The organism is Rhizobium sp. WSM1328, from assembly GCF_057653715.1.
The window spans coordinates 4420001-4534726 of the sequence record NZ_CM172788.1 but is presented as its reverse complement, the minus strand read 5'-3'; the positions used below and the strand labels follow the sequence as shown (position 1 = coordinate 4534726).

98 protein-coding genes, 2 tRNA genes, 2 rRNA genes, 1 other RNA gene and 3 pseudogenes (1 of these 106 running past the window's edge) are annotated in these 114726 nt (G+C 60.6%); 51 read left to right on the top strand and 55 right to left on the bottom strand.

Annotation, left to right across the window (positions count from 1 at the left end):
• Nucleotides 1–332: 332 nt before the first annotated feature.
• The 3 genes from dnaK to AC2444_RS22370 all read left to right on the top strand — a co-directional run bounded on the left by dnaK (nt 333) and on the right by AC2444_RS22370 (nt 3976).
• Nucleotides 333–2249, top strand: a complete 1917-nt coding sequence (gene dnaK / locus AC2444_RS22380) for a molecular chaperone DnaK (protein ID WP_012759674.1) — start codon at nt 333–335, stop codon at nt 2247–2249.
• A gap of 86 nt (nt 2250–2335) precedes the next feature.
• Nucleotides 2336–3463: a molecular chaperone DnaJ gene (gene dnaJ, locus AC2444_RS22375; protein ID WP_012759673.1), complete on the top strand. Its 1128-nt coding sequence runs from the start codon at nt 2336–2338 to the stop codon at nt 3461–3463.
• A 312-nt stretch (nt 3464–3775) separates the two neighbouring features.
• Nucleotides 3776–3976, top strand: coding sequence for a hypothetical protein (locus AC2444_RS22370; RefSeq protein ID WP_012759672.1), 201 nt, complete (start codon nt 3776–3778; stop codon nt 3974–3976).
• A gap of 160 nt (nt 3977–4136) precedes the next feature.
• Here the strand turns inward: AC2444_RS22370 and AC2444_RS22365 are convergent, their stop codons facing one another.
• Entirely contained in the window at nt 4137–4502 is a 366-nt protein-coding gene (locus AC2444_RS22365; RefSeq protein ID WP_003544369.1) for a helix-turn-helix domain-containing protein, read from the bottom strand.
• A 469-nt stretch (nt 4503–4971) separates the two neighbouring features.
• Here AC2444_RS22365 and recF point away from each other — a divergent pair, with 469 nt between their 5' ends.
• Genes recF through AC2444_RS22350 form a run of 3 tightly spaced genes read left to right on the top strand, consistent with a single transcriptional unit; the run spans nt 4972 to nt 7402 of the window.
• Entirely contained in the window at nt 4972–6096 is a 1125-nt protein-coding gene (gene recF / locus AC2444_RS22360) for a DNA replication/repair protein RecF (protein ID WP_012759671.1), read from the top strand.
• Nucleotides 6093–6917 (top strand): molybdopterin-synthase adenylyltransferase MoeB, encoded by an 825-nt coding sequence (locus AC2444_RS22355; protein WP_012759670.1) that lies wholly within the window; start codon nt 6093–6095, stop codon nt 6915–6917. Before recF ends, AC2444_RS22355 begins: the two co-directional genes overlap by 4 nt.
• Nucleotides 6914–7402, top strand: coding sequence for a GNAT family N-acetyltransferase (locus AC2444_RS22350; protein WP_012759669.1), 489 nt, complete (start codon nt 6914–6916; stop codon nt 7400–7402). Before AC2444_RS22355 ends, AC2444_RS22350 begins: the two co-directional genes overlap by 4 nt.
• A 13-nt stretch (nt 7403–7415) precedes the next feature.
• On the opposite strand, the gene AC2444_RS22345 is transcribed toward AC2444_RS22350, so the two are convergent.
• Nucleotides 7416–8417 carry a 2-hydroxyacid dehydrogenase gene (locus AC2444_RS22345; RefSeq protein WP_012759668.1) on the bottom strand — a complete coding sequence of 334 codons (1002 nt, stop codon included), beginning with the start codon at nt 8415–8417 and terminating at the stop codon, nt 7416–7418.
• A 184-nt stretch (nt 8418–8601) separates the two neighbouring features.
• On the opposite strand from AC2444_RS22345, the gene AC2444_RS22340 reads away from it, so the two are divergent.
• On the top strand, nt 8602–9141 hold the full coding sequence (locus AC2444_RS22340) for an SH3 domain-containing protein (RefSeq protein WP_012759667.1): 540 nt from the start codon (nt 8602–8604) through the stop codon (nt 9139–9141).
• Here AC2444_RS22340 and AC2444_RS22335 read toward each other — a convergent pair.
• Nucleotides 9134–10126, bottom strand: coding sequence for an adenosine kinase (locus tag AC2444_RS22335; protein ID WP_012759666.1), 993 nt, complete (start codon nt 10124–10126; stop codon nt 9134–9136). The genes AC2444_RS22340 and AC2444_RS22335 overlap by 8 nt on opposite strands.
• 514 nt (nt 10127–10640) lie before the next feature.
• Here AC2444_RS22335 and AC2444_RS22330 point away from each other — a divergent pair.
• Nucleotides 10641–11588 carry an AEC family transporter gene (locus AC2444_RS22330; RefSeq protein WP_012759665.1) on the top strand — a complete coding sequence of 316 codons (948 nt, stop codon included), beginning with the start codon at nt 10641–10643 and terminating at the stop codon, nt 11586–11588.
• 120 nt (nt 11589–11708) lie between these two features.
• On the opposite strand, the gene AC2444_RS22325 is transcribed toward AC2444_RS22330, so the two are convergent.
• Nucleotides 11709–12272, bottom strand: coding sequence for a c-type cytochrome (locus AC2444_RS22325; RefSeq protein WP_012759664.1), 564 nt, complete (start codon nt 12270–12272; stop codon nt 11709–11711).
• A gap of 154 nt (nt 12273–12426) precedes the next feature.
• Between AC2444_RS22325 and AC2444_RS22320 the strand changes: the two genes are divergently transcribed.
• Nucleotides 12427–13182 carry a 3-deoxy-manno-octulosonate cytidylyltransferase gene (locus AC2444_RS22320; protein ID WP_012759663.1) on the top strand — a complete coding sequence of 252 codons (756 nt, stop codon included), beginning with the start codon at nt 12427–12429 and terminating at the stop codon, nt 13180–13182.
• Between the two features lie 10 nt (nt 13183–13192).
• Nucleotides 13193–14047 (top strand): prephenate dehydratase, encoded by an 855-nt coding sequence (locus AC2444_RS22315; protein WP_003544355.1) that lies wholly within the window; start codon nt 13193–13195, stop codon nt 14045–14047.
• A gap of 130 nt (nt 14048–14177) precedes the next feature.
• On the opposite strand, the gene AC2444_RS22310 is transcribed toward AC2444_RS22315, so the two are convergent.
• The 5 genes from AC2444_RS22310 to AC2444_RS22290 all read right to left on the bottom strand — a co-directional run bounded on the left by AC2444_RS22310 (nt 14178) and on the right by AC2444_RS22290 (nt 17183).
• Nucleotides 14178–14546 carry a VOC family protein gene (locus AC2444_RS22310; RefSeq protein ID WP_003555800.1) on the bottom strand — a complete coding sequence of 123 codons (369 nt, stop codon included), beginning with the start codon at nt 14544–14546 and terminating at the stop codon, nt 14178–14180.
• Between the two features lie 237 nt (nt 14547–14783).
• Nucleotides 14784–15044: a hypothetical protein gene (locus AC2444_RS22305; protein ID WP_012759662.1), complete on the bottom strand. Its 261-nt coding sequence runs from the start codon at nt 15042–15044 to the stop codon at nt 14784–14786.
• 72 nt (nt 15045–15116) lie between these two features.
• Nucleotides 15117–15812, bottom strand: coding sequence for a helix-turn-helix transcriptional regulator (locus AC2444_RS22300; protein WP_012759661.1), 696 nt, complete (start codon nt 15810–15812; stop codon nt 15117–15119).
• Nucleotides 15813–15816: 4 nt separating this feature from the next.
• On the bottom strand, nt 15817–16776 hold the full coding sequence (gene nudC / locus AC2444_RS22295) for an NAD(+) diphosphatase (protein WP_012759660.1): 960 nt from the start codon (nt 16774–16776) through the stop codon (nt 15817–15819).
• Nucleotides 16773–17183, bottom strand: a complete 411-nt coding sequence (locus AC2444_RS22290) for an HIT domain-containing protein (protein ID WP_012759659.1) — start codon at nt 17181–17183, stop codon at nt 16773–16775. Before AC2444_RS22290 ends, nudC begins: the two co-directional genes overlap by 4 nt.
• 89 nt (nt 17184–17272) lie before the next feature.
• Here AC2444_RS22290 and ffs point away from each other — a divergent pair.
• The 3 genes from ffs (at nt 17273) to AC2444_RS22275 (ending at nt 19635) form a co-directional block, all read left to right on the top strand.
• Nucleotides 17273–17369, top strand: an RNA gene (gene ffs / locus AC2444_RS22285) — signal recognition particle sRNA small type.
• A 44-nt stretch (nt 17370–17413) separates the two neighbouring features.
• On the top strand, nt 17414–19291 hold the full coding sequence (locus tag AC2444_RS22280; RefSeq protein ID WP_012759658.1) for a DNA polymerase III subunit gamma/tau: 1878 nt from the start codon (nt 17414–17416) through the stop codon (nt 19289–19291).
• 20 nt (nt 19292–19311) lie between these two features.
• Nucleotides 19312–19635 carry a YbaB/EbfC family nucleoid-associated protein gene (locus tag AC2444_RS22275; RefSeq protein WP_003555794.1) on the top strand — a complete coding sequence of 108 codons (324 nt, stop codon included), beginning with the start codon at nt 19312–19314 and terminating at the stop codon, nt 19633–19635.
• 27 nt (nt 19636–19662) lie between these two features.
• Here AC2444_RS22275 and AC2444_RS22270 read toward each other — a convergent pair whose 3' ends face one another.
• Nucleotides 19663–20292 (bottom strand): MOSC domain-containing protein, encoded by a 630-nt coding sequence (locus tag AC2444_RS22270; protein ID WP_012759657.1) that lies wholly within the window; start codon nt 20290–20292, stop codon nt 19663–19665.
• Nucleotides 20293–20349: 57 nt separating this feature from the next.
• Here AC2444_RS22270 and recR point away from each other — a divergent pair, with 57 nt between their 5' ends.
• On the top strand, nt 20350–20955 hold the full coding sequence (gene recR / locus AC2444_RS22265) for a recombination mediator RecR (protein WP_012759656.1): 606 nt from the start codon (nt 20350–20352) through the stop codon (nt 20953–20955).
• Nucleotides 20956–21129: 174 nt separating this feature from the next.
• Complete coding sequence (locus AC2444_RS22260; RefSeq protein WP_041935705.1) at nt 21130–22401, top strand: lytic murein transglycosylase; 1272 nt, start codon at nt 21130–21132, stop codon at nt 22399–22401.
• Nucleotides 22402–22407: 6 nt separating this feature from the next.
• On the opposite strand, the gene AC2444_RS22255 is transcribed toward AC2444_RS22260, so the two are convergent.
• Nucleotides 22408–22863, bottom strand: coding sequence for a GNAT family N-acetyltransferase (locus AC2444_RS22255; RefSeq protein ID WP_012759654.1), 456 nt, complete (start codon nt 22861–22863; stop codon nt 22408–22410).
• A 22-nt stretch (nt 22864–22885) separates the two neighbouring features.
• A pseudogene (locus AC2444_RS22250) lies at nt 22886–24564 on the bottom strand (MFS transporter).
• 198 nt (nt 24565–24762) lie between these two features.
• Between AC2444_RS22250 and rimP the strand changes: the two are divergent.
• From rimP to AC2444_RS22200, 10 genes are all read left to right on the top strand, one after another.
• On the top strand, nt 24763–25368 hold the full coding sequence (gene rimP, locus AC2444_RS22245; RefSeq protein ID WP_012759653.1) for a ribosome maturation factor RimP: 606 nt from the start codon (nt 24763–24765) through the stop codon (nt 25366–25368).
• A gap of 59 nt (nt 25369–25427) precedes the next feature.
• Nucleotides 25428–27029, top strand: coding sequence for a transcription termination factor NusA (nusA, locus tag AC2444_RS22240; RefSeq protein ID WP_003544328.1), 1602 nt, complete (start codon nt 25428–25430; stop codon nt 27027–27029).
• Entirely contained in the window at nt 27026–27718 is a 693-nt protein-coding gene (locus tag AC2444_RS22235) for an RNA-binding protein (RefSeq protein ID WP_003544325.1), read from the top strand. Before nusA ends, AC2444_RS22235 begins: the two co-directional genes overlap by 4 nt.
• Before the next feature lie 101 nt (nt 27719–27819).
• A complete protein-coding gene (gene infB, locus AC2444_RS22230) occupies nt 27820–30573 on the top strand; it encodes a translation initiation factor IF-2 (protein WP_012759652.1) in 2754 nt (917 codons plus the stop codon).
• A 150-nt stretch (nt 30574–30723) separates the two neighbouring features.
• Nucleotides 30724–31128 (top strand): 30S ribosome-binding factor RbfA, encoded by a 405-nt coding sequence (rbfA, locus tag AC2444_RS22225; protein WP_012759651.1) that lies wholly within the window; start codon nt 30724–30726, stop codon nt 31126–31128.
• A gap of 13 nt (nt 31129–31141) precedes the next feature.
• A complete protein-coding gene (gene truB / locus AC2444_RS22220) occupies nt 31142–32074 on the top strand; it encodes a tRNA pseudouridine(55) synthase TruB (RefSeq protein ID WP_012759650.1) in 933 nt (310 codons plus the stop codon).
• A gap of 116 nt (nt 32075–32190) precedes the next feature.
• Nucleotides 32191–33042: an alpha/beta fold hydrolase gene (locus AC2444_RS22215; RefSeq protein ID WP_012759649.1), complete on the top strand. Its 852-nt coding sequence runs from the start codon at nt 32191–32193 to the stop codon at nt 33040–33042.
• Nucleotides 33043–33193: 151 nt separating this feature from the next.
• On the top strand, nt 33194–33463 hold the full coding sequence (gene rpsO / locus AC2444_RS22210) for a 30S ribosomal protein S15 (protein WP_003544317.1): 270 nt from the start codon (nt 33194–33196) through the stop codon (nt 33461–33463).
• 348 nt (nt 33464–33811) lie between these two features.
• Nucleotides 33812–35950, top strand: coding sequence for a polyribonucleotide nucleotidyltransferase (gene pnp, locus AC2444_RS22205; RefSeq protein WP_012759648.1), 2139 nt, complete (start codon nt 33812–33814; stop codon nt 35948–35950).
• 281 nt (nt 35951–36231) lie between these two features.
• Nucleotides 36232–37248, top strand: a complete 1017-nt coding sequence (locus AC2444_RS22200; RefSeq protein ID WP_012759647.1) for a class I SAM-dependent methyltransferase — start codon at nt 36232–36234, stop codon at nt 37246–37248.
• Between the two features lie 97 nt (nt 37249–37345).
• Here AC2444_RS22200 and fabI read toward each other — a convergent pair whose 3' ends face one another.
• Genes fabI through fabA form a run of 3 tightly spaced genes read right to left on the bottom strand, consistent with a single transcriptional unit; the run spans nt 37346 to nt 39950 of the window.
• Nucleotides 37346–38152, bottom strand: coding sequence for an enoyl-ACP reductase FabI (gene fabI / locus AC2444_RS22195; protein ID WP_003555777.1), 807 nt, complete (start codon nt 38150–38152; stop codon nt 37346–37348).
• A 4-nt stretch (nt 38153–38156) separates the two neighbouring features.
• The gene (fabB, locus tag AC2444_RS22190; protein WP_012759646.1) at nt 38157–39389 is read right to left on the bottom strand and encodes a beta-ketoacyl-ACP synthase I; all 1233 of its coding nucleotides are present in this window, start codon (nt 39387–39389) and stop codon (nt 38157–38159) included.
• A gap of 45 nt (nt 39390–39434) precedes the next feature.
• Nucleotides 39435–39950, bottom strand: a complete 516-nt coding sequence (gene fabA / locus AC2444_RS22185; RefSeq protein ID WP_012759645.1) for a 3-hydroxyacyl-[acyl-carrier-protein] dehydratase FabA — start codon at nt 39948–39950, stop codon at nt 39435–39437.
• Between the two features lie 299 nt (nt 39951–40249).
• On the opposite strand from fabA, the gene irrA reads away from it, so the two are divergent.
• Complete coding sequence (gene irrA / locus AC2444_RS22180) at nt 40250–40669, top strand: iron response transcriptional regulator IrrA (RefSeq protein WP_012759643.1); 420 nt, start codon at nt 40250–40252, stop codon at nt 40667–40669.
• 114 nt (nt 40670–40783) lie between these two features.
• On the opposite strand, the gene AC2444_RS22175 is transcribed toward irrA, so the two are convergent.
• Complete coding sequence (locus AC2444_RS22175) at nt 40784–41419, bottom strand: trimeric intracellular cation channel family protein (protein WP_012759642.1); 636 nt, start codon at nt 41417–41419, stop codon at nt 40784–40786.
• Between the two features lie 172 nt (nt 41420–41591).
• Here AC2444_RS22175 and AC2444_RS22170 point away from each other — a divergent pair, with 172 nt between their 5' ends.
• Nucleotides 41592–42065 carry a hypothetical protein gene (locus tag AC2444_RS22170; protein ID WP_003544300.1) on the top strand — a complete coding sequence of 158 codons (474 nt, stop codon included), beginning with the start codon at nt 41592–41594 and terminating at the stop codon, nt 42063–42065.
• Between the two features lie 93 nt (nt 42066–42158).
• Here the strand turns inward: AC2444_RS22170 and AC2444_RS22165 are convergent, their stop codons facing one another.
• Both AC2444_RS22165 and AC2444_RS22160 read right to left on the bottom strand, forming a co-directional pair.
• Entirely contained in the window at nt 42159–42947 is a 789-nt protein-coding gene (locus AC2444_RS22165) for a YdcF family protein (RefSeq protein WP_012759641.1), read from the bottom strand.
• A gap of 68 nt (nt 42948–43015) precedes the next feature.
• The gene (locus tag AC2444_RS22160; protein WP_012759640.1) at nt 43016–43738 is read right to left on the bottom strand and encodes a YoaK family protein; all 723 of its coding nucleotides are present in this window, start codon (nt 43736–43738) and stop codon (nt 43016–43018) included.
• 237 nt (nt 43739–43975) lie between these two features.
• On the opposite strand from AC2444_RS22160, the gene AC2444_RS22155 reads away from it, so the two are divergent.
• Nucleotides 43976–44212 carry a DUF2798 domain-containing protein gene (locus AC2444_RS22155; RefSeq protein ID WP_012759639.1) on the top strand — a complete coding sequence of 79 codons (237 nt, stop codon included), beginning with the start codon at nt 43976–43978 and terminating at the stop codon, nt 44210–44212.
• A gap of 111 nt (nt 44213–44323) precedes the next feature.
• Here AC2444_RS22155 and cysE read toward each other — a convergent pair whose 3' ends face one another.
• On the bottom strand, nt 44324–45172 hold the full coding sequence (cysE, locus tag AC2444_RS22150) for a serine O-acetyltransferase (RefSeq protein ID WP_012759638.1): 849 nt from the start codon (nt 45170–45172) through the stop codon (nt 44324–44326).
• A gap of 372 nt (nt 45173–45544) precedes the next feature.
• Between cysE and AC2444_RS22145 the strand changes: the two genes are divergently transcribed.
• On the top strand, nt 45545–46921 hold the full coding sequence (locus tag AC2444_RS22145; RefSeq protein ID WP_012759637.1) for an FAD/NAD(P)-binding protein: 1377 nt from the start codon (nt 45545–45547) through the stop codon (nt 46919–46921).
• Between the two features lie 103 nt (nt 46922–47024).
• On the opposite strand, the gene AC2444_RS22140 is transcribed toward AC2444_RS22145, so the two are convergent.
• The 4 genes from AC2444_RS22140 to AC2444_RS22125 all read right to left on the bottom strand — a co-directional run bounded on the left by AC2444_RS22140 (nt 47025) and on the right by AC2444_RS22125 (nt 50800).
• Nucleotides 47025–47264, bottom strand: a complete 240-nt coding sequence (locus AC2444_RS22140) for a hypothetical protein (protein WP_041935606.1) — start codon at nt 47262–47264, stop codon at nt 47025–47027.
• A gap of 217 nt (nt 47265–47481) precedes the next feature.
• The gene (locus AC2444_RS22135) at nt 47482–48435 is read right to left on the bottom strand and encodes a sulfonate ABC transporter substrate-binding protein (RefSeq protein ID WP_012759636.1); all 954 of its coding nucleotides are present in this window, start codon (nt 48433–48435) and stop codon (nt 47482–47484) included.
• A 155-nt stretch (nt 48436–48590) separates the two neighbouring features.
• Entirely contained in the window at nt 48591–49625 is a 1035-nt protein-coding gene (locus AC2444_RS22130; protein ID WP_012759635.1) for an NADP-dependent oxidoreductase, read from the bottom strand.
• Nucleotides 49626–49870: 245 nt separating this feature from the next.
• A complete protein-coding gene (locus AC2444_RS22125; RefSeq protein WP_012759634.1) occupies nt 49871–50800 on the bottom strand; it encodes a TauD/TfdA dioxygenase family protein in 930 nt (309 codons plus the stop codon).
• On the opposite strand from AC2444_RS22125, the gene AC2444_RS22120 reads away from it, so the two are divergent.
• Entirely contained in the window at nt 50799–51149 is a 351-nt protein-coding gene (locus AC2444_RS22120; RefSeq protein WP_164902765.1) for a hypothetical protein, read from the top strand. The genes AC2444_RS22125 and AC2444_RS22120 overlap by 2 nt on opposite strands.
• 146 nt (nt 51150–51295) lie before the next feature.
• Here AC2444_RS22120 and AC2444_RS22115 read toward each other — a convergent pair.
• The 4 genes and pseudogenes from AC2444_RS22115 to AC2444_RS22100 form a co-directional block, all read right to left on the bottom strand.
• Nucleotides 51296–51414 (bottom strand): annotated as a pseudogene (locus AC2444_RS22115) (YoaK family protein); the annotation flags it as partial.
• Between the two features lie 72 nt (nt 51415–51486).
• On the bottom strand, nt 51487–51696 hold the full coding sequence (locus AC2444_RS22110; protein WP_012759633.1) for a GIY-YIG nuclease family protein: 210 nt from the start codon (nt 51694–51696) through the stop codon (nt 51487–51489).
• Between the two features lie 119 nt (nt 51697–51815).
• A tRNA-Ala gene (locus AC2444_RS22105) sits at nt 51816–51891 on the bottom strand.
• A gap of 149 nt (nt 51892–52040) precedes the next feature.
• Nucleotides 52041–52424: a TIGR02300 family protein gene (locus AC2444_RS22100; RefSeq protein WP_012759632.1), complete on the bottom strand. Its 384-nt coding sequence runs from the start codon at nt 52422–52424 to the stop codon at nt 52041–52043.
• A 276-nt stretch (nt 52425–52700) separates the two neighbouring features.
• Between AC2444_RS22100 and aroA the strand changes: the two genes are divergently transcribed.
• From aroA to rpsA, 3 genes are all read left to right on the top strand, one after another.
• A complete protein-coding gene (gene aroA / locus AC2444_RS22095) occupies nt 52701–54059 on the top strand; it encodes a 3-phosphoshikimate 1-carboxyvinyltransferase (RefSeq protein WP_012759631.1) in 1359 nt (452 codons plus the stop codon).
• Nucleotides 54060–54128: 69 nt separating this feature from the next.
• Nucleotides 54129–54776, top strand: a complete 648-nt coding sequence (gene cmk, locus AC2444_RS22090) for a (d)CMP kinase (RefSeq protein ID WP_012759630.1) — start codon at nt 54129–54131, stop codon at nt 54774–54776.
• A 176-nt stretch (nt 54777–54952) separates the two neighbouring features.
• On the top strand, nt 54953–56656 hold the full coding sequence (gene rpsA, locus AC2444_RS22085; protein WP_003544285.1) for a 30S ribosomal protein S1: 1704 nt from the start codon (nt 54953–54955) through the stop codon (nt 56654–56656).
• A 76-nt stretch (nt 56657–56732) separates the two neighbouring features.
• On the opposite strand, the gene AC2444_RS22080 is transcribed toward rpsA, so the two are convergent.
• From AC2444_RS22080 to AC2444_RS22070, 3 genes are all read right to left on the bottom strand, one after another.
• On the bottom strand, nt 56733–58292 hold the full coding sequence (locus AC2444_RS22080) for a hypothetical protein (RefSeq protein WP_012759629.1): 1560 nt from the start codon (nt 58290–58292) through the stop codon (nt 56733–56735).
• 230 nt (nt 58293–58522) lie between these two features.
• Nucleotides 58523–59149, bottom strand: a complete 627-nt coding sequence (locus tag AC2444_RS22075; RefSeq protein WP_012759628.1) for a ribonuclease D — start codon at nt 59147–59149, stop codon at nt 58523–58525.
• Nucleotides 59150–59357: 208 nt separating this feature from the next.
• Nucleotides 59358–60167: a MerR family transcriptional regulator gene (locus tag AC2444_RS22070; RefSeq protein WP_012759627.1), complete on the bottom strand. Its 810-nt coding sequence runs from the start codon at nt 60165–60167 to the stop codon at nt 59358–59360.
• A 168-nt stretch (nt 60168–60335) separates the two neighbouring features.
• On the opposite strand from AC2444_RS22070, the gene AC2444_RS22065 reads away from it, so the two are divergent.
• Together AC2444_RS22065 and AC2444_RS22060 are read left to right on the top strand one after the other, a co-directional pair.
• Nucleotides 60336–61616 (top strand): 4-aminobutyrate--2-oxoglutarate transaminase, encoded by a 1281-nt coding sequence (locus AC2444_RS22065; protein WP_012759626.1) that lies wholly within the window; start codon nt 60336–60338, stop codon nt 61614–61616.
• Between the two features lie 167 nt (nt 61617–61783).
• The gene (locus tag AC2444_RS22060) at nt 61784–63265 is read left to right on the top strand and encodes an NAD-dependent succinate-semialdehyde dehydrogenase (RefSeq protein ID WP_012759625.1); all 1482 of its coding nucleotides are present in this window, start codon (nt 61784–61786) and stop codon (nt 63263–63265) included.
• Between the two features lie 46 nt (nt 63266–63311).
• Here the strand turns inward: AC2444_RS22060 and AC2444_RS22055 are convergent, their stop codons facing one another.
• Nucleotides 63312–63521 carry a SlyX family protein gene (locus AC2444_RS22055; RefSeq protein WP_012759624.1) on the bottom strand — a complete coding sequence of 70 codons (210 nt, stop codon included), beginning with the start codon at nt 63519–63521 and terminating at the stop codon, nt 63312–63314.
• 179 nt (nt 63522–63700) lie between these two features.
• Between AC2444_RS22055 and uxaC the strand changes: the two genes are divergently transcribed.
• Both uxaC and AC2444_RS22045 read left to right on the top strand, forming a co-directional pair.
• Nucleotides 63701–65116, top strand: coding sequence for a glucuronate isomerase (gene uxaC, locus AC2444_RS22050; RefSeq protein ID WP_012759623.1), 1416 nt, complete (start codon nt 63701–63703; stop codon nt 65114–65116).
• Nucleotides 65113–66567, top strand: coding sequence for a mannitol dehydrogenase family protein (locus AC2444_RS22045; protein WP_012759622.1), 1455 nt, complete (start codon nt 65113–65115; stop codon nt 66565–66567). Before uxaC ends, AC2444_RS22045 begins: the two co-directional genes overlap by 4 nt.
• 179 nt (nt 66568–66746) lie before the next feature.
• On the opposite strand, the gene AC2444_RS22040 is transcribed toward AC2444_RS22045, so the two are convergent.
• The 8 genes from AC2444_RS22040 to AC2444_RS22005 form a co-directional block, all read right to left on the bottom strand.
• Entirely contained in the window at nt 66747–67955 is a 1209-nt protein-coding gene (locus AC2444_RS22040) for a helix-turn-helix domain-containing protein (protein WP_012757661.1), read from the bottom strand.
• A 316-nt stretch (nt 67956–68271) separates the two neighbouring features.
• Entirely contained in the window at nt 68272–70722 is a 2451-nt protein-coding gene (locus tag AC2444_RS22035) for a GcvT family protein (RefSeq protein ID WP_012759621.1), read from the bottom strand.
• Nucleotides 70723–71598 (bottom strand): phosphotransferase, encoded by an 876-nt coding sequence (locus AC2444_RS22030; RefSeq protein WP_012759620.1) that lies wholly within the window; start codon nt 71596–71598, stop codon nt 70723–70725.
• A gap of 68 nt (nt 71599–71666) precedes the next feature.
• Nucleotides 71667–72743 carry an ABC transporter ATP-binding protein gene (locus tag AC2444_RS22025; protein WP_012759619.1) on the bottom strand — a complete coding sequence of 359 codons (1077 nt, stop codon included), beginning with the start codon at nt 72741–72743 and terminating at the stop codon, nt 71667–71669.
• A gap of 32 nt (nt 72744–72775) precedes the next feature.
• Nucleotides 72776–73873 carry a Gfo/Idh/MocA family protein gene (locus tag AC2444_RS22020; protein WP_171815706.1) on the bottom strand — a complete coding sequence of 366 codons (1098 nt, stop codon included), beginning with the start codon at nt 73871–73873 and terminating at the stop codon, nt 72776–72778.
• A complete protein-coding gene (locus AC2444_RS22015; protein WP_026157525.1) occupies nt 73873–74760 on the bottom strand; it encodes a carbohydrate ABC transporter permease in 888 nt (295 codons plus the stop codon). Before AC2444_RS22015 ends, AC2444_RS22020 begins: the two co-directional genes overlap by 1 nt.
• On the bottom strand, nt 74753–75712 hold the full coding sequence (locus AC2444_RS22010; RefSeq protein WP_003555743.1) for a carbohydrate ABC transporter permease: 960 nt from the start codon (nt 75710–75712) through the stop codon (nt 74753–74755). Before AC2444_RS22010 ends, AC2444_RS22015 begins: the two co-directional genes overlap by 8 nt.
• Nucleotides 75713–75718: 6 nt before the next feature.
• A complete protein-coding gene (locus tag AC2444_RS22005; protein WP_012759617.1) occupies nt 75719–77005 on the bottom strand; it encodes an ABC transporter substrate-binding protein in 1287 nt (428 codons plus the stop codon).
• A gap of 199 nt (nt 77006–77204) precedes the next feature.
• On the opposite strand from AC2444_RS22005, the gene AC2444_RS22000 reads away from it, so the two are divergent.
• The 5 genes from AC2444_RS22000 to AC2444_RS21980 all read left to right on the top strand — a co-directional run bounded on the left by AC2444_RS22000 (nt 77205) and on the right by AC2444_RS21980 (nt 82829).
• Nucleotides 77205–77882, top strand: a complete 678-nt coding sequence (locus AC2444_RS22000) for a TetR/AcrR family transcriptional regulator (protein ID WP_012759616.1) — start codon at nt 77205–77207, stop codon at nt 77880–77882.
• A gap of 344 nt (nt 77883–78226) precedes the next feature.
• Nucleotides 78227–79375, top strand: coding sequence for a Gfo/Idh/MocA family protein (locus AC2444_RS21995; RefSeq protein ID WP_012759615.1), 1149 nt, complete (start codon nt 78227–78229; stop codon nt 79373–79375).
• A gap of 3 nt (nt 79376–79378) precedes the next feature.
• Nucleotides 79379–80542 (top strand): dihydrodipicolinate synthase family protein, encoded by a 1164-nt coding sequence (locus AC2444_RS21990; protein ID WP_012759614.1) that lies wholly within the window; start codon nt 79379–79381, stop codon nt 80540–80542.
• 137 nt (nt 80543–80679) lie between these two features.
• A complete protein-coding gene (locus tag AC2444_RS21985) occupies nt 80680–81510 on the top strand; it encodes a sugar phosphate isomerase/epimerase family protein (protein WP_012759613.1) in 831 nt (276 codons plus the stop codon).
• Between the two features lie 41 nt (nt 81511–81551).
• A complete protein-coding gene (locus tag AC2444_RS21980) occupies nt 81552–82829 on the top strand; it encodes a Gfo/Idh/MocA family protein (protein ID WP_012759612.1) in 1278 nt (425 codons plus the stop codon).
• 21 nt (nt 82830–82850) lie between these two features.
• Here AC2444_RS21980 and AC2444_RS21975 read toward each other — a convergent pair whose 3' ends face one another.
• The 3 genes from AC2444_RS21975 to AC2444_RS21965 form a co-directional block, all read right to left on the bottom strand.
• Nucleotides 82851–83861 (bottom strand): hydroxyacid dehydrogenase, encoded by a 1011-nt coding sequence (locus tag AC2444_RS21975; protein WP_012759611.1) that lies wholly within the window; start codon nt 83859–83861, stop codon nt 82851–82853.
• Nucleotides 83858–85714 carry a DUF2264 domain-containing protein gene (locus AC2444_RS21970; RefSeq protein ID WP_012759610.1) on the bottom strand — a complete coding sequence of 619 codons (1857 nt, stop codon included), beginning with the start codon at nt 85712–85714 and terminating at the stop codon, nt 83858–83860. Before AC2444_RS21970 ends, AC2444_RS21975 begins: the two co-directional genes overlap by 4 nt.
• 128 nt (nt 85715–85842) lie before the next feature.
• A complete protein-coding gene (locus AC2444_RS21965; protein ID WP_012759609.1) occupies nt 85843–86862 on the bottom strand; it encodes a LacI family DNA-binding transcriptional regulator in 1020 nt (339 codons plus the stop codon).
• A gap of 145 nt (nt 86863–87007) precedes the next feature.
• Here AC2444_RS21965 and AC2444_RS21960 point away from each other — a divergent pair, with 145 nt between their 5' ends.
• A complete protein-coding gene (locus tag AC2444_RS21960) occupies nt 87008–88294 on the top strand; it encodes an ABC transporter substrate-binding protein (protein ID WP_012759608.1) in 1287 nt (428 codons plus the stop codon).
• 78 nt (nt 88295–88372) lie between these two features.
• On the opposite strand, the gene AC2444_RS21955 is transcribed toward AC2444_RS21960, so the two are convergent.
• Genes AC2444_RS21955 through AC2444_RS21935 form a run of 5 tightly spaced genes read right to left on the bottom strand, consistent with a single transcriptional unit; the run spans nt 88373 to nt 93777 of the window.
• Nucleotides 88373–89341, bottom strand: coding sequence for a glycoside hydrolase family 26 protein (locus AC2444_RS21955; RefSeq protein WP_012759607.1), 969 nt, complete (start codon nt 89339–89341; stop codon nt 88373–88375).
• A 3-nt stretch (nt 89342–89344) separates the two neighbouring features.
• Nucleotides 89345–89866: a DUF995 domain-containing protein gene (locus AC2444_RS21950; RefSeq protein ID WP_012759606.1), complete on the bottom strand. Its 522-nt coding sequence runs from the start codon at nt 89864–89866 to the stop codon at nt 89345–89347.
• A gap of 38 nt (nt 89867–89904) precedes the next feature.
• The gene (locus AC2444_RS21945) at nt 89905–91773 is read right to left on the bottom strand and encodes a glycosyltransferase family 2 protein (protein ID WP_012759605.1); all 1869 of its coding nucleotides are present in this window, start codon (nt 91771–91773) and stop codon (nt 89905–89907) included.
• Complete coding sequence (gene galE, locus AC2444_RS21940) at nt 91770–92753, bottom strand: UDP-glucose 4-epimerase GalE (RefSeq protein ID WP_012759604.1); 984 nt, start codon at nt 92751–92753, stop codon at nt 91770–91772. Before galE ends, AC2444_RS21945 begins: the two co-directional genes overlap by 4 nt.
• A 1-nt stretch (nt 92754) precedes the next feature.
• Nucleotides 92755–93777, bottom strand: coding sequence for a UDP-glucuronic acid decarboxylase family protein (locus AC2444_RS21935; protein ID WP_017995624.1), 1023 nt, complete (start codon nt 93775–93777; stop codon nt 92755–92757).
• 392 nt (nt 93778–94169) lie between these two features.
• On the opposite strand from AC2444_RS21935, the gene AC2444_RS21930 reads away from it, so the two are divergent.
• A complete protein-coding gene (locus AC2444_RS21930; RefSeq protein ID WP_012759602.1) occupies nt 94170–94490 on the top strand; it encodes a hypothetical protein in 321 nt (106 codons plus the stop codon).
• A gap of 19 nt (nt 94491–94509) precedes the next feature.
• On the opposite strand, the gene AC2444_RS21925 is transcribed toward AC2444_RS21930, so the two are convergent.
• Nucleotides 94510–95292 carry a helix-turn-helix transcriptional regulator gene (locus tag AC2444_RS21925; protein WP_012759601.1) on the bottom strand — a complete coding sequence of 261 codons (783 nt, stop codon included), beginning with the start codon at nt 95290–95292 and terminating at the stop codon, nt 94510–94512.
• A gap of 842 nt (nt 95293–96134) precedes the next feature.
• On the opposite strand from AC2444_RS21925, the gene AC2444_RS21920 reads away from it, so the two are divergent.
• From AC2444_RS21920 to AC2444_RS21890, 7 genes are all read left to right on the top strand, one after another.
• Nucleotides 96135–97091, top strand: a complete 957-nt coding sequence (locus AC2444_RS21920; protein ID WP_012759600.1) for a hypothetical protein — start codon at nt 96135–96137, stop codon at nt 97089–97091.
• A 142-nt stretch (nt 97092–97233) separates the two neighbouring features.
• Complete coding sequence (locus AC2444_RS21915) at nt 97234–99261, top strand: hypothetical protein (protein WP_012759599.1); 2028 nt, start codon at nt 97234–97236, stop codon at nt 99259–99261.
• A 25-nt stretch (nt 99262–99286) separates the two neighbouring features.
• Nucleotides 99287–101581, top strand: a complete 2295-nt coding sequence (locus AC2444_RS21910) for a type I secretion system permease/ATPase (RefSeq protein ID WP_012759598.1) — start codon at nt 99287–99289, stop codon at nt 101579–101581.
• Nucleotides 101582–101586: 5 nt separating this feature from the next.
• The gene (locus tag AC2444_RS21905) at nt 101587–102936 is read left to right on the top strand and encodes an HlyD family type I secretion periplasmic adaptor subunit (protein WP_113547941.1); all 1350 of its coding nucleotides are present in this window, start codon (nt 101587–101589) and stop codon (nt 102934–102936) included.
• A gap of 119 nt (nt 102937–103055) precedes the next feature.
• The gene (locus AC2444_RS21900; RefSeq protein ID WP_012759596.1) at nt 103056–103547 is read left to right on the top strand and encodes a hypothetical protein; all 492 of its coding nucleotides are present in this window, start codon (nt 103056–103058) and stop codon (nt 103545–103547) included.
• Between the two features lie 270 nt (nt 103548–103817).
• The gene (locus AC2444_RS21895; protein WP_012759595.1) at nt 103818–105470 is read left to right on the top strand and encodes a GNAT family N-acetyltransferase; all 1653 of its coding nucleotides are present in this window, start codon (nt 103818–103820) and stop codon (nt 105468–105470) included.
• Between the two features lie 133 nt (nt 105471–105603).
• Nucleotides 105604–108984 (top strand): DEAD/DEAH box helicase, encoded by a 3381-nt coding sequence (locus AC2444_RS21890; protein WP_012759594.1) that lies wholly within the window; start codon nt 105604–105606, stop codon nt 108982–108984.
• A 462-nt stretch (nt 108985–109446) separates the two neighbouring features.
• Here AC2444_RS21890 and AC2444_RS21885 read toward each other — a convergent pair.
• The 7 genes and pseudogenes from AC2444_RS21885 to AC2444_RS21855 all read right to left on the bottom strand — a co-directional run.
• Nucleotides 109447–109744: pseudogene (locus tag AC2444_RS21885) on the bottom strand (hypothetical protein).
• The gene (gene tnpC / locus AC2444_RS21880; protein ID WP_128450348.1) at nt 109744–111366 is read right to left on the bottom strand and encodes an IS66 family transposase; all 1623 of its coding nucleotides are present in this window, start codon (nt 111364–111366) and stop codon (nt 109744–109746) included. The pseudogene AC2444_RS21885 and the gene tnpC overlap by 1 nt, the downstream one beginning before the upstream one ends.
• A gap of 63 nt (nt 111367–111429) precedes the next feature.
• Nucleotides 111430–111723, bottom strand: a complete 294-nt coding sequence (gene tnpB / locus AC2444_RS21875) for an IS66 family insertion sequence element accessory protein TnpB (RefSeq protein ID WP_130665924.1) — start codon at nt 111721–111723, stop codon at nt 111430–111432.
• 50 nt (nt 111724–111773) lie between these two features.
• The gene (tnpA, locus tag AC2444_RS21870; protein WP_012756395.1) at nt 111774–112142 is read right to left on the bottom strand and encodes an IS66-like element accessory protein TnpA; all 369 of its coding nucleotides are present in this window, start codon (nt 112140–112142) and stop codon (nt 111774–111776) included.
• Nucleotides 112143–112393: 251 nt separating this feature from the next.
• Nucleotides 112394–112470 (bottom strand) — tRNA-Met (locus tag AC2444_RS21865).
• A 130-nt stretch (nt 112471–112600) separates the two neighbouring features.
• A 5S ribosomal RNA gene (gene rrf / locus AC2444_RS21860) occupies nt 112601–112715 on the bottom strand.
• A gap of 184 nt (nt 112716–112899) precedes the next feature.
• Nucleotides 112900–114726: ribosomal RNA gene (locus tag AC2444_RS21855) — 23S ribosomal RNA — on the bottom strand (it continues 1077 nt past the right edge of the window).

Below are 114726 nucleotides of genomic sequence, written 5' to 3'. Positions count from 1 at the left end.
CTTTCAGATTCGCGCCTCGCGCTTAAGGTCTTTGTTTTACGCATGTCGTTGTCGCAAAACCGCCACACAGTTTTGCGCGACATGCCGTAAAAAACGACCGCTTTCCGGACATGGGGCGACCTCTTTCCCGGCTACTGTAAAAATTGAACGCAACACATTCGTTTTGCTGGATTCCGGGGCATTTCTCGCCTTGCAGTCCAGAAAACCGCTCCTTATATACGCCGCATCACCGCAATCACGATTGCGTAATCTCAAGTAGACCCATCCCGTAAGGGGCTGTCAGGGAAATGCCTTCTCGGGGTTCCGACAGCTTGCTTCAAGGAGAGAATGACATGGCAAAAGTAATTGGTATCGACCTTGGAACGACGAATTCCTGCGTCGCAGTCATGGACGGCAAGGACGCGAAGGTTATCGAGAATGCGGAAGGTGCACGCACGACCCCTTCCATGGTGGCATTTTCCGAAGATGGCGAACGCCTCGTCGGCCAGCCGGCCAAGCGCCAGGCAGTCACCAACCCGACGAACACGCTCTTTGCAGTCAAGCGCCTGATCGGCCGCCGATACGAAGATCCGACCGTCGAGAAGGACAAGCACCTCGTTCCCTTCACCATCGTCAAGGGCGACAATGGCGACGCCTGGGTCGAAGCCAATGGCAAGGGCTACTCGCCCGCACAGATTTCCGCGATGATCCTTCAGAAGATGAAGGAAACCGCCGAATCCTATCTCGGCGAAAAGGTCGAGAAGGCCGTCATCACCGTTCCCGCCTACTTCAACGACGCGCAGCGCCAGGCCACCAAGGATGCCGGCCGCATCGCTGGTCTTGAAGTCCTGCGCATCATCAACGAGCCGACCGCCGCAGCGCTAGCCTACGGCCTCGACAAGAAAGAAGGCAAGACGATTGCCGTCTACGACCTTGGCGGCGGCACCTTCGATATTTCGATCCTCGAGATCGGTGACGGCGTCTTCGAAGTGAAGTCCACCAACGGCGATACTTTCCTCGGCGGTGAAGACTTCGACATGCGTCTCGTCGAATATCTCGTCGGTGAGTTCAAGAGGGACAACGGCATCGACCTGAAGAACGACAAGCTTGCCCTGCAGCGCCTCAAGGAAGCTGCGGAAAAGGCAAAGATCGAGCTTTCGTCCTCGCAGCAGACCGAAATCAACCTGCCGTTCATCACCGCCGACGCCTCCGGCCCGAAGCATCTGACGCTGAAGCTGACCCGCGCCAAGCTCGAGAGCCTGGTCGACGATCTCGTCCAGCGCACGATCGCGCCGTGCAAGGCAGCGCTCAAGGATGCCGGTGTCACCGCTGCCGAAATCGACGAAGTGGTTCTCGTCGGCGGCATGAGCCGCATGCCGAAGGTGCAAGAAGTCGTCAAGCAGCTGTTCGGCAAAGAGCCGCACAAGGGCGTCAACCCGGATGAAGTCGTGGCGCTTGGCGCCGCCATCCAGGCCGGCGTTCTGCAGGGCGACGTCAAGGACGTCCTGCTCCTCGACGTGACGCCGCTGTCGCTCGGCATCGAGACGCTCGGCGGTGTCTTCACCCGCCTGATCGAACGCAACACGACGATCCCGACGAAGAAGAGCCAGACGTTTTCGACCGCCGAAGACAACCAGCAGGCTGTGACCATCCGCGTTTCGCAGGGCGAGCGTGAAATGGCTGCCGACAACAAGCTGCTCGGCCAGTTCGACCTCGTCGGCCTGCCGCCGTCGCCGCGCGGCATGCCGCAGATCGAAGTCACCTTCGACATCGACGCCAATGGCATCGTGCAGGTTTCAGCCAAGGACAAGGGCACCGGCAAGGAACAGCAGATCCGCATCCAGGCTTCCGGCGGTCTTTCCGACTCCGACATCGAGAAGATGGTGAAGGATGCCGAAGCCCATGCCAGCGAAGACAAGAAGCGCCGCGAGGCGGTCGAAGCCCGGAACCAGGCTGAAAGCCTGATCCATTCCTCGGAAAAGTCGCTGAAGGATTATGGCGACAAGGTTTCCGAGGCCGACCGCACCGCGATCTCGGATGCGATCGCCGCGCTGAAGACGGCGTCGGAAGCATCGGAGCCCGATGCCGACGACATCAAGGCCAAGACCCAGACGCTGATGGAAGTGTCGATGAAGCTCGGCCAGGCGATCTATGAAGCACAACAGGCCGAAGGCGGCGCTGCTGGCGATGCCTCCGCGGAAGGCGGCGACAATGTCGTCGATGCCGACTACGAGGAAATCAAGGACGACGACCGCAAGAAGTCCGCGTAATCCGCGACGGCGTGGTTATGCTTCAACACCTGATCCGGCTGCTCACCATGGCAGCCGGAAAATCCATTTCCGGGGTTTAATCCTTAATGGCAAAAGCGGACTTTTACGAAACTCTGGGTGTAGCCAAGACGGCGGACGAGAAAGAGCTGAAAAGCGCCTTTCGCAAATTGGCGATGAAATTCCATCCGGACAAGAACCCGGATGACAAGGACGCCGAGCGGAAGTTCAAGGAAATCAACGAAGCCTACGAGATGCTCAAGGACCCGCAGAAGCGGGCGGCCTATGATCGCTATGGCCATGCGGCCTTCGAGCATGGCGGAATGGGCGGCGGTGGCGGCGGATTTGCCGGCGGCGGTTTCTCCGACATTTTCGAGGATATCTTCGGCGAGATGATGGGTGGTGGGCGCGCGCGCCAGCGCTCGTCGGGCGGCCGCGAGCGTGGCGCCGATCTTCGCTACAACATGGAAATAACGCTGGAAGAATCTTTCTCCGGCAAGACGGCGCAGATCCGCGTTCCGACATCGATCACCTGCGACGTCTGTTCCGGTTCAGGCGCCAAGCCCGGCACGCAGCCGAAGAACTGCGGCACCTGCCAGGGAACGGGACGCGTGCGCGCGGCACAGGGCTTCTTCTCGATCGAGCGGACCTGCCCGACCTGCCACGGCCGCGGCCAGATCATTCCCGATCCCTGCCCAAAGTGCCACGGCCAGGGCCGGGTGACGGAAGAGCGTTCGCTCTCGGTCAATATTCCCGCCGGCATCGAGGACGGCACCCGCATCCGCCTGCAGGGCGAAGGCGAGGCCGGCGCCCGGGGCGGACCGGCGGGCGATCTCTATATCTTCCTGTCCGTCAAACCGCATGAATTCTATCAGCGCGACGGAGCCGATCTCTATTGCGCCGTTCCGATCTCGATGACGACGGCGGCGCTCGGCGGCACCTTCGACGTGGCGACGCTCGACGGCACCAAGTCGCGCGTGACGGTGCCCGAGGGCACGCAGGTCGGCAAACAGTTTCGACTCAAGAGCAAGGGCATGCCGGTGCTGCGTTCGGTGCAGACGGGCGACCTCTACATACAGATCCAGATCGAGACGCCGCAAAAGCTCACCAAGCGCCAACGCGAACTGCTTCAGGAATTCGAGCAGCTTTCCTCCAAGGAGAATAATCCCGAATCGACGGGCTTCTTTGCCCGCATGAAAGAATTCTTCGAAGGCTGAGCCGCGACCGACATGCCCATTAAGAAAAGCCGGGACGGAAACGTTTCCGGCTTTTTTGTTTTAAGAATCCTGATTTGCGACATTCGCCGTCCATGCCGGCGAATCTGTCCCGGATCGATACGGCGGCGGGCGGGACGACGACTTGCGTTAACGCAGCCAGATGATGCCGCTTGCAAGTTTTCCAAATGAATTCAGTCTCTGCCGTCAGTGCATGACCCCGAGAATCGGAATCGATTTCGGGGTCATGCACCAAATCAAAGTGATAGAGCGTCCTTAGCGCTAGCGGGAACAAACAAACCAAGGGTATCGACCATGGCGCCAGCCTATTCATCTCAGTCCGAAGACGTCGACGTTCTCGCCGGCGCCATCTACACATGGTGCGCCGAGCGCAACATCAAGCTTCGCAGCCAGCAAGGCCTTTCCATCGCCAGCATCGCGATCGACCTCTATCATGCCGGCCACCAGACGCAGGACGATCTGCTGATGGCGCTGCACGAATGCGAGATTCACTGAAGCGCGCGGCATCGAACCTCAATCAGGCGGTCTGCTACCGGTCTTTGTCCTGATGCACGTCATCCCTCCAAGACCACATGCACACCTGCACGTGTCCGGAAATCATCCAGATCTTGAATAGGTCGTGCTTTTCCGTGGGAATCCTGATTGCCCAGTGGAATCAGGCGGCGGTTTCGGCCGCTTCGCCCGTCATGAGGGTGACGATCGTCTTGACCGCTTCCTTGCCTGCCGGTGAGTTCAGCTTGTCGTAGCTCAGCGCGAGCGCATAGGCGTCGGGGCTGAGTTCGACGCGGCTGCCGAATGGCGACATGCCGGCACCCTCGAAGAGAGCAGAGATCTCGACGTCGAGAAAAACCGCGATCTGATGCAGCTTGCTGGCGGAAACGCGGTTCGCCCCCTTTTCGTATTTCTGGATCTGCTGGAAAGTCAGTCCGAGTGCTTCGCCAAGCTCGAGCTGGGAAACACGGCGAAGGGCGCGAAACTGTCTGACGTTGCGACCGACGATAATATCAACCGGATCTGGCACTTCATCACTCTCTTATACATAAACGGTTCGTTTACCATATCGTCTGCGCCAGATAACTCAACCCTGCAGTTGCAAAATTCAACCGACTTTTTTTGGGCATTACGTAACGTCAATAGCCTTAAGGGATGGCGGCAAACCTTGAATATCCGGCGCTGGAAGACATTGCCAATGACTGTCGACGGGATCGGTTTGGCGATGTCAAACCATCTCCGGTGGTTGTATTTTTAACCGAATTTCGAAAGTGCCATGGCTGTCGTTCCATCGGGGGGATGTCGGACACAAGGGCTTTGGTCACGGGATCATCTGGAATATATGTCCTGTGTGGCGCCAGCCGCTGCGTCCCTACATACCATCAAAGACTTAATTTCCCGCAGCGCCGATGGTGCGCGATCCACGGCCAAAGAGCTGCCAGCCTTGCCATCAGCGCCGCTTCGGCTTAGCTGTCACGCTTTACGATTCCGGACATTCGATGCCGCACAAGGTTTCTCTTTCCCGTCTGAAGCTGACAGACTTCCGCAACTATGCGGCGGCGGCCCTTACCCTTGATGGTCGGCATGCCGTACTGACGGGAGACAACGGCGCCGGCAAGACCAATCTCATGGAGGCAGTTTCTCTGCTTTCGCCTGGCCGCGGTCTGCGCCGCGCGGCCTATGGCGACATTACCCGTGTCGGCGCCGCCGGCGGTTTTTCGATCTTCGCCGCACTCGACGGCATGGAAGGCGACGTCGAGATCGGCACCGGCATCGAAACGAGCGAGGAGACCACCGCCCGCAGGCTGCGCATCAATGGCACGACGGCAAAGACTGCCGACGAACTCACCGACCATCTGCGCCTTCTCTGGCTGACACCGGCAATGGACGGCCTCTTTACCGGCGCCTCTTCCGACCGACGCCGCTTTCTCGACCGGCTGGTGCTGTCGCTCGATCCCGCCCATGGCCGCCGCGCCAGCGATTTCGAGCGCGCCATGCGCAGCCGCAACAAATTGCTGGACGAAGGGCGCTTTGATCCCTCCTGGCTTGCTGGCATCGAGGAGCAGATGGCAAGCCTCGGCATCGCCATGGCGCTCGCCCGGCAGGAGATGCTCGGCCTGCTGACCCGGCTGATCGAGGAAACACGGGAAAGCTCGCCCTTCCCTTCGGCAGCGCTGCAGCTCTCGGGCTTCATGGACGGTCAGTTCTCGCGCCCCTCGGTCGACCTCGAAGATGACTACGCGGCGATGCTGGCGGAGAGCCGCTACCGCGATGCCGGCGCAGGGCGCACGCTCGAGGGGCCGCATCGGGCCGATCTCATCGTGCATCACCGCGAAAAGGCGATGGAGGCGGAGCGTTGCTCCACCGGCGAGCAGAAAGCGCTGCTAGTCGGCCTGGTGCTTGCGCATGCGCGGCTCGTCGGCAACCTCACCGGCCATGCGCCGATTCTGCTGCTCGACGAGATCGCGGCGCATCTCGATGAGGGCCGCCGCGCCGCGCTATTCGACCTTATCGACGGGCTCGGCGGCCAGTCCTTCATGACCGGAACGGATCGCGCGATGTTTGCGGCACTCGGCGACAGGGCGCAGTTTTTCACGGTTTCCGACGGAAGAGTGTTCGAATGACGGAGGCAGCTTTTCCCGGCGTCGGGCGTCATGATAACATCGGCGCCATGGAACCGCTCAGCCCGGAAGAAATCGCGCGCTATCACCGCCATATCCTGCTGCCCGAGATCGGCGGCGCCGGCCAGCAGAAACTGAAAGCCGCCCGGGTGCTGGTGATCGGCGCCGGCGGTCTCGGTGCGCCGGTCCTGCAATATCTGGCCGCAGCCGGCGTCGGCACGCTCGGTATCGTCGACGACGACCGGGTGTCGCTGTCGAACCTGCAGCGCCAGGTGATCCATGATTCCGGCACGATCGGCGAATTGAAGACGGAGAGTGCCGCCTTCGCCATCGCCAGGCTCAATCCGCATGTCCGGTTGATCCGCTTCGAGGAACGCTTCTCCCCGGAGGCGGGCCGCCGTCAGCTCTCCGGTTTCGATCTGCTGATCGACGGCTCCGACAATTTCGACACCCGTTATGCCGCCGCGGATGCCGCGGATGAAGGGCGCATCCCGCTCGTCACCGGCGCCGTCGGGCGCTTCGACGGTTCGCTGACTGTTCTCAAGCCCTATGAGACGGCTGAGGACGGAACGCCCAACCCCAGATATCGTGACCTGTTTCCGGAAGCGCCGCCGGCCGGGTTGATTCCCGCCTGCGCCGAGGCCGGGATCATCGGCGCGCTGACCGGCGTCATCGGCACGATGATGGCAATGGAGGCAATCAAGCTCGTCACGGGCACCGGTGAACCGCTGGTCGGACGGTTGCTGCTCTACGACGCGCTCTCGGCCCGGTTCGACACCATCCGCTACAAACGACGCCGTACGACACAGAGACAGGCCGGATGACGATTATTTCTCTTAATCAGACCTTCACGCGCTGGGACGAATTGCTGACACTCATCCTCGCCTCCTTCGCCTCGATGAACGGCAGGATCGACCCGCCATCTTCGGCGCTCAAGCTGACGACGGAATCACTGGCCGAAAAGGCCAGGACCGAGATCGGCCATGTCGCCATCGACGGCGAAAAACTGATCGGCTGCCTCTTCCTGCGGCCGGAGGCCGATTGTCTCTATGTCGGCAAGCTCGCCGTCCTGCCTGAGGTACAGGGCAAGGGCCTCGGCAAGCGGCTGCTGACGATTGCCGAGGAGACGGCTGCGGCGCTCGGCCTTCCCGCCTTGCGGCTGGAAACGCGCATCGAACTCACCGACAATCACGCCGTCTTTGCCGCCTGGGGATTTTCCAGAACCGCCGAAAAGGCGCATCCCGGTTTTGCCAGGACGACGTTCGTCGAAATGCGCAAGGTTCTTGCGCCTCCAATCTGCGTCGCCTGACTTACAGCATTCTTCAACGACCCGGCAGTACCCGATTCGGCGGCCTGTGACCGTCGATGAAGGTGCGGATATTGATGATGACCTTGTCGCCCATGTCGATGCGGCCTTCGATCGTCGCCGAACTCATATGCGGCAGCAGCACGACCTTGCCCTCATTGGCGAGCTTGATGAGCCTCGGGTTGACGGCGGGCTCGTTTTCGAAGACGTCGAGGCCGGCGCCGGCGATCCGGCCCTCCCTCAGGCACTTGATCAGTGCAGCTTCATCGACCACGTCGCCGCGCGCAGTGTTGACGAGATAGGCTGTCGGCTGCAGCAGCGCCAGACGGCGGGCCGAGATCAGGTGGAAGGTCGCCGGCGTCGACGGACAATTGATCGAAACGATGTCGACGCGGGCGAGCATCTGGTCGAGGCTTTCCCAATAGGTCGCCTCCAGTTCGTCCTCGACGGCCGGATTGACGCGCTTGCGGTTGTGATAGTGGATCGACAGGCCGAAAGCCTTGGCACGGCGGGCCACTGCCGTGCCGATGCGGCCCATACCGACGATGCCGATGCGCTTGCCGTGAATGCGCCGGCCGAGCATCCAGGTGGGAGACCAGCCTGCCCACTCGCCCGGCTTGTCGGTCAGCACGCGCGCACCTTCGCCGAGCCTTCTCGGAACAGCGAGAATCAGCGCCATGGTCATATCGGCGGTGTCCTCTGTCAGGACGTTCGGCGTGTTGGTGACGGTGATGCCCTTGCGCGCCGCCGCCTCGACGTCGATGTGATCGGTGCCGTTGGAGAAGCTCGCAATCAGCTTCATCTGCGGTCCCGCCTCTTCGATCAGCGCCGCGTCGATGCGATCGGTGACGGTCGGCACCAGCACGTCGGCGGTCTTGACCGCGGCGATCAGCTCGGCAACGGAGCGCGGCGCGTCGTCGATGTTCAGCTCGGCGTCGAAGAGTTCGCGCATCCGGGTTTCGACGGCATCCGGCAGCTTGCGGGTGATGTAGACCTTGGGTTTTTTCTTCGCTGTCATGGCTGCCTGTGGTGCCTTGTTCAGAGGTCTTTAACCAAGAGGGGTGATAATTTTCCCATCCGGGCATTTTCTACCAGACCCGCACGCGAAGACAAACAAAACTCGTGGTGCAGCCGGGGAATGTCAGAGCCCGGACCGCGAACAGGCCGGGCCTGCCCGCGAATTCGAGCAAACGGAAACTTCCATGCGCAGCAAAGTCCTGACGTCCTGCCTCGCCCTTGCCATCGTTCTGGCTGCATCCATGGGAAGCGTCGAGTTCGCCCATGCGCAGGCGGCCAAGGGGCCAAGCGGGCTGCCATTGCCGCGTTTCGTCACGCTGAAATCCAAGCGCGTCAACCTGCGCATCGGTCCGGGAACGGATTACGCCGTGTCGTGGATGTACCTGAAATCTGGCCTGCCGGTGGAGATTATCCAGGAATACGACAATTGGCGCCGTATCCGCGATGCCGACGGCACCGAAGGCTGGGTCAACCAGTCGCTGCTGTCAGGCCAGCGCGCGGCGATCGCCGCCCCGTGGATGAAGACCAAGGGCAAGGGCATCTATGTCAATCTGCGCCGCGAGGCGCAGCCCTCCGCCTCGATCGTCGCGAAGCTCGAACCCGGCGTGATGCTGACGATCGGCGAATGCAACGGCGACTGGTGCCGCGCCGAATCCGACGGCGCCTCTGGCTGGGTGGCGCAGTCGGAGATCTGGGGCGCCTATCCCGGCGAAGCCTTCAAATAAGCCCTGCCTGTTTGGCGGCCTCGGAAAGCGAGCTCATCGGACGCGGGCCGATCTGCTGGATGACGATGCCGGCAGCCAGGCAACCGAGCTTGCCGCAATCCTCAAGCGAACGGCCCTGCGTATAGCCATAGAGGAAGCCGGAGGCGAACAGATCGCCGGCGCCTGTCGTATCGACCACTTCCCTGATCCTGATGGCGTCGACGTAATAACGCTCTTTGCCCTGGAGGATGACGGCACCGTCCTCGCTCATCGTGACGGCGGCGATCTTGCAATCGGCCGCGATCCTGTTCAGCGCCTCTTCGAAATCGTCGGTCTCGTAGAGTGACAGCGCCTCCTGGCGATTGGCGAAGACGATATCGACCTTGCCTGAGCGCATCAGATCGAGGAATTCGTCGCGATAGCGGCCGACGCAAAAGCTGTCCGACAGCGTCATCGACACTTCGCGGCCGTTTTCATGGGCGATGCGGGCACAATCGAGGATCGCTTCCTTGGCGCGTGGCGGATCCCAGAGATATCCTTCGAAATAGGTAACCTTGGCGTCGGCCACGACGTCGGTCTCGACATCCTCCGGGCCGAGCTCGACGCAAGCGCCGAGATAGGTGTTCATCGAACGCTCGCCGTCCTCGGTGACGAAGATCATCGAACGCGCCGTCGGCGGGAAGGTGCCCTTCGGCCGGGTCTGGTAGTGGACGCCCTGGGCGCGGATGTCGTGCGCGAAGATGTCGCCGAGCTGGTCTTGGGCGACATTGCCGAAATAGGCAGCCTTGCCGCCGAGGCTGGCAACGCCCGCCGCCGTGTTGCCGGCGCTGCCGCCGGAAGCTTCGAGCGCCGGTCCCATGCGCGAATACAAGAGTTCGGCGCGTTCGGCATCGATGAGGTTCATCGCCGCCTTGGTGATCTGGTTGTCAATGAGGAACTGGTCGTCGCAACGGGCAATGATATCCACGATTGCGTTGCCGACTGTCAGAACATCGAATCTTGTCATGAAATGGGGGGTCCCGGAGTTTGTGATAGCCGGGGTTTGGTCTTAGCGAAATTTCCGCGGTTTGGAAGGATAAATGGTGGATGGCCTCTCTATTTCTTCGCAAAAGTGCCGCCTATTCGTCATGTCCCTGTCACTTTCGAAATCTAGAAATGCTCGCAAGAAGACCGGCATGAGCAGCTTTCAGTTGCAGCCGGGCGCACGAGGGATGATCCCTTCGATCTTACCGGCGCGTTGCTGACCACGGATGAACTGGCAGCTTCGTGATCCGGGTATCCGGCAAGGCCGGAGCGGAAAAGCGGGCTATGCCCGCTTTTTTTGTTTTGCCGATGCGCCTGATTGGACGGCGGTTGCCTTTTCAATCCAAGCAGTTTGCTGCTACTGCATAATTCCTTAAATCGGAATCGATTTAAGGAATTATGCAGCAATTCAAAGTGCTACAGCGTCCTTTGCGCGCCTGAAAAGACGCGCGGCGCTGTAGACGTCGAATATTCCCCCGCGCAGAGCAGCCTCCCCTATGTCAGCCATCATTCTCGACGTCCTTCCCATCTTCATCCTGATTCTCATCGGCTGGGTGATCGTCCGCAGCGGGTTGATGGCGTCGAATGTCGGCGAAGCGCTCAGCGAATTCGTCTTCAAGATCGCCGTGCCGCTTCTACTTTTCCGCACCATCGCCGAGGCGGATTTTCATGGCGCCTCGCCTTTTCGTCTCTGGGTCGTCTACTTTTCCGGCGTCGCCATCACCTGGACAGCCGGCCATATCGCCGCGACACGGCTCTTCGGCCGCGACGAACGTATCGGCGTGCTGGCCGGCGTCTCCTCGGCCTTCGCCAACAATATCTTCATCGGCCTGCCGCTCGTCGAGCGGACCGTCGGCGACGAAGGGCTGGTGGCGCTGTCGATCCTGCTTGCCGTGCATCTGCCCGTGATGATGGTCGCCGGCACGGTGTTGATGGAGCATGCGGAGCGCAAGATCGCCGGCAAAAGCGATCGCAGCATGATGCTCGTGCTCCGCCAGATCGCGGTCAATCTCGTGCGCAACCCGCTGGTGATCGGCCTTGCGGCCGGCATGGCCATGCACCTTTCCGGTCTCACCATGCCGACGACGCTGGCAACGGTCGTCGGGCAGATCGCCGGCATTGCCGGCCCGGCGGCGCTGATATCGCTCGGCATGGCGCTGGAGAGATACGGTGTCTCCGGCAATCTCGGCATCGCCAGCGTCACCTCAAGCCTGAAGCTGCTGCTGCTGCCTGGCTGCGTGTGGGCGGCGAGCCGTCTCCTCGGTCTCAGCCCCGAATGGACGGCAGCGATCGTGCTGACCTCCTCCGTCCCGACAGGCGTCAACGCCTGGCTGATCGCCAATCGCTTCGGCGTCGGTCACAGCCTCGCCGCCTCGACGATCACCGTGACGACGGCGCTCGGCGCCATCACGGTCTCGCTCTGGGCCTATTTCCTCGGCGCCTGAAGCGCGTCGTAGTCTAAAAACGGCTGCACAGTTTTGCGCGACATGTTTTAATTGGTTCTCTGCACAGCAAAAAGCCCGGCTTGCGGGCCGGGCTTCGATGTCATCCGATTGTCTGCCGCGTCACTGGGTCGCGGCGTTCGGATCCGGCAGCGGCACCGGCGAATCGGCGAGCGTGTGCAGGTAGAGAATGACGTTGGCGCGGTCCTGATCCTTCGCCAAACCGGCAAAGCCCATGGCGGTGCCCGGGACGTCCTTCTTCGGTGCCAGCAGGAACTTGTTGAGATATTCGAAGGTCCACTTCTCGCTGCTGCCCTTGGAGAAATCCTTCATGGGAGCGGAATAGGCGAAGCCTGCATGCGAGGCGATCGGGCGATCTACGACACCAAAGAGGTTGGGACCGACCTTGTTCGGTCCCCCTTTGGTGCCGTCATGACAGGCCTGACACTTCTTGAAGACCGTTTCACCGGCCTTGGCATCTGCAGAAGCGAGCAATTGCGCGATCGGAACGGCAACGGCAGGCGCAGCCTCGCCGCCAGCGGCGGGCGCCTCTTCGGCAACGATCGCGAAACCTTCCTTTTCCGGTGCTTCGGAATGGAAGATCCCTTCGGACGCGATGGAGACCGACATCAGAACGAAAATCGTTCCGAGCAGCGCCCCGACGGCCGTATTGACGTATGAATTCATCTGCAATGCTCCCCTTGCAGCCGGCAGACCATAAACCGGACCATCTTGAAATCGCGCGGAACCTATGTCTTTTGGTTGATCGTTGCAACTGTCTAAATGGTCTTGTGCGTGAGACTTTTTGACACTTTTCAGCCCGGAATAGAAGGCCCGAACAATGAGTGATTCAAATTTAGACGGTGTGCTCGTATTGATCCCGGCGCGCATGGCCTCCACCCGGCTTCCGGGCAAGCCGTTGGCCGATATTTGCGGTCTGCCGATGATCGTTCAGGTGGCGCTGCGCGCCAGGGAGGCAGCCATCGGCCGTGTCGTCGTCGCCGTCGACGACGCCCGAGTGTTCGATGCGGTGGCCGCCGCCGGCTTCGAAGTCGTCATGACCAGCACGGATCACCAGTCGGGTTCCGATCGGATCTTTGAGGCGCTGACGAAAGTCGATCCGGAGGGCAAGGCGAAAATCATCGTCAACGTCCAGGGCGATCTGCCGACGATCGATCCGGAAACAGTGCGCGCGGCTTTGCGCCCGCTCGAGAACGAGGCGGTCGATATCGGAACGCTGACAACCGAAATCGACAACGACGAGGACAAGACCGCGCCGCACATCGTCAAGATTGTCGGCTCGCCGATTTCCGGCAACCGGCTGCACGCGCTCTACTTCACGCGCGCAACCGCGCCTTACGGCCAGGGGCCGCTCTACCATCATATCGGCCTTTATGCCTATCGGCGTACGGCACTGGAACGGTTCGTCTCGCTCGGTCCCTCGACACTCGAAAAGCGCGAATCGCTGGAGCAGCTGCGGGCGCTGGAAGCCGGCATGCGCATCGACGCCGAGATCGTTGACACGGTTCCGCTCGGTGTCGATACTCCCGCCGACCTCGAAAAAGCGCGGCGCATCCTCTCCGCAAAGTCGAACTGACGGAACCATCATGAACATCAAGACCAACAGGATCGCCTTCCAGGGCGAATTCGGCGCCAATTCCGACATGGCCAGCCGCGACATGTTTCCGACCATGGAGCCGCTGCCCTGCCAGACCTTCGAGGATGCGTTCACGGCGGTCGACAACGGCGATGCCGATATCGGGATGATCCCGATCGAGAACACGATCGCCGGGCGCGTCGCCGATATCCACCATCTGCTGCCGGAGTCGCGGCTGCACATCATCGGCGAATATTTCATGCCGATTCGCTTCCAGCTGATGGTACTGCCCGGTGTTACCAAGGACGAGATCCGCACGGTCCACAGCCATATCCACGCGCTCGGCCAGTGCCGCAAGATTGTTCGCGCCAATGGCTGGAAACCGGTGATCGCCGGCGATACCGCAGGGGCGGCAAAGCTCGTGCAGGAAACCGGCGACCGCTCGATGGCCGCCTTGGCGCCCCGCCTTGCCGCCGATCTCTACGGGCTCGAGATCATCGCCGAAAATGTCGAGGATACGGAAAACAATGTGACCCGTTTCGTCGTTCTGTCCCGCGACGAGGAATGGGCGCAACGGAATTCGGCGGAAGAAAAGGTCGTCACCACCTTCGTCTTCAACGTCCGCAACATTCCGGCCGCGCTCTACAAGGCGCTCGGAGGTTTTGCCACCAACAACATCAACATGACGAAGCTCGAAAGCTACCAGCTCGGCGGAAAATTCGTGGCGACGCAGTTTTACGCCGATATCGAAGGCCATCCGAACGATCCGAACGTGCGCCGGGCATTGGAGGAACTGCGGTTCTTTTCCGAGAAAGTGCGCATCCTCGGCGTCTACAAGGGGCATGCGATGCGAGGCCTGCTTTAGACAGGATGATTTCAGGCCGGGTCGGCCTAAAATCATCCTGTCTAAATTAATAGTTGGAGCATGATGTTGTCCGAAAACCGCTCACACTTTTCGGCATCATGCTCTCGACAGGCCTCGCGTGTCCCTTAAATTATTTATCCGGCTCACAGACACGCAGCCGATGCCCATCCGGATCGAGCACGACGAAGGTCGGGCCGAAATCCAGTTCGGTCAGTTCCTGGGCGATCGGCAGGCCGCGCTGGCGCCAGTCTTCGTAGTGCCTGGCGACAGCATTTTCTCCCTCGACCATGAAGGCCACTTCGCCGCGATTGCCGATGGCGGAGGGCTGCGGTTCGACCTTGCTGCGCCGCCAGAGACCGAGCGTGAAGCCGCCCTCAAGCGGAAAAGCGACGAAATTCGGCGCCTCCACGGCCGGTTCGCGATTAAGCAGGTTCCGGTAGAAGCTGGCGCTTTCACCTGGGTCCTTGACGTAAAGAATAATGAGATTGGGGCTGGTCATTTCGGTTCTCCCGTTGTTGTAGAATGGCGCCGCGAGGGATCACCTGCTGACAATGGATGGCAGCAGAGTGCAGAGGGCGCAGCGGTCGCAACGCCCCCGTTCTCGTCGGGTGGAATGTTGATAAGGCTAGGGTGGCCTAAAGCGTCGCGATCTTCAGATTCGCTCCTGGCGCTTTAGGTCTTTGTTTTTACGCATGTCGTTGTCGCAAAACCGCGGCGCACTTTTGCGCGACATGATTTAGAGCGGGTAACGGTCCTCGCAATGCGGGTCGCGTCCATCCATGAAGCCAAGGTCGCGCTTCAGGTAGTCCGGAGTCGCGTCAAGGTCGAGGCTGGTGCGCTCTCCCCTGCGAAATCGGAAAACGTTCATCAACAAGTCCAGCAGGCCGGAGCGCGCTGACTGGCGGACATCGGCAAAAGTCTCGGCCGAAATGACATCGGCAAAGGACTCGGCAGTAAAACGGTCGTTCGCGAAATGAATGGCTGGAGGCGTTACCATGATCAGTACTCCTTTCCTGTTGGATTGGTACTGATAATAACCCCTCCTGCTGACAGTTTATGGCAGCAGCGTTCAGCTCTCGATCGGTACGTCCTGCGTCTCGCGCCATTCCTTGAGGAGCACCGTGCGGCGGCGCGGATAGCGCCCCTCATGCAACGCCATGTCGATGATGCGGTCGGTGCGGAAATGGCGAAAATCCTGGCGCAGTTCGCACCAGGCCATGAGGACGCGCACATGCTCATAATAGCCGAGCCCGAAAGGCCAGACGCGGCGGCGTGAGATACGGCCTTGCTCGTCGCCATAATGCAGTTCGAGGATACGCTCCAGGCGGATCGCCCTGCGGATGGCCGAAACGTCAGCCTTGTCCTCGTCCCTGCGTTTGGGACCGACAAAAAGCGCTGCCGAATCGATCATCTCGCGCATATCGGCCGGCAGCACGGCGGCAATCTTGGCCAGTGCATCGGCGCCGGCACCGGCAAGGCGCGGCTCGGCGGCGCGGGCCACCCAGCGCGAGCCGAGCACCAATGCCTCCAGCTCTTCTTCGGAAAACATCATCGGCGGCAGCATGAAGCCGGGCTTCAGCACATAGCCGATGCCGGCTTCGCCTTCGATCATCGCGCCCTGGGCCTGCAGGCTGGCAATATCGCGATAGAGCGTGCGCAGGCTCACCCCGGTCTCTTGTGCCAGCACCGTTCCGGTCACCGGTCGCCGGTAACGCCGGAGCGTCTGGAGCAGCGTCAGCAGCCGTTCCGAGCGGGCGACCGGCATGGCGCTAGCGCTTCCACTCCACCCAGTCGCGCATCAGGCGGTGGGCGATCGCCCCTTTCGGCGGCGAGGCCTTGCCTGTCGCGCTCGGGCGTTCCAGCATCTCGATCGTTTCCTCGCGGGTGAACCAGCGGCAATCTTCCAGCTCGGTCTCGTCGCGGCTGATTTCGGTCGATTTCGCCTCGGCATAACAGCCGATCATCAGGGAATGCGGCATCGGCCAGGGCTGCGAGGCATGATAGCGGATGCGGCCGGTGCGGATGCCGGATTCCTCCAGCGTTTCCCGACGCACGGCGTTCTCGATGGTCTCGCCGGGTTCGAGGAAGCCGGCAAGACAGGAATACATACCGGGCGCAAAATGCGGGCTGCGGCCGAGCAGGCAGAGGTCGCGCTGCTCGTCAACCGTCAGCATGATGACGACGGGGTCGGTGCGGGGGAAGATCATGTGCTCGCAGGCGGCACAGACGCGCTTATAGCCGCCGATGTGGATCTCCGTCGCCGAGCCGCAGCGGCCGCAGAAGCGGTTGTCACCGTTCCAGCGGATGAGGCTCGCGGCCTGGGCGAATTCGCCGAGCAACACCTCGTCGATCAGCATTTCGCGAAACAGCGTGCGGCCGTCGGCAGGCTTGTACTGGCTGGTGAGGTCGTCGACATCGATGCCGACGGGAACGGCAAGGCGCGGCTCGCCGGTCTTGCGGTAGCCGAGAAGCACCGTTGCATCCCAATCCGGCTGCAATCCCTGCAGCTCATAGCGGGCAAAGAGCGGGTCGAGCACCTGGCCGTCATGCTTCAGCACCAGCTTATCCCCCGCGAAGGCAAAGATATGGGTGCCTTCCTTGGCCAGCGCCTTTTCGACGGATTGTTCGTCGCGATGCTCGGAATCGCGGTTGAGGTCGTTGGCGGCAAAGGCCGTGAGATTGCTGGGTTCCGGATGCGGCACATCCGAATCGAAAAGCGAATGACTCATGATGAAAGGGCTTCCCGCAGCTTCGCTATAAATTCGTCTCTCTTTCCGTCTTCGTAGGGTTCCGCGCGCCCGAAGCCCCAGACGGGACCCGGCCAATTGGCATCGCCTTCGAAGCGGGCAATGACATGAACATGAAGCTGGCGGACGATATTGCCAAGAGCCCCGACATTGATTTTTGTCGCGCCGGTGATCTCCTTCAGCGCCTTGGCGACCAGCTCCGTCTCGAAGGCAAGCAGCACCTGGTCGAGCGGCGTCAGCTCGAAGATTTCGGTGATGTCAGCCCGGCGCGGCACGAGAATGAGCCAGGGCCAGCGGGCGTCCCTCGACAATCTCAGGTCACAGAGACCGGTGACCATGATGCTGACGCTGTCGTTTTCCAGCCGGGGATCGAGCGCGAAACCTTTCAAAGGGCATTCTCCTCATGTTTTCCAACGACTAGCAGTTTTTTCGCATGTTGGCTTGCTTTTGATGACGATATTGCCGATATGTGCATCCGGGAGGTTGGTGGTGGACGAGCCACTCGCCAACCGGGTCAGGTCCGGAAGGAAGCAGCCCTAACGAGCCCGGCACGGGTCATCGTGCCAGCCTCCCACCTTCTCTCCACGAAGTGCCCGATAGCCGGGCGACAAGCAGGGCGATGAGCGACACCGAGCGACAATCAAAAGATGCCGCCTCGACGGGCACCGGATACCGAGTGCTGGCTCGCAAATACCGCCCCAAGGATTTCACGGACCTGATGGTCGGCCAGGAGCCGATGGTCCGCACCCTCACCAACGCCTTCGAGACCGGTCGCATCGCCCAAGCCTACATGCTGACCGGCGTGCGCGGCGTCGGCAAGACGACGACGGCGCGCATCCTGGCGCGGGCGCTGAACTACAAGACATCAGAAATCGACAAGCCGACGATCGACCTTCGCACGCCGGGCGAGCACTGCCAGGCAATCATGGAAGGCCGGCATGTCGACGTGATCGAGATGGATGCCGCTTCCCATACCGGTATCGACGATATCCGCGAGATCATCGAGCAGGTGCGCTACCGGCCGGTTTCGGCGCGCTACAAGGTCTATATCATCGACGAAGTGCATATGCTGTCGACGCAGGCCTTCAACGGCCTGTTAAAGACGCTGGAAGAGCCGCCGGAGCATGTGAAGTTCATCTTCGCCACCACCGAGATCCGCAAGGTACCGATCACCGTGCTGTCGCGCTGCCAGCGTTTCGACCTGCGCCGCATAAGCGCCTCGGATCTCGTTGGGCTGTTCACGACGATCGCGGCCAAGGAAGGCATCGAGGCGGAAGCCGACGCGCTGGCGATGATCGCGCGTGCTGCCGAAGGCTCGGCGCGCGACGGCCTGTCGCTGCTCGACCAGGCGATCGCCCATGGCGCGGGCGTCGTGCAGGCGGAAGCCGTGCGCAGCATGCTCGGCCTTGCCGATCGCGCCCGGATCGTCGATCTCTTCCAGCATATCGTCAAGGGCGATGTGGCCGCCGCACTCGGCGAGTTCCAGAACCAATACGAAGCTGGCGCCAATCCGGTGGTAGTGCTGACCGATCTTGCCGATTTCACCCATCTGGTGACGCGGCTGAAATATGTGCCGGATGCGGCCAACGACCCTTCGCTCAGCGAGGTCGAGCGCACCAAAGCGGCTGAATTTGCCAAGGGCGTTGCGGTGACGACGCTGTCGCGGATCTGGCAGATGCTGCTCAAGGGCATTCCGGAAACGGAAGGCTCGTCACGGACGGCAGGGGCCGCCGAGATGGTGCTGATCCGGCTTGCACATGCCGCCCATCTGCCGGCGCCTGAGGATGCGGCGCGGCGACTTGCCGAATTTTCCGGCGACAATGCCGGCCCGCGGCCCGCGGCTCCGCCGTCCGGCAATGGCGGCGGCAACGGGACACGGGTTTCCTATCAGAACAGTGTCGCGGCGCGCGCCGCGGAAACCGCACCGAGCCCGCCGCAGCCTTCCGCGCCGGTGGCGATGCTGCGTGCCGTGCCGAGCAGCCAGCCCGAGACCATGTCTGTCGGGCGGATCGAGCCAAAGCCCGCGGAAGCCCTGAAGCCGCTCGTCCCGGTCAATTCGGTCAATGATATCGTCAACCTCGCCACCGAGAAACGCGATCCGAAGCTGAAGGCGATGGTGCGCACCTTCCTGCGCCCGGTCCGGATCGAAGCCGGCCGGCTCGACGTCAGCCTGGCTCCCGGTGCGCCGACGACGCTGCTCAACGAGCTTGCCGTCAAGCTGAAGGAATGGACCGGCATCCACTGGATCGTCAGCCTCAGCCGCGACGAGGGCCAGCCGACGCTTGTCGAAGCGGAGGCCAGGACGCGGGAACAGCATGTGATCGACGCGCGCCAGGACCCTGACGTGGCGGCGATCCTTGCGCATTTTCCGGGTGCCAAGATCATCGACGTGCGCGTGCGGGCGCCCGAACCGGAGGAGGAAGGCGAGGCGACGCCGCCGGCCGCCGCCGAATCCGAGGAAGGTGACATCCTGCCGGGCGACGATATAGAATTCTAGGTTTAAGAAGGAGCGAGACGATGCGCGACATCATGGGCATGATGGGCAAAGTCAAGGAAATGCAGGCCAAGATGGAGCAGATGCAGGCGGAGATCGCCGAGCTCACGGCCGAAGGCAAGGCGGGCGGCGGTCTCGTTGCCGTCGTCATATCGGGCAAGGGCGAGCTGAAGAGCCTGAAGATCGATCCGTCGCTGTTCAAGGAAGACGATGTCGAGATCCTCGAGGACCTGATCGTCGCCGCCCACAAGGACGCCAAGGACAAGGCCGAGGCACTCGCCGCCGAAAAGACCAAGGCACTGACCGCAGGCCTGCCGATCCCGCCCGGCTTCAAGCTGCCGTTCTGAGGCGGTCCACATATCAAGGTGTGTGAGCTAGTGTGCTTCGTCGGCTTGGGATTCCAGCATGGCCCGAAGCTTGTAGTGAATTGGGGCCGCGAGATATCGCGCCCGATCTGCGCCCTGAAGCCTTCGGCCGAAGGTCTCCATTAGCTCGGGCATCGTAATCTTGTCTCCCGAAAAAGACGTGTATTCCATCGGCATCCCGGGCTCGACCACGCCGCCTCGGATGACGCGGCAATAGATGCCGGGACGGGCGGCGGCGGTATAACGCTTGACGAATTTCGGATCGACCATCCTGGCGGCGAAGGTGGCGCAGGGCATACGGCATGCAGTGACCTCGAGGATGAGATCGCCAGCGGCGAAGCGGTCACCGACGGCGACGTCGCGATTGTCGAGATCTGATATCACCATGTTCTCGCCGAAAGTACCCGCCTCGTAGGGTCGGCCCAGTTCCTGCGCCCACCAGTCGAGCGTTAGCGATCCCTCGACATAGACCGCCTGGTCGACGCCGCCATGGTGTTTGCGGTTACAGATCGCATCGCCGACAAGACCTTCGGCGTCGATCATCACCGCGCCGTTGACGGCATGTTTGAAGATGCCGGTCTTGTAGCTCTTGCCCGGCAGTCTTTCCGGATTGCCGGTGCACAAGGCCAGGATTTTCATGGGACGGGCAATCCTTCCGCGATTCCGTTTTCGTCCCATATCAGTTAAGAACGGCGCATGGCAAAACGAGTCACCGGCCCCGAAATCGAAAAACTCATCCAGCTTCTGGCGAAGGTGCCGGGCCTCGGGCCGCGCTCGGCGCGCCGGGCGGCACTGCATCTGATCAAGAAGAAGGACCAACTGCTCGGCCCGCTGTCGAATGCAATGGGCGAGGCCTATGACAAGGTGAAGATCTGCTCGCGCTGCGGCAATGTCGATACGGTCGATCCCTGCATTGTCTGCACCGACGTCCAACGCGATCAATCCGTCATCATCGTCGTCGAGGACGTCTCGGATCTCTGGGCGCTGGAACGGGCAGGCGCGATGAACGCCGCCTATCACGTGCTCGGCGGCACGCTGTCACCACTCGACGGGGTCGGTCCTGACGATCTCAATATTCGCGGGCTGATCGACAGGGTCGGCGAAGGCGGCATGCGGGAACTGATCATCGCGGTCAATGCCACCGTCGAGGGACAGACGACAGCGCACTACATCACCGACCAGTTGCAGGGGCTCGATGTGAAGATCACCCGGCTGGCGCATGGCGTGCCTGTCGGCGGCGAACTCGACTATCTCGACGAGGGCACCCTTGCGGCGGCACTTCGGGCGCGGACGGTGATATAGGGAGGCTTGCGTATGTTGCACCACACCCCCCTCTGCCCTGCCGGGCATCTCCCCCACAAGGGGGGAGATCACAAGTGGCTTTGGTTTCCCGCTTCATTGTCAGCTTGCCGCGCAGAAACGTCGATTGTCGGCGGAAACCTCCGCGCCCAGCCGATCTCCCCACCTGTGGGGGAGATACCCGGCAGGGCAGAGGGGGGTGTTCCACGGCGGCTGCGGATATTCGCACTCACATTGGCGGCAGCTCTCCTGCCCCTCTCCTGTTACGCGGCCCCTTCGAAAGCCGATGTCGAGGCGCAGTTCGAGAAATGGGTGCAGAGTGACCTCTGGCCGGAGGCGAAGGCGAACGGCATTTCGGAGAAGGTCTTTCAAGCCGCTTTCTCCGGCATCACGTTGAACTGGAACCTGCCCGATCTCGCCCCGCCCGGTTTCCCGCCGCCGAAGGAGCAGAAGCAGACGCAGGCCGAATTTTCCTCGCCCGCTCCCTATTTCAACGAAGACCAGCTGAAGAAACTTGCCGCAACAGGTCGCGGCTTTGCCGCCCAATACGGCTCGACGCTGAAGCGGATCGAAAAGACCTATGGCGTGCCGGGCTCGATCGTGCTGGCCATCTGGGGCCGTGAGACCGGCTTCGGTGCGGCGAAGATCCCGAATTCGGCGATCGAGGTGCTGGCGACCAAGGCCTTCATGTCGACGCGCAAGGAGATGTTCCGCACCGAGCTGGTGGCCGCACTCCATATTCTCGACGGCGGTGACGTCACACCTGCTAATTTCAAGGGTTCGTGGGCGGGCGCACTCGGCCAGCCGCAATTCATGCCGACCAGCTATCTGAAATATGCCGTGGATTTCGATGGCGACGGCCACCGCAATATCTGGACCTCGGTGCCCGATACGCTCGCCTCGATCGCCAATTACCTGGTCAAGAAAGGTTGGCAGCGCGGCCGCGACTGGGGCTTCGAGGTGTCGATACCGGAGGCGGTTTCCTGCGCGCAGGAAGGACCCGATCTGGCAAAGCCGCTGTCGCACTGGGCCTCGCTCGGCATCGACCGCATCTCCGGCAAGGGCTTTCCCTCCGGCGAGATGAAGGCTGAGGGCATGATGCTGGTTCCGGCCGGCCGCGACGGACCGGAATTCATCGTCACGCCGAATTTCTACATCATCAAGGAATACAATAATTCCGATCTCTACGCGCTCTATATCGGCAACCTCGCCGACCGGATCGCCCATAATGACGGCGCCTTCCAGGGCAGATGGGGTGATGTCGGCAAGATGCTGCGCTCGGATGTCACCGCCATGCAGAAGGCGCTGGAACGGCAGGGCTATGATGTCGGCGGTTCCGACGGTCTGCCGGGCTACAAGACCCGGCGTTCAATCGGCCAGTGGCAGGCAAAGAACGATATGAAGCCGACATGCTTTCCGGAGGCGACGATGAAGGGCAAGCTGAAGTAACCGGCTTCAGAGATTGCGTTTCAAACCTTCATGGCTGGCGACGAAACCGAGCCTCTCGTAGAAGTGGATGGCATCCCCTCGCGTCTTGTCCGATGTCAGCTGCACCAATCCGCAGCCGCGCTCGGCGCATTGGGCGATCGCCCATTCGATGAATTGCGCGCCGAGGCCAGAACCGCGAAGATCGCTTGCCACACGCACGCTTTCAACCTGGCCGCGCCACCTACCCGTCCTCGAAAGACCGGGAACAAAACTCAGCTGCAGGCAGCCGACGACCCGATCGGTCGCATCGCTTGCGACGGCCAGAAGCTGATTGGCGTCCGCCTCGATTGCGGCAAAGGCCGAGAGATAACGCGCGTCGACAGGATCCGAAACGATCTCCCTGCTGCCGCCAAGATCGTCATCGGCCAGAAGCCGGATGATGGCGGCCAGATCGGATTGGCGGGCGAGCCTGAATCTATACATTTTTGATCTCTGCTAGCTAGTCTCAATGATGCAGATCGATCGGCGCCTTGTGGAAGACGTCGTCGCCGGGCGGAATGGCCTGGCGTTCGATCATGCGGTGGACATGCAGCGGACCTTCGCCGCGGTGAAGCGCACGCAGCCTGTCGGTATTTTCGGCATCGGCCTGCGTGCGCCGCTGGTTGTGTCTAATATATTCGACCCAGGTCGGCGTGTGGTAGGTTTCCGTCCAAAGGCTGGGATTTTCGAGATCACGCATCAGCGCCCAGTTGCGGGCGCCGTCGCGGATGCGGATGCGTCGGCGTTCCCCCATCAATTCCATGAACTCGGCAAGGTCCTCATCGGCGATCTCGTAATCGACCTGGATGACGATCGGGCCGCTGCGCGGTGTAATGTCGAGACTGAGGGCCGGCTCGGTGAAGCGATTCAGTGGATCGAGATTGAGCGAGGCGAAGGCCGGCATCGAAAAACGCAGGCCGATGGCGATGCCGAGCAGCATGACGACGGATGACATCAGCAGCGCATCGGCAACGCCGTAACGATCGGCGGCGACGCCCCACAGCCAGCTGCCGCCGGCAATGCCGCCGAAGGTGACGGTCTGGTAGAGCGACAGCGCCCGGCCGACCACCCAGCGCGGCGTCGAAAGCTGGACGATGGTGTTGAAGAGCGAAAGTGCGGAGACCCAGCAGGCGCCGGAAACGAGCAGCCCGGCAGAGGTCAGGACGGCGCTCGGACTCACGGCTGCGATGACCGCGCTCAATGCGAAGCCGGCAAAGGAGAGGCGGATAATCATCTCGCTGGAAAGCACCTGGCGAAGCCTGGCATTCAGCACCGCACCGCCAATCGCGCCGATGCCGAAGGCGCCGAGCATGAAACCATAGGTCAGCGGCCCGCCGGCAACGAGATCGAGGGCGACGACCGGCAGCAGCGCCAGGATCGAGCTGGCGCCGATGCCGAAGAGCAGTCCCCTGACAAGGACCTTTCGAGATTGGGCGACATCGAGACATAACGCAGGCCGGCAAAGATGGCGCTGCCGAGCGCCTCGCGCGGCAGGGTCGAGACGGGCGCGGCTGGACGCCAGCGCAGCAGGGCATAGATCAAGGCGAGGTAACTCAGCGTATTCACCGCGAAGGCCGCGGCCGCGCCGGCGGCCGCGACGATGACGCCGCCGATCGCCGGGCCGACGCTGCGGGTGATGTTGAAACCCATGCTGTTCAGCGTGACCGCGGCCGGCAGATCGGCACGCGGCACCATATCGCCGACCGAGGCCTGCCAGGAGGGATTATTGAGCGCGGTGCCGCAGCCGATCAGAAAGGTGAAAAAGAGCAGCAGCCAGGGCGTGATCCAGCCGAGAAGGGCTGAGGCCGTCAGCAACGCCGAGACGGTGAGCATCATGCACTGCGCCGTCAGCATAACCCGGCGGCGGTCATAATTGTCGGCGAGCGCACCCGATATCAGCGAAAACAGCATGATCGGCAGCGCCGTCGAGGTCTGCACCAGCGCCACCATGTCCTCCGAGGCGGTGATCGTCGTCATCATCCAGGCGGCGCCGACCGCCTGGATCAGGCCGCCGAAATTCGAGGAAAGGCTCGCGAACCAGATGGTGCGGTAGGTATCGTGCCGCAAAGGCGCCAATGTCGAGGAAGTGTAGGCCACGATTTCTCCCGCTTTTGTTATTGCGCGCCAACGGCAATATATGCGCAAGACCGGCGCTGGCCATAGGCCTCATCACGTCGCCGGAAGCGAATTGGCCGAATCGGTCGCAGACCTTGCAATTTCGGAAAAACCCGACTATATGCCTCTCAAATTCTTGATCGCTTGATGAAGAGTGGGCCGCAAGGACCCGCTCTTTTTTATTAGCGTGATCGCCAAAAAAGCATGAAATTGCGAGGAGCGCACCGCTTGTCGGATCTGACAAACGCAGACAACGAACGTGAGCCGCGGCTGATTACCGAAACCGGGCTCGACCAGCGTCTTGCCGATATCATCGAACCCGTTCTCGTCGACCTGGGATTCCGGCTTATCCGCGTCCGCATGATGAACCAGAACGGCGCGACGATGCAGGTCATGGCCGAACGCGACGACGGCACGATGACGGTCCAGGATTGCGAAGAAGTCTCGATGGCGATTTCTCCCGTCCTCGATGTGGAAGATCCGGTCGATAAAGAGTATCATCTGGAAGTGTCTTCGCCCGGCATCGACCGTCCGATGGTGCGGAAATCTGATTTCGTCCGCTGGCAGGGCCACCTTGTGAAATGCGAGACGTCGATCTTGATCGACAATCGCAAGCGCTTCCGCGGCAAGATCGTCGAAGCAGGCACAGATGGTTTCACGCTCGAGCGTGACCAGATCGCCTATGGGGAAGAGCAGAAGGTCACCATTCCCTTCACGGCGCTTAGCGATGCGAAGCTCATTCTGACCGACGACCTGATCCGCGACGCGTTGCGCGCCGACAAGCTGGCGAAAGCCCAGGCCGCCAACCAGAACGAAGCGGACGACGAAGAATAACCGATCAACAGACCGCTCCAGGGACGGGAACCCTGGAGTAAAGACGGAGAAACAAGACAATGGCAGTCAGTGCGAACCGGCTCGAACTTCTGCAGATCGCAGATGCAGTGGCGCGCGAAAAAGTCATCGACCGCGAGATCGTGCTGGCCGCAATGGCCGATGCCATCCAGAAGGCGGCACGCTCCCGTTACGGCACCGAGTCCAACATCCGAGCCGACATCAATCCGAAGACCGGCGAAATCCGCCTGCAGCGCTTGCTCGAAGTCGTCGAGAAGGCCGAGGATTATTCGACGCAGATCCCGCTGGAGCTGGCCCGCGACCGCAACCCGGACGCCGCACTCGGCGATTTCATCGCCGATCCGCTGCCGCCGATGGATTTCGGCCGCATCGCCGCACAGTCGGCCAAGCAGGTGATCGTGCAGAAGGTGCGTGAAGCCGAGCGCGACCGCCAGTTCGACGAATTCAAGGATCGCGTCGGCGAAATCGTCAACGGTACCGTCAAGCGCGTCGAATACGGCAACGTTATCGTCGATCTCGGCCGTGGCGAAGGCATTATCCGCCGCGACGAAATGATCCCGCGCGAAAACGTCCGTTATGGCGATCGCGTCCGTGCCTATGTCTATGATGTCCGTCGCGAGCAGCGCGGCCCGCAGATCTTCCTGTCGCGCACGCATCCGCAATTCATGGTGAAGCTCTTCACCATGGAAGTGCCGGAGATCTACGACGGCATCATCCAGGTGAAATCGGTCGCCCGCGACCCGGGTTCGCGCGCCAAGATCGCGGTGATCTCGAACGACAGTTCGATCGATCCGGTCGGTGCCTGCGTCGGTATGCGCGGCTCACGCGTTCAGGCCGTGGTCGGCGAGCTTCAGGGCGAAAAGATCGACATCATCCCGTGGAGCCAGGACCCGGCGACCTTCGTCGTCAACGCCCTGCAGCCGGCCGAAGTCGCCAAGGTCGTTCTCGACGAGGATGCCGAGCGTATCGAAGTGGTCGTTCCCGACGAGCAGCTGTCGCTTGCGATCGGCCGCCGCGGCCAGAACGTCCGCCTCGCTTCGCAGCTGACCGGCTGGGATATCGACATCATGACGGAGGCCGAGGAATCGGAACGCCGCCAGAAGGAATTCAACGAGCGCACCAACCTGTTCATGGATTCGCTCGATGTCGACGAGATGGTCGGCCAGGTTCTGGCTTCGGAAGGTTTTGCCGCAGTTGAAGAACTGGCTTATGTCGATCTCGACGAAATCTCCTCGATCGACGGTTTCGACGAGGAGACGGCGCAGGAAATCCAGCAGCGCGCCCGCGAATTCCTCGAGCGTCTCGAAGCCGAGATGGACGAGAAGCGCAAGGCGCTCGGTGTCCAGGACGAACTGCGTGAAATCAACGGCATGACCGCCCAGATGATGGTGGCGCTCGGCGAAGACGGCATCAAGTCGATCGAGGACTTTGCCGGCTGCGCTGCCGACGATCTCGTGGGCTGGTCGGAACGCAAGAACGGCGAAACGAAGAAGTTCGAGGGCCTGTTCTCGAAGTTCGACGTCTCACGCGTCGAAGCAGAACAGATGATCGTCCAGGCCCGCCTTTCGGCTGGCTGGATCACGCAAGAGGACCTGGATAAGGGGACCGAAGAAGAGGTCACCGAAGCCGAACAAGAAGCATGATGACCGCGCATGAACCGGACGCTCCTCTCGAGGACGACGATCTTGCAGGTTATGACGTGAACGGACGTATGTGCATCGTGACGCGCGAAAGCGGATCGCCGGAAGAGCTGATCCGCTTCGTCGCCGCTCCCGATGGAACAGTTGTCGCCGATCTGAAGCGCGAGCTTCCGGGACGCGGATGCTGGGTGAAGATCGACCGGTCGCTGGTCGACAGGGCAGTGGCGAAGAAGCTCTTCGCCCGCGCGCTGAAGACGGATGTAAAGGCGGCGGACGATCTCGGCGCGAGTGTCGATCGGCTGCTCGCGGCGCAATTGATGCAGATGATGAACATGGCGCGGAAAGCCGGCCAGTTCGTCAGCGGCTCCTCGAAAGTGGATGCCGCGGTCAGAAGTGGAGCAGCCCTTGCGGTGTTCCACGCGACTGGTGCAGCGGACGACGGCGTCCGGAAAATCGACCAGGCCCGCAAGGCCTGGCACCTCGGAATGGAGACCGAGGAGGAGATACCTTCCTTCCGTCTCTTCTCGGAGAGCGAAATGGAAGGCCTGATGGGCCAGAATGCTTTTATCCATGCCGCAGTGCTTGCAGGGCAGGCGGGTGAAGGTGTAGTGAAGCGCGCAAAGATGCTCGAACAGTACCGTATTGGCGGTCAGTCCCGGGCAGCGGGCGGCGCTGGCCGGCTAAAACAATGAGGCGGTCACCGGCATCGGCCGGTCCCATCCTCATTGATCGACAGTATTGAACGACAGGGTCTGATCTAGTCATCGCTCCCTGTCCGAAGGAACGGGAACGAATGACCGATAGTAACGACGACAAGACAATCAGCGTAGCGGGCAAAAAGACACTCACCCTGAAACCATCGGGGATGAGCCAGGGTACCGTTCGCCAGGATATGGGTCGAGGTCGCACCAAGGCGGTCGTCGTCGAGACCCGTAAGCGGCGCCCGATGCGCCCGGAAGACGAAAAGCCGGTCACGCCCGTCGCTCCGGCGGCCCCCGTGCGCGCAGCCGAACCGGCGCCCGCGCCCGTGCAGGCGCGTCCGCAGCAGCCGACGCCGGCACCGCGGGTTCAGCAGGGCAACAACAACCAGACGAACCAGCGTCCGCCGCAGCAGTCTCACCAGCCGCCGCGCCAGAACGATCGTCCGCGCCCGGTGGTGCTGAACCATCTGTCGCCGGAAGAGATGGACGCCCGCCGCCGCGCGCTTGCCGACTCCCAGGCGCGTGACGCGCAGGATGCGATCCGCCGCGCCGAGGAAGAAAAGCTCCGTGCCGCCGAAGAGGTTATCCGCAAGGCAGCCGAAGCGGAAGAAGCTGTCCGCCGGGCCGCTGAAGAGGCTATCCGGCAGGCTGAGGCACCCGCTGTTGCTGAACCTGCAGCCGCAGAACCGGCTCCGGCCGAAGCACGCACCGACGTGGCACGGCCGCAGCAGCCCGCATCGTCGGCACCGGCCGCACGCCGGCCCGATGCGGCTGGAGCACCTGCTGCCCGTCCGGCAGCCGGCGCTGCCGTCCCTGGGGCCGTTCGCGGCCGCCGCGACGAAAAGGAAGAAGACGATCGTGGCGCAGCGCGTGGCGGCCCAGTCCGTGGCCGCGTCGTTCGCCCGGAACCCGCAAAGCCGGTCACGACTCGTCCGAAGACGGATGAAGAGCGCCGTCGCGGCAAGTTGACGATCACCACTGCCAACGTCGACGGCGAGGACAATGCCCGCGGTCGTTCGCTCTCGGCGATGCGTCGCCGGCAGGAGAAGTTCCGCCGCGGTCAGATGCAGGAAACCCGCGAGAAAATCTCCCGCGAGGTGGTTCTGCCCGAGACCATCACCATTCAGGAGCTGTCGCAGCGCATGTCCGAACGCGCCGTCGACGTCATCAAGTACCTGATGAAGGAAGGCCAGATGATGAAGCCGGGCGACGTCATCGACGCCGACCTTGCCGAAATCATCGCCGGCGAATTCGGCCATACGGTCAGGCGCGTGTCGGAATCCGACGTCGAACTCGGCATCTTCAACGTGTCCGACGACGATGGCGAACTGGTTTCGCGCCCGCCCGTCGTTACCATCATGGGCCATGTCGACCACGGCAAGACCTCGCTGCTCGACGCCATCCGTCATGCCAACGTAGTCTCCGGCGAAGCCGGTGGCATCACCCAGCATATCGGCGCCTATCAGGTGGAGCAGAACGGTCAGAAGATCACCTTCATCGATACGCCCGGCCACGCCGCCTTCACGGCAATGCGTGCCCGTGGTGCGCAGGCGACCGACATTGCGATCCTGGTCGTCGCAGCCGACGACAGCGTGATGCCGCAGACGATCGAATCGATCAACCACGCCAAGGCGGCCGGTGTCCCGATCATCGTGGCGATCAACAAGGTCGACAAGCACGAGGCTGATCCGCAGAAGGTCCGTAACCAGCTGCTGCAGCACGAAGTTTTCGTGGAATCCATGGGCGGCGAAGTGCTTGACGTCGAGGTTTCGGCCAAGACCGGCAAGAACCTCGACAAACTGCTCGAGGCGATCCTGCTGCAAGCGGAAATTCTCGATCTCAAGGCCAATGCGAACCGGACGGCGGAAGGCACTGTCATCGAAGCCCAGCTCGATCGTGGCCGTGGTTCGGTCGCGACCGTGCTCGTGCAGAAGGGCACGCTGCGTCCCGGCCAGATCATCGTCGCCGGCGACGTCTGGGGCCGCGTGCGCGCTCTCGTCACCGACAAGGGCGACCATGTGAAGGAAGCCGGTCCGGCAACGCCGGTCGAGGTTCTCGGTCTTTCCGGCACGCCGCAGGCGGGCGACAAGTTCGCCGTCGTCGAAAGCGAAAGCCGCGCCCGCGAAATCTCGGAATATCGTCAGCGTCTGGCCCGCGACAAGGCGGCTGCCCGCCAGTCGGGACAGCGCGGTTCGCTGGAACAGATGATGATGCAACGCCAGAGCGTCGGCATCAAGGAGTTCCCGCTGGTCATCAAGGGTGACGTGCAGGGCTCGATCGAAGCGATTGCCGGTGCGCTGGAGAAGCTTGGCACCGACGAAGTGCGCGCCCGCATCGTCCATTCGGGCGCCGGCGGCATCACCGAGTCGGATATCTCGCTCGCCGAAGCCTCGAACGCGGCCATCATCGGCTTCAACGTCCGTGCAAATACGCAGGCACGCCAGTTCGCCGAACGCGAAGGCATCGAAATCCGCTACTACAACATCATCTACGACCTCGTGGATGATGTGAAGGCAGCGATGTCGGGCCTCTTGTCTCCGGAGCGGCGCGAAACCTTCATCGGCAATGCCGAGATCCTCGAGGTGTTCAACATCACCAAGGTCGGCAAGGTCGCAGGCTGCCGTGTCGTCGAAGGCAAGGTCGAACGTGGTGCGGGCGTCCGCCTCATCCGCAACGACGTCGTCGTTCACGAAGGCAAGCTCAAGACGCTCAAGCGCTTCAAGGACGAAGTGTCCGAAGTGCCGATGGGTCAGGAATGCGGCATGGCCTTCGAAAACTACGAGGACATGCGCGCCGGCGACGTCATCGAGTGCTTCCGCGTCGAGCATATCACGCGCACGCTCTAAGCTGCTGCGCCTGAACTTTTCCGAAAGCCATCCGCCAGCCGGCGGATGGCTTTCGGGCATCTGCTGACTTGACCTTTTGGACCAAAAGAGTCATGGACGCTCTCCTTTGACGGGTTCGATTCCCAGCCGCATCGGCAAATAGAGATAACAATGACCAGACCAACTTCTTCCGCGCCTTCGCAGCGCATGCTGCGCATTGGCGAACAGGTTCGCGCCGCTCTCACCCAGGTGCTGCAGCGCGGCGAAGTGCGTGACGAAATCATCGAGGCGACCGTGATCTCGATCTCGGAAGTGCGCATGTCGACGGACCTCAAGATCGCTACCGCCTATGTGACGCCGCTCGGCGTTTCAGACCACAGCATCGTCATCAAGGCGTTGAACCGCCATGCAAGGTTCATCCGTGGCCGGCTCGGGCCGCAGCTTCGGCAGATGAAATACATGCCGGAGGTACGCTTCCGCGACGATACCAGCTTCGACAACTACAAGAAGATCGACGAGCTGCTGCGTTCGCCCGAGGTGAGCCGCGACCTCGACGGCGATAATGACGAACAATAAACAGAAGAGACGCATGTCCAAACCACGCAAACCCAAAGGCCGGCCGATTTCCGGCTGGCTGATCCTCGACAAGCCGGTGGATTTCGGCTCGACGGAAGCCGTCTCCAAGATCAAGTGGCTCTATAAGGCTGAGAAGGCCGGTCATGCCGGCACGCTCGATCCGCTCGCCTCCGGCATGCTGCCGATCGCGCTTGGCGACGCGACGAAGACCGTCCCCTACGTGATGGACGGCCGCAAGATCTATGAATTCACGGTGAGCTGGGGCGAGGAGCGGGCGACCGACGATCTCGAGGGCGAAGTGACGGAGAGTTCGGACAAACGCCCGAGCGAACAGCAGATCCGCGACATCCTGCCTGGATATATCGGTACCATCAGCCAGGTGCCGCCGCAGTTTTCCGCTATCAAGATCGCAGGTGAACGCGCCTATGATCTGGCGCGCGAAGGCGAAACCGTCGAAATCCCCTCGCGTGAGGTCGATATCTTCCGGCTGACCTTGATTGCCTGCCCGGACGCCGATAGCGCGCATTTCGAAGTGGAATGCGGCAAGGGTACCTATGTCAGGGCGCTGGCGCGCGATTTCGGGCGCGAGCTCGGCTGCTACGGCCATGTGTCCGGGCTGCGGCGCACCTTCGTCGCGCCTTTCGCGGAAGAGGCCATGGTGCCGCTCGCTGATCTCGTGGCGCTGGAGGCGATCGAGGATATGGACGAGCGCCTGGCGGCCCTCGACGCGCTGCTCATCAACACCTGCGAAGCGCTATCCTCCCTGCCCCATCTGGTCATCAATGACGACCAGGCGCACCGGCTGAAGATGGGCAACCCGATCCTGGTGCGTGGCCGCGATGCGCCGGTTGCCGAAAGCGAAGCCTATGCGACGGCCCGCGGCAAGCTGATCGCGATCGGCGAGATCGGCCAGGGCGAGTTTCGCCCGAAGCGGGTTTTCGCCTGAGCCTATCTGGCTTTCCGACAAGACAGCGATTGTCAGCCGGTCGCGATGCGATATCTTCCCTGTCGGGCAGCCATAGCGGCCCGAGGGGCCATGGGGGCCTGACAGAGGGAAAGATTATGCGCGTAACTGCTATCGGAATCCTGACGTTCTTTTCGATGTTTCTCGCCGTCACCGGCGCTCAATCCGCCGAGCGCTGGGCCGAGCTTCCGGCCTTTCCTTCGATGCCGGTGGCAAAGACGAGCGGCATGGCCGAGGTGAACGACATCAAGATGTATTACGCCGAATACGGCGAAGGCGACCCCATCCTGTTCATTCATGGCGGTCTTGGAAATGCCGAGGTCTGGGGTCACCAGGTCGCCGATTTTGCCAAGGATCATCGGGTCATCGTTGCCGACAGCCGCGGCCATGGACGTTCGACGCGCAGCCAGCAGCCCTTCGGCTATGACCTGATGACATCGGATTATGTGGCACTTCTCGACTATCTGAAGATCGACAAGGTGACGCTTGTCGGATGGTCGGACGGCGGCATCATCGGCATCGACATGGCGATGAAACACCCGGAAAAATTGACCCGCGTCATTGCCCAGGCAGCCAACGTCACAACAGACGGCGTCAAGGCTGACGTCATGGACAACAAGACCTTCAACGACTACATCAACGTCGCCGGCGAGCAGTACCGGAAGCTTTCGCCGACGCCGAACGAATACGACGCCTTCGTCAAGCAGATCTCCGAAATGTGGGCAACCCAGCCGGCCTGGACGGCCGCCGATCTTGGCAAGATCTCGGTGCCAGTCACACTTGCCATCGGCGATCATGATGAAGCCGTAAAGCTCGACCATACGGAAATGATGGCAAAACAGATTCCGGGCGCCAAACTCGTTATCCTGAAAGATGTGAGCCATTTCGCCATGCTGCAGGATCCTGCAGCCTATGACGGGATGGTCCGGGGCGCCATGGCGGGCCGTTGAAGCCGCCAAGGACGACCCCTCTTTCCATCGATCCATATTTGGTTTATAGGCAGCGCCAGCATCGGGTACGCCCGTTTGCATTCACGGCCAAAGCTGGACGACATCCCGGCTTTTGGCGACTTTATCTCCTCCTCTTAGAAAGGATAACCCGATGTCGATCACTGCTGAGCGCAAGTCTGCGCTGATCAAGGAATATGCGACCGTTGAAGGCGATACCGGTTCTCCGGAAGTCCAGGTCGCTATCCTGACCGAACGCATCAATAACCTGACCGAACACTTCAAGGACCACAAGAAGGATAACCATTCCCGCCGTGGCCTGTTGACGATGGTTTCGAGCCGCCGCTCGCTTCTTGATTATCTCAAGAAGAAGGATGAAGGCCGCTATTCCAAGCTGATCACCAGCCTGGGTATCCGCCGCTAAGATTGTCCGGCGGGCGCTTTCCGAGCGCCCGCCGGATCTGTTTCGGGACACGTCTCCCGATGAAATGTTCCAGCCGCGCCCTATCTTTTAGCGGTGGAAAGACCGGCAGACCCGGATGGGCCGGTTCTGCCAAACCAACCGTTGACCTGTCATGGGGCAGGATTGCCGGATGCTTTCGGCCAAGGCTTGTCAATGAGCTTTGGCCCGGTTTCTCAGGAATGCCTGAGGAAACCGAGGATGAAAAGCCTCCCGTTGTCTTGCCCGTGATACGTCACATTGATTGCGGTCGACTGTGCGCTGCGCCTTGATATCGGCGATGGCGCGTGCTCCCGCATTGAAGGACAAGACATGTTTGATACACACACAGTGGAAATCGAGTGGGCTGGCCGCCCGCTGAAACTCGAAACCGGCAAGATCGCCCGTCAGGCCGACGGCGCCGTTCTCGCCACCTACGGCGAAACCGTCGTTCTCGCCACCGTCGTTTCGGCCAAGGCGCCGAAGGCCGGCCAGGACTTCTTTCCGCTCACCGTCAACTACCAGGAAAAGACCTATGCCGCCGGCAAGATCCCCGGCGGCTATTTCAAGCGCGAAGGCCGTCCGAGCGAAAAGGAAACCCTGGTTTCCCGCCTGATCGACCGCCCGATCCGCCCGCTCTTCCCTGAGGGCTACAAGAACGACACGCAGGTTGTCGTTACCGTTATCCAGCATGACCTCGAAAACGATCCCGACGTGCTGTCGATGGTTGCCACCTCGGCTGCGCTGACGCTGTCCGGCGTTCCCTTCATGGGCCCCGTCGGCGGTGCGCGCGTCGGCTACATCAACGGCGAATACGTTCTCAACCCGCATCTCGACGAGATGGACGAATCGAGCCTCGACCTCGTCGTCGCCGGCACCTATGACGCCGTGCTGATGGTGGAATCCGAAGCCAAGGAACTTAACGAAGACATCATGCTCGGCGCCGTCATGTTCGGCCACAAGGGCTTCCAGCCGGTTCTCGACGCGATCATCAAGCTCGCCGAAGTGGCCGCCAAGGAGCCGCGCGACTTCCAGCCGGCAGACTACTCCGCTCTCGAAACCGAAATGCTCGGCCTTGCCGAAGGTGAACTTCGCGAAGCCTACAAGATCACCCAGAAGGCTGATCGCTACGCCGCCGTCGACGCCGTCAAGGCGAAGGTGAAGGCGCATTTCCTCCCCGAGGAAGGCGAAGCCAAGTACACGGCCGAGGAAGTCGGCGCGATCTTCAAGCATCTGCAGGCGAAGATCGTCCGCTGGAACATCCTCGACACCAAGAGCCGCATCGACGGCCGCAACCTCGAAACCGTTCGTCCGATCGTTTCGGAAGTCGGCCTTCTGCCGCGCACCCACGGTTCGGCACTCTTCACCCGCGGCGAAACCCAGGCGATCGTGGTTGCCACGCTCGGCACCGGCGAAGACGAGCAGTATGTCGACAGTCTGACGGGCATGTACAAGGAGCGCTTCCTGCTCCATTACAACTTCCCTCCCTACTCGGTTGGCGAGACCGGCCGCATGGGCTCCCCGGGTCGCCGCGAAATCGGCCACGGCAAGCTCGCATGGCGCGCGATCCGTCCGATGCTGCCGACGCCTGAGCAATTCCCCTACACGCTGCGCGTCGTCTCCGAGATCACCGAGTCGAATGGTTCGTCCTCGATGGCGACCGTCTGCGGTACCTCGCTCGCTTTGATGGACGCCGGCGTTCCGCTGGCAAAGCCGGTTGCCGGTATCGCCATGGGTCTGATCCTGGAAGGCGATCGCTTCGCTGTCCTGTCCGACATTCTCGGTGACGAAGACCACCTCGGCGATATGGACTTCAAGGTCGCCGGTACCGCCGACGGCATCACCTCGCTGCAGATGGACATCAAGATCACCGGTATCACCGAAGAGATCATGAAGGTCGCCCTTGGCCAAGCCCAGGGCGGTCGTGTCCACATCCTCGGCGAAATGTCCAAGGCCATCACCGAAAGCCGCGGCCAGCTCGGCGAATTCGCTCCGCGCATCGAAGTCATGAACATCCCGGTCGACAAGATCCGTGAAGTCATCGGCTCCGGCGGCAAGGTCATTCGCGAAATCGTCGAAAAGACCGGCGCGAAGATCAACATCGAGGATGACGGCACCGTCAAGATCGCCTCGTCTTCGGGCAAGGAAATCGAAGCGGCCCGCAAGTGGATCCACTCGATCGTCGCCGAGCCTGAGATCGGCCAGGTCTACGAAGGCACGGTCGTCAAGACCGCCGACTTCGGCGCCTTCGTCAACTTCTTCGGTGCCCGTGACGGCCTCGTCCACATCTCGCAGCTCGCTTCCGAGCGTGTTGCTAAGACGCAGGACGTCGTCAAGGAAGGCGACAAGGTCTGGGTCAAGCTGCTCGGCTTCGACGAACGCGGCAAGGTTCGCCTGTCGATGAAGGTCGTCGACCAGGCCACCGGCCAGGAAATCCCGAACGAGAAGAAGAAGGAAGAAGCGGCCGAATAAGCCGCCTTCGAGATTCAATACCGGGCGCGGGAATGCTTCCGCGCCCTTTTTTGTATCCTAAAGCGCGGCGCGATCTTTCAGATCGCTAGCGCATAACCCCGAAAGTCGGAATCGATTTTCGGAAAGGGTTATGCGCAGATTCAAAGTGATAGAGCGTCCTTAGCGCGTCTGAAAAGACGCGCGGCGCTCTAGCCGCACTTCAGGTCTTTGGTTTTGCGCATGTCGTGCTCGCAAAACCGCTGAACACTTTTGCGCGACATGCTTTAGGACGAGACGAGACCATGAGCAGCGAGACGCTGAAGACCCTGTTCCATCCCTTTGCCAGCGGCACAGTCGCGGCGCCCGGCGAGGGCGAGCGCGTGCTCTTCCTCGGCGCCGAGGCAGGCTTTGCGCTGCCGGAAGGCTTTGCCGCCTCGCTCAGCGCCGTCCAGGGCTTCCGGCCGCTCTATCGGCAGCTGCTGGCCCAGCGGATCGAAGCGAAGCCGGAGATCGACGGCGAAGACTACGATGCGGCTCTGGTGCTCTGCACCAAGCACAAGGGCGAGAACGAGGCCAATCTCGCCGCTGCGATCGCCCGCACCCGGCTCGGCGGCCTGATCGTCGTTGCCGGCGCCAAGGAAGACGGCATCCAGCCGCTACGCAAGCGGATGGAAGGTTTCAATATTGCCGTCGACTATATGCCGAAATATCACGGCGTCGCCTTCTGGTTCGGCCGGCCGGCGGATGCAGACGAGATTATCTCCAAGCTGGCAAAGGCGCCGGTCCGCGTCGATGGTCGTTTCCAAGCGACTCCAGGCATGTTCTCGCATGACCGCATCGATGCAGGATCGGAGCTGCTGGCGTCGCGCCTGCCTGAGGATTTCACCGGCGACGTTGCGGATTTCGGCGCCGGATGGGGCTATCTCTCCGTCGAGCAGGCGCAGAAGTCGCGTGGACTGACGCGTCTCGACCTCTACGAGGCCGATCACGCGGCTTTGGAGGCTGCCAGGGGTAATCTGGCTAAGAACTGCCCGAACGCGCCTGCACGCTTCTTCTGGCACGATCTGGCGGGTGAGCCGGTCAAAGACAAATACGATCTCGTCATCATGAACCCACCCTTCCATGAGGGACACGCGGCCGATCCGGCGCTCGGCCAGGCAATGATCAAGACGGCCGCATCCGCCCTTCGCGGCGGCGGCCGCCTGCTGCTCGTCGCCAATCGCGGCCTGCCATACGAGCCAGTTCTGGCGGCGAATTTCAAGGAAAGCGGCGAAACCTGCCGCAACGCCCGGTTCAAGGTTCTCTGGGCGAAGAAATAGGGCTCAGGCGGCTTCGACGCTGATCCTATCATCGAACAACAAAAAGGCCGTGCGCATCATCTGCGCACGGCCTTTGAGTTTCAAATGGGGTAGCCGTTTACTCGACGTCCGCTTTGCTCAGCGTTTCCAGCGTCGGCATGGAGGTGACGTTGAAGCCGGCGTCGACGAAGTGGATTTCGCCGGTGACGCCGGAGGAAAGGTCGGAGAGCAGGTAGAGAGCCGAGTTGCCGACCTGATCGATGGTCACGGTCTTGCGCAGCGGCGCATTGCGCTGGTTCCAGGAGAGGATCGCGCGCGCATCGGAGATGCCGGCGCCGGCAAGCGTACGGATCGGGCCGGCGGAAATGGCATTGACGCGGATGCCGCGCGGGCCGTAGTCGGCAGCGAGATAACGCACCGAAGCCTCGAGCGCTGCCTTGGCAACCCCCATGACGTTGTAGTTCGGGATGACGCGCGTCGAGCCATTATAGGTCAGCGTCAGCATCGCACCACCATCTTCCATCAACGGAGCGCAGCGCTTGGCGATCTCGGTGAAGGAGAAACAGGAAATGACCATGGTGCGGCTGAAATTCTCCCGCGTCGTATCGGCGTAGAGACCCTTCAGCTCGTTCTTGTCGGAAAAACCGATGGCATGGACGATGAAATCGAGCTTGCCCCAGCGCTCCTTGATCGCGTCGACCACGGCATCGACCGAGGCGACGTCCTCGACGTCGCAGGGCAGCACGAAATCCGAGTTGACCTCGGCAGCAAGCGGCTTGACGCGCTTGCCGAGCGCATCGCCCTGATAGGTGAAGGCGAGTTCCGCACCCTGTGCGGCGAGAGCTTTTGAAATCCCCCAGGCGATCGAGTGGTTATTGGCGACGCCCATAACGAGCCCGCGCTTACCCTGCATGAATCCCGTCATATTATTATCCGTTATAACGCTGGAAGACGAGCGTGGCGTTGGTGCCACCGAAGCCGAAGGAATTGGAGAGGGCAATGTCGATCTTGGCGTCGTCGATGCGCTTGCGCACGATCGGGACACCTTCGAATTCGGGATCGAGCTCGGTGATATGAGCGCTTTCGCCGATGAAGCCTTGCTGCATCATCAGCAGGGAATAGATCGATTCCTGCACCCCGGCAGCGCCAAGCGAATGGCCGGTCAGCGACTTGGTCGACTGGATATGCGGGATCTTCGAGCCGAACACTTCGCGGATGGCGCCGATTTCCTTGCTGTCGCCGACCGGCGTCGATGTGCCGTGGGTGTTGACGTAGTCGACGTCGCCTTTGACGGTGGCGAGCGCCTGGCGCATGCAGCGGATAGCGCCTTCGCCCGAGGGGGCGACCATGTCGTAGCCGTCCGAGGTTGCGCCGTAGCCGACGATTTCTGCGTAGATCTTGGCACCGCGGGCCTTAGCGCGCTCCAGCTCCTCAAGCACCAGCACGCCGGCGCCGCCGGCGATGACGAAACCGTCGCGGTTGACATCATAGGCGCGCGAGGCGCTGTCCGGCGTGTCGTTATATTTGGAGGACATGGCGCCCATGGCGTCGAAGAGGTTGGACATCGTCCAGTCGAGATCCTCGTGGCCGCCGGCGAACATCACGTCCTGCTTGCCCCACTGGATCATCTCGGCGGCGTTGCCGATGCAATGCGCCGAGGTCGAGCAGGCCGACGAGATCGAATAATTTACGCCGTGGATCTTGAACCAGGTGGCGAGCGTGGCCGATGCGGTCGAGGACATCGCCTTCGGCACGGCGAAGGGGCCGATGCGTTTCGGGCTGTTATTTTTTATGGTGATCTCGGCAGCTTCGATCAGGGTGCGGGTGGACGGACCGCCGGAGCCCATGATGATGCCGGTACGCTCGTTCTGAGCGTAGTCTTTCTCTTCCAGGCCGGAATCGGCAAGTGCCTGTTTCATGGCGACATGGTTCCAGGCGCCGCCCTGCGACAGGAAGCGCATGGCGCGGCGGTCGACCAGTTCGGCAAGTTCCGCCGAACCGAGCTTCGGACTGCCCCAGACCTGGCACTTGAACCCATGTTCGGCGAAATCGCTCGAAAAGGAGATACCCGACTTTGCCTGCCGCAAGGATTCGGTGACTTCGGCCGCGTCGTTTCCGATCGAGGACACGACACCCAGGCCCGTGACAACTACCCGTCTCATCTGATCAAACCTTTGTTGTTTTCGTCAGCCGCTCGAAATGCGGTTTCAGGCCGCCTTGTCTTTCGATAGACCGACGCGAAGGTCGGCCGCCTGATATATGGTCTCGCCGTCCGCCTTTAGCCAGCCGTCGGCCGTGCCGAGGACCAGACGGCCGCGCATGACACGCTTGAAGTCGATGCCATATTCGATCAGCTTCGTCTGTGGCCGGACCATGCCCTTGAATTTCACTTCGCCGGTCGAAAGCGCCATGCCTCGGCCTTGCTCGCCGAGCCAGCCTAGAAAGAAACCGGTCAGCTGCCACATTCCGTCGAGACCGAGGCAGCCCGGCATGATCGGATTGCCTTCGAAATGGCAGGGGAAATACCAGTCGTCGGGGCGTACGTCGTATTCGGCCCGGAGGTAGCCCTTATCGAAGGTGCCGCCCGTTTCGGAAATGTCCGTGATGCGGTGAACCATCAGCATGGGCGGCAGGGGCAGCTGCGCATTGCCGGGCCCGAACAGCTCGCCATGTGCGCAAGCGATGAGTTCTTCATACGAGAAGCTGGACTGTCTGGTCGTCATAAAGTTTCTTTTCCTCCCGCATCAAGCCGATGGATGTGAACGTGTAGTCCAAGTTCTTCAGAAAATGAAGCACGAGCAAGGCAGCTTCATTCATCGCCCCGGACCAGGCTTGCGCCATTATTTGGTGGTCGCATACAGGAAGGCTAGGGCCGGGACCAGACCTATTTGCGTCAAAAGCCCGTTTTTGCCGCGTTTATCAGGCTCCTGTCCCCATTGAACTATTGAAAGGCTCCGATGCAAAAGTTATACCCCTTAAAGAAACATGATTGCTTATGCCAGAATAACCGGAGTTGGTTTTGATGACGGGTGCACTCCCGATCGCAATAGAGGTAAGGCTGCGCGGTGCAGGCCTGCGCCCCACCCGCCAGCGTGTCGCGCTCGGCGACCTCCTGTTTGCCAAGGGCGATCGGCATTTGACCGTCGAGGAACTGCATGAGGAGGCGGTTGCCGCCGGCGTGCCAGTCTCCTTGGCAACCGTCTACAACACGCTGCACCAATTCACCGAAGCCGGTCTCATCCGGGTTCTCGCCGTCGAGAGCGCCAAGACCTATTTCGACACCAATATATCCGACCATCACCATTTCTTCGTCGAAGGCGAGAACGAGGTGCTCGACATTCCCGTCAGCAACCTGACGATCGCCAATCTGCCGGAACCGCCGGAGGGCATGGAGATCGCCCATGTCGACGTGGTGATCCGCCTGCGAGCGAAGCAGGGCTGACGACTAAAGCGCATCGCACCGCATCGGGCTAATACGACGCCCTTTAAATCTTTATTTTTATGCATATTGTTGTCCCAAAACCGCTGCGCACTTTTGGGCGACATGCATTAGGCTTCACATGACATCGTCGGGATGCCGGCCGGGCTTGTGCCTGTAGGTCGGGAAGGTCCAGCCGAACCACAGGGCTCCACCGCGAGCGGCAAAGGCCGCCACGACGCCGCAGGCAGACGCCAGATAGAGCTGCATTCCGAGCGCATTCGCGGCCGTGAACACGCCGGCGCCGATAAGGGCTGCGGTCACGTAGATTTCCGGCCTCAACAACACCGAAGGCTCGTTTGCCATCAGATCGCGCAGGATGCCGCCGAAGGTCGCCGTCAGCGTGCCGGTGACGATCGCGATGGTCGGCGAACCGGTGGCGGCGAGGCCCTTGGCGGCGCCGATCACGCAATAGGCGGCAAGGCCGATCGCATCCAGCCAGATCAGCAGGCGATAGCGCGATTCCAGCAGATGGGCGGTGAAAAAAACGATGACGCCGACGATGCAGCAGACGAGGATATAGGCGGGGTTCAGCACCCAGAAGACCGGCACACGGCCGAGCACGATATCGCGTACGGTGCCGCCGCCCGTTCCCGTCACCATGGCGAAAAACAAAAAACCGATCAGGTCCAGTTGCTTGCGCGAGGCGGCGAGCGCGCCTGTTGCTGCAAACAGCGCAATGCCGGCATAATCGAGATAGACGAGCAGAGACATGCGAGCCCCGGAACCGGCGGAAGTTTTGCGGAATCAATCACGGCGGCAAGGGCGGCGCAAGGCGGCGCGGCCATAAAGCTGAAGTCTTTGATATAATGCATGTCGTTGTCCCAAAACCGCTGCACAGTTTTGGGCGACATGCATTAGGAGCCTTTATCCAAAGAGGAAAGCCGTGAAAACGCTGGTGCTCGCCGTTCTGAATATCGTCCTGCTGCTTGCCATGCCGGCTGTCGCCCTCAGTCAGCAATCGCTGATTTCCGATCCTGAGATCTACGAGAAGAAACATTTTCAGGAGCAGTGCAAGACGGCTGAATTTGCCGACGGCTTCATCATCCGGCAGGACATCAACAATGACGGCCTGATCGACGCCGTGGTCAACGAGGGCCAACTGACCTGCGACGGGCAGAAGGGGCCGCAATGCAATGACGACGGCTGCACCTATAATTTCTACCTGCAGGTTGCCGAAGGCGGTTATTTCATGATCGCGACCGCACAGATCTATGGCTACGATTTCGTCCAGCGCTTCGGCAACATGGTGCTGGCGATGAAGATGCATCCGCGTTTCTGCGACCGCACCGAAGGTGATCCCTGCATCGTGACGGCGCGTGTCCGCGGCACGAAATTCGTCACCATCTCGAAAAAGTAAATTTCAGCGCATAATCCCGAAAGATTTTCGGGATTATGCGCGAATTCAAAGTGATAGAGCGTCCTTTGCGCGTCCTATCGGACGCGCGGCGGTCTATTGCGGATAAAGTTCGGATGTGCGGCCGGCGAGATAATATCCTACCAGCCCGTACCATTCGCGGATCGCCGTCGCCATGTTCTGCGCATTGAGGTTCGGCTGAGTGAAATCGAGCCCGAGCCTCACCTGGCCGTCGGTGCGATAATCGGTCGGCCAGGGCACGATATCGATGCCGAGCTTGCGGAAGATGCCGACGGAGCGCGGCATGTGGAAACCCGATGTGATCAGCAGGCAATTTGAAAGACCCTGGCTTGCCAGGAATTCCTTGGTGTTGACGGCGTTTTCGAAGGTCGTGCGCGATTGCCTCTCCTCGATCAGGCGATCCCTGCCGACGCCGAAGAGCGGGAAGAAACGCTCGGATGCCGCCGCATCACCTTCATAGATGCCTGACATGGAGCCGTCGCCGCCCGACACCAGAATGCGCGACTGCGGAAATTTCTGCGCGAGCCGCAGGGCTTCGATGAAGCGATCGGCTCCGCCGTTGAATTCTATGCCGTGGCGCGCCGTGTTCACCTCGTTTTCGAAGCCGCCGCCGAGCACGATCATGCATTGCAGGCTATCGGGATCTGCGGCAGGCTTTGCGAAGCGCTGCTCGAGACCTTGCATCAGCAGGTTGCCGGCCGTGGTGTAGAGCGTGACGAAGAGGATGAGGGCTGAACCGGCTGCGCCGAGGATACTTAAGATACGCCAGCGCAGAAGGCCGGCAAGCAGGGCAAGGAAGACGAGGAAGAATGCCAGCGACAGCGGCTGAGCAAAAATCCAGACAAGCTTCGAAATCAGGAACAAGACCCACTCCTTGAGGATTGGCGGCGATCCTTCCTATCCGATTCGACGGTGACAGGAATGCGACGGTTTTATTTCGCGCGCGTGATGGCCGATCCGCTCGGTGCAACCTTCTGATTGAAGCGGCGCTGAAGCGGCCGCGGGATGAGCGTGGCGGCAAGTGCAAGCAGCATGGCGAAGAGGGAGACCAGCCACAGCGCGTGCGCACCGGTCAGCCGCGTCAGGACGGCGCCGGCGATCGCGCCGAGCACCATGCCGCCCCAGGGCACGATCTGGATCGTCCATTCGACACGACGATCGCCGATGATCCAGCGGCCGATGCCCCGGCCGAAGCGCGACAGGGCGCCGGTCACATAGGTCAGCCCGATCGGCAGGCCTTCGATATGCTCGACGGCAGCGTTCACCATGCCCATGGAAAAGACGATCATGTAGAACCGCGCGAACAGCATGTTCTGCACCGTCATCATCGAGGCGAGCGCCAGAACCAGCCCGACGCAGCCGAGCACCACAAAGATCCGGCGCTCGGAGACATGGGAGATGACGACGCCAGCCGCATTGCCGAGCACGAAAACGACGATGGCGGAGATCAGGACAGCCGCGTGATAAAGATTGCCCTCACTCAAGGCCAGTGCGGCCCGCGTCGTGTTCCCCGTCATGAAGGAGACAAAGTCGCCGGTCAGCAGAAGACCAGTCGCATCGGTCATGCCAGCCAGAAACGAGATCGAGCCGACCAGGGCGAGCCCGGTCAGGGTTCGTCGAGTCCGGATGATGCGGCGGCGTCTTGCTCTGGTCATTGGCTGAGGGTCCTGGAGCCGAATCGCTGAGATTCCAGCAACGAACATACATCCTCTCATTGAGGAATTGGCAAAGGCGATCCGAAGGGGATGGGGTGGACTTGAACGGCAACACATTTTCGGCCATAGAAACGGCGTTGCTTCAGATCGAAGCTCCGTAAGCGTTTACGTCAATCAACGCGCAACCCGCCGATCGGCGCTGCGCAATTGCCTGATCGGCACCTTACGGAGATCAAAATGCCCAAAGGCAAACTCCCCAAACGTTACAATACGATCGTCATGCCGCTCATTCTCTCGCTGCTGATGACATCAGTCGTCTCAGCGATCAGCATCGTCAGAGCACAGGGCCTGACCGCCCCTGCCCTTGCCATGTGGCCCTCCGCTTGGGCGCTCTCCTGGGCGATCGCCTTTCCCGTCCTGCTATTGATGCTGCCGGTGGTAAAGCGGGTGACGGCTGTTATCGTCGAGATGTGAGGTGCGAGGCGCCGGCGGGCTGTGAGAGCGGCCTGCCGGAGGTGATGTAGGGCGGCGCGATTTCAGGTTACTCGTCACGCCAACCTCGCCCAGACAAGCCTACCCCAGGCCTCAGATCATATACTCCGGTTCAGACAAGGTCTGGTCCATCGTGATGCCCGGGAGGTTGAAGTGGCGCTTGCCCACCTGCCTCGCCGGAATGCCGGCGACCGATGTGTAGGCTGCAACAGCATTTATGACCACGCTGCCTGCACCCACCTTGGCGCCGACACCAATTTCGATGTTGCCGAGAATCTTGGCCCCCGCTCCGATCAGAGCGCCGCGCCGTACCTTGGGGTGCCGGTCGCCGGTCTCCTTGCCCGTCCCTCCCAACGTGACGTTCTGGAGTATCGATACATCGTCTTCGACAACAGCCGTTTCGCCGATGACCAGGCCGCTCCCATGATCGAGCATGATGCTCCTGCCCATCTTTGCGGCGGGATGAATATCGACGCCGAAAACTTCAGAAATTCGGCTCTGGATGTGGCGCGCCAAATGGAGGCGGTCATGATGCCAAAGCCAGTGAGCGACGCGTTGTCCCTGCAGAGCCACAAAGCCCTTGAAATAGAGGAATGGCGTCAGGATTTCCGTGTTCGATGGATCGCGTTCCTTGATCGCGGTGAGGTCCGCCGCAGCATCGGCGACAATATTGCGATTGCCGACGAACGCCTGGGCAATCACCGCCAGCAGCTCGTCATGGTCGAGGTCGTGATTGGCCAGTTTGATCGCGACCCGCTGAGCGAGCGCCTGGGCGAAACTCGCATGATAAAGCACCGCGGAATTCATGGCGCGCGTGAGTGCTGCATCCTTGGCCGAAGCATTGACGGCCTCCGCGCAAAGAGCCTCCCATATCGCGGCGACCTGAGGCGAGGGGGATGGCTCCGTCGACAGATTGCTCAAGCTGACCAGTGGAACCGTCATGCTAGCTTCCTTCTGCATGCGGGATGTCGCGACATCCAGCATGCAGACGTTAGGTTAATCTGGCCGGCGATAGATGGTCTAAAATTACGTGGATCTTTGTAGCCGCTCTAAAATTCCTCTCTTTTTTCGCCGGAACCGGGAAAAAATTTCCAAGTCGCTGTATCGCCCGTCAGCCGTGCTCCGGAATGCGTAAAGCCGGCAGCCGGAAGGGAGGCCAAGGCCCGCCAGCCGCCAAAACCGCCCAGTCATCATTTCAAGTCGAATGGTGCTTGCGTTCGGGACATGGTTGTCTATTATTTTGATAGAGAATTATGCGACTGGTCGGATCGGGCGAATTTATGCCGACCGGTCCAACGCAGAAGGAGCCGATGAATGACTCTTCTCTCGTCACGTTCTTCGAATTCGGAGACCCAGGAAGCGGACCATCTCGCAAGGATTGCGATTGTCGGCCGAGGCTTCACGGGGATCATGACCGCAATCGCTCTGTTCAAAAGAGTTGAGCGGCCTTTCCATCTGGTGATGTTCGATCCGCGAGCAAAGATAGATATCGGCGAGGGCATAAGTCAGCCCGCGTCGACGGTGCTGACCAGCCGCGTTCGCGACCTTTCTGTTGATCCCGGCCTGCCGGATGATTTTCGTCGATGGCTCGAAACCGATGACACGTGGCGCGATCGCCTGATCTCGGATCCTGCAGGTCTCGAACACGCCTTTGTGCCCGGAGAAATTTTCAGCACCTATGTGTACAAACGCTTCTCCGAAGCTCTGACCCATCGGCCTGATGTCATCGTCCAGTTTGGCTCGGATACCGTAACGGCGATCGATAGGCATCTGGACGGAGGATATTCGGTTTTCCTTGGAGCGGAGCAGCGAACCCGCTTTGACGCTGTGTTTCTCGCGACTGGTTACGGAATGCGGGAAAGTTCGGACGTGGCTCCTGCCAGTGGAACGCAAAACGCTGTCGTGATCGGCGGCGGCATCCACGCGGTCGACAGGGCGCTCGGATTGCTGGCCGACGCGAAGATTTCCCATGTCACTTTGATCTCGGAATCGGGCTTTCTGCCTCAGTCGCATGCTCCTGCCGCCGTTGGATCTGTTGTCACCGACCAACCCATGCCGGGGACGCTCCGCGGCGCATTCCGTTTCCTGCGTGAGGCCGCCAACAGAGCCGATCTGGAAGGTTCGGGATGGCAAGGCATTATGAACGGCTTTCGTTCACGTGCGCGTGACCTTTGGGTGGGACTGACGCCGGAAGAGCGCGCACGGTTCAAACGCCATGTGAAGGCTATTTACGACAGTCATCGCAACCGCTTGCCGCCGGAGCACTATCAGCGCCTGCATCATGCGATCGCCAGCGGCGCGATCGCCGTGAGGAAGGGAAAAGTGAATTGCATCGCCACAAACGGCGTGCTGTTTTCGGCCCCGACCGGGCTTGAGGTCCTTCCCGCGGACCTGACGATAGACTGCCGCTTCCGGCCGTCCGGGACCGATAGTCCGCTTGTCCGTTCGCTTATCGTTGCGGGGCTTGCAACGCGTGACGAACTCGAGATCGGTATCGTCGTAGATGAATGCGGGCGGACCAAGGCGAGCGCGTTGCATGGGCTGTTCGCAATGGGACCGCTCGGCCTGGGCAGCCTTCCGGATATCGATCTGGTGCCTCAGATCGTCTCGCAAAGCCATGCGGCAGCGTCATTGCTCAACGGTTGGATTGGTGACGTGGCTAAAAGCGCAGCACGTCGTCAAAGCCTGTGACGACGTGGGAGAGTTATTGTTCCAACCTGTGAATGGACGGCAACAGCCGGCCAAAGCCGCATCGCCGCTCGGAGCGATGCGCTGGGTCGGGAATGGCTTGCCGTCAGGCCGTTCGCGATGCCCGGATGACTGTCGGCGGCGCAAGCGGCGGCAGTTCCAGATTGGAGCGGAAATCCTCTCCGACATAATCGGTGTCGATCAGTTGACGGCGCCGGAGCTCAGGAAGCAAACCGTTTACCTGGAGGTCCTCCTGGTCGGGATTGCCGAAGCCGTGCATCGATAAGACATCGAGAACACCTGACTTGACGCGCTCTTCGATCGCATCCGTCAGCTGTTCCGGCAACCGACCAGTGGCCGGTTTCCTGCGTTTGAATGATCAGTTCGCGCAGCGTCAGTCCCTGGCGCGCGCAGCGTCGAAAGATTTCCACTCTCCCGCGCCCGGAATGAGTCTCGCTGGGAGGAGACAGACGAAAGCCTCGCCATCCTGCCGACAGCACCGCATCGAGCAATTGTCTCGCAGATCTTCTCGCTGGCCGGTAACTCAGATCTTAAAGTGGGCATCACGCCTTGCCCTTGCGGACAACGTCGGCAATCGTCACCTCCTTGGGAATGAGCTTCAGTTTGAAAAAGGTGTCGGCGATGTTCTGCTGCTGCGCGACGACGGTGTCGTCCAGGCTCTTGACCCCGTAGGACTGGCGCTCGAGCGCCTTGACGAGGACAGGTTCGGGGATGCCGACCGATGGTGAGAGCTCCGCAGCCGCAGCCGCGGTGTCGGACTTGGTCCATTCGTCGATCTCGGAAATGGCGTCGATCACGACATCGATCGCCTCGGCGTGACCGTCGACCAGCGACTTGGTGCCGAGATAGAACTGGTGATTGGGGACGATGCCTTCGCCGTTTCTGAGTTCTCGCGCTTCGACCGCGACTTCCGCCGCGGCCTGGAAGGGATCCCAGATGACCCAAGCATCAACCGCGCCCTTTTCGAAGGCTGCGCGGCCGTCGGCCGGAGCGAGGAAGGATGATTCGACGTCCTCATAGGTCAAGCCGGCTTCTTCGAGCGCCTTGACGAGCAGGTAATGCACGTTCGAGCCCTTGTTGAAGGCGACCTTCTTGCCTTTCAGTTCCGCGACGGACTTTATGGGGCTGTCCTTCGGGACCAGTATGGCTTCTCCGCGCGGGGCGGGCGGCTCGTGTGCGATATAGACAAGCGGAGCGTTTGCGGCCTGGGCGAAGATCGGCGGCGTTTCGCCGGTCGATCCGAAATCGACAGCACCAGCGTTCAGGGCCTCGAGCAATTGAGGACCGCCCGGAAACTCGGTCCATTCAACGGTGTAGCCGATGGGTTCCAGTTTCTTCTCCAGCGTGCCTTTGCCCTTGAGAAGCACCAGCGTTCCATATTTCTGGTAGCCGATACGCACGGCCTTGTCAGCGGCGCCGGCCAGCCGAACGTGGGTCAAAGGTGTCGCGATGGCACCTGCCACCACTGCAGTGAAAGCTCGCCTTGTGATCTTCATCATACCCTCCGGAATAAGACGAGACCAAATTAAAGTGTCTCTATATTTTTGATAGAATATATGTGCTCCGGTGTCGGCCTCTTCGGGATTCGCTTTTTTGTTCTGTTCCGACCGTGAGCAAAAAGAACTGCGCCGCGAAATAGAGAACGCCGAGGCTATGTTCGGGGCGCGACGCGCACGATCAGCTTTCCGAAATTTTTCCCTTCCAGGAGGCCAAGGAAAGCCTCGGGAGCGTTTTCAAGGCCGTCAACGAGATCTTCCTTGTACTTGAGCCGCCCTTCCGAGATCCACGCTCCGGCCTGATGGGAGAAGTCGGGACGCTGGTCGGCAAATTCGCGCTGTATGAAGCCTCGTATGGTGAGGCTTTTCCGCAGGATGGCACGCATCACCGCAGGAAGCTGATCACCTCCGTTCGAGACAGAGGATCCTTCGTTGTAATGCGCGATGAGGCCACAGACCGGTATCCGCGCGAAGTCGTTCAGCAATGGAAACACCGCGCTCCAGACGTGGCCACCAACATTCTCGAAATAGACATCGATTCCGTTCGGACAGGCGGCTGCGAGTTGTGCCGGAAAATCGCTCGAATGATGGTCTATCGCGACATCGAAGCCGAGCTCTTGGCGTAAGTGGTCACATTTCTTGGACCCGCCTGCGATTCCGACAACACGCGCACCGTAAATCTTTGCCATCTGTCCAACTGCCGAGCCAACCGCGCCGCTCGCTGCCGCGACCACAAGTGTTTCGCCGGCTTTGGGTTTGCCAATATTGCGAAGCCCGGCATAGGCCGTAAAGCCCGGCATTCCAAGAATGCCGAGTGCTGTCGTGATCGGTGCGGTTTCCGGATCGAGCTTCTGCAAGCCCGCACCATCGGAAATCGCATAGCTCTGCCAGCCGGAATGCGAGAGGACGATATCCCCCGCCTTGAACGCCGTGTTGCGGCTGTGCGCGACCTGCGCAACCGTGCCCCCTTCCATCACACCGCCAATTTCGACCGGCTTGGCATAGGACTTGGCATCGTCCATGCGGCCCCGCATGTAGGGGTCAAGGGAAAGATAAAGCGTCTTGAGAAGAACCTCGCCCTCGGCGAGATCCCGAACCGTCTCCCGCTCGAGCCGGAAATTCGCAGCCACCGGCTTTCCGGATGGGCGCGATGCAAGGACGATGCGGGTGGTAACGGGTTGACTAACCATGGGTGTTCTCCTCTTCGAATTTCTCCTTGGTGTATCAGGAATTTGCTTGAAGCGAACTGAGCGCTCGCCATCTGGGCCGTACCGGCGCACCCCTGGTCGTCGTGTCGCGGGCGCGTTCACAACCAGCATGCCTGGAAATGTGACCGTGCTCAGTTCGCCCTTTATGACGCGCGTTCGCCGATCGAGTAGCGCGGAAAGCGCCGCGCTATATCAAGCTTCATGGTTGCTCCCTAGTCCAGCCGCGCTCACGCGGCCTTTGCTTTCGGCTTGGCGACCTTGACGTGGGTTACGCTGCGGCGGCCGTCGACGCTGACGGGGACGTCGCTGTCAACGGTGGCGCGGCGCACGACCCGGTGCTGGTCGCCGTAGTCGTTGACAGCGTAGTGCTGGGTCGCGCGATTATCCCAGATTGCGACGTCACCGGCTCTCCAGTGCCAGCGCACGGTATTTTCCGGCGCGGTAACATAGGACTGGAACACCTCGTAGAGTTTTGCGGAGTCGCTCTTCGACAAGCCGACGAGACGCTGAACGAAATTGCCGAGCAGCAGCGATCTTTCGCCGGTTTCGGGATGGACACGCACGACTGGATGCTCGGTCTCGTAGATGGTCGACGTGAAAACTTCCTCGAAATGCTTCTTCTCGTCAGCGGTGGCGCGAGGGCGCACGGCTGCGTAGTCATAGGCATTGCTGTGAATGGCCCACAAATTGTCCGCCAGCAATTTGAGCGATGCTGGCAGACTTTCGTATGCGGCATGGGTGTTGGACCAGATCGTATCACCTCCAGCCGCCGGAATGACGACGCCGCGAAGGACCGAGAATTTGGGATAGGCATCCACGAAGGTGACGTCGGTGTGCCACTGGTCCGCCCTGCCGCCTCCGCGGCTGGAATCGAGATTGAGGATGGAAGCCGTGCCGGCCACCGGACCCTGAGTTGGATGAGGCACAAGGTCGCCCAGGCGGCGCGCGAACGATTCCTGTTCGGAATCGCCAAGATGGTCCTGATCGCGGAAAAAGATGACTTTGTGTTTCAGGAGAAGCTGGTTGATGGCTGCGACCGTCGCGTCGGAAAGGTCTCCGCCGAGGCGAATACCCCTGATTTCGGCTCCGACGCGGCCGGTCAGCGGCACGACATCGGACTCGGGAATGATCTGATTGACGAGAACTGGATTGCTCATGGATATCTCCTGGCTGATCTTGGAAGAAGACGGCAAGTCACATGCGCCCAACGACGCATTCGCCGGACGTTCGAAAATCTTATTGTTAAAATCGACAGGGCTATGGAACGCTATAATCCATCAAATCAATAGACAAAATATTCTAATTTTGACTGTTTGCCCAAACAGCCGCCTTCGATATTTTCTTATTGCCGGTGAATTCTCACTTGGGCCTTCAGCGATGCATCTTTCGATAGCCAAGCGGCTTGCGCGTGGATGCCTCGTACGGGGCTCTCATTCATCGCGGTTCCAGCCTTTGCTTTCGGCTGTCTTTGTGACGCGCACCAAAGGATGCGGCAGCGCGTTTTAGTCCGCCTTGGAAGGTTGCGTCATCAAGGCCGCTATAAGGCTCTCCTTCGGAATTCGTCACATTGAGGAAGATCTGTTCGTCTCCGAACGCGGTATATCCGCCGCCCAAGCCCTTTTCGTTGCGTCTGCTGCCTCGAAGAATTTCTGCACGACGGTGGCGGAGATCAGGACCGCCGCGTGATAAAGATTGCCCTCACTCAAGGCCAGTGCGGCCGCGTCGTGTTGCCTGTCATGAAGGAGATGAAATCGCCGGTCAGCAAGGCGCCGGCGGGCTGTGGAGGCGTCCTGCCGGAGTTGAGGTGGGCCGGCTAGAGTCTTTTCTTTGCGAAAGCTCTGCCTCAAGCCGACTTCAGATATTTCTCGAAAGCGAAGGCCTGCGTTTCATCGGAGAAAGCGAGATAGGTCTTGAGAGACCAAGGAAGATATTTCGAGGTGTGAGAAACCTCGCCGGCGTTGTGTTTTGCCAAGCGCGACTTCAGATCACTCGTCACGCCAACATAATAGCGATCCGGAAATTCAGTGCTATGGAGAATGTAGACGTACTTCATGGAAGGATCGTAGCCCGCTATGTTGCTTCGCAACTTCGGCGCGGCAGCCTCCGCTTCCTTCTCGCCCTCGTCCCGTCAAGCCTGCCGGCTTGCCGAGCCGAAGCTCGAAGAGCGTAGGCTGGTGGAGCTAAGCGGGATCGAACCGCTGACCTCTTGCATGCCATGCAAGCGCTCTCCCAGCTGAGCTATAGCCCCATCAAGGTGGTCCGGCTCGCGGCCGGTCCTGGGATACTCCTCAAGGCGTGCCCTTCGGAGTGGCGGCTTATTACTTCCGGATTCCGGAGATAGCAAGCCTAAAAAATCTGGCCCGGAGAATTTTTTCCTCGCCGGGCCGAAATGCGGTCTCAGACTTCGTCGTCGTCGCCGGTCACGCCGATGATGTCGCTCATGTCGTCATCATCGTCATCCTCGTCGGGTGTGAGGAAGGTATCGTCGTCGTCGTCGCCTTCGATTTCGACATCGTCATCGCCGATATCGGGGATGTCGTCACCGCTGGCGGCGTCATCGGCATCTTCCAGCGAAACCAGTTCGACTTCGGTGTTTTCAGTATCGACTTCCGCGACCTCCTCTTCCTCGGCAACTTCGGCGATCGCCGAGGTTTCTTCGAAGAAGGACAGAGGGTAGGACTTGCCGGTATAAGGAGAGACGATCGGATCCCGGTTCAGATCATAAAACTTCTTGCCGGTTTCCGGATCGGTACGCTTGGTTCCAAGTTCCGCTTTCGCCACTATAAGCCTCGTGTGAATGACCGAATGCAAGATTCGGCAAATGCCGATCAAGCCGGCGTTCCATCGGAATTTATAAGCCGGTCCCCTTAATCGCTGTGGCTTCCCATGTCAAAGCCAAACTTTGCGAGCCGGGCGCCGGGTTTTTGGCAAGCCGACGGATGACCGCCCGGCGCGTTTATGTTAACGAGCCGCAACAGCTGCAGAAGCGGACGGGAATTGCGACCGGCCAAGCCTGTCTCGCGGCAAAAATAGACTGCATTTGCAAAGGATTGCGCCATGCTGAACGGCTCCGCGCCAAAGCCCGCCACCGCCCGCAAATCCGCCGGTCTTACGGGCAGCGTCCGTATTCCGGGCGACAAGTCGATCTCGCATCGTTCCTTCATGTTCGGCGGGCTCGCCTCCGGCGAAACGCGGATCACCGGTCTGCTCGAAGGCGAGGACGTGATCAATACCGGCCGGGCGATGCAGGCGATGGGCGCCAGGATCCGCAAAGAAGGCGAACAATGGGTGATCGACGGCACCGGCAACGGTGCACTGCTTGCGCCTGACGCGCCGCTCGACTTCGGCAATGCCGGCACCGGCGTACGTCTGACCATGGGCCTCGTCGGCACCTACGATTTTCGCTCCACCTTCACAGGCGACGCCTCGCTTTCGAAACGGCCGATGGGCCGCGTGCTCAATCCACTGCGCGAAATGGGCGTGCAGGTCAGCGCCTCCGAGGGCGACAGGCTGCCGGTGACGCTCAGAGGCCCGGGAACGCCGAGCCCGATCCGCTATCGGGTGCCGATGGCATCCGCCCAGGTGAAATCGGCCGTGCTGCTTGCCGGCCTCAATACGCCGGGTATCACCACGGTCATCGAGCCGGTGATGACGCGCGACCATACCGAAAAGATGCTGCAGGGTTTTGGTGCTGCCCTGTCCGTCGAGACCGATAGCGAGGGTGTGCGCACAATCCGGCTCGAAGGGCGCGGCAAGCTGGCGGGCCAGGTGATCGACGTTCCGGGCGACCCCTCCTCCACCGCCTTCCCGCTGGTTGCGGCGCTGCTTGTTCCCGGCTCCGACATCACCATCGTCAACGTGCTGATGAACCCGACCCGCACCGGGCTGATCCTGACGCTGCAGGAGATGGGGGCCGACATCGAGGTGGCGAATGCGCGTCTTGCCGGCGGCGAGGACGTGGCGGATCTGCGCGTGCGCCATTCCGAACTCAAGGGCGTCACCGTTCCCGAAGAACGTGCGCCGTCGATGATCGATGAATATCCTATCCTCGCCGTCGCTGCCTGTTTCGCCGAGGGCGCGACGATCATGAAGGGGCTGGAGGAACTGCGCGTCAAGGAGTCCGACCGTCTTTCCGCCGTCGCCGATGGCCTCAAACTCAATGGCGTCGACTGCGACGAAGGCGAGGATTTTCTCATCGTGCGCGGCCGGCCAGACGGCAAGGGCCTCGGCAATGCTGCCGACGGCAGGGTCAGCACACATCTCGACCATCGCATCGCCATGAGTTTCCTTGTCATGGGGCTTGCCTCGGAGCATCCTGTCACGATCGACGACGCGGCGATGATCGCGACCAGTTTTCCGGAATTCATGCAGCTGATGACCGGCCTTGGAGCGAAGATCGCGGAGGTGCCGGAATGATCTACCGGCCGCGGCAATCCGCGAAGACAAACTCATTCGCCGTTTCGGCGCTGCCGCAGGATTGATCGTATGACGAACGAGACCTTCACCATCGCCATCGATGGCCCGGCGGCGGCGGGCAAGGGCACTCTCTCGCGCCTCATCGCAGAGCGCTACGGATATCACCATCTTGATACCGGCCTGACCTATCGCGCCACAGCCAAGGCGCTGCTCGATGCCGGCCTGCCTCTCGACGACGAGGCGGTGGCGGAAAAGATCGCAAGAGAGGTTGAACTCGCCGGATTGGATCGCGATATACTTTCCAAACATGAGATCGGCGAAGCCGCCTCGAAGATTGCCGTCATGCCGGCGGTGCGCCGGGCGCTGGTCGAGGCGCAGCGACGGTTTTCGACGAAAGCGCCGGGAACGGTGCTCGATGGGCGCGATATCGGCACGGTCGTCTGCCCGAATGCGGCGGTGAAATTCTATGTGACGGCGTCGCCGGCAGTCCGCGCAAGACGCCGTTATGACGAGATCCTCGGCAAAGGCCTGACTGTGGATTTCGATGCGATCTTCGAGGACGTCAAGCGGCGCGACGAACGCGACATGGGACGGGCCGACAGCCCTTTGAAACCAGCTGATGATGCGCACTTGCTTGATACGTCGGAAATGAGTATAGAGGCCGCGTTTCAAGCTGCTCAATCGATCATCGATGCGGTCTTGAGCCGAAATGCCTAAATTCAAGCGATTTTGCGTGCTCTGAGCATGGATCGCTTCTAATACAGCAAGCCTGAAATTCCGTCCAAGCGCCGGATTGCCTTCGTCAGAGAGGGCGGACTGGGTTCAGGCCCGTTCAACGCAAACCAACCGGCGCATACGTGTCCGCTTCCATTTCAGGACACGCAGGAGATTTTATGTCAGTAGCTACCCCCTCCCGCGAGGATTTCGCGGCTCTTCTCGAAGAGTCCTTTGCCAAGAACGACCTGGCCGAAGGCTATGTCACCAAGGGCATCGTCACGGGCATCGAGAAGGACGTCGCCGTTGTCGACGTCGGCCTGAAGGTTGAAGGCCGCATCGCGCTGAAGGAATTCGGCGCGCGCGCCAAGGACGGCCTGTTGAAGGTCGGCGATGAAGTCGAAGTTTATGTCGAGCGCATCGAAAACGCGCTTGGCGAAGCCGTTCTGTCGCGCGAGAAGGCTCGCCGCGAAGAAAGCTGGGTCAAGCTCGAAGCCAAGTTCGAAGCTGGCGAGCGCGTCGAAGGCGTGATCTTCAACCAGGTCAAGGGCGGCTTCACGGTCGACCTCGACGGTGCGATCGCCTTCCTGCCGCGTTCTCAGGTCGATATTCGTCCGATCCGCGACGTGACCCCGCTGATGCACAACCCGCAGCCCTTCGAAATCCTCAAGATGGACAAGCGCCGCGGCAACATCGTGGTTTCGCGCCGTACGGTTCTGGAAGAATCCCGTGCCGAGCAGCGTTCTGAAATCGTTCAGAACCTCGAAGAAGGCCAGGTTGTTGACGGCGTCGTCAAGAACATCACCGATTACGGTGCGTTCGTTGACCTCGGCGGCATCGACGGCCTGCTGCACGTCACCGACATGGCATGGCGCCGTGTGAACCATCCGTCGGAAATCCTGAACATCGGCCAGCAGGTCAAGGTTCAGATCATCCGCATCAACCAGGAAACCCACCGTATCTCGCTCGGCATGAAGCAGCTCGAGAGCGATCCGTGGGATGGCATCCAGGCCAAGTATCCGGAAGGCAAGAAGATTTCCGGTACCGTCACGAATATCACCGATTACGGTGCATTCGTCGAGCTGGAGCCGGGCATCGAAGGCCTGATCCACATCTCGGAAATGTCCTGGACCAAGAAGAACGTTCACCCCGGCAAGATCCTGTCCACGAGCCAGGAAGTCGAAGTCGTCGTTCTCGAAGTCGACCCGTCCAAGCGCCGTATTTCGCTCGGCCTCAAGCAGACGCTGGAAAATCCGTGGGCAGCATTTGCCCGCAGCCATCCGGCCGGCACTGAAGTCGAAGGCGAAGTCAAGAACAAGACCGAATTCGGCCTGTTCATCGGTCTCGACGGCGATGTCGACGGCATGGTGCACCTCTCCGACCTCGACTGGAACCGTCCGGGCGAACAGGTCATCGAGGAGTTCAACAAGGGTGACGTCGTCAAGGCCGTCGTTCTCGACGTCGATGTCGAGAAGGAACGCATCTCGCTCGGCATCAAGCAGCTCGGCAAGGATGCAGTCGGCGACGCCGCTGCTTCCGGCGACCTGCGCAAGAATGCAGTCGTTTCCTGCGAAGTGATCGCGGTCAACGACGGCGGTGTCGAAGTGAAGCTCGTCAACCACGAGGACATCACTTCCTTCATCCGCCGTGCCGACCTCGCCCGCGACCGCGACGAGCAGCGCCCCGAGCGCTTCTCGGTCGGCCAGGTGTTCGACGCCCGCGTTACCAACTTCTCCAAGAAGGACCGCAAGATCATGCTGTCCATCAAGGCTCTGGAGATTGCGGAAGAGAAGGAAGCCGTTGCCCAGTTCGGTTCGTCCGACAGCGGCGCTTCGCTCGGCGACATCCTGGGCGCAGCCCTGAAGAACCGCGGCGGCGAATAAGCCTCGCATCCGCCTTTGAATTGAAGAACCCGCCGGAGCGATCCGGCGGGTTCTTCATTTTCAGCCAATGAAAATGTTATTCCCAACCGACCATGCGCTGATAGAGCGCGTAGACCGGGTCATCGTCCGGGCGACCTGGCTGATAAGCCGACGGTTCGGCATCAATCATCCTCGGCGTCCTGCGTTCGGGTGCCGCATCGGTCGTTTCGGCATCGGGCTCGGCATCCTCGCCACCGGACTGTGCCTGTTGCTGATCCTCGGACCCGTCGTCGCGTTGGTGCTGATGCTGGTGGTGCGTTTCGCCTGCCTTCTCGTTCGACGGTGTATCCTTGGCGAATTGGTAGGGCAGCTGGCTATAGGCAAATCCCTCCGGCATCCTTGCCGCCAGCGGCAGATAGGAAGCCTCGGACGTCTCGGGTATCGGCATCATCTGCGGTCGCGCGGAGATTTCTTTCGGCTGACGGGCTGCCGCCGCCGCGGCCTCATCCATCTGCGGTGGGCGGAGTGCTGCTGATTGGCGGGGATCGGGTGCGGTGAATTCGACCGGCTGCCTGGTCAAGGTCTCGGTCGCATCGCTGATGACGGCGTCGTCGAGGATCGTGTCGATCTCCACTGCCGCCTCGACGGGAACATCGTCCTGCACGGTTTCGACGTCTTGCTCGCGGATGATCGTGGCGATCAGCTCGGAGACTTCTTCGGTCATGGAGGCAACAATTCCTGCCCAGTTCCTGGGAATGACAGGATCGACCTTTTCCGACATCGCACTGGTTTGGATGGCAGGCGGCTCCGGCGTTGCCTGCGTATCGTCGGCTGCTGCGGCTTCCGTCGGCAGCGGTTGCCCGGCTTCGATCTCCTGCGGCGCAGATTTTTCCGGGGCGATCTCTCTTGCCGTCGCCGGGGCGGATTGAGCCCGGTTCTCAGCCTTCGGCGCTTCCGGATCGGCAGCTTCCACGGCTTCGGCGATGACCGCCTCTTCGGCCGCCGCCGATGCTGCGGCTTCGATAAGCGAATCGGCCGGCACGGGCAGCTTGTCTGCCGGCTGGCGCAAGGCGGCAGGCAGGCTGTCCTCATGCAGCCGGATCTCGGGCAGCCGGATCTCGGGGCGAGGTTCGGCGCGCATCGGCGATGCATCGTTCTGGCCATAGGAGCGGACGACCGCGCGGGCGGCGAGATCGCGATCCTTATAGCGGACAATCTCCAGATAGGCGACGATGCGAGCGGCTTCAGGGCCTGTCGGGTTCTTCAGGGCCTCGGCGATCGTCCGGAGCGGCACGCTATGCCCATTCTCGGTGAGCTGGCGCTCGACCTCGTCGATTCTCGCGGCCGGCAGCCGCCGGATCGCATCGGCAAGCCGGGAGGCGAAGGCAAGATTGCTCTCATCATCTCCACGATCCAGCGAAATCGAGCGGCCTGCCGCATCAATGACATCGAGAAGGGCTTCGACCATGCGCTCGCGCGCCGCAAGGAGCAGAATATTGAGTTTGCCGGCAATGGCGGAATTGAGGTCCGCGGCTTCGACGGCGTTGACAGGCGCGGGGGCAATCACCGAGTGGCCGAGACCACTGGCGACGATCGCCGCTGTCTGACCCTGGGACGAAAAGCTTGCATTGGACGCTGCACGAACGGGAGTCAACATGGCATGCTCCTTTCGTAAAGTGACGATGAAAGCAGGCTCTAGAAAAGGACCGCGCTCATCCGGTCCCCTTGCATCCCAGCAGATCCTCCTGTCCGCATGACGCAGTTCCGGCGCCATCGAATGCATAAAAATTAACAGGAATGTTAATAAACAGGCGTTAATGAATCGCTAACGGCCGCGGACAAGTCTGCCGCGCGGTTATTAGCAAACGCAGAATGAAAGCAATTCGCTCAGCTATGGGCGAAGATATCGGCCTCTTCCCAGCCGAGCAGGTCGAGCTTGGCGCGGGTCGGCAGGAATTCGAAGCAGGCCGTCGCATGATCATAGCGGCCGTCGCGGATCAGGCGTTCCGTCAGCTTATCGCGCAACGCATGCAGATAAAGCACGTCGGAGGCGGCATATTCGAGCTGCGCCGGAGACAGCCTCTCGGCCGCCCAATCGGAAGATTGCTGCGCCTTGGAGACGTCGACGTCGAGCATCTCCTTGAGATTGTCCTTGAGGCCGTGGCGATCCGTATAGGTCCGGATCAGACGCGAGGCGATCTTGGTGCAGAACACCGGGGTCGCGGTGACGCCGAAGGTATGGAAGAGCACGGCAATATCGAAGCGGCCGTAATGAAAGATCTTTTGATGGGTGGGGTCTTCAAGCAGGGCGACGAGATTGCGCGCCTCTTTCTGACCGGCGGCGATGCGGATGATATCGGCGGTGCCGTCACCCGGCGAAAGCTGGACGACGCAGAGCCGATCGCGGCGCGGCACCAGACCGAGCGTTTCGGTGTCGATCGCGATCGCGCCGGTGTAGCGGGCGGCATCGGCCGCGGAAATATCGCCTTCGTGATAACGTATGGTCGCCGCCATGAGACTGTCTTTCGTTCGATGCATCCCCTACAGCGCCGTAGCACTTTGAATGGCTGCATTATTTTATCCTTAAATCGATTCCGATTTAAGGAATTATGCAGCAGCGCTATAGCGCAAAGGCGCAGAGCGCGAAACCGCTTTCCCGCCGCTAGAGCGCCGTGCGTCCTCTTGGACGCACATAGGACGCTCTCCCTCTTTTATCTCCGCATCAAAATGTTGGCGGCGTATTGATCCAGAGAAGCACGGTTTCGCCGTCGTGACGGTTGCGCCAGGAATGATCGCGGCGGCTTTCGAAATAGAGTGAATCGCCGGGGCCGAGATCGAAGAACTGATCGCCGTCGAGCACCAGTTCGAGCCGACCGGACAGAACATGCATGAATTCCTCGCCCTCGTGGCGATAGGCGCCCTCGCTGGCAGCACCCGGCGCCAACACGAAACGATGGCAATCCATCATCCGGCGACCTTCGGCGAGGAGCTGCACCGCGACACCCGGCGTCGTTTCCGGCCAGGCGCGCCATTCGCCGGCGCGCACATGCGCCGATACCTCCCCGCTTTCCTCACCGGAGAGGCGGGAGACGGTGGTGCCGTAATATTCGGCGAGATCATGCAGCGTCTTGAAGCTGACGCCCTGCGAGGTGCGCTCCAGCGTCGAGAGCGTCGACGAGGTGACGCCGATGTCGCCGGCCACCTGATCGAGCGTCTTGCCGCTCGCATGCCGCAGGCTGCGCAGCTTGCGGCCGAGGCCGGTATCCTGGCTTGCCTCGGCGCCATCGGCGGAAGGTTCCTCGCTCTCCAACGCCTCGCGGATTGCCGCGGGATTGAGCCCGCGCTCGACACGATACCAGGAGATGCGCTTCAACCGCGCCACATCGTCGGCGCTGTATTGCCGATGGCCGGTTTCGGAACGACCGGGAACCACCAGACCCTGGCTTTCCCAGAGGCGCAGCGTCGAGGCCGAAACACCCGCCAGCCGCGCGGCTTCCGCCACCTTGTAGCGTACAGGCCCATTATCGTTCATTCGAAACTATCCCCGATTCCAATCCCCCCAGAACCTCCATCAAAAAGCGTGATGTTTGAAGCAAAAAATGCCTCTTGTTTTCTTGCAGGAAAAATGTAGGAGTTTTATATAGATCTTGCAGAAATTATACAAGATAGCTTTCCAACCCTTTCAGCGCAGGAGCCATCGATGACCGCGACAAGCCTTACCGACCGGAAGAACGCCGCTATTTCACGCGGCGTCGGCATGACCACTCAGATCTATGCCGATCGCGCAGAGAATGCGGAGATCTGGGACAAGGAAGGCCGGCGTTACATCGATTTCGCCGCCGGCATCGCCGTTCTCAATACCGGCCACCGCCACCCCCGGGTCATCGCAGCGGTCAAGGACCAGCTCGACCGCTTCACCCATACCTGCCATCAGGTAGTTCCCTATGAGAGCTACGTACACCTTGCCGAACGGCTGAACGCGCTGCTGCCTGGTGATTTCGAGAAGAAGACGATCTTCGTCACGACGGGCGCCGAAGCGGTTGAGAACGCCGTCAAGATTGCGCGCGCCGCAACCGGCCGCTCGGCCGTCATCGCCTTTGGCGGCGGCTTCCATGGCCGCACCTTCATGGGCATGGCGCTGACCGGCAAGGTCGTGCCCTACAAGGTCGGCTTCGGCGCGATGCCTGGCGACGTGTTCCATATTCCTTTCCCGGTCGAGCTGCACGGCGTCACCGCCGATCAGTCGCTGGCGGCGCTGAAGAAGCTCTTTGCCGCCGATGTCGATCCGCAGCGCGTCGCCGCCATCATCATCGAGCCGGTGCAGGGCGAAGGCGGCTTCTATGCGGCCCCCGCCGCCTTCATGAAGGCGCTGCGCGAGCTCTGCGACCAGCACGGCATCCTGCTGATTGCCGACGAGGTGCAGACCGGTTTTGCCCGCACCGGCAGGATGTTCGCGATGGATCATCACGAGGTGGCGCCCGACCTGACGACGATGGCAAAGAGCCTGGCCGGCGGCTTTCCGCTCGCCGCCGTCACCGGCCGCGCCGAAATCATGGATGCGCCGGGACCGGGCGGGCTCGGCGGCACCTATGGCGGCAATCCGCTCGGGATCGCCGCCGCCCATGCCGTGCTCGACGTCATTGTCGATGAGAATCTCTGCAATCGCGCCAACCAGCTTGGCGGACGGCTGAAGCAGCGGCTGGAATCGTTGCGCGAGACGGTGCCCGAGATCGTCGATATTCGCGGACCGGGCTTCATGAATGCGGTTGAATTCAACGACCGGACGACGGGACTGCCGAGCGCGGAATTCGCCAACCAGGTGCGGCTGATCGCGCTCGATAAGGGCCTGATCCTGCTCACCTGCGGCGTCCACGGAAATGTCATCCGCTTCCTCGCGCCGATCACCATCCAGGACGAGATCTTCGGCGAAGCGCTCGATATTCTCGAGGCCTCCATGCTGCAAGCAAGCGCGGCCAAGTGATCGCACCCTAGAGCGGTTCAGCTTTTCACGGAAGCGCAGAACCGCTCTAACTTTTTGTTTTACGCAATTCCGGACGGAAAACCGCTGCGCACTTTTCCTGGAATTGCTCTAGCCGGATTTCAATGGCTGCCGGCAACCGGCAGCCGCACTCCCAAGGAGGATATGACATGGCTTTCACCAGCGCACTGACCAAGCACGTTCCCTTCTCCTCGCCCCTGCTGCGCGATGCCGGCTATATCGACGGCGTCTGGACATCAGGCGATGCCACTCGGACTTTCGACGTGCTGAACCCGGCAACCGGCGAGTTGCTCGCCTCACTGCCCGATATGGGCGCGGCCGAGACGCGGACGGCAATCGATGCGGCCCATGCCGCCCAGCCGGGCTGGGCGGCCCGTCCGGCCAAGGAGCGCAGCACGATCCTGCGCAAATGGTTCGACCTGATGGTCGCCAATGCCGACGAACTCGCGGCGATCCTGACCGCCGAAATGGGCAAGCCGTTCCCGGAAGCGCGCGGCGAGATCCTTTATGCCGCGGCCTATATCGAATGGTATGCGGAAGAGGCCAAACGCATCTATGGCGAGACGATCCCCGCGCCTTCCGACGATAAACGGATGATCGTCATCCGGCAGCCAGTCGGCGTCGTCGGTACGATCACGCCGTGGAACTTCCCGGCGGCGATGATCACCCGCAAGATCGCCCCGGCGCTTGCCGTCGGCTGCACCGTGGTCTCGAAGCCGGCCGAACAGACGCCGCTGACGGCGATCGCGCTTGCCGTGCTCGCCGAGCAGGCCGGCATTCCGGCCGGCGTCTTCAACGTCATCGTCGGCGTGGATGGCCCGGCGATCGGCCGCGAACTCTGCGGCAATGAAAAGGTGCGCAAGATCAGCTTCACCGGCTCGACCGAGGTCGGCCGTATCCTGATGCGGCAGTGCGCCGACCAGATCAAGAAGGTGAGCCTGGAGCTCGGCGGCAACGCGCCCTTCATCGTCTTCGACGATGCCGATCTCGACGCTGCCGTCGAAGGCGCGATCGCCTCCAAATACCGCAATGCCGGCCAGACCTGCGTCTGCGCCAACCGCCTCTACGTCCAGTCGAACGTCTATGACGCCTTCGCCGCCAAGCTTGCCGCCAAGGTCGCCGAGATGTCGGTCGGCGACGGCTTCAAGCCAGGTGTCGTGATCGGGCCGCTGATCGACGAGCAAGGCCTTGCCAAGGTGGAGGACCATGTCAGCGACGCGCTTGCCAAGGGCGCCAAGGTACTGACCGGCGGCAAGCGCATCGACGGCGCCGGCACCTTCTTCACGCCGACGGTCCTGACAGGCGTTGCGCGCGGCATGAAGGTAGCGCGCGAGGAGACCTTCGGGCCGGTGGCGCCGCTCTTTCGCTTCGAGACGGTCGAGGATGTCATCGCCCAAGCCAATGATACGGAATTCGGCCTCGCCGCCTATTTCTACGCCGGCGACCTGAAGAAGGTCTGGCGGGTGGCGGAAGCGCTGGAATACGGCATGATCGGCATCAATACCGGCCTGATGTCATCCGAGACGGCACCCTTCGGCGGCATCAAGCAATCCGGCCTCGGCCGCGAGGGCTCGCGGCACGGCGCCGACGACTATCTGGAAATGAAATATCTCTGCATCGGCGGCGTCTGATTGATCATCCTAATGAGACGGGCACGCGGCATTGCGCCGCGTGCCGTCAATAATGCGGCGGGCGGGTAATGCCAGGCGCTTCCAATGACTGCTCTTCCAGCGACAGGAAGCGTTCGGTGAGCCGGTCGAGCTTGGTGCGCATCTGCTCGACCGTCTTCCATTGCTCGGCGAGCTGATCGGAAAGCTCTTCGATCGTCTTTGCCTGGTGGGCCAGCATTTCTTCCAGCTGGGTGATGCGGTTCGTCTCGTCGGACATCGATCCTCCTTTGCCGAATCCGGCAGAACAGATGGTTCTGCAAATCGGAAATAGGCCGCCGCGTCAATGCTTTCCATGCCCGACGCGGCCATGCGCAAAACTGTACCGTTTGGTTACTAAAAGACCTTGCCGCGCCGGATGTTGTGGGGTAGGCCGTTATCCATCTGGGAGGAATACTGATGGATGCAGGAAACGGCTTTCTTCATCCGGACCGGCTTTTTCCGGCTGATCCGGCAACACGGACCATCGCGCGAGATCTCTACGAGACGGTGCGCAATCTTCCGATCGTCAGTCCGCATGGGCATACTGAACCCTCCTGGTTCGCCGACGACAAGCCCTTTGAAGACGCGGCCTCGCTGCTGGTCATTCCCGATCACTATCTCTTCCGCATGCTGCACAGCGTCGGCGTCACGTTAGACGAGCTCGGCGTGCCGCGGCTCGACGGCAAACCTGACGCAACGGGACGGGCGATATGGCGGACTTTTGCCGCGCATTATCACCTTTTCCGCGGGACGCCTTCGAGCCTTTGGGTCGACCACGCCATGTCGGCCGTACTCGGCTGCACCGAGCCGCTGACATCTGACAATGCCGATGCGCTCTACGACCATATCAATGCCCAGCTTGCCCTTCCCGAATTCCGCCCGCGGGCGCTGCATCAGCGATTCGGCATCGAAACGATCGCGACGACGGATGGGGCGCTCGATCCTCTGGCGCATCACCAGAAGATGGCGGCCGACGGCTGGATCGGCAAGGTGCGCACCACCTACAGGCCAGACGGCGTCACCGATCCCGACGCCGTCGGCTTCCGCGACAATCTCGTCAAGCTCGGAGAGATCACCGGCACTGAGGTAACGCGCTGGGACGGCCTGATCGAGGCGCATCGGCGCCGGCGCGCCTATTTCCGCCAGTTCGGCGCCACCGCGACCGATCACGGCGTGCCCACAGCCTTCACCGCCGACTTGCCGCTCGCCGAAAAACAGGCGCTGCTCGAGAAGGCGCTGAAGGGCCCGCTTTCGGCCGGGGAGGCCGAGCTCTTCCGCGGCCAGATGATGACCGAGATGGCCGGGCTTTCGGCCGAGGATGGCATGGTGATGCAGATCCATGCCGGCTCCAGACGCAATACCGACCGCGGACTTTTCTCGACCCGGGGTCCCAATATGGGCGCCGATATCCCGACAAGCAGCGACTGGGTCGGCGGCCTGAATGCGCTGCTTTCCAGATACGGCCATGCGCCGGGGCTGCGCGTGCTGCTCTTCACGCTCGACGAGACGACCTATGCGCGCGAGATGGCGCCAATGGTCGGCCATTGGCCCTGCCTGATGATCGGACCGCCCTGGTGGTTCCACGACAGCCCGAACGGCATCCGCCGCTACCTCGACCAAGTCGTCGAGACGGCGGGCTTTGCCAATATGGCGGGTTTCAACGACGATACGCGGGCGCTGCTTTCGATCCCCGCGCGGCATGACGTCTGGCGCCGCGAAGTCTGCCGCTTCCTTGCCCAGCTTGCCGCCGAGCACCGAATTTCGAAGCGGGAAGCCGAGATCGTCGCGGGCGAGCTCTCCTATGGCAATGCAAAGAAGGCCTACAAGCTGTGACCGAACGACTGCAGACCCTTTCCGGCCTCGCCTCGACGGCGAAGCTTCCCGCCTATGACCGCGACCAGCTGAAAAGCGGCATCCTGCATCTTGGGCCAGGCGCCTTTTTCCGCGCGCATTTCGCGCCGTTTACCGATGCCGCACTTGCCGCAGTGGGCGGAGACTGGGGCATCGAGGTGGCAAGTCTGCGCACTGCTGATGTCGCCGATCACCTGAACGAACAGAACGGCCTCTATACGATGCTGATCCGCGATACGTCGGGCACGGTGGCGCAGGTGATCGGCCCCATTTTGCGGGCACATGTGGCGACACGCGATCCGTCAGGACTGCTGGATCGTCTGGAAGATCCGACCATCCGCATCGTCAGCCTGACGGTGACGGAAAAAGCCTATGGCATGGATACCGCGACGGGAGGGCTCGATCTCAACCATGCCGATGTGGCGGCCGACCTTGCCAACCGCCATGCGCCGCGCGGCGTCATCGGCTATCTGGTCGAGGGACTGTCCCGGCGCCGGGCGAAGGGCATCGCCCCCTTCACACCGCTCAGCTGTGACAATCTTCCGAGCAACGGCGCCGTCCTGAAGCGGCTGGTTCTCGATTTTGCCGAACGCGTCGACCCCTCGCTTCGTCAATGGATCGAGGCAAATGTGCCCTTCCCCTCGACCATGGTCGATCGCATCACGCCGGCCAGCACCGAGGCGACTTACCAGGATGCCGAACGGCTGACCGGACGGCAGGATCTGGCGGCGATCGAGACCGAACCCTTCACGCAATGGGTGATCGAGGATGATTTCGCCAATGGCCGGCCGGCCTGGGACAAGGCCGGCGCGCTGATGGTCACCGATGTTTCGGCTTACGAGAAGATGAAGCTCCGGATGCTGAACGGCGCGCATTCACTGCTCGCCTATCTCGGTTATATCGGCGGCTATGAATTCATCCGCGACGTGATGGATGATGCCGGCCTGGCGGCCCTTGCCTACCGCCACATGCATGCGGCGGCGAGAACGCTCGATGCGGTTCCCGGCATCGACCTCGATGACTATGCCAGCGAATTGATAGCGCGCTTTGCAAACAAGGCCATCGCGCATCGCACCTATCAGATCGCCATGGACGGCACGCAGAAACTGCCGCAGCGGCTGCTGGAACCGGCAACCGAGGCACTGGCGCATGGCGACAAGGCGGAGACCTATGCGATCGCCGTTGCGGCATGGATGCGCTATGCGATCGGCGAGCACGGCAACGGCGAGCGCTATGAACTGCGCGATCCCCGTGCTGGCGAAATCGCCGCTCTCATCGCCGATGTTCCACGCACCGGCCTGGCGATTTCGGCCGCTCTCTTCACCCTTCCGGGACTCTTCCCGGCAGCTTTGACAGAAAATCGGGCGTGGACGCAGGATGTCTCCGACAAGCTGGAGATCCTGATCCAAGACGACCGGCTGCCGCTGTTCTGAGGCTTGGAGCCTCTGGCTCAGGCTCTTCTTTAGCCGAGGAGAGTCGTTTTCCGCAAATATAGTAGGTCACGCCAACGCGGGGTGGCTGGGTTCTTGTAATGAGAGGGCGTGCCGCGGTCGCCCCCCTCTGCCCTGTGTCCGGCCGATAGATGGGTAACAGATTGAACCGGATAGATGGGTTACAGTTCTCCCCCTTGTAAACCAGTGTCCGCCCCTGCGCCGGCTGGTCGGGGTTGCAGGGCGCTGGGGCGGACAAGCCGCTTGGTCTTCTTGTCGATGATGCCGAGCGGATGGGCATGGAAGCGTAGCGTCCAGATGCCCGCTTCACTCTCCTCGATCGCCACGACCTCGCCGGCCAGCGCTGCTGCGACATAGACGAGGTCACCGTTCCATTTGATCTCGCCATTGGAGCGCACCCGGCGCACCGCCGCCTCGGCCGGATAGTCCGGTTCAGGCAGGCGGTCGGGCAGGCGCCGCAGTGATGGTCGGTAATGATCAGCAGGCACGTCCATAGCGAGCGCCTCGTGTGGACGCTCGGCGTTGTAATTCTGGCGAAATGCGTCAAAGACCGCCTGCTGCGCGGCATGGTCGACCTCCGGCGCCATGGCCAGCGGCAGCATCGTCAGATGGAAGCGTTCGTGGCGGCCGTTCTGCTGCGGTTTGCCCGGCTGGATGCGCTCCAGGCCGATGCCGAGCTTGATGAACCGTACAGCAAGCGTCGTCAGCCCGGTGACGCCGATCGCCGCGAAGGGCGAACCGTTGTCGCTGCGAAAGCGCTCCGGCAGTCCGTGCTCGGCAAACAGCCGCTCGAACACCGGCCAGGCCTCTACCTCGGCCGGCGTCGCGCAGGCTTCCAGCGCCAGCAGAAAGCGGCTCGCCGTATCCATCACCGTCAGTGGCTCGCAGCGCCGCCCATCGCGGGTCCTGAACCAGCCCTTGTAATCGGCGCTCCACACCGCATTGGGCCCGTTGGCCGGCGCGAACGGGCCGCAACCAGCCGCCCGCCAGCGATGCCGCCGGCGCCCGACCAGCCCGTGTCGCTTCAGGATCTCGCCTATCGTCGAGGCCGCCGGCCAGCAAAGCTGCGGCGCCGACCGCTTCAGCCGCGCCAGCACCTTCTTCGGCCCCCACTGCGGATTCGCCTCCTTCTCCGCCACGATCCGCGCCACCAGCTCCGCCGCCGTTGCCCGCCCGTGCTCAAGCGGCGCCCGCGGCAGGTCGATAAGCCCCGCAGGGCCGAGCGCCCGATACCGCTCCAACCATTTGTAGCCCGTCTTGCGCGATATCCCGTAGGCCGCACACAGCGCCGTCATCGTCTCCTCGCCCGCAAGACATTCCCCAACAAAGCGCAGCCGCTCGTCCATGATGCCAGTCTCTCTCCAAACCATCGCCGGGCCCTCCCGGCTGCTAGAGAACTGTCACCTATGTAAACGGTCCGTTCTGTTACCTATCTATCCGGGTCCGACACCTGCCGGCCATCTCCCCCACAGGTGGGGAGATTGGCTGGGCGCGACGGCTTCCCCAAACAACTGGTGTCACAGCAGGGCGAAACGGTAGATGGGCACGAAGGTTTAGCCACTTGTGATCTCCCCACCTGTGGGGGAGATGCCTGGCAGGGCAGAGGGGGCTCACACGGCGTGCCCTCTCCTCGTCATCTCTGTTCAAAGCTTCGCTCGAAAGCAAAGAATGAGAGAGTTCCGATCGTCAGGCCTTCACCCGCGCCATATCGGGATCGTAGAGCGGCGATAGCGACACCTTGCAGGGGATGCGTTGCCGCGCGACATCAAGCTCATAGGTGCCGGAGAGGACGAAATCTTCCGTCACTCCCTCGGGGCTGCGGACGTAGCCGTAGCCGATGGGCTTGCCCAGCGTGTAGCCGAAGCCGCCGCTCGACAGCCAGCCGACGCGCTTGCCGTCGCGATAGATCGTTTCGCGGCCGAGCAGCACAGCATCGGCATCCTCCGGAATGAAACAGGCGAGGCGCTTCTTGACGCCTCCCGAAAGCTGCCGCTCGATCGCCTCGCGGCCGCGGAACGGAATATTCTTGCGCATTTTCACCGCCCAGCCGAGACCGGCTTCAACAGGCGTATGGTCGGGACCTATATCCGAACCCCAGGCGCGATAACCTTTTTCCAGGCGGCAGCTCTCAATGGCGCGGTAGCCGGCATTGACGAGGCCGAGCTCACCACCCGCGGCCATCAGCACGTCGTAGACCGTGGTCGCATATTCAATGGGAATATGCAGTTCGTAGCCGAGCTCGCCGACATAGGTGATGCGCAACGCCCGCACCGGGCAACCTGCAATGCCGATGGTCACGGTCTTGCCGAAGGGGAAGGCAGCATTCGAGACGTCGCTGCCCGTCACCTTTTCCAACACGGCGCGAGAATTCGGTCCCATCAGCGACAGCACGGAATAGGCAGATGTGACGTCGACCAGCTCGGCATGCATCTCCGCCGGGATATTGCGTGCGATCCAGTCGAAGTCATGGGTGGCGAAACCGGTACCAGTGACGACGTAAAATTCGTTCTCGGCGATGCGGGCGACCGTCACGTCGCATTCGATGCCGCCCTTGTCGTTCAGCATCTGCGTGTAGACAAGCGAGCCGACCGGCCTTGCGACATCGTTGGCGGCGATCCAGGACAAGGCTGCCTCGGCATCCCTGCCCTTCAGGACGAATTTGGCAAAGGAGGTCTGGTCGAAGATGACGGCCGCTTCGCGCACGGCCTTATGTTCGCGGCCGACGGCGTCGAACCAGTTCTGCCTGGTGTAGCTGTAGACATCCTTCGGCTCCTCGTTGGCGAAGAGATCGGCAAACCAGTTCGGCCGTTCCCAGCCGAGCTTTTCGCCGAAACAGGCGCCCTGCGCCTTCAGCCGGTCATAGAGCGGTGATTTGCGGCAAGGGCGCCCGCTCGAATGTTCCTCGAACGGCCAGGCCATGGTGTAATGTTTGCCATAGGCTTCGAGCGTGCGCGTGCGCACCCAGTCGGTATCGAAATGCGGCCGGCCGAAACGGCGGATATCGACCGGCCAGAGATCATAAGGCGGTTCGCCCTTCGTCACCCATTCGGCAAGCGCCATGCCGGCGCCGCCGGCCGAGGCAATGCCGAAGGCGTTGAAACCGGCGCCGACAAAGAAATTCTTCAGCTCCGGGGCCTCGCCGAGAATGAAGTTGCCATCCGGCGTGAAGCTTTCCGGGCCGTTCAGCAACTGCTTGACGCCGACGCTCTCCAGCGCCGGAACGCGGCCGAGCGCCTGTTCCATGATCTGTTCGAAATGGTCGAAATTGCTGTCGAGCAGCGTGTAGTGGAAACCTTCGGGGATGCCGGCTTTCGCCCAGGGAATGGGGTTCGGCTCGTAACCGCCCATGACGATGCCACCGACCTCCTCCTTATAGTAGGTCAGGCGATCGGGATCGCGCAGCGTCGGCAGGTTGGAGGGCGCGCCGAAGGATTCGGTGATGATGTATTGATGCTCGACCGAGACCAGCGGCACGTTGACGCCGAAGCGGGCGGCGAAGGCGCGCGTCCATTGGCCGGCGCAGACGACGACGCGCTCGCATTCGATGCGCCCTTGCGCCGTGACGACGGCACGAATCCTTCCCTTGTCGATTTCAAGGTCGAGGACTTCGGTATCCTCGAAGATCGAAACGCCTGACATGCGGGCGCCCTTTGCCAGCGCCTGGGTGATGTCGGAGGGGTTGGCCTGGCCGTCGGTCGGGAGGAAGGCAGCGCCGACGAGATCGTCCACCGTCATCAGCGGCCAGAGATCGAAGGCTTCCTGCGGCGTCAGCAATTGCATTTCGAGACCGAAGGACTGGGCGGTGGTCGCCTGGCGCCTGACCTCGGTCCAGCGTTCCTCATTGCAGGCAAGGCGCAGGCCGCCATTCATCTTCCAGCCGGTGCCGAGACCCGTTTCCGCCTCCAGCCGTTTGTAGAGATCGACGGAATAGCCGAGAAGCTGGGTGATGTTGGCGCTGGTGCGCAGCTGGCCGACGAGGCCGGCGGCGTGGAAGGTGGTGCCCGAGGTAAGCTTCTTGCGCTCCAGCAGGACAGTATCGGTCCAGCCGAGCTTGCCGAGATGATAGGCTGTCGAGCAGCCGATGATGCCGCCACCGATGACCACGGCTTTCGCCGTCTTCGGTAATTCCTTCGTCATTTATTGGTCCTGTTCAAAGGCTTGATAGGCGCGCTCGAAGCGCGCGAGATTTTCGGCCGTGTAGCCGGCGTAATCGAAATCGATGGTGGAATGGATTTCCGAAATCATGCTCCAGAGCGTCTCGCGCAGCAGCGAGGCGCATTTCATCGCGGTATAGCGCCGGCTGAGATTATCGGTCAGCGGCCGGTCGAAATAGGTTTCCAGCATCGCGCGCTCGGCCGCTTGCGAGAGTTCGTTGTTGGAGGCCAATCCGCCGAGATCGAAAAGCGGCGTGTTGAAACCGGCATAGTCCCAGTCGATCAGCCAGAGCCTCTTGCCGTCATCGAGAAAGTTGGCGGCCAACAGATCGTTGTGGCCGAAGGCGATCTCGAAAGGCCCTGCCGCTTCTTCCAGCGTCTCAGCCCTGCCGATGAGCCCCGACAGCAGAGGGAGATAGGCACTCTCCGACGCCTTCAGATTGGCGGCATAATCGCGGATGACGTGGAAGACCCAGAAGATCATCGCCTGGCCGCGGAAATGCCGGGCGATGTCGCGATGGCAGGCGCGGACGAGCGGAACGACCCGGGCGAGCGTATCAGGTGTCCTGATATCCTCCGGCGAAAGCGCTCTCGCCTCGATATATTCGAGCACCAGGACGCCCGGCGAATGGTGGATGACCGCCGGCGAAATGCCGGCTGCATGGGCGGCACGGCTTGCGGCAAGCTCGTTCTGCCTGGTGATGTGATGGATCGGAATATCGGTGCCGAGCCTGACCACACAGCGCGCGACGGCATCGCTGACCAGATAATTCCTGTTGGTGATGCCGCCTGCTATCGGCGAAATTTCGATCGGGCCCTGCCAGATGCCAAGTGCATGAATCCTATCTTCAGGCGTCATGCTCATCCCCTTCTGCCCCTTCCGAAATGATGGGGCAGAGGAGGATCTGATGTCAAGCGGCGGTGCGCTTAGATCGTCTTGCCGGCCGCGTCGAAGACGTGGCAGCGGGCCGGATCGAAGGAAGCCTTCACATTGGCGCCGCGCTCCACCTTCTGCTGGCCGTCAAGCGCGACGGTCAGGAGCTGGTTATCCGGCGTCGTGGTGTAGAGCATGGTGGCGCCGCCGAGATTTTCGACGAGATCGACGTTGACGGTCGAGAGCGCGATTGCGCCTTCGGCCAGCGAAAGATGCTCGGGACGGATGCCGAAGGTGACCTCCTCTCCGGCTCCGCCTTTCAGCCGGCGCGGCAGGCGGACGGAATTGCCGCAGACATGGATGCTGGTTTCGGTCTCGCCGACCTGCTCGATGCGGGCCTTCAAAAAATTCATCTTCGGGCTGCCGATGAAGCCGGCGACGAAGCGGTTGGCCGGGTTGTTATAGAGATCGAGCGGCGCGCCGACCTGCTCGATGCGGCCGGAATTCAACACCACGATCTTGTCCGCCATCGTCATGGCTTCGACCTGGTCATGCGTGACATAGATCATCGTATTGCCGAGGCTGCGATGCAGGCGGGAGATCTCGACGCGCATCTGCACGCGCAGTTCGGCATCGAGGTTCGACAGCGGCTCGTCGAACAGGAAGATCCGCGGCTCGCGCACGATGGCGCGGCCGATGGCGACACGCTGGCGCTGGCCGCCGGAGAGCGCCTTCGGCTTGCGCTCCAGCAGCTTCTCGATCTGCAGGATCTCGGCGGCGCGCTTCACCTTCGGCTGGATATCGGCCTTCTTGTAACCCGCCGTCTCCAGGCCGAAGGCGAGGTTCTTGTAGACCGACATATGGGGATAGAGCGCATAGGACTGGAAGACCATGGCGATGCCGCGCTTGGCAGGCGCCACCTCGTTCATGCGTTCGTTGTCGAGCAGCAGCCCGCCGCCGGTGATCTCCTCGAGACCGGCGATCATGCGCAGAAGGGTCGATTTTCCGCAGCCCGAGGGACCGACAAAAACGACGAATTCGCCGGGATCGATCGTCAGATCGATGCCATGGATCACATCCAGCGAGCCGTAGCGCTTCTCGACCTTCTGAAGAACGACACTGGTTGCCATCTTCTCAAAACCCTCTCTTCTTGTTTTATCGGTTACTTCGTTCTTGCGCGCCAATCGGCGTATTTCGGACTGTCGGGACCGACCGGCAGCGGCACGTCAGCGCCGCTGTCGGAAGATTGGTAGATGGCGGTGACGAGTTCCAGCGCCCGGCGCGCGTCCCAGCTCGTTACCGGCAGCGGCGCATGGCCACTCAAAAAGGCATGGAACTGGCCCATCTGCGTGGTGAAACGCGGCGCGACCGGCTGCCAGTCGCCAACCACCCGTTCGATCTTTTCCCGCACGTCGTCATTCGCGGCGATGATCTTCCAGGGGTCCTTGCCGGGGGTATAGGGTTCGTGGCTGCTTTCGAAAGTGACGTTCTCGAAGTGCAGCCTGAGCCGGCTAATCTGCTCCTGCGAACCAAGCGTGCAAGACAGCGAGACAAAGGCGCCGTTTTCCATCAGCAGGCTGGCGGAGGCACAATCCTCGACCTCGATATCGTTGACTCGGGTGGCGACGCGGCCGAAGACCCTTGCCGCCGGACCCATCAGATGCATGAGCATGTCGTGCAGATGCAGGGCATGGGTGACGAGCACGCCGCCAAGCTCCGTCGCCCATTTACCGCGCCAAGGCACAGCGTAATATTCCGGCTTGCGCAGCCAGAAGGTTTCGACCGAAGCGGTATAGGGCTTGCCGGCAATACCGGCGTCGATGATCCGCTTGGCCTTCTGAATGCCGTCACCGTAACGATACTGGAAGATCGGCATCAGCACGCCTTTGGCGGTCTTTTCCGCTTCCATGATGGTATCGACGGCGGCAAGCGAGCCTGTCAGCGGCTTTTCGCAGACGACATGTTTGCCGGCAGCCAGGGCCGCGACCACCTGTTCCAGATGGATGCCGGGAGGGGTGCAGATATCGATGATGTCGATCGTGTCGTCGGCCAGCAGTTCCGCAAAAGAGGTGGTGCGCCGTTCGATGCCGAACTCGTCGCCGACCGCCGCCATGCGCTGCTCGTTCAGGTCGCAGATCGCCACGACCTTGAACTTATCGGAATGCGGCAGGTAACCCTCGACGATGTGGGAGCGGCCGATACCGCAACCAACGATCGCCACCGTCCTGATGCTCATGTCGCTCTTTCCCGTTACCGCCATCAACGCTTCATACCCGTCGTGGCAATGCCCTCGATCAGCAGGCGCTGGAAGAACAGGAAGAAGAAGAACACCGGCACGAGCGTCAGCGTCGACATGGCGAACAAACCGCCCCAATCCGATGCACTGGTGGAATCGACGAAGGTGCGCAGGCCGAGCTGGATCGTATAAGTGTTCATATCGTTCAGGTAGATCAGCGGACCGAAGAAATCGTCCCAGGTCCAGATGAAGGAGAAGATCGCAGCCGTTGCCATCACCGGCAGCGACAGTGGCAGCATGATCTTCCAGTAGATGCGCCAAGCGCTGCAGCCATCCATCATCGCCGCCTCATCGAGTTCGCGCGGGATGCCGCGGAAGAACTGCACCATCAGGAAGATGAAGAAGGCATCGCTTGCCAGGAACTTCGGCACGACAAGCGGCAGGATGGTGTTGACCCAGCCGAGATCGAGAAAGAGCACATATTGCGGGATCAGCGTCACGTGATAGGGGATCATCAACGTGCCGAGCATGATCGCGAACCAGAAGTTCCGGCCGACAAAACGCAGCCGCGCAAAGGCGAAGGCTGTCAGCGAACAAGCGATGACATTGCCTGTCACCACCAGCAGCGAGATGACCAGCGAATTCCAGAAGAACCGGCCGAAGCTGACATCGAGGCCGACCCAACCGCGCGCATAGGAGGAGAAATCGATCGACGACGGGATGAGCGAGGTCGACGAGAAGATCTCGTTTTCCGGCCTGACCGATGCCGAAACCATCCACAACAGCGGATAAAGCATCAACAGTGAAGCAGCGATCAGCAGGGCGTGGATGATCAGCGACGCCGGCAGGCTGCGTTTGGTGATGTCGGATGGCGGCCTGGCCGCAGTGACGGAAGCGGTCATCTCAGTCATCGTAGTGCACCCAATAACGCGAGGTCAGGAAGGAGAAGGCGGTGAAGATCGCGATGATCACCACCAGGATCCAGGCGAGCGCCGAGGCGTAGCCCATGCGGAAATTGCCGAAGGCTTCCTGATAGAGGTAGAGCGTGTAGAACAGCGTCGAGTTGATCGGACCGCCGGTGCCGCCTGATATGATGAAGGCCGGCGTGAAGGCCTTGAAAGCATCAATCGTCTGAACGACGGCATTGAAAAAGATCACCGGCGTCAGAAGCGGCAGCGTGATCTTGTAGAATTGCCGGAACTTGGAGGCGCCATCGAGGCTCGCGGCCTCATACATATCCTGCGGGATCTGGCGCAGGCCGGCCAGGAAAATAATCATCGGCGAGCCGAACTGCCAGACGGAAAGAGCCACCAGCGTGTAGATCGAATAGTTCGGATGCGAGATCCAGCTTGGACCTTCGATACCGAAATATGAAAGCGCGGCATTGACGAGGCCATCGCTGGCGAAAAGCTGACGCCAGAGCACGGCGATCGCCACGCTACCGCCCAGCAGTGACGGCAGATAGAAGATGGCACGATAGACCGACAGCCCACGCAAGCCGCGGTTCAGCGCCATGGCGACCAGCAATGCGAAGGTCAGCTTGAACGGCACCGAGAAGACGACATAGGTCAGGGTGACATGCATGGCGGCCGAGAATTTCGGGTCCGCCGTGGCGATGCGCACGTAATTCGCCATTCCCACCCACCGCGGCGACTGAAGCATGTCGAAGTCGGTGAAGGAAAGGTAGAGCGAAATCAGGGCCGGCCCGAGCGTCAGCCCGAAAAAGCCGATGAGCCATGGAAGAAGGAAGAGATAGCCGGGAGCATTGGCATTCCAGAGACGCCTGAAGCGTCCTTCGGCCACGGCCCCCTGATATCTTTCCACATTGATGGCCCCTGCGGGCGTGCGCATCGCATTGCTCATACGGGATCAGCCTCGTGCGAGAATCTGCGTGATTTCAGCGACAAGCTGTTTGCCGCCGTCGGAGGGAGACAGCTGTCCGAAGCCGACCTGTTCGGCGATGTTGCGTAACATCAACTCACCTTCACCGGCGCCGGCAGGCGGCGGCGGCGGCAATTTGCCGGCGAGATCGCCCAGGCCGCTGACATAGGCCAGCGCAACCTTGCCGTTCTCATCAAGCTTCGCCGCGACGACCTCACGCATGGCGCTCGATTCCGGAATGCCGCGTTCGACATCCAGAAGCAGCGCTGCCTCGGGGTTCTTGACGAAGAAATTGACGTAGTCCACGGCCAGGTCCACGGCTTTCGACTGGGCGGAGACCGAGAAGAACATCGAAGGCTTGCGATAGTGGCCGCCCTTCGATTCCGGCTTAATGCGCATGTAGTTGGTCAGCGCCAGCTTGTCCTTGTTCATTGCCTGATAGGCGACGAACTGGTTGGAATGGGCAAAACCGGCGGCCGACTTGCCGAGCGAAACCGTGTTGGTGTCGATATCGTTCTTGTCGAGAGCCTGGACATCGGCAGGAACGCAGGCGCCGGCCGCACGGAACTTGGCCCACATGTCGTACCATTCGGAGGCATCGTCCACGTCGAAGGCGATCTTGCCGTCGGCGGTATAAAGCGCCTTGCCGCGCTGACGCAGCCAGTTTTCGAACAGCGGTTCGCCGCCGCTGCCGTCGGCCAAGCCGAACATGCCCTTGCGTTTGCCTGCCTTGGTGATCTCCGCACCCATGCGGGCGAACTCTTCCCAGGTGGTCGCCTGGGTCGGCAGATCGACGCCGGCCTCCTTGAAGGCGGTGGTGTTCAGGACCGTGGCGGCCGAATTCGCCCCGAGGCTGACGCCGTAGAGATGGCCGTCGACGCTGCCGCCTTCGATCTGCGCCTTGTCGAAATCGTCGAGGTTGAGTTTGGCCGGCATATAGGATTCGAGCGGGGCGAGCGCGCCGCGCCGCGCATACTGGACGATATAGCGATAATCCATCTGGATGACGTCGGGCGCGTTGCGGCCGGCGACCTGGGTCGCAAGGCGCGGCCAGTAGTCGCCCCAGCCGAGGAATTCGCCGGTCACCGAGGTGCCTGGCTTCTTCGACTGATAGAGCTGCGACACCTTGTTGGTGCGATCCGCACGCGGCTGCGAGCCCCACCACAGGAGACGCAAGCGCGTTTCCTGTGCCAAAGCGCTGGTTCCCAGCGCCGAGAGCGAAAGAAGCGTCGCTCCTCCCGCAACGAAATTACGTCTGCTTACACGGAATGTCATTTCTTTTCCTCCTCCAAAGGGAAGCGCCTCCACACGCTTCCGGACCTAGTTACCCTTGCATAAATAACTAATTGGTTACAAGCTACGGGCAAAGCGGCGAGCGTGTCAAGCGGTGTCGCTCGCGGGCTTTTCAAATTCGGTTTTTACAATTTCGCACCGAAGGCTTATGAGCGCAACATGGGAAGGCGGAGGTGGAGAAATGAACGACAGCGGCGAGAACGGGGAAAAGAAAAGGTCTCGGCGCCCACCTGCCGAACGAACGGCCCAACGCGATCCGGAGCGGACGCGCGCCGCGATCCTTGACGCGGCAACCCGGGAATTTGCCGAAAACGGCATGGGCGGGGCTCGTGTCGACGCCATCGCCGAGCGCGCCGGCACCAACAAGCGCATGCTCTATCATTATTTCGGCGACAAGGAGCAGCTCTACCTCAGAGTGCTCGAAGAGGCCTATGTCGGCATCCGGACCGCCGAACGCGCGCTGCATATCGGCGACCGCAGCCCCGAGGAAGGCATCGGCGAACTGGCGCTCTTCACCTGGCGTTACTTCCTCCAGCATCCGGAATTCCTCAGCCTGCTCGGCACGGAAAATCTGCATCGGGCCCGCTGGCTGCGCCAGTCCGTCCGGCTCAAGGAATTGCATTCGCATTTGATCGGCGAGCTTTCGGACGTGCTCGAGCGGGGAAAGAAGCAGGGCGTCTTCATCGAGACCGCCGATCCCTTGCATGTCTACCTGACGATCGCGTCGCTCGGTTATTTCTACCTGTCCAACCAGTACACGCTTTCGACGATCTTCGGCCGCGATCTGATCGAGCCGACCCATCTCAATGCCTGGGAAAGGCATATCGTCCACGTGACGCTGACCTCGATCAAGCGCTAGACCCTTTCCGGGTTAGATTGCAGCATTCTGTTGGCTCAAACGGAGTCGGATGGTCGACCGGCCCGTTTCAGCCAACCCGAAGGGCCGGGCATCTTTCCGCCAGGGCAAAGGCGATCGCCTCGGACGTACCAAGGTATGCCCTTCGCCAATCGCCTTTGCCCTGACGAAAACCTGCTCCGGCAGAATGCCGCAATCTGACCCGGAAAGGCTCTGATCTCGAAATTCCGATTTGACTATTGACAGCCGCGCTGCTCTTCTGCCATCAAGTAACTGTTTAGTTACCGGCTCGGGAGGACCGGACGAGGATGCCCGCTCCCGCCGCAAAAATCTGCTGGGAGGAAAAAATGGCACGCTTGGGGATCATCTTGCACGGGGTCACCGGCCGCATGGGTTACAATCAACACCTGGTGCGTTCGATTCTCGCCTTCCGCGACGAGGGCGGCATTACGCTGAAATCGGGTGAGAAACTCGAGATCGACCCGATCATCGTCGGCCGCAACGGCGCCAAGATGGAAGAGCTGGCGAAGAAGCACGGCATCAAGCGCTGGTCGACCGATCTCGATGCGGCTCTCGCCAATCCCGACGACACGATCTTCTTCGACGCCGGCACAACGCTGATGCGGGCCGAGCTGCTGTCCAAGGCGCTCGATGCCGGCAAACATGTCTATTGCGAAAAGCCGATTTCCGACGATCTGCAGGTGGCACTCGACCTTGCCCGCAAGGCGCGCGGCTCCGGCCTCAAGCATGGCGTCGTGCAGGACAAACTCTTCCTGCCCGGCCTGCGCAAGCTGGCGCTGCTCAGGGATTCCGGCTTCTTCGGCAAGATCCTCTCGGTGCGCGGCGAATTCGGCTACTGGGTTTTTGAAGGCGATTGGGGCGTACCGGCCCAGCGCCCGTCCTGGAACTACCGCAAGGGCGACGGCGGCGGCATCATCCTCGACATGCTCTGCCACTGGCGCTACGTGCTCGACAACCTGTTCGGGGAGGTCAAAGCCGTATCCTGCCTCGGTGCTACGCATATTCCGCGCCGCATCGACGAGCAGGGCAAGCCCTATGACTGCGACACCGACGATGCGGCCTATGCGACCTTCGAGCTCGAAGGCGGCGCGATCGCGCAGGTCAATTCTTCCTGGGCCGTCCGCGTCCGCCGCGATGACCTCGTCACCTTCCAGGTCGACGGCACGCATGGTTCGGCCGTCGCCGGTCTGACGAAATGCTGGAGTCAGCACCGCGTCAACACGCCGAAGCCGGTTTGGAATCCGGACCAGCCGCAGACGATCGACTTCTACAAGACCTGGGATGAGGTTCCAGACACGCAGGCCTTCGAAAACGGTTTCAAGGCGCAGTGGGAAATGTTCATCCGCCATGTCGTCGAAGACGCGCCGTGGCCCTATGGCCTGGAAGCCGGCGCCAAGGGCGTGCAGCTTGCCGAACTCGGCCTGAAATCCTGGGCCGAGCGTCGCTGGCTCGACGTTCCCGCACTGGAGTTCTGAGCCGTGACGACGATCAATCTCCCTCTCGACGGCAAGATCGTTCCCTACACGCTGACCGGCACGCCGATCGTGCTCGCCAAGCGCGACGCCAAGGCCTTTCCGCGCATCGCCTTTGCCGCCGCCCATGTCGTCGCCGATCCGCTCGCCGACAACGATCCCTGGCTGACGCCGGCGATCGATTGGGAGCGCACGCTCGCCTTCCGCCATCGGCTCTGGGATCTCGGCCTCGGCGTTGCCGAAGCGATGGATACGGCGCAGCGCGGCATGGGCCTCGGCTGGCCGGAAGCGCGCGACCTCATCCGCCGGGCGCTCAGTGAGGCGGCCGGCCGCAAGGATGCGCTGATCGCCTGCGGCGCCGGCACCGACCATCTGACGCCAGGACCCGACGTCACTATCGACACGATCCTCAGGGCCTACGAAGAGCAGATCGAAACCGTGGAGGCGGCCGGCGGCCGCATCATTCTGATGGCAAGCCGGGCGCTTGCCGCTGCCGCCAAAGGGCCGGACGACTACATCCGCGTCTATGACCGGATCCTCCGCCAGGTCAAGGAACCTGTCATCATCCATTGGCTCGGTGAAATGTTCGATCCGGCGCTCGAAGGTTACTGGGGCAATGGTGATCATATCAAGGCAATGTCCACCTGCCTCGAGGTAATCGAAGCCCATGCCGAAAAAGTCGACGGCATCAAGATCTCGCTGCTCTCCAAGGAGAAGGAAGTGGCGATGCGCCGCCGGCTGCCGAAAGGCGTGCGCATGTATACCGGCGACGATTTCAACTATGCCGAACTGATCGCCGGCGACGAAGAGGGCCATTCCGACGCACTGCTCGGCATTTTCGATGCCATCGCTCCGGCAGCCTCGGCGGCCCTCGAGGCGCTCGGCCGCAAGAGCAACCATGAATTCTTCGACCTGCTGGAGCCGACCGTGCCGCTGTCGCGCCACATCTTCAAGGCGCCGACCCGCTTCTACAAGACCGGCGTCGTCTTCCTCGCCTATCTCAACGGCCTGCAGGATCATTTCGTCATGGTCGGCGGCCAGCAGAGCACCCGCTCGCTGACGCATCTGGCCGAACTTTTCCGCCTGGCCGACAAGGCCCGGGTTCTCGCCGATCCGGAACTCGCAACGGCGCGCATGAAACAGGTGCTTGCCGTCCACGGCGTCAACTGAAGCAGGGGCTGCTGCATAATTTTGTCCTTAAGTCGGAACCGATTTGAGGACAAAATTATGCAGCAATTCAAAGTGCTACAGCGTCCTTTGCGCGTCTGAAAAGACGCGCGGCGCTGTAGTGATGGGAGGAGAATGACATGCAGGTCGAAGGACTTTCGATCAACCTGGCGACGATTCGCGAGCAATGCGGTTTTGCCGAAGCCGTCGATATCTGCCTCAAACACGGCATCACTTCGATTGCACCGTGGCGCGACCAGGTCGCCAAGGTCGGTCTCGACGAGGCGGTGCGGATCGTCAAATCGAACGGCATCAAGCTGACCGGCCTTTGCCGCGGCGGCTTCTTCCCGGCGGCGAACGATGCCGACTGGCAGAAAAACCTCGACGACAACAGGCGGGCCATCGATGAGGCGGCAGCGTTTTCCGCCGATTGCCTCGTGCTCGTCGTCGGCGGTCTGCCGGATAGTTCGAAGGACATCGTCGCCGCGCGCCGAATGGTGTTCGACGGCATCGCCGCCGTTTTGCCGCATGCGCAGGCTGCCGGCGTGAAGCTCGCCATCGAACCGCTGCATCCAATGTATGCCGCCGACCGTGCTTGCGTAAATACGCTCGGCCACGCGCTCGATATGTGCGAGCAGCTCGGCGAGGATGTCGGCGTTGCGGTCGATGTCTACCATGTCTGGTGGGATCCCGATCTTGCCAATCAGATCGCTCGCGCCGGGCGCATGAAACGTATTTTTGCCCACCACATCTGCGACTGGCTGGTGCCGACAAAGGACATGCTGCTCGACCGCGGCATGATGGGCGATGGTGTGATCGACCTCAAAGGCATAAGACGGATGGTGGAGGCCGCCGGTTTCTTCGGCGCTCAGGAGGTGGAGATCTTTTCGGCCGAAAACTGGTGGAAACGCCCGGCCGACGAAGTGATCGCCACCTGCGTCGAGCGCTTCAGGAGCTGCTGCCAGGCCTGATTTCAGTATCTGTTTCATCACGTATGCAGGAGGATCATTCGATGGAGAAACGCCGTTTTGCCTTGATCGGTACGGGAAACCGCGGCACCACCATGTGGGGCAAGGATCTGCTTGCCGGCTGGCGCGAGCATGTCGACCTGACCGCCATTGTCGAGAAGAATTCGCTGCGCGGCGAGCGCGCCCGCAACATGATCGGCAGTAATGCGCCGCTCTACGAAAACATCGATTCGATGCTTGCTGAGCAGAAGCCGGATCTCGTCATCGTCTGTACGCCCGACCATACGCATGACGATATCGTCGTGCGGGCGCTGGAGTCCGGCATCGACGTCATCACCGAAAAGCCAATGACGACCTCGGTCGAGAGGATTCGCCGGATTCTGGATGCCGAAAAGCGCACTGGTCGCCGGGTCGACGTGTCCTTCAACTATCGCTATGCGCCGACGGCCGCGAAGATCAAGGAATTGCTGAATGCCGGCGAGATCGGCCGAGTCACCTCAGTCGATTTTCATTGGTATTTGAACACTAAGCACGGCGCCGACTACTTCCGCCGCTGGCATGCCTATACGGAAAATTCCGGCAGTCTGTTCGTCCACAAGGCAACGCATCATTTCGATCTGCTGAACTGGTACCTCGACAGCGATCCCGATGCCGTCACCTCTTTCGCCGACCTGCAGAATTACGGCCGCAAGGGCCCGTTCCGCGGCCCGCGCTGCAAGCTCTGTCCGCACGCGCATGAATGCGACTATTATCTCGATCTCGAGGCCGATCCCTTCCTTGATTCACTCTACGAGGATCCCTCGAAGATCGACGGCTACTTCCGTGACGGCTGCGTCTTCCGCGAGGACATCGACATTCCCGATACGATGGTGGTGTCGCTCCGTTACCGCAACAATGTCCACGTCTCCTATTCGCTGAACACCTTCCAGCCGATCGAAGGCCATCACCTTGCCTTCAACGGCACCAAAGGGCGGATCGAGCTTCGCCAGTATGAAGCCCAGCCCTGGGAAGAGCCGAAGCAGGACACGATCCTGCTCATCCGCAATTTCCCTGATGGTAAGGAGGCAGTGGAGCGCATCGTTGTTCCGCATTTCACCGGCGGCCATTACGGCGGCGACGACCGGATGCGTAACATGATCTTCAAGCCCGATATGGAAGACAAGCTTGCGCAACGCGCCGGCACGCGGGCGGGCGCCATGTCGGTGCTTTGCGGCATTGCGGCGCTGGAGAGCTCGCGCACCGGCAAGGTGGTCAACATTGCCGATCTCATGCCCGAACTTGCCAATGACGGTTCGCCAAATTCGCTGAGGACGTCGCGCTGATACCCTTCGCCTGAGCCCGCCTCAGGCGATGTTTTCGAGATTTGCCTGGTGGATCTGGTAAAGCAGCGGCTGGCCGGTCACGAAGCGTTCTATTTCATCCACCGCCATCTCGCCGAGGCGCGCCCGTTCCAGCCCGATGGCGCCGGCAATATGCGGCGTCAGAAAGACATTCGGCAGATCGTAGAAAGCGGAGCCCGCCTCCGGGATCTCCGGGTCGGTGACGTCGAGGACCGCGTCGATACGGCGGGTCTTCAGCACCGAAAGCAGGGCGGCCTCATCGATGAGAATGCCGCGTGCCGTGTTGATGAGCGTCGCGCCGTCCTTCATCAGCGACAGCCTTCGCGCATCGATCATATGCTGTGTCGACGGCAGCGACGGCGCATGCAGGGAAACGATATCCGCCTGCCGCATCAATTCGTCGAGATCGACCTTTTCCGTTCCGAGGGCCGCTGCCTCGGCGGCATCAAGCGTCGGGTCGGCGAGCAGCAATCTATAGTCAAAGGGTTTCAGGAGCTCGATCACGCGCCGGCCAATGCGCGAAGCGCCGACGATGCCGACAGTGCGGCGGTAGTTTCCGATCGCTTCGCGCTGCATCAAATGTGTCCGGTTGCGATTTCGGTCGGCGACGTAGAGGTCGCGGAAACGGAAAACACGCTTGCCGGCGAAGATGATCGCCGCCAGCGTGAATTCGGCCACCGGCACGGCGTTGGCCTCGGCCGAATGGCTGACCGGGATACCGGCTTCGAAGATGGCGTCGTCGATGACGCCCTTTACCGTGCCCGCGGCATGAACGATGAGCTTCAGATGCGGTGCTGCGGCGAGGATTTCAGGCCCGACATAGGGCCCGCCCCAGCCGGTGATCAGGATTTCGGCTTGGGCCAGCAGACGCCTCGCACGCTCGTCGTCGAAGCGCTGTAGCGGCTCAGAATCCAGCAGGCGACCGATGCCGCCCAGGCGGCGCAGGACCTCATCCGGCAGGACATGCTGCGTGCGCGACGGTTGCATGGCAAGGATAATGGCCGGCTGGCTCATGGCATTTGTCCGGGCGCTTCGATGGCACTGACTGTCACGCCCTTTTCCCTCACCAGGGCCTCCAGCGCTGCAATCTCAGGCGCTTTCGGCGGTCTCGTCCAGGCAGACAAGAGGGCGGCGGGATCGTCAAGCGCCAGCACTGCCGTCATCAGGATGGTTTCACCGGTCGGAATCTGCCCGCGCAGCTGCGGCACGAGGGTTTTCGCGACGATCACATTGGTGTTGGGCATTGCCTTCTGGACAACACCCGAACGTTTGACCGAAGAGCCGAGATCGAGAATGCCTGTGAAGTCGGCTTCGCCGACCGCATAGGCAAACCCACCCGAAGCGGACAGGGTATCCAGCTCAAAGTCCCGGCGGCCGATGGCAAATCCGCCTTCGGCAATCCGTAGCGGCCGGCTTGTCCTGATCCTATGGAGGCGGATATGCCAAGGTGCAGCGGGCACGAGCCAGGTTTCAACGTCGACATCGGCAAAAGGCGACCATTTCGCATAAAGCACCTCCCCTGCGAGCTTGGCTTCCTCGTTCGTTTCGCGGACGCGGTAGTGCAGGCCGTCATCGCTGAAGGCAAGCGCTGAATCGAAGGCGGCAAGCGCAAAGGCACGCTCATCGGCCTCGACGCTGAAGCCGTAGCGGGCCGAATAGGCGAACTTCGCATATTTTTCCGTGCCGCACCGCATCTGCAGGTTTTCCTGGCCGGACGACAGCGCAATGACATCGCCGCCCGCCCGCATGATCACCATGCCGGGATGACGTTGGGGGACGATCTCAGGTGCTTGTTCCGGCACTTTCTCCTTCGCCGTCCAGAATGGGTGATCCTCAGCGATCGCCAGCGGCAGGAAGGCCTTGAAGGCCCAGTAAGGCGAGCCGGCGGAATTGTAACTCTCCGACATCAGCAGGTTCGGATAGCCGAAACCGATCGACAGCACACCGTCGCGATCGGCAATCGGCTTGTCCTTCCACCAGCGCAGATGCTGCAGGCAGAGATGCTTGACCTCGCCCCAGGGCAGAGCCTCGAGATCGGCAAAGGCGAGCGCCGACCAGAAGCCGGCGCAGGCAAAACGATAGGTCAGGCTGCGGCCGAAGGGGATCGTCGCCCCGTCGGCGGCAAACCAATGCCGGAAATCGCGAGCGAAGAGGACCGCGCGCTCGCGGTAGCGCTTTGCATAATCGTCGTCGACGAGCTTCGAATAGATCAGGCCATAGAAATGCATGGCGAAGGGAATGTAGTGGTCGATGCGGCGGACGTTTCCGTCGCGATACCAGCCGTCGCCGATATAAAAGCCTTCGAGCTCCTCAAGATATTGCCGCGTCAGGCTGCGGTCGAAATCGGCGCCGAGACGATCGAGCGCGATATCGACAAAGATCCGGAAGAATTTCCAATTGTTGTCGGCATAATCGAACTGCCGGGCATGCTTGAGATAGGCGATGACATTGCTACGGGCGCGCGCATCGAGCGGCTCCCAGATCTTTTCGGGCACCAGAGCCAGCGCAAAACCCAGAGCCGCAAGCTCGACCATCCGCTGGTCGCGGCCATTGACCGTTCCCCAATATTCGGGATGGGCGGGATCGGTGCCGTTTGCGAGACCTTCGGCAAAACGATGCCAGTGGGCGAAGTCGCCGTTGCCGGCGCCAAGCGGCGCCAATCCCCAGAGCGGGCGGGCGAACCCTTCCAGATCGGCCGCCGCCCGGTCGAAATGGGCGCCGCCGCCATTGAGCGTGACGCGGGCATTGCCGTTCGAGAAACAGGCAAGCAGCGGATCGAAGAGCGCAAGAAGGGCGCGGCTCATATCGGCGCGGGTTTCCAGCGGATTGCCGGCCAGCGGGTTGGCGCTGGCGGGATCATAGGGCATCGGTATCACTCACAGGTTCTAGAGCATGACGCCGAAAAAGTGTGAGCGGTTTTCGGACGCCATCATGCTCTAACTCTTTAATTTAGAACAGGATTCAGATTTTAGGCCTCGGCCTCAATCATCCTGTTCTAGGCGTTCGGAACGGTCCCTCCCGGAATGGGAACGACCGCCTGGCAGATGTGGCGCGCAGAGGCCGTCCTGTTGCGGAAACGGGACAGCATCAGCGAAACGGCCTCGCGCCCGAGGGCAGCGCGGTCGACACGCATGGTGGAAAGTTGCGGATTGGTCATTTGCGCGCAGGGCAGATCGTCGAAGCCGACAATCGCGAAATCCTCCGGCACACGCAGGCCGGCCTCGGTGACGGCTTCGAGCACGCCGACGGCGATGAAATCATTCATGCAGAAGGCGGCGGTAAAACCGGCATCCTCGGCAAGTGCTGCTACCGTGCGTTCATGCGCCTCTCGGCTGGCGCTGCCTTGAAGGGCCAGGGACAGGAGACGGCCCTCAGCGCCGGGGACGGCGGCGATCGCCGCCTCGAAACCGCGCACGCGCTCCCGGATCGTATGGCGGTGAGAACCGCTCAGATGCAGGATGCGGCGATGGCCGGCTTTTGTCAGCCGGCTGGTCGCCTCATAGGCACCAAAGAAATTAGCCGGCGAAACGCCATCGAACTGCATCCTCGGATCGGTGCCGTTGACAAGAACCGTGGGTGTCATGCTGGTTTGCAGCCAGTCGCGCAACGTCTCGTTCGGATCGATGCCGACGAGAAAGAGGCCTTCGGCGCCTGCCGTCTGCATATAGTCACGCACGGCATCCGGGGTGGTTCGGTCCTCGCGGACCAACCGGACTTCGAAAGGCATGCCCGCTTCGGCAGCGCCGGCACGCAGGCCGTCGACGATCGCTTCATAAAAGACGCTGAGAGTGCCGGTGACGCCGTCACTGGCAATCAGTGCCAGCCCCCCCGCAACGGCCTCGGAAGCAGGCTTGACGGGATAGCCGTTCTCGGCCGCCACCTTCAATATCTGGCGGCGCACCGTTTCGCTGATACCAGGTTCGTTGGCGAGCACGCGTGACACCGTGGAGACGGAAACGCCGGCCAATGTAGCTATATCGGCCTGACGCGGCCGTCTGATCTTTTGGTCGTTCATAGGCAAACATTATGCAAGTAATGCAAATTTGCAAGAAAATGGTTGCTTCTTGCAATAATATTTTTTTTGCGTAATCTGATTGCCGAAGTGCTCGATAATGCCGTTGGAGGATGGCAGCGGGCAGTTGGGACAAGGAGGATTATCAATGCAGGTCAATCGCCGTTCATTTCTGATGGGTTCAGCCGGTGCGGCCGCCGGTCTCGCCCTTGGTGCCGGAAGCGCCATTCCGGCTTTTGCCGAAGACGCACAGCTCCGCGCCATGTGGTGGGGATCCAACGACCGCGCCAAGCGCACGCTTGAGGTTGCCAAGCTCTATCAGTCGAAATCGCCTGGCGTCACTCTCGTCGGTGAATCACTTTCGGGCGACGGCTACTGGACGAAGCTCGCAACGCAGATGGCCGGGCGCTCGATCGCCGACATCTTCCAGCTCGAGCCGGGAACAATTTCAGACTACTCGAAGCGCGGCGCCTGCCTGCCACTCGATGAATTCGTGCCCTCCACGCTGGACGTTCAGTCCTTTGGCGCCGACATGCTGAAACTGACCACCATCGACGGCAAGCTCTATGGTGTTGGCCTCGGCCTCAATTCCTTCTCGATGTTCTTCGACACAGTCGAATTCGAAAAGGCAGGCATCCCATTGCCGACGCCCGACCTCACCTGGGATGAGTACGCCAAGCTCGCCGTCGAACTCGCCAAGTCTTCCGGCAAGGGCGGCGGCCCCTATGCGGCGCGCTACGCCTATGTGTTCGATGCCTGGCTGCGCCAGCGCGGCAAGAGCCTCTTTGCGAGGGAAAGCGTTGGGCTCGGCTTCACGGCCGACGATGCCAAGGAATGGTTCGACTACTGGGAGAAACTGCGCAAAGCGGGTGGCACCGTTGCCGCCGACGTGCAGACGCTCGATCAAAATACAATCGACACCAATTGCCTTGGTCTCGGCAAATCGGTGATTGGGATGGCCTATTCAAACCAGATGGTCGGATATCAACTGATCATCAAGAACAAGCTTGGCATCACCATGCTGCCACGGGACAAGAAGGGCGGTCCGTCCGGCCATTATTACCGTCCGGCACTGATCTGGAGTGTGGGCGCGACGAGCAAGCATGGCGAAGCTGCCGCGAAGTTTATCAGCTTCTTCGTCAACGATCCCGAAGCCGGCAAGATCCTTGGCGTGGAACGCGGCGTGCCAATGTCGCCTACCGTGCGCGAAGCCATCCTGCCGCAACTCAACCCGACAGAGCAGGAAACGGTCAAATACGTGAATCTGCTCAAGGATCAGGTCGGCGAATATCCGCCACCGGTGCCGATGGGCGCAACCCAATTCGACCAGCGCGTGCTGCGCCCGCTTTGTGACGAACTCGCCTTCGAACGGATTTCGCCCGCCGATGCGGCGACCCGGCTCATCGAAGAGGGTAAGGCAACGATCAAGGGATGATCGGTCGCCCGACATGCGGAGAGGCCCGCAACACCCCGGCGGGCCTCTCCGTTTTTCAAGCCTCTGTTTTCCGGACTATCAGTTGCCCAGGTTTTCGGCCACGCGCCAGTCCGGCCGGCCAAGATCGAACGGCCATGCATGCACATCCCGGTCGTTGAAATAGACGACCTCCTGCAGATTCGGGAAGGCGCTCTGCTTCAGTGTGGCAGTTTCGATCCACGGCCTGATATAGGCGTCGCCGCCTTCATAGCCCAGCTCCGCCACCCAGATTGGCTTTCCGTAGCCGGCGACGAGATCATATCCCTGCTTCAGCGCTTCCGAGAATGTTCGGTGCTCATTGTAGGCGAGTTCGTCGTAGCGCTGCAGGCCGAAGACCGAGAGCCCAACGAGGTCGACATAATCGTCGCCGGGATAATAGGCCTCAAGGCCAGGCTCTCCCTTTGGCGACCACATGAGCTCGGTGCTGGGCGCCTCCTGGCGGACGATGTCCATCATCCGCTTGTAGGCCGTGATATAGTCCTGCGGGCTCCAGCCGGACCATGAGAACCGCCCTGACTTGTCCTCCATCTCCTGTCCCCAGCGGACGATCACCGGGCTTTTCAGCTCAGATATCATATGCGCGATCGAACGCATGTTGACATCATAGTCACCGCGCAGAACCTTGGCGCGAAGCTCTGCGGAGGTCAGCCGCCAATCGACGTCCCAAGACCATGGCTCCACGGTGATCAGCAGGTTGCGGCCTCTGGCCTGCGCATAGGCATCGGCGACGCGCAACGTCTCGAGATCGACGTCCTCCCATGGCAGAAACAGGGCTTCGGTCGCGACATTCGCCTGCGCGCCGAAATCGCCGTGCGGATCGTAGGCCCCGAACTTAATGCCGTCGGTGTGAAGGACGGGGCGCTTATCGATGATCGTCCGCACGGCCGCCGCCGGGTTCGGGGCAATGCCGGCATATTGCACTTCGCTTCGGCCCGGCAGATCCGCGACGCACAACAGCAACAGCGCTAACGCGGCGGTCGAGAGGTTTTTTTTCATCAGCTTCTTCATGGCTCACCCTCCTTTTCGGGCTACTTCCTGGCTCAGCAGGATCTGCTTCACTTCGCTTGCCTTCGCGCTCACGGTGTCCATGGGAACGAGCTTGCCGAACTCGTCGTCCGGGAGTCCCGATGCATGGCGGAAGACGTACCACTTGCCGTCCGGCTGGCGCCGCTGATAGATCGTGTTGCCGATCTTGCGATGCCCGAAACAGGTGCTGGCGCGGGCCGCGCCCTCGGCATTCGTCCAGGTGGCGCGCATGCAGAGTTGGCCGAGATCGTCGACCACCCATCTGCCTTCGGCGAAGGACGGCCTCCCCTTATCATTGCTCCAGGCGACGAACCGTCGGCCCTCATCGAAGAAACGGCCGCCGCCGGTGTTCCAGGTCCAGGTCTTGTCGCCATAGATCCGATAGAGCTCATAGGCGCTGAGCGGCGTCGGCGCCTTCATTTTGGCAACCTCGGCGCCGTGCGCTGCCACCGGCAGGCACAGGCTGAGAGCAAGCGCTGCTCCCCATAGTCTCGATCCGATACCCATTACATCCTCCATACTCGACACCTGCCGGTTCCGCCGGCTCACGCACCCTGTTCGTCTCGGCCGGTTCTGCCGAAACCATTCCATCTCAGGTGGAATTTCACGATCCTGGTCTTGCCGCCGCCGAGGCCGGCGCCGGCCACGGCAAATTGCGTCTCGGTGAAACTGACAAACGTCTGGCCGTGCGAAAGAGCTTCGAGGCCGCGCAGGCCGTGGCTCCCCGCCTGCGTGCCGCCAGCGACGAAAATCGCCAGTCCGGTGGCTGTCGCAAGCCACAGCCCGCGCGATTGCGGCAGCAGCGGCAGATCGTTTTCGACCGCATGGCGAACGACGATCAGCACCGTCAGCGACAGGTAGACCGAGAGGTTGATCATGGCGAAAACATAAAAGCCCTGGGCGGCCGCGGCATCGGTCGCAAACATCATTGCAGCGGCGGAAAGGGCAGCGAGCCCGATATAGGGCGAGATGACGCGCAGCGGCAAAGACCGCTGCTGCTGCTTTCCCTTCGGCGTGATGCGGAAATCGACGAAGGAGCCGCAGATATAGTCGCGAACAGCAGCAAGACTGCCGGCCAACGACCACGGCCAGCGCAGAAAGATGAAGGCAAGCCCTTCCCAGCCGAGCAGTTTCGCATCGTGCGGCCTGAAGGTTGCCGTTGCCCGCCAGAAGAAGGCAAACAGCGTCAGTACGATCGACATCGGCACGAAATGCAGCAGGAAATCCGGATAGGTGACATTGACGAAGACACGGCCCGTCAGCAGCGCGGCAACCGGCAGCAGGAACATCATGGCCATGAAGACGGAAAAGAGCGGGTACCAGAGCTGCGAGAACACGAACTGGAACCTCAGCCGCCAAGGCAGGTGCATGATGTGGCGGCGGGAATGTTGCAGCAGAATGGTGACCAGGCTGCGCGACCACTGGAATTCCTGGACGACGAGATCGGCGAAGCTCGCCGGTCCGTCGCCATGAGCGATCGCATCGACCGCATGCACGCCACGCCAGCCGCCGGCATTCATCATCAGCGTTGTCGAATGGTCTTCCGCAAGTTCTGGGCCGAGGCCGCCGATCTGACGAAGGGCTGATGTGCGAACCGCATAATGGGAACCGATGCAAAGAGGCGCCCAGCCATTGTTGTAACCCGTCTGCAGCGAACCGTGCAGGCTTGCCTCGGCATAGAGCCTGCCGCGCGCCGCCCATCTTGCCCCGGCATTGGCATCGCAGATGCTGGGAGCGGAGACATAACCGATGCCGGGATCGGCAAAGGGGCGCAGGACTTCACGGAGGTAGGTCGGCGTCGGCACATGGTCGGCATCGAACTGGGCGACGAAATCGTAGCGCGCATAGCCGAAGTGGTCGTAGAAATAGGCGAGGTTGCCTTCCTTGCAACGCGTCCGGCGCGGCCAGGTGGTGCGATGATACTCCGCCACACCCTTTCGGGTGGAGATCAGCACGCCGTGCGCCGCACACCAACGCCTGGTTTCCTCCGAAGGGTCCTCGTCAGCCAACCAGACATCGAAATCGACGCCGATCTGGTCGAGCATCGCCTGCAAAGTGGTGCGGACGACGGCAAAGGGCTCGGACGGCGCCTTGGTGACGACCATAGCCACCCGCCCTTCTGGCAGCCCTGCGCGAGGGCTGACCGTCCTCGCATCGACAAAGATCAGGATGAAATAGGCCGGTACAAGCGTGATCCAGGCAAGCACGAGGGTGACGAGCACGAATGTGGCCCAAGAAATGATATGGGCGGACTGGCACCACCAGATCCAGAAAAAGCCGAGTGCCGTCAGCCAGCAGAGAATGCCGAAGCCATAGGCGACACGGTTCCAGCCGGTGAAAACAAGATCGAATGCATCAGCATTGACGGCTTTGGCGGTCCTGACGCCATGGCCGATTTGCGAAACATTGCTCATGCCCTCATCTCCAGCCCGAAGGTGGGGCCGGCAGTGCGGATGATCGTATCGATATCCGAGAAAGCCGGCGCGAAGCCGAGTTCCGCTTTCGCCCTTGCGGTATTGGCAAAGAGGATCGGCGGATCGCCGGCGCGGCGGGAGCGATAACGCACGGGGACTTCGCGGCCGCTGGCGCGACGGATCGCCTCGAGAATCTCGCGCACCGAGGTGCCCCGGCCGGAGCCGAGATTGACGCTGAGCGAGCCGCCGTCCGCCATCAGATGATTGACGGCGGCGAGATGCGCCTGCGCGAGATCGCTGACATGAATATAGTCGCGAACGCAGGTTCCGTCCTCGGTTGCATAATCGGTGCCGAAGATATCAAGCCGCTCCAACCTGCCGGCGGCAGCGAGAAGGGCGCGCGGGATGAGATGGGTCTCGGGTTGATGGCGCTCGGCAAGCTCACCATCAGGGTCGGCTCCGGCCGCATTGAAATAACGCAATGCGGCAAAGCGGATGCCGTAGGCGGCGGCAAAGTCCTCCAGCGCCATCTCGAAGATCAGCTTGGTGCGCCCATAGGGATTGACCGGATGCTGCGGGCTTTCCTCCCGTATCGGCAATGAAGCGGGGACGCCATAGGTGGCGCAACTGCTCGAAAAGACGATCCGATCGATCTCCTGATCGAGGCAGGCCTCGAGCAACGTCAGACTGCCGACGACGTTATTCCGGTAATATTTCCTGGGCATGTCGACGGATTCGCCGACATAGGCATTGGCACCACAATGGATGACGCAATCGGGCGAAAACTCCGCAAGAGTCCGGCGCAACGCGGCGGCATCGGCAAGCTCAGCCCGGATGAGCGGCCCCCAGCGTACACTGTCGGCATGTCCCGTGGAGAGATTGTCGTAGGTAACCGGGATCATGCCGGCGCGCGACAGCGCTTTGCAGATATGACTGCCTATGAAACCGGCGCCGCCGGTGACGAGAATGTAGCGGGGCATCTCATAGGACCTCCGCCTTCTCTGTGCCGGCCAGCAGTCCGTCGAAATATTCGACGGTGCGAGCCAGGCCGGCTTCGAGCCCGATGCGGGGCTTCCAGCCAAGATCGGCCATGGCGCGGGAAATATCCGGCCGCCGCTGACGAGGGTCGTCGGTGACCGCAGGCAGGTGGACGATCCGGGAACGCGAGTTCGTCAGGTCCCGGATGATTTCCGCCAGGCGCCGAACGGACATTTCGGTTGGATTGCCGAGGTTGATCGGGCCGTTGCAGGCGCTGCCCGCGGCCGAAAAACGCAGGAAACCCTCGATGAGATCGTCGACATAGCAGAAAGAACGGGTCTGCTGACCATCGCCATAGATCGTCAGGTCGGCATTGCGCAGGGCCTGCACGATAAAATTGGAAACCACCCGCCCGTCGTCCAGGCGCATGCGCGGTCCGTAGGTATTGAAGATGCGGCCGACCTTGATGTCGACACCGTAAGTCCTGTGGTAATCGAAGAACAGCGTTTCGGCGCTGCGCTTGCCTTCGTCGTAACAGCCGCGCGGTCCGATCGGGTTAACATTGCCGCAATAGGATTCGTGCTGCGGGCTCTGGGTTGGGTCGCCATAGACCTCCGACGTCGACGATTGGACGACGATCGCACCGGTCTTTCGCGCGCAATCAAGGGTATTGACGGCGCCAAGCACGTTGGTGAGCAGCGTTCCCACGGGATCCCGTTGATAATCGGGCGGAGAGGCGGGGGAGGCGAAATTGAAGATGAGCGACGCGTCAATATCGAAGGGCTGCCTAACATCGTGCTCGACGATGCGGAAGCGGGTGTTCGATGCAAGATGAGCGACATTCGCACGACGGCCGGTCGAAAAATTATCGAGGCATGTGACGCTGTGGCCGCGCTGCAGGAGCCTTTCGCAGAGATGTGAACCGAGGAAGCCGCCCCCGCCATTCACAAGAACGGTGCGTCGCCCTTGGAGCACCGGTATGCCTGACACTTTAGAATAGCCTTCGTTGGGAACGAAACTACGCATTACAAACTCCTTCCCAGGTATTTAGTCTTTTGATTTATTTATGCGCCTCAAGTCTTCCTTATCCGCCTGGATGTTCGTGAACCCTCCTATCAAGACGCTAATAACTTTGTAGTTATTCTTCGGATAACTGAATTACTACTCAAATGATAAGACGATTAGCGTGGAGGTCAACTTTAAAAATTCCAAGTATCCAAAATAATTACACAAGTATTCTTCAAGATAACGAATGATTAATCACTCTAGTCATTTTTCCGATCCGCAACAACGCCTCTCACTCGCCGCTTAAGCTTCACTCAATGCAGCTAATATACGAGGGAAGGCGGGAGATTGGCCGCGCTCAACGGCACGGCCGGTCTTGCATCCTGAAGCGCCATATGCGAGGGGTTTTGGCCATGTTAGAAAAACAAGATACACCGCAGCTGAAAGGCCGGCGTTTCCGCTTGGCGATGTTCGTCTGGGGAACGGCGCTCGTTGCAATCGGACCAACGGCTTGCGCGGTCGTTGATGACGATATCGCGGTCGTCGCGAAAAAGAACATCGTCGTGGTCGAGGCACCGCGCGTCTCGAAGGCCTATGCCTATCCGGCAAATCGGGCCGAGCGCCCGACTGCAGCAACGGCCCGCAGCGTAGCCTATCATGGCTCGGCGCCTTATATCTGCTCTCCAAGCGGCTTCGGACAGAAGTCGCGTTGCTTTGCGCGTCCTTCGATCTGAAGCAAAAGAAAGCGTTAGATCAGTTGCGCCACCGACCGGACATGTCGCCTTCACCGGCGGAATGCTCATTGAAGAAGCGGGATGCAGCTTCCGTGCGGTTTCGGACGTTCATCTTCTTGTAGATGTTGCGGACGTGAACCTTCACGGTATTTTCGGAAAGATGCAGCTTGTCGGCGATGATCTTGTTCTGCGTGCCCTTGCATATGAGATCCAGAATCTGAACCTCACGGGTGGTCAAAGCAGAGATGCTGTCGCGTCTCAGCTTGAGCGCATTGCTGCGCGCCGCATCGACCGATTTTGTCTGATAGAGCGAAGGCTCCAGCTGGGCGTTATTGTTGGTGAGGCGATTGAGAAGTGCTGACGGAAAATGTTCGCCGCCCTTCATTAGCAGATCCACTGCAGCCATAAAGACATCGAGCCGCAGGTTGAGTGGCAGGACGCCATCGATGATCCGCGCCTCTACCAGCCGGCTGACATAGGGCTCGAGCATATCGATCGCTTCGACGACAAGTCCAATCGAGGTTTCAGGGTGGTTTTCGCGGGCAGCCTGCAGCGCTTCATGAAGCTCCGGGCCGGGTATATGATAGAATAAAACAAGCTTAAAATCGCTGGTATCTTTTTCCAGCATCGGCTTTGTACTCGTTATGCTTGCCACTTCACAGTTCGGAAATTTCTTTGCCAGTGCTTCTACCATGCATTCCGAAAACAGATCCGCCTTGGCTACCACTAGTATAGTATCTCCGGACGTACTCAACTTTCTTCCCTGGTCAGAATTCTCCATCCCTGAGCCTGTCATGAACATATACGCCTCCCCTAGCGTTACACTTTACTCAAACGTGGAGCGATGGCGGGTATAAGATAGTAAGAAATGCCGACCCCGGATGTCACCGCTTTATTTTTTAGACATTTCTTAATTATGTTAATACGGATTGAGAAGGAAGGAAATGGCCCAAAGTGATTAGTTTTCGCGGACGAAAAACGATACGATACAATGCCTTGGTTGTATTTTCACTATGATATATACTTCAAGGCTATATTTGCTTCGACTATAGATGTTCAGTTGAATGTAATATTTCAGTACAAATTGTCATATTTTCGTCATGCAGGGTGGGTCGGATATGAGACAGGGAAACGTCGAAAGGTGCTCCTCAACCCTGCAGCGAATGCCGGGAGCCCCGGATTGTCGCTGCTCGCCGACGCCGCTGCCGAACAGATCTTAGTACTCCGACGACAGGGACTATCTGCGGGCTATCCGGACAGGGCGGATCCGCCTTAGCCCGAATTGGTGTCTATCGGATCCGCATTTTTTCCAGCATTCTGTGATCGTCGTCCAAGTGGCGACTGGAAAATCCAGGTATCGTCATGCGTTTTTGATACATGGCTTCCATTTAGGGCAACTCAACGAAAAGAAAGCCTGAATACTCCTTATCCTTTTCAGGATTCGGAGCTGGATATGTGCGGCCTTGTACTGAGTACGTACGTTCCCAATACCAACGATTTGATCAACAAATCGCGACGAAGCTGCAGATGACTAGTATCGAATACATCTGCCGATCTTAACCGTATCGGAGCGAGCGCGAGTAAAATCCCATTTGAGATGAGAGGGATTTCGAAAAGCTGCTCCGGTTTTTTCTGGAGAATGCAATGTCTGACGACACCGAAATCACAAAGGTCGGGGCGCTTGCCGACGGCTTTGCCAATAGCGCGATCAATTCGACTGAAATCGAAGACGATTCGACCGGTTATGTCGGCGGCGTCGCCAATGGCGACAATCGCGACAATACCGACAATAGCGTCGACGTGGACGTCAAGGCGGAGATCGACGTCGCCGCCAACAATGGCGACAACCGCGACAACGAATATGACTGGAGCTACAAGTCCGACGACGATACGAGCACCAAGACCACGACGATCACCGATACCGACACCAAGACCGACTACGACTGGAGCTATGACAGCAAGTCGTACAGCGACAACGACACCGACACCAAGACGATCACGGACACCGATACGAAAACCGTGACCGACACCGATATCAAGACCGTTACGGAGACGGATACGGATACGAAGACGGTCTCCGACAGCAACAACACCTCCGACAGCTTCAACAAGACGGACACAGACTTCGCCGTCATCGAGGACGTCAAGGACTCCAACCTCGGCGTTGCCGGACACGACCTCACCTTCGACCTCGGCGACGACTTCTCCTTCACTCTCGACGTCGACAGCATCCTCAACAATTCGCTGACCGGCGAAGGCAATGACAGCGGCTTCAGCGCCGTCCAGGCGAACCATCTGGCTGACCAGGATAGCGCCTGGAACGTCAAGATGGACAACGAAGGCGCTCAGAACAACCTGAATGCCAATGGCGGCACCGCCGACAGCGCAGAAGGCATGGAGATGGACGGCAAAGGCTGGGATCTCAAGGCCGGCGACGACGCCACTGGCTCGAGCGCGGCCGATGCTTCGGCAATCCTTGCCAATTCGGGCTTCCACCTCGAGTTCGTTCAGGGTGCGAACCTGCTCAGCAATACGGTCGACTCCAGCGTCATCGGCGGCAATTCTCATGTCTCCGACGTCGGCGAGGATACCGGCACCTGACACCGACCTCCAGCGACCAAGACGAACTGCACCGGCTCTAGCCGGTGCAGTTTGACTGCTTGAAAACGATTTGACGACCACACGACGGCTCCCGGCGGGTGCCTCCAAGGCCGATCGTCATCTCGAATGGGAGGGCCGAACCATGCATATCGAGAAGATTTCGGAAATCATTGCGCACTTCATCGGTCTCTTCGAGATGACGACCGACGAGATGCGGTTGCGTACGAACTATGCCGAAGGTGCAGGACCGGGCGCGGATGGACCGGCTCTGCCGGATCAGGATGCCTTTACCGCCGCCTTCTCTTCCGATCTCCAGCTCAAGGACTACGATCCGGGCATCATCTACAAAAGCGGCAGCTACGACATCGAATTTGGCCCGGCGCGCCATTTCGGCCGCGTCTTCGAAGAGAGCCTCGAGAAGCTGGCGGCGATTGCCGGAAAGGACATCCCGTTACCGCATTTCGGCGATCCTACGGATATCGTGCTCACGGATGAGCCGGAACTGACAGTCTTTGCCGGGCCTGGTTCGGCGATCAGTCATGTCCTCCAGGTCAACGTCCTCTACGACGACGATTATCTGGATATGACGGACGGCGTCCATCCCCTTCGAGACACGAGTTTCGTCATCGAGCGGCTCGCGGATTTCAGCACCGAGGCCGAGATCTTCACGCCTTTTGCGAGCCTCCACCGGACAGATACCTATGATGGCGCGCTGAAGATCGCCGAGGATCTCGAAAGCTATATCCAGAATAGCAAGGACAGTGGGCCGGCCTCGCCCAGCAGCGGCGACGCGACGCATGATTTCAGCACCACCGCCCCCAAGAACGACACGGTCTATGTCAACGGCGAGGAGACGACCGATATCCCTGTCCTCGACGACTTCCTGCCCGACCGCGGTCTCGCCAAGCTCCAGGAAGAACCAGACGACAGCAGTACATCCGTCGAGCAGACCGACCCGAGTGGCAACAGCCTTGATGTGACCGCCGGTGCAAACCTCCTTGTCAACGTCGCCTCGGTGATCAATACCGGCGTCATCGCCTCGGTCACGGCGGTGATGGGCAACTATCACCAGATCGACGCGATCTCCCAAGCCTTTGTCTACAGCGACAACGACGAGATTGCTTCGACGCTGCATTCATCCGGCCATTCCGCCGATGACGCGGGAACGGTCGCCAAGAATATCGCCCTCTTCGAACACAGCACCTTCGAAGCATCGAGCCATGCCGACAACGATGCTGTCGAGCCGACTTTCCCGAACAGCTGGCGCGTCAGCGTCATCGACGGCGACGTCTCCTTCGTACAGTGGATCGAGCAATATCACTTCGTCACCGACAACGACACGATGACGGTCACCACTTCTGGATCCGAAGCCACGGTTCTGACCGGCGGCAATACCTCCATCAACTTCTCCTCCTTTTTCGGGATGGGCATGCAGTATGATCTGGTGATCATCGGCGGCAATGTGCTCGACATCAACAGCATCACGCAGATCTCGCTGCTCTACGACAATGACTGGGTGCGGGCCGAAGACGGCGTCGATCCCGGCGCCGACATACAGACCGGCAACAACCTGCTCTGGAATTTCGCCTCGATCCACAATGTCGGGACGGACAGCCCGTTCGCGGCCATGCCGGACTACATGGTCGCGACGCAGAAGGCGATCGAGGACCGCGATCCCGACATGCCGGAAGGGCTGTCCTTCGATATGAATTTCCAGGGCTATGCCGGCCTCAATGTGCTCTATATCACCGGCAATCTCTACGACATGACGATCATAAAACAGGTCAGCATCCTCGGCGATTCCGACGATGTGACCCTGGCGGCATCAACCATCCTCGAAAACAATCCCGACGCAACGGTTACGATCGACACGGGCAGCAATGCGGTCGTCAACATCGCCGAAATCGTCGACTACGACAGTTTCGGCCAGACGACCTATCTGGCAGGCCAGCTCTATTCAGACGCCATCCTCATTCAGGGCGGGCTGGTGGAGCATGACACGACACAGCCGCAGCCGGCCGACGACAGGCTCGCCAACGAAGTCATCGCCTTTCTCGACAACGACGATCCGGCGGGCGGCAATTGCGCTGACGGCGTCATCAATGCCGGGAATGATTTTTCATGGTCGTCGACGCACCCCGCCGACGTAATGCAAGCCATGGTCGCGTGACCTTGAGTATTGCGAGGGAACCACGATGAACCAGATTTCGAAACAAATCTTTGCGGCAGGCAGCGCCCTCGATCTGAGATCGGGCACTATTCCCTCCGCTGCCCCTTCGGAAGCGACGATGACCGATTTGTGCATCTCGGCGATCGACGAGGCGGTCGAGAACCTTCGCAGGCTGAGCGGTGCCGCTGCTTCGTCTGATGGCGGCAAGCAGACGTCCGAAGCTGCAGCAACCGAGGCTGCCGATACCGGACGCGCAAGCGCAACGCAGGCGCCCCTCCCGGAAAAGACGGCGGTGCCGGAAGCTAAAGTGGAAACGGCGCCTGCTGTCGCGGTGGCGCAGGGCCCGGCGACAGCAAAACCGGCGGAAGCGCCGGCCCAGCCGCAGATCGAAGCACGGGTGGCCCCCGAACTGCCGACAGAGAAGACCGAGCTTAAATCGAGCCCGACGATGCCTTTCGGCAAGACCATCGAAGGAGAAAGCGGTCCGATCAGCGAGAACGACAGGCGGCTGCGCACCGGCGGCGGCGGAAACGGCAAGAATTCCGATCCCGGGGGCGGCGGGGGCGGGGGCGGGGGAAGCGGCGGCGGTTTTCACAAGCGCAGCGAGCCTGTGAATTTCGCCGCCAGCCTCTCGCGCGGGATGGTGGCGGTACGGCGCAACATGGTGGTCGTAATGGTGTTTACGGTCGCCATCAACGTCCTTCTGCTGGCGATACCGCTTTATCTCTTCCAGATATCCGACCGGGTGCTGACAAGCCGCTCCGTCGACACGCTCGTCATGCTCTCGATCGCCGTGATCGGCGCCGTGCTGCTGCAGGCCTTCATGGATACGGTGCGGCGCTTTATCCTGATGCGCACCGCGGTGGAGCTCGAAGTTCAGCTCGGCGCGCCGATCCTCAGCGCCGCAGCGAGGGCGTCGCTGCATGGCAGCGGCAAGGATTATCAGACGCTGCAGGACCTGCAGCTTTTGCGCGGCTTCTTGACATCCGGCACGCTGATCGCGTTTCTCGATGCGCCGCTGATGCCGTTCTTCGTGGTCGTCGTCTATTTCGTGCATCCGCATCTCGGCATCATCATCATGGTCTGCTGCGCGGTGCTTTTCGTGATCGCCTATCTGAACCAGAAATTCACCGCCCGGCAATTTGCCGAATCCAACGGCTATCTCAGCCGGGCAAATTTCCATCTCGATTCCATGTCGCGCAATTCGCAGATTATCAACGCAATGGCGATGATCCCCGAGGCGGTGAAGATGTGGGGCCGGGAAACGGCGGGCTCGCTGAAATCGCAAGTCGAAGCGCAAGACCGCAACATCATCTTCTCCGGCATATCGAAGGCTTGCCGCATGATCACCCAGATCACCCTGCTGGGCTGGGGTGCGCATCTGTCGCTCTCCGGTGAGTTGACGGGCGGCATGGTGATTGCGTCCTCGATCATCTCGGGACGCGCCCTGGCGCCGATCGAAGGCGCCATCGAAGGCTGGCATCAGTTCAACCGATCGGCAGCCGCCTATGGCAGGATCAAAGGACTGCTGTTGAACTCCCCATTGAACTTCCCGCGCCTGCGTCTTCCCAATCCCGAAGGCCGGCTGGATGTCGAACGCATTCTCTTCGTGCCGCCGCCGCAGAAGAAGGTCATTCTCAACGGCATCTCGTTCTCGCTCAGGAAGGGGGAATCACTTGCGATCATCGGTAATTCCGGGTCCGGCAAGACGACGCTCGGCAAGATGCTCGTCGGCTCGATCGTCCCGACATCGGGGAATGTTCGCCTCGACCTGATGGATCTGCGCAACTGGGACCAGCGCCAGTTCGGCGAAAGCATCGGCTATCTGCCGCAGGATGTGCAGCTCTTTCCCGGTACGATCAAGGCCAATATCTGCCGCATGCGTGACGACGTCGACGATCACCAGATCTATGAGGCCGCTGTGCTCGCTGACGTGCACGAACTCATCGCAGGCTTCCCGCAGGGCTACGAAACAATTGTGGCGGGTGACGGCGCTCCGCTTTCGGGCGGCCAGAAGCAGCGCATCGCGCTGGCCCGCGCCTTCTTCGGCAATCCGAAGTTCGTGGTCCTCGACGAGCCGAACTCGAACCTCGATACACAAGGCGAGGCAGCTCTTGCCAAGGCGTTGATACACGCCAAGAAGCAGGGCATCACCACCGTCACCATCACCCAGCGCCCGGCCCTTCTCCAATGCGTCGACAAGATCCTCGTGCTCAAGGAGGGTACTGTCGCCATGTTCGGGGAAAGGATCGAGGTGCTGCAGGCGCTTTCCAAGAACAACGGCAATAACGGTCAACAAGCACCGCGCATCGAGGGATGAACGACATGGGACGGAAAAATCAGGAGACGGCCGGTCCGGTGCAGCTCGAATGGTATAGCGACGTGCCGCGCTCAATCCGGATGCACAGCATCGTCGGCCTGACGGTTCTCTTCACCTCGTTCGGAGGCTTCGGCTTCTGGGCGGCGACGGCGCCGCTCGCCTCCGCCGTTATCGCGCAGGGAAGCTTCGTCGCGACCGGCAACAACAAGATCGTCCAGCATCTGGAAGGCGGCATCATCAAGGAGATGCGCGTCAGCGAAGGCGATACGGTCAAGGAAGGCGATATCCTGCTGACCCTCGATCCTACAGCATCCCGCTCAAACGAGCGGATGCTGCAGCTTCGCCGTCTGCGCCTGGAAGCCATTGTCGCAAGGCTCCGTGCCGAAGCGCAGGGCCTGCGTGAACTCCAGCTTCCCAATATCGTGACGAAGGAGGCCAGCGATCCCGATATCAACGCGATCATCCAGAGCCAGAACGTCGTCTTCCACAGCAAGCAGATCAAGCTCGAAGAGCAGCTCAATCTGATCGGGAAGAACATCGCGTCGCTGGAATTCCGGTTCGCCGGCTATAGGGGCCAGAGAGATTCCTTCGAAAGGCAGCTGTCGCTGCTGACCGAGGAACGCGACTCCAAGGCTCGGCTGGTGAAGGTCGGCTATATGCGCAGGACGGATCTGCTGGCAATCGAGCGGGCGATCGCCGATGCGATGGGCGACATTGCTCGACTGAACGGCGAGCTCAACGAGAGCGAGGCCGAGATCGCCAAATTCCGCCAGGAAGCCGTCATCGCCGTCAACTCCAACAAGCAGGCGGCACTCGATGCACTCGAGACCGCCGAAACCGATCTGGACAGTGTGCGCGAACAGATGCGCGAGGCCGCCGGCGTGCTCGAACGGACCACTATCCGTTCGCCGGTGTCGGGCACGGTGGTGCGCTCCTATTTTCACACAGCCGGCGGTGTCATCACGACAGGAAAGCCGATCATGGAAATCCTGCCGTCGCACGTGCCGCTGATCCTGGAAGCGCAGGTATTGCGCACCTCGATCGACCAGTTGCATGAGGGAGAAACGGCCTCCATCCGCCTCACGGCGCTCAACCGGCGCACGACCCCTGTTCTGCAGGGCAAGGTCTTCTACGTCTCGGCCGATTCGATCGAGGAAAATTCGGGAGCTTCGGTCAAGGACGTCTATATCGTCCGCGTCGGCATACCCGATTCCGAGATTGCGCGGGTGCACAATTTCCATCCCGTTCCCGGCATGCCGGCCGAAGTGCTGATTCAGACATCGGAACGCACCTTCTTCGAATATCTGAGCAAACCGATCACCGACAGCATGTCCCGGGCATTCAAGGAGCGCTGATCGCTCGCGATCCGGCACGGGCGGACCTGTAGATATGACGGACTTGCGCGTTGTTCTAATGTAATGTCCACATGTCATCCCTTGAGGGATGGATTCCCTCCGGGGAGAAAGGGTCAAGCATGGCGGCGATGTCCGATGTCCTGCTGCGGGTCGGCCGCCTGAACTATGTCTGGACGAACACCGAAAGCCTGCTGATCTACATCATCGCCCATCTTCTCCGGGTGGAAAAGGATGCAGCAATCGTCGTGTTCCTGACGCTGAACACCACGCGCGCACGGATCGATCTCATCGAACGGCTGTCCAAGCTCGCTTCGACCTCCCCTTCCGACCGGAAGGCGATCCTTTCAGCCATGTCGCGGTTGAAGAAAGAATCCAAGATACGCAACAAGTACAATCACTGCATCTATTCCTTCGACGAAAAGGGAGAGATCTCGAGCACACAGCTGATGCGGCTCGTCGAGGACGACAAGCAGATCCGCTACGGCAAGATCGAACAGATGGACGCGCGCGAGCTCGACCTTCTGGAAAAGTCGATCGCCGAGATCGTCGCCATCAGCCGGACGCTCTGGGCCTTCATCCATGCGAGCCCGCGGATCTCCGGCGAGCTCTGATCTAATCCTTATGTACTCATGTTCTCAAAACCGCTGCACACTTTCGGGCGAAGTCCGTTGAAGCTCGGCATCCTTCAGGACGCGTTTGGCTCTATCGCTTTGAATCTGTATATGATTTTGACCAAACCGATTGCGATTTTGGGTTATGCGCCGGGCTCAGGACTAATCCCATTTAGGCGCCTCAAATCATCCGGACGGTTTATTTGAAGATCGGTGTTTCCCTTTAGAATGAAACCTCCCAAGTGACGTATGGGGTATTGGGGGGCGGACATGCGCATAGATATCATCGATACCATTGCGGGGTTCGAGGCGGTGCGCGAGAACTGGGATCAGGTCTTCCTGGAAGATCCAGACGCGCAGCATTTCCTCTCCTGGATATGGCTGAAGAACTATCTGTCGCGCCGACGCCGCTGGTTCATCCTCGCCCTTCGCGAACGCGATCCCGAAGCACCCTATGTCGCCTTCCTTCCGCTGCGCCTCATCACGCATCTGAACGAAAAGACCGGGCTCTTCTATGACGAGATCATCATGGCCGGGAATTTTGCGGCCGATTATACCGGCTTCATCGTCAGGCCGGATTACGAGCATCACGCCATTGCGGGCTTTGCTTCGTTTATCAAACATCAAAACTGGACCGACCTGAAACTCGAATATTTCAGCGGTCCTGCCAGCCGGCGCGAGAAGATGATCGAGGCGCTGCAGGGACCGGAAGTGATGTTTCGCGACAGCTCGCCCAAGAACAGCGAGAATATCGACAATACGATCTGTCCCATCGTCCCCCTGCCGGCAAGCTTCGACGACTATCTCGAGCAGCGCATGAGCAGCCAGACGCGCCAGAAGCTCCGGCGGTTCCTGCGCAAGGTCGAAGGCGACGATATTTACAGGATCACGATGGCAACTCCCGAGACCATCGATCGGGACCTGGACACCCTCTTCAATCTCTGGCGGATCAAATGGAGTGCCCGCAAGGGCGCAGAGCGGACCGAGCGGCTGATCGTCACCACGCGCGAGATGCTGATGGACAGCTTCAACTGCGGCAATCTCGAGGTGCCGGTCCTTTGGTATGGCGACCAGCCGCTCGGCGCGCTGGCGAATATCGTCGACCGGCAGAAGAAGGCCATCCTCTTCTATATCACCGGCCGCGACGAGAACTGGAAGACGCCGTCTCCCGGCCTCATCCTGCATGGCTACTGCATCCGGCGGGCGATCGAGCAGGGCTTCAAGACCTATGACTTCCTGCGCGGAAACGAACCCTATAAGTACATGTTCGGGGTGGAGGAAAGGCGGATCAGCTGCACCCTGTTCCGCACCCGCAACGGCCAGAACCTGCATGGCGCGCTCAACCCGCGCAGCATTCGTTTCGTCTATGAACAGGCGCTCGACATGTACCGCAATGGAGCCCGGAGCAAGGCGGAGATCGCCTTCAACCAGGTCCTGCAATCGGCGCCAGGCCATACCGGCGCGGAATTCGGGCTCGCCAATCTGCTGTTCGACCGAGGCAAACTGACGGAGGCATTGACTGCCTACAAGGCTCTCGTCGAGCAAGCACCCGACCCGACACCGATCCAAATGCGGCTTGGCGACACGCAACTTGCGCTGCATCAATATGAGCAGGCCGCAGAGACTTTCCGTCAGATCGGCGAGATCGGGCCGCATCTCATCCAGGCGCATTACAAGCGTGGTATCGCCCTTGCGGCGAGCAAACGGCTGGCCGAGGCGGAGGCGGTTTTCGCCGCGATCCAGGACGTGCATTCGGACGATCCGACCGCACTCGATTATGCCGCCAAGGCGGGCGTTGCCCTCGAACGCCTGCGCTCGATCACCGAGCCCGCCGCTGGCAAGACGGACGTCGTGCCGGAGACCATCGCCCGCTGGAACCGAGGACGGCAGCTCAGCGAGCGACGCCGGCCACGTCTGCATTGATGTGGTTTCGCCATGGTGCGGAAATGCGGTCCGGCAGCTCCGGGACGCACAGTCACCATGGTCTTTGATTTTGCGCTGCGATCGTTGCTAAAAGAAGCGCGAGCCTATTTTTGCAACTCCTCAGTGAGAAGTCATGCAGACGAATGCAGACGGCGCCGAAAGGGAACGGCTTCTGGCCATTCTCGATTTCTGGCACAAAATCGAGTTCTTCATTCCTTACGATCTCTCCAGTCGTATCGTCTCCGGTGAAGGCCGAAGTGTTTTCTGGTTGCATGCGAAAACGCTCGGCGATGACGGTGCCGCACTCAGTCGTCCAGCGATCCCCGAGGAGAAGCAGATCACGGGTTTTACCCTGTTCCTCGGCGTTTTCAGCAAATCCGAAATTGCCGATATTCGCAGACACTTCGATTGCGTTGCGACCGATACCGCCGAATATGACGACGCCGAACGCAGCGACCTCGATGGCGATACCTGCTTTGCCAGCTTGCAGCTCTCTCCCTTGGGACAGCCGCTGTTCGAAACATTTTCAGTTTCCACGCTGCCATGGGCTCTGGGACGGGTGCGGAAATCCGGCCTCTCCTCGCTCGGCTACCAGGCATTTGCCGACAGCAAGCGGCAACTCTCGGAATTGCTTCAAAACTTTCGGGCGCAGCGGCATCTGAGATCTTCATCCTCCGAGGACACGACCGATCAGCCGATCGATGCTGCCGAAATCCTGACGCTGCATGAATTGCTCTGCGATTGGGCCGGCTTTGCCTCGAAGCAGGAGAAACCCATTGCCGCTGTTGAAATGCGTTACCGGGACCGGGTGGAAAAATCAGAGTTCATCTCCTTGCCACCACCGCCGGAAAGCAATGCGCTCGATGCCGACGACGAGGAGGATGAGAGTACCAGTGCTGAAGACGATATCGGTATCTTGAACAGCTTCTTCATCGAGGACATCGAGCGGGCGATGATACGCGTCACGCATGGCGATATCCCCGCGCCGCTCAGGCAATATCTCACCCCGCTGGTGCATGAGAAACGGATCGACCTCTACTCGGAGGATGGACGCCGGGCGATCGTTCGGGCCTTGCATCCTGGAAAACTCAACCGCGGGCGCTGGCTCAGCGAACCTCACCACGCCATGAGCCTGATGCAACAGTTCGCGATCAATTCGGCAATCGACGAGCTGTCGGAAACGGGACTGTTCTCGGTCAACGGCCCGCCAGGGACGGGAAAGACGACGCTGCTTCGCGACATGTTCGCAGATAATATCGTTCGGCGCGCTCGCATCCTGGCCTCCTTGAAGACGGCGCGCGAAGCCTTCGATGGCGCGCCGCGCCGCATCATTTTCGCGGACCGGAGCACTGCCACGATATCGGCGCTGATCCCGGCCCTGGCAGGATTCGAAATGGTTGTCGCCTCCTCCAACAACGCCGCCGTGGAGATTATTTCGCGCGACCTTCCGAAGCGAAGCTCGGTCGCGAGAACGTCTTCCTTCCAATATCTGCAGACCATCGCGCACAAAGTCGCTTGCCAGAAGGACAATGGGGCGGTCGTCAGGCTCTCGGACGGCGACCGCCCATGGGGGCTAATCGCCTGTGCGCTCGGCAATTCCCGGAATCGCCGAGCTTTCAAGGAACGTTTCGCCTTCATGGAGATCGCCGAAAGGCCGAAGCCCGGCTGGTCCGGTGCCGACAAACCACAGACCATCTGGGAGTGGCTAAAGGGTTATAAGGGACCAAACTTCGCCGAAGCATCGGCGGCATTTCAGGCCGCCGACAAGGTGGTTCGCGACAAGATCGGCGAATATGCACGCTATGCCGATCTCCATGACGAAATCGCCCTGGTTTCGCAGGATGGTTTCTGCCGCGAGGCGCTTGAAAAGGTCAGAGCAGGTGCGGCCGAACTTCGACACGCACAGGACCGATGCGATATGGTTGCCGCCGACATGCTCCGCCTCAGGGAAGGGTTGTCTCCTCTGAAGGAGGAGGAACTGCTGCTCGACCGAGGCGCTCCTGCGTGGTGGGAGAAAGTGCTGTCGACCAACCCTGCCCGGCAGCATCGGCACAATGTCGTCGCCAATGCACGAAGACAGCTGGAACTGCGCAAGGCGCTGGCGGAATGCGAACATCACCTTACGAAAACCCTCAGACCTGCGCTGGAACAGTCTTTGCGGAGACATCGACGTGCCGAACAGGCACTGCGGTCGCAACGAGAAATCTGGTCCAGAAAAAGGGAGGAGTTTGGCCGCCTAGGGGAAATTCTCAATCACCCCACCCTACCTGGTCGCCTGACCGATCTCGAGACCGATCAGTTCCAGATTGACGGTCTGTGGCATCAGGACGAACTGGCAGGTCTGCGTTCGGCATTGTTGGAAGCAGCGTTGACGCTGCATGAAGCGTGGCTGGCGGATGTGGGCAAGAAAGGCGGAGGTTTTGGAGGGAACATCGTCGCCATCAACAAACTGCTTTCCAACAACGGTCCCGCCGACGGCGAGCACATTGCGTTGATCTGGCAGAGCCTTTTCATGATCGTTCCCATCGTCTCGACAACCTTCGCCTCCTTTGCCCGGCAGTTCCACGGTCTCGACACCGGCTCGGTCGGCTGGGTCTTCATCGATGAAGCTGGTCAGGCGGTGCCGCAGGCGGCCGTCGGCGCCCTGTTGCGGGCGCGGCGCGTCATGGTGATCGGTGATCCCCAGCAGATCGAACCGGTCTTCACGCTGCCCAGCGCGCTGATCACCGCCACCTCGGCTCTCTCGCCGCATACGGCGGCAGGACAATATTCGCCGAACAGTGCGTCGGTGCAGATGTTGGCCGATGCCAACAACCGCTATGGGACGACGGTCTCGGGCGAGGAGGCCGATGGGCTCTGGATCGGCAGTCCCCTCAGGGTACATCGGCGCTGCATCGATCCGATGTTTGGCCTTGCCAACCAGATCGCCTATCAGAACAAGATGGTCTTCGGGCTGGAAGAGCGCCGGCCGGCCGGTGACGCTCCGCCGTTTTATGGCGACAGCGCCTGGATCGACGTCAGGGGAAGGGTGTCAGGCAAACAGGCCGTTCCAGAACAAACGGGCTTCATCGTCGATCTCCTCACCGCCACTTATCGCCGGGACGGCGGATTGCCAGACCTCTATATCATTTCGCCGTTCAAGGAGATCAAGAACAGTCTGAAGCAGGCTCTGGCCCATGCAACATGGGTTGATTGGAACGGAAATACGCGCTCGGCTCCGCCAAGACTGTCGAAGTGGCTGAAGGAAAGGATCGGCACGGTGCATACCTTCCAGGGCAAGGAAGAAGACGTGGTTTTCATGGTGCTCGGCGCCGATGCCGCTCATAGCGGGGCTGCAGCCTGGGCCGCATCGAAGCCGAACCTGTTGAACGTTGCCCTGACGCGCGCCAAACGCCGCTTCTATATCGTCGGCGATCGCACCCTCTGGGAAACCCTGCCTTACTTCAGGGAGACAGCGAGTGCCTTGAAGACAATACAGGCAGCCGAATTCCTGGCCCGGAATGAATTGAACTGAAGGATCCGAATCCGATTACTGATCCTGGATGTTTGCCTCGACCACATCTGGCCAAACGCAAAAAGCCCGCACGAGGCGGGCTTTTGCGTATTATTGGGAATTTGGTTTCGGGTTGAGGCTTTGCCCCGTTGGGTCTTAAACAGTTCAGTGGACTGTTTTATCGGGCGGGCCCGATCGACCGCTCACCCTTCAGGTTATGGTGAGCTCTGCGAACGAGGAGCTACCATCGCCAGGGAAAGCGAAGCTTTTCCGCCAGCGATAAGAAGGTAGATGCTGATCTTTAAAAGGAAGGATTTGGTTTCGGGGGCAGGCTTTGTAGTTTTCTGTCCCGCTGCGTCGGCTTTGCCTTCTTGCGGGCCCCTGATTAGGCATTAAACCCTCGACCCGTTACCAAACAAAAAGCCGCCCTGAAGGCGGCTATTTGTTTGGTTGCGGGGGCAGGATAACGTAACCGCCCGATTGCTACCGCCGAGATTTTGCTTTGATGCGAGCGACGAGCAGCTCGTCGTCAACAAAGCTGTCGAGGACAGTCGTTCCATTCTTGGGGTGAGCGGCGGGCATCTTTGAGCATCTGCTCCAATTCGTCCATGCCGTCGTCCGTCAGTGCGGTCACCGATTCGTCGTCTCCGGTGTACACGGAGATGATGCTGCCGTAGCTCAGATTATCATCGTTGGAGACAATTGCCTGAAGAAGCTCCGGGTCCTCTTCGAGGATTTCGGCAACAAATTTGATCGTACGGACGTAGGTGACTGTCGCCATCAGGCTGCCTTCGCGTCGATTGTGGTGATCGCCGACCAGTTCCACGGAAGCAATTCGTCTAACCGATTGATCTTGTGATCGTGGATGCGATCGAGCACGTCTGCCAGATAGGCCTGCGGATCAAGACCATTCATCTTTGCCGTCTCGATGATCGTCATGGCGCGTGCCAAGGTCTCCGCTCCCGTATCGGCTCCCGCGAAGAGCCAGTTTCGTCTTCCCAGGCCTATCGGACGCAGTGCCCGCTCGGCGGCATTGTTGTCGATCGCAACGCGACCGTCTTCGAGGAACAGACAGAGCGAAGACCATCGGCTCAATCCGTAGCGGAAAGCTGTCGCCAGATCGCTTTTGCCCGGAATGCGCGTGAGTTGAGCTTCAGCCCAGTGGCGGAATGCATCGGCCTTAGGCTTGCTCTGCTTTTGACGCGCAGCAAGACGGATCTCAGGAGGCTGCCCATTGATGCCACGCTCGATGTCGTAAAGCGCTCCGATGCGATGAAGAGCCTCTCGCGCGATCTCGGACTTGTTTGATGTCCAGATATCGTGGAAGTCTCGTCGCCAATGAGCCCAGCAGGCGGCTTCCTTGAAGCGAGATTCTCCCTTTTCTCCAGGCGAGTATAGCTTGCCATATCCTTTGTAGCCGTCAGCCTGAAGGATGCCGCTTGATTGCTTGAGGTGGCGGTGGACGTGCTCTTCTTTCCAGTCAGGAGCAAAATAGTAGACTGCACCGGGCGGGGAACTGCCTGCCCATGGACGCTGATCGCGGACATACGTCCAGATCCTGCCCTTCTTCACACCCTTGCCCAACCCCTTGTCTCGCAGCGAGCGATCCAGCACCCTGATCGGGGTGTCGTCCGCATGAAGCAGGTCACTTGCCATGACCGCCGTTTCGATCCGCTCGATGAGAGGCTGCAGAACCTGCATGGCGCGACCACACCAATCAACCATCGTGCTGTCGGGAATGTCGGCGCCCATGCGGGCGAAGATCTCGTTCAGACGGTACAGTGGCAAATGGTCGTCGAACTTCGAGACCAGAATGTACGCCAAGAGGCCAGCGCCGGCCATGCTGCCCGGTATCGGGCGGCTGGGTGCTGCCACCTGCACCATTTTCTCGCAGCAGCGGCAGGACTTCTTCAGTCGAGCAACTTCGATGACTTTCATCTGCGCGGCGATCATGTCGAGGATTTCGCTGACGTCCTCACCGACAAGACGCAATTCACCTCCGCATTCCGGGCAGCAGGAGCCAGGATCGAGCTCTCGGCGCTCGCGAACCGCCTTGTCCGAGACGCGTGGGCGCCGGCGCATGATCTTTTCAGACGTATCCGCCAAGGGAACAACAGACGCCGCCTCATCAGGTTCATCGATTGGCGCCGTACTGCCTTCAGCGGCGGCGATCAACAGATCCTCAAGCGCCAGTTCCAACTGCTCGATTTCACGCTCAATCTTTTCAGACGACTTGCCGAAGACCTGTTTCTTCAGCTTGGCAATGCGCAGCCGCAGCGTTTGGATTAACTGATCATGCGCCTGCAATGTGGCCGACATCTTCGCGTTTTCCGCCTGCAAAGCGGCAATCATTGCCTTGAGAAAGGCTGGATCGTCCGGAAGATTTGTCGTCGCGCTAGACATGATCCTGACTACCACGAGACAGGATAAATTTCCATAAAAACCAGTGGTTTCAGTGGGATAAAATCACCCGACACGGGCCGGTGGCGCACCCCAATCAGGACGACGCCAATCGATCCCTTCCCACAACATCGCCAGTTGGGCCGACGTCAGCCGGGCAGTCCCGTCGGATGCCGAAGGCCAAGGAAACCGCCCCTTCTGCAAGATCTTGTAATACAGGCAGAAGCCCTGGCCATCAAAATACAGCAGCTTCAAACGATCGCCACGCTTGCCGCGAAAGGCGAAGACCGCGCCGCCAGTCGGCTTCTGACGCAAAACATCCTGCGCAAGCGCGGCAAGGCCTTCTACTCCCTTGCGCATATCCGTGATCCCGCACGCAAGATACACCCGAACGCCGGTCCCAGGCCCAATCATGCTGCTTCCACTGCCCGGATAATCTGCGTCAGGACATCGGGAGCCATAGAACTCTCGAAACGAAGCGTGCGGCCGCAGATCAATCGTAGCTCAATCATCCCGGAGCAGCTCTCCCTCAATTTAGGGGCATCGTTCTGCACGGCATTCAGATCGACGGGAATGAACAATGCATTCGAAGACACCGGGAGCAGCCCCTTCTTCTTGAGCTCGCTACGCCAGGCGTATATCTGCTGCCGCGTTACATCATGACGATGAGCAATCTCTGTGATCGTGGCTCCAGAAACCCCAACCGACATGACAATCGCAAGCTTGTCTTCTTCGCGCCACCGCCGTCGACGTTCCTGCCCAAGAATTTCAACGCGCATCGCAATCCTCGCCTAAGACACGTCGCTAACGACGTCGTTAAACACGTGTCTTAGGCCATCAGGGCGCTAGGCGGCAGGCGGTTCCAATCGGGCGGTTACATTTGAACCTGCGGCCTTCAGGTTATGGTCCGCAGGACGAGGAGCTACCATCGCCAGCGAAGATGAAGTCTTCGCGCCAGCGATATTGCTCTCTTCTGGCAACACAAAAAGCCCCTGCATGGCAGGGGCTTGGGAGTATCTAAGGGAAGGATTGGTTGCGGGGGCAGGATTTGAACCTGCGGCCTTCAGGTTATGAGCCTGACGAGCTACCGGGCTGCTCCACCCCGCGCCAGAGCAAATCATTGAGATTTGCTGATGTATTGTAACACAAAAGGCCGCTTGTGAGCGGCCCTTTTTGTTCGGCATGGGCCGCAGAGTTTGTGATGAGAAGATTGTTTTACATCAGTTGCGTTTTGCAGACCTGGCAGCGACCTACTCTCCCGCGTCTTAAGACGAAGTACCATGGGCGCAGGGGCGTTTCACGGCCGTGTTCGGAAAGGGAACGGGTGCAGCCACCCCGCCATAACCACCAGGTCGGCAAAGCGCAACTATATGTTTTGAGAAGCTGGTGAAGTGCTATGACTTCGTTTTTGAACACGTTTTAGAGCTCCAACCGGACGAACACTTCGTGTTCGCCGGGACCGGGCAAAGGCTGGCGCCTTCGCCTTGTCAGGACGACCGCTTTGCGGTCGCCTTGAGATGAGCATAGTCAATGAGAACGATCAAGCCAATCGAGCTATTAGTACCGGTAAGCTTCATGCGTTGCCGCACTTCCACACCCGGCCTATCAACGTGGTCGTCTTCCACGGCTCTGATAGGGAATACTCGTTTTCAGGTGGGTTTCCCGCTTAGATGCCTTCAGCGGTTATCCCGTCCATATGTAGCTACCCTGCTATGCCCTTGGCAGGACAACAGGTCCACCAGAGATATGTCCATCCCGGTCCTCTCGTACTAGGGACAGATCCTGTCAATATTCCTACACCCACGGCAGATAGGGACCGAACTGTCTCACGACGTTCTGAACCCAGCTCACGTACCGCTTTAATTGGCGAACAGCCAAACCCTTGGGACCTGCTCCAGCCCCAGGATGCGATGAGCCGACATCGAGGTGCCAAACAACCCCGTCGATATGGACTCTTGGGGGTCATCAGCCTGTTATCCCCGGCGTACCTTTTATCCGTTGAGCGATGGCCCTTCCACGCGGGACCACCGGATCACTATGACCGACTTTCGTCTCTGCTCGACTTGTCAGTCTCGCAGTCAGGCGGGCTTATGCCATTGCACTCGACGACCGATTTCCGACCGGTCTGAGCCCACCATCGCGCGCCTCCGTTACTCTTTCGGAGGCGACCGCCCCAGTCAAACTACCCACCATACACTGTCCCGGACCCGGATGACGGGCCGCGGTTAGACATCCATGACGATAAGGGTGGTATTTCAAGGATGGCTCCACGGAAACTGGCGTCCCCGCTTCAAAGCCTACCACCTATCCTACACATGCCGACACGAATGCCAGTGTAAAGCTATAGTAAAGGTGCACGGGGTCTTTCCGTCTGACCGCAGGAACCCCGCATCTTCACGGGGAATTCAATTTCACTGAGTCTATGTTGGAGACAGCGGGGAAGTCGTTACGCCATTCGTGCAGGTCGGAACTTACCCGACAAGGAATTTCGCTACCTTAGGACCGTTATAGTTACGGCCGCCGTTTACTGGGGCTTCGATTCAAAGCTTGCACCTCTCCTCTTAACCTTCCAGCACCGGGCAGGCGTCAGACCCTATACGTCGTCTTGCGACTTCGCAGAGCCCTGTGTTTTTGATAAACAGTCGCTACCCCCTGGTCTGTGCCACCCCATAATAGTTGCCTACCATGGGGTCACGCTTCTTCCGAAGTTACGCGTGCAATTTGCCGAGTTCCTTCAACATAGTTCTCTCAAGCGCCTTGGTATACTCTACCTGACCACCTGTGTCGGTTTCGGGTACGGTCTATACGGTGGAGCTATTTCCTGGAACCGCTCCGCTGCCCATCCAATCCAATAAGAATGAACAACTTGTGCAATCCGTCACTACCACCAGGCCCACGAATATTAACGTGGTTCCCATCGACTACGCATTTCTGCCTCGCCTTAGGGGCCGGCTAACCCTGCTCAGATTAACTTTAAGCAGGAACCCTTGGTCTTTCGGCGAGAGGGTCTCTCACCCTCTTTATCGTTACTCATGTCAACATTCGCACTTCCGATACCTCCAGGAGCCCTCACGGGTCTCCCTTCATCAGCTTACGGAACGCTCCGCTACCACGTGTATTGCTACACATCCTCAGCTTCGGTGCATGGCTTCAGCCCCGTTACATTTTCGGCGCAAAGACCCTTATTTAGACCAGTGAGCTGTTACGCTTTCTTTAAATGATGGCTGCTTCTAAGCCAACATCCTGGTTGTTTTGGGATCCTCACATCCTTTCCCACTTAGCCATGACTTGGGGACCTTAGCTGGAGGTTAGGGTTGTTGCCCTTTTCACGACGGACGTTAGCACCCGCCGTGTGTCTGCCGA

Excerpts from the sequence above, each read along its gene's own strand:
- dnaK (WP_012759674.1), top strand. The coding sequence starts at position 333 with ATGGCAAAAGTAATTGGTATCGACCTTGGAACGACGAATTCCTGCGTC.
- dnaJ (WP_012759673.1), top strand. The coding sequence starts at position 2,336 with ATGGCAAAAGCGGACTTTTACGAAACTCTGGGTGTAGCCAAGACGGCG.
- AC2444_RS22370 (WP_012759672.1), top strand. The coding sequence starts at position 3,776 with ATGGCGCCAGCCTATTCATCTCAGTCCGAAGACGTCGACGTTCTCGCC.
- recF (WP_012759671.1), top strand. The coding sequence starts at position 4,972 with ATGCCGCACAAGGTTTCTCTTTCCCGTCTGAAGCTGACAGACTTCCGC.
- AC2444_RS22355 (WP_012759670.1), top strand. The coding sequence starts at position 6,093 with ATGACGGAGGCAGCTTTTCCCGGCGTCGGGCGTCATGATAACATCGGC.
- AC2444_RS22350 (WP_012759669.1), top strand. The coding sequence starts at position 6,914 with ATGACGATTATTTCTCTTAATCAGACCTTCACGCGCTGGGACGAATTG.
- AC2444_RS22345 (WP_012759668.1), bottom strand. The coding sequence starts at position 8,417 with ATGACAGCGAAGAAAAAACCCAAGGTCTACATCACCCGCAAGCTGCCG.
- AC2444_RS22340 (WP_012759667.1), top strand. The coding sequence starts at position 8,602 with ATGCGCAGCAAAGTCCTGACGTCCTGCCTCGCCCTTGCCATCGTTCTG.
- AC2444_RS22335 (WP_012759666.1), bottom strand. The coding sequence starts at position 10,126 with ATGACAAGATTCGATGTTCTGACAGTCGGCAACGCAATCGTGGATATC.
- AC2444_RS22330 (WP_012759665.1), top strand. The coding sequence starts at position 10,641 with ATGTCAGCCATCATTCTCGACGTCCTTCCCATCTTCATCCTGATTCTC.
- AC2444_RS22325 (WP_012759664.1), bottom strand. The coding sequence starts at position 12,272 with ATGAATTCATACGTCAATACGGCCGTCGGGGCGCTGCTCGGAACGATT.
- AC2444_RS22320 (WP_012759663.1), top strand. The coding sequence starts at position 12,427 with ATGAGTGATTCAAATTTAGACGGTGTGCTCGTATTGATCCCGGCGCGC.
- AC2444_RS22315 (WP_003544355.1), top strand. The coding sequence starts at position 13,193 with ATGAACATCAAGACCAACAGGATCGCCTTCCAGGGCGAATTCGGCGCC.
- AC2444_RS22310 (WP_003555800.1), bottom strand. The coding sequence starts at position 14,546 with ATGACCAGCCCCAATCTCATTATTCTTTACGTCAAGGACCCAGGTGAA.
- AC2444_RS22305 (WP_012759662.1), bottom strand. The coding sequence starts at position 15,044 with ATGGTAACGCCTCCAGCCATTCATTTCGCGAACGACCGTTTTACTGCC.
- AC2444_RS22300 (WP_012759661.1), bottom strand. The coding sequence starts at position 15,812 with ATGCCGGTCGCCCGCTCGGAACGGCTGCTGACGCTGCTCCAGACGCTC.
- nudC (WP_012759660.1), bottom strand. The coding sequence starts at position 16,776 with ATGAGTCATTCGCTTTTCGATTCGGATGTGCCGCATCCGGAACCCAGC.
- AC2444_RS22280 (WP_012759658.1), top strand. The coding sequence starts at position 17,414 with ATGAGCGACACCGAGCGACAATCAAAAGATGCCGCCTCGACGGGCACC.
- AC2444_RS22275 (WP_003555794.1), top strand. The coding sequence starts at position 19,312 with ATGCGCGACATCATGGGCATGATGGGCAAAGTCAAGGAAATGCAGGCC.
- AC2444_RS22270 (WP_012759657.1), bottom strand. The coding sequence starts at position 20,292 with ATGAAAATCCTGGCCTTGTGCACCGGCAATCCGGAAAGACTGCCGGGC.
- recR (WP_012759656.1), top strand. The coding sequence starts at position 20,350 with ATGGCAAAACGAGTCACCGGCCCCGAAATCGAAAAACTCATCCAGCTT.
- AC2444_RS22255 (WP_012759654.1), bottom strand. The coding sequence starts at position 22,863 with ATGTATAGATTCAGGCTCGCCCGCCAATCCGATCTGGCCGCCATCATC.
- nusA (WP_003544328.1), top strand. The coding sequence starts at position 25,428 with ATGGCAGTCAGTGCGAACCGGCTCGAACTTCTGCAGATCGCAGATGCA.
- AC2444_RS22235 (WP_003544325.1), top strand. The coding sequence starts at position 27,026 with ATGATGACCGCGCATGAACCGGACGCTCCTCTCGAGGACGACGATCTT.
- infB (WP_012759652.1), top strand. The coding sequence starts at position 27,820 with ATGACCGATAGTAACGACGACAAGACAATCAGCGTAGCGGGCAAAAAG.
- rbfA (WP_012759651.1), top strand. The coding sequence starts at position 30,724 with ATGACCAGACCAACTTCTTCCGCGCCTTCGCAGCGCATGCTGCGCATT.
- truB (WP_012759650.1), top strand. The coding sequence starts at position 31,142 with ATGTCCAAACCACGCAAACCCAAAGGCCGGCCGATTTCCGGCTGGCTG.
- AC2444_RS22215 (WP_012759649.1), top strand. The coding sequence starts at position 32,191 with ATGCGCGTAACTGCTATCGGAATCCTGACGTTCTTTTCGATGTTTCTC.
- rpsO (WP_003544317.1), top strand. The coding sequence starts at position 33,194 with ATGTCGATCACTGCTGAGCGCAAGTCTGCGCTGATCAAGGAATATGCG.
- pnp (WP_012759648.1), top strand. The coding sequence starts at position 33,812 with ATGTTTGATACACACACAGTGGAAATCGAGTGGGCTGGCCGCCCGCTG.
- AC2444_RS22200 (WP_012759647.1), top strand. The coding sequence starts at position 36,232 with ATGAGCAGCGAGACGCTGAAGACCCTGTTCCATCCCTTTGCCAGCGGC.
- fabI (WP_003555777.1), bottom strand. The coding sequence starts at position 38,152 with ATGACGGGATTCATGCAGGGTAAGCGCGGGCTCGTTATGGGCGTCGCC.
- fabB (WP_012759646.1), bottom strand. The coding sequence starts at position 39,389 with ATGAGACGGGTAGTTGTCACGGGCCTGGGTGTCGTGTCCTCGATCGGA.
- fabA (WP_012759645.1), bottom strand. The coding sequence starts at position 39,950 with ATGACGACCAGACAGTCCAGCTTCTCGTATGAAGAACTCATCGCTTGC.
- irrA (WP_012759643.1), top strand. The coding sequence starts at position 40,250 with ATGACGGGTGCACTCCCGATCGCAATAGAGGTAAGGCTGCGCGGTGCA.
- AC2444_RS22175 (WP_012759642.1), bottom strand. The coding sequence starts at position 41,419 with ATGTCTCTGCTCGTCTATCTCGATTATGCCGGCATTGCGCTGTTTGCA.
- AC2444_RS22160 (WP_012759640.1), bottom strand. The coding sequence starts at position 43,738 with ATGACCAGAGCAAGACGCCGCCGCATCATCCGGACTCGACGAACCCTG.
- AC2444_RS22155 (WP_012759639.1), top strand. The coding sequence starts at position 43,976 with ATGCCCAAAGGCAAACTCCCCAAACGTTACAATACGATCGTCATGCCG.
- cysE (WP_012759638.1), bottom strand. The coding sequence starts at position 45,172 with ATGACGGTTCCACTGGTCAGCTTGAGCAATCTGTCGACGGAGCCATCC.
- AC2444_RS22145 (WP_012759637.1), top strand. The coding sequence starts at position 45,545 with ATGACTCTTCTCTCGTCACGTTCTTCGAATTCGGAGACCCAGGAAGCG.
- AC2444_RS22135 (WP_012759636.1), bottom strand. The coding sequence starts at position 48,435 with ATGAAGATCACAAGGCGAGCTTTCACTGCAGTGGTGGCAGGTGCCATC.
- AC2444_RS22130 (WP_012759635.1), bottom strand. The coding sequence starts at position 49,625 with ATGGTTAGTCAACCCGTTACCACCCGCATCGTCCTTGCATCGCGCCCA.
- AC2444_RS22120 (WP_164902765.1), top strand. The coding sequence starts at position 50,799 with ATGGATATCTCCTGGCTGATCTTGGAAGAAGACGGCAAGTCACATGCG.
- AC2444_RS22125 (WP_012759634.1), bottom strand. The coding sequence starts at position 50,800 with ATGAGCAATCCAGTTCTCGTCAATCAGATCATTCCCGAGTCCGATGTC.
- AC2444_RS22110 (WP_012759633.1), bottom strand. The coding sequence starts at position 51,696 with ATGAAGTACGTCTACATTCTCCATAGCACTGAATTTCCGGATCGCTAT.
- aroA (WP_012759631.1), top strand. The coding sequence starts at position 52,701 with ATGCTGAACGGCTCCGCGCCAAAGCCCGCCACCGCCCGCAAATCCGCC.
- cmk (WP_012759630.1), top strand. The coding sequence starts at position 54,129 with ATGACGAACGAGACCTTCACCATCGCCATCGATGGCCCGGCGGCGGCG.
- rpsA (WP_003544285.1), top strand. The coding sequence starts at position 54,953 with ATGTCAGTAGCTACCCCCTCCCGCGAGGATTTCGCGGCTCTTCTCGAA.
- AC2444_RS22080 (WP_012759629.1), bottom strand. The coding sequence starts at position 58,292 with ATGTTGACTCCCGTTCGTGCAGCGTCCAATGCAAGCTTTTCGTCCCAG.
- AC2444_RS22075 (WP_012759628.1), bottom strand. The coding sequence starts at position 59,149 with ATGGCGGCGACCATACGTTATCACGAAGGCGATATTTCCGCGGCCGAT.
- AC2444_RS22070 (WP_012759627.1), bottom strand. The coding sequence starts at position 60,167 with ATGAACGATAATGGGCCTGTACGCTACAAGGTGGCGGAAGCCGCGCGG.
- AC2444_RS22065 (WP_012759626.1), top strand. The coding sequence starts at position 60,336 with ATGACCGCGACAAGCCTTACCGACCGGAAGAACGCCGCTATTTCACGC.
- AC2444_RS22060 (WP_012759625.1), top strand. The coding sequence starts at position 61,784 with ATGGCTTTCACCAGCGCACTGACCAAGCACGTTCCCTTCTCCTCGCCC.
- AC2444_RS22055 (WP_012759624.1), bottom strand. The coding sequence starts at position 63,521 with ATGTCCGACGAGACGAACCGCATCACCCAGCTGGAAGAAATGCTGGCC.
- uxaC (WP_012759623.1), top strand. The coding sequence starts at position 63,701 with ATGGATGCAGGAAACGGCTTTCTTCATCCGGACCGGCTTTTTCCGGCT.
- AC2444_RS22040 (WP_012757661.1), bottom strand. The coding sequence starts at position 67,955 with ATGGTTTGGAGAGAGACTGGCATCATGGACGAGCGGCTGCGCTTTGTT.
- AC2444_RS22035 (WP_012759621.1), bottom strand. The coding sequence starts at position 70,722 with ATGACGAAGGAATTACCGAAGACGGCGAAAGCCGTGGTCATCGGTGGC.
- AC2444_RS22030 (WP_012759620.1), bottom strand. The coding sequence starts at position 71,598 with ATGACGCCTGAAGATAGGATTCATGCACTTGGCATCTGGCAGGGCCCG.
- AC2444_RS22025 (WP_012759619.1), bottom strand. The coding sequence starts at position 72,743 with ATGGCAACCAGTGTCGTTCTTCAGAAGGTCGAGAAGCGCTACGGCTCG.
- AC2444_RS22020 (WP_171815706.1), bottom strand. The coding sequence starts at position 73,873 with ATGGCGGTAACGGGAAAGAGCGACATGAGCATCAGGACGGTGGCGATC.
- AC2444_RS22015 (WP_026157525.1), bottom strand. The coding sequence starts at position 74,760 with ATGACTGAGATGACCGCTTCCGTCACTGCGGCCAGGCCGCCATCCGAC.
- AC2444_RS22010 (WP_003555743.1), bottom strand. The coding sequence starts at position 75,712 with ATGAGCAATGCGATGCGCACGCCCGCAGGGGCCATCAATGTGGAAAGA.
- AC2444_RS22005 (WP_012759617.1), bottom strand. The coding sequence starts at position 77,005 with ATGACATTCCGTGTAAGCAGACGTAATTTCGTTGCGGGAGGAGCGACG.
- AC2444_RS22000 (WP_012759616.1), top strand. The coding sequence starts at position 77,205 with ATGAACGACAGCGGCGAGAACGGGGAAAAGAAAAGGTCTCGGCGCCCA.
- AC2444_RS21995 (WP_012759615.1), top strand. The coding sequence starts at position 78,227 with ATGGCACGCTTGGGGATCATCTTGCACGGGGTCACCGGCCGCATGGGT.
- AC2444_RS21985 (WP_012759613.1), top strand. The coding sequence starts at position 80,680 with ATGCAGGTCGAAGGACTTTCGATCAACCTGGCGACGATTCGCGAGCAA.
- AC2444_RS21980 (WP_012759612.1), top strand. The coding sequence starts at position 81,552 with ATGGAGAAACGCCGTTTTGCCTTGATCGGTACGGGAAACCGCGGCACC.
- AC2444_RS21975 (WP_012759611.1), bottom strand. The coding sequence starts at position 83,861 with ATGAGCCAGCCGGCCATTATCCTTGCCATGCAACCGTCGCGCACGCAG.
- AC2444_RS21970 (WP_012759610.1), bottom strand. The coding sequence starts at position 85,714 with ATGCCCTATGATCCCGCCAGCGCCAACCCGCTGGCCGGCAATCCGCTG.
- AC2444_RS21965 (WP_012759609.1), bottom strand. The coding sequence starts at position 86,862 with ATGAACGACCAAAAGATCAGACGGCCGCGTCAGGCCGATATAGCTACA.
- AC2444_RS21960 (WP_012759608.1), top strand. The coding sequence starts at position 87,008 with ATGCAGGTCAATCGCCGTTCATTTCTGATGGGTTCAGCCGGTGCGGCC.
- AC2444_RS21955 (WP_012759607.1), bottom strand. The coding sequence starts at position 89,341 with ATGAAGAAGCTGATGAAAAAAAACCTCTCGACCGCCGCGTTAGCGCTG.
- AC2444_RS21950 (WP_012759606.1), bottom strand. The coding sequence starts at position 89,866 with ATGGGTATCGGATCGAGACTATGGGGAGCAGCGCTTGCTCTCAGCCTG.
- AC2444_RS21945 (WP_012759605.1), bottom strand. The coding sequence starts at position 91,773 with ATGAGCAATGTTTCGCAAATCGGCCATGGCGTCAGGACCGCCAAAGCC.
- galE (WP_012759604.1), bottom strand. The coding sequence starts at position 92,753 with ATGCCCCGCTACATTCTCGTCACCGGCGGCGCCGGTTTCATAGGCAGT.
- AC2444_RS21935 (WP_017995624.1), bottom strand. The coding sequence starts at position 93,777 with ATGCGTAGTTTCGTTCCCAACGAAGGCTATTCTAAAGTGTCAGGCATA.
- AC2444_RS21930 (WP_012759602.1), top strand. The coding sequence starts at position 94,170 with ATGTTAGAAAAACAAGATACACCGCAGCTGAAAGGCCGGCGTTTCCGC.
- AC2444_RS21925 (WP_012759601.1), bottom strand. The coding sequence starts at position 95,292 with ATGTTCATGACAGGCTCAGGGATGGAGAATTCTGACCAGGGAAGAAAG.
- AC2444_RS21920 (WP_012759600.1), top strand. The coding sequence starts at position 96,135 with ATGTCTGACGACACCGAAATCACAAAGGTCGGGGCGCTTGCCGACGGC.
- AC2444_RS21915 (WP_012759599.1), top strand. The coding sequence starts at position 97,234 with ATGCATATCGAGAAGATTTCGGAAATCATTGCGCACTTCATCGGTCTC.
- AC2444_RS21910 (WP_012759598.1), top strand. The coding sequence starts at position 99,287 with ATGAACCAGATTTCGAAACAAATCTTTGCGGCAGGCAGCGCCCTCGAT.
- AC2444_RS21905 (WP_113547941.1), top strand. The coding sequence starts at position 101,587 with ATGGGACGGAAAAATCAGGAGACGGCCGGTCCGGTGCAGCTCGAATGG.
- AC2444_RS21900 (WP_012759596.1), top strand. The coding sequence starts at position 103,056 with ATGGCGGCGATGTCCGATGTCCTGCTGCGGGTCGGCCGCCTGAACTAT.
- AC2444_RS21895 (WP_012759595.1), top strand. The coding sequence starts at position 103,818 with ATGCGCATAGATATCATCGATACCATTGCGGGGTTCGAGGCGGTGCGC.
- AC2444_RS21890 (WP_012759594.1), top strand. The coding sequence starts at position 105,604 with ATGCAGACGAATGCAGACGGCGCCGAAAGGGAACGGCTTCTGGCCATT.
- tnpC (WP_128450348.1), bottom strand. The coding sequence starts at position 111,366 with ATGTCTAGCGCGACGACAAATCTTCCGGACGATCCAGCCTTTCTCAAG.
- tnpB (WP_130665924.1), bottom strand. The coding sequence starts at position 111,723 with ATGCGCAAGGGAGTAGAAGGCCTTGCCGCGCTTGCGCAGGATGTTTTG.
- tnpA (WP_012756395.1), bottom strand. The coding sequence starts at position 112,142 with ATGCGCGTTGAAATTCTTGGGCAGGAACGTCGACGGCGGTGGCGCGAA.